This window comes from Mycobacterium sp. SMC-21 (genome assembly GCF_045310825.1).
Lineage (GTDB): Bacteria > Actinomycetota > Actinomycetes > Mycobacteriales > Mycobacteriaceae > Mycobacterium.
This window is the reverse complement of sequence record NZ_JBJIAO010000004.1, coordinates 114,005-225,205: the sequence shown is the minus strand read 5'-3', so window position 1 is coordinate 225,205 and position 111,201 is coordinate 114,005. Positions and strand designations below refer to the sequence as shown.

At 67.0% G+C, this 111,201-nt stretch carries 116 protein-coding genes and 1 pseudogene (2 of these 117 only partly in view); 54 read left to right on the top strand and 63 right to left on the bottom strand.

Annotated features, from left to right (window positions below; all coding sequences use genetic code 11):
- Both car and ACJH6H_RS06695 read right to left on the bottom strand, forming a co-directional pair.
- A pseudogene (gene car / locus ACJH6H_RS06700) lies at window positions 1-60 on the bottom strand (carboxylic acid reductase); it reaches 3,461 nt to the left of the window's first position.
- A gap of 99 nt (window positions 61-159) precedes the next feature.
- Window positions 160-1,083: a DMT family transporter gene (locus ACJH6H_RS06695; RefSeq protein ID WP_406774491.1), complete on the bottom strand. Its 924-nt coding sequence runs from the start codon at window positions 1,081-1,083 to the stop codon at window positions 160-162.
- Between the two features lie 287 nt (window positions 1,084-1,370).
- Between ACJH6H_RS06695 and ACJH6H_RS06690 the strand changes: the two genes are divergently transcribed.
- Window positions 1,371-2,105 (top strand): SDR family oxidoreductase, encoded by a 735-nt coding sequence (locus ACJH6H_RS06690; protein WP_406774490.1) that lies wholly within the window; start codon window positions 1,371-1,373, stop codon window positions 2,103-2,105.
- Here the strand turns inward: ACJH6H_RS06690 and ACJH6H_RS06685 are convergent, their stop codons facing one another.
- From ACJH6H_RS06685 to mrf, 3 genes are all read right to left on the bottom strand, one after another.
- The gene (locus ACJH6H_RS06685; RefSeq protein ID WP_406774489.1) at window positions 2,106-3,155 is read right to left on the bottom strand and encodes a zinc-dependent alcohol dehydrogenase family protein; all 1,050 of its coding nucleotides are present in this window, start codon (window positions 3,153-3,155) and stop codon (window positions 2,106-2,108) included.
- Between the two features lie 49 nt (window positions 3,156-3,204).
- Window positions 3,205-4,302 carry an esterase family protein gene (locus tag ACJH6H_RS06680; RefSeq protein WP_406774524.1) on the bottom strand — a complete coding sequence of 366 codons (1,098 nt, stop codon included), beginning with the start codon at window positions 4,300-4,302 and terminating at the stop codon, window positions 3,205-3,207.
- A gap of 181 nt (window positions 4,303-4,483) precedes the next feature.
- Window positions 4,484-5,671: a ribosome hibernation factor-recruiting GTPase MRF gene (mrf, locus tag ACJH6H_RS06675; RefSeq protein ID WP_406774523.1), complete on the bottom strand. Its 1,188-nt coding sequence runs from the start codon at window positions 5,669-5,671 to the stop codon at window positions 4,484-4,486.
- Window positions 5,672-5,775: 104 nt separating this feature from the next.
- On the opposite strand from mrf, the gene rpmB reads away from it, so the two are divergent.
- From rpmB to rpsR, 4 genes are read left to right on the top strand one after another with little or no spacing between them, the layout of a single operon-like run.
- Window positions 5,776-6,012 (top strand): 50S ribosomal protein L28, encoded by a 237-nt coding sequence (gene rpmB / locus ACJH6H_RS06670; RefSeq protein WP_061010101.1) that lies wholly within the window; start codon window positions 5,776-5,778, stop codon window positions 6,010-6,012.
- Window positions 6,013-6,177: a 50S ribosomal protein L33 gene (gene rpmG, locus ACJH6H_RS06665; protein WP_020099644.1), complete on the top strand. Its 165-nt coding sequence runs from the start codon at window positions 6,013-6,015 to the stop codon at window positions 6,175-6,177.
- A 2-nt stretch (window positions 6,178-6,179) separates the two neighbouring features.
- Window positions 6,180-6,485 (top strand): 30S ribosomal protein S14, encoded by a 306-nt coding sequence (rpsN, locus tag ACJH6H_RS06660; protein ID WP_318984035.1) that lies wholly within the window; start codon window positions 6,180-6,182, stop codon window positions 6,483-6,485.
- A complete protein-coding gene (rpsR, locus tag ACJH6H_RS06655) occupies window positions 6,485-6,739 on the top strand; it encodes a 30S ribosomal protein S18 (protein WP_318984036.1) in 255 nt (84 codons plus the stop codon). Before rpsN ends, rpsR begins: the two co-directional genes overlap by 1 nt.
- Here the strand turns inward: rpsR and ACJH6H_RS06650 are convergent.
- Both ACJH6H_RS06650 and ACJH6H_RS06645 read right to left on the bottom strand, forming a co-directional pair.
- The gene (locus ACJH6H_RS06650) at window positions 6,732-7,568 is read right to left on the bottom strand and encodes a rhomboid family intramembrane serine protease (RefSeq protein ID WP_318984037.1); all 837 of its coding nucleotides are present in this window, start codon (window positions 7,566-7,568) and stop codon (window positions 6,732-6,734) included. The two genes, rpsR and ACJH6H_RS06650, sit on opposite strands and share 8 nt — an antisense overlap.
- Window positions 7,569-7,590: 22 nt before the next feature.
- Window positions 7,591-8,379 (bottom strand): acyl-CoA thioesterase, encoded by a 789-nt coding sequence (locus tag ACJH6H_RS06645; RefSeq protein WP_406774488.1) that lies wholly within the window; start codon window positions 8,377-8,379, stop codon window positions 7,591-7,593.
- A gap of 34 nt (window positions 8,380-8,413) precedes the next feature.
- On the opposite strand from ACJH6H_RS06645, the gene ACJH6H_RS06640 reads away from it, so the two are divergent.
- Genes ACJH6H_RS06640 through lipE form a run of 4 tightly spaced genes read left to right on the top strand, consistent with a single transcriptional unit; the run spans window position 8,414 to window position 11,982 of the window.
- A complete protein-coding gene (locus tag ACJH6H_RS06640; RefSeq protein ID WP_406774487.1) occupies window positions 8,414-9,589 on the top strand; it encodes a hypothetical protein in 1,176 nt (391 codons plus the stop codon).
- 37 nt (window positions 9,590-9,626) lie between these two features.
- Window positions 9,627-10,253 (top strand): methyltransferase domain-containing protein, encoded by a 627-nt coding sequence (locus ACJH6H_RS06635; protein ID WP_318984038.1) that lies wholly within the window; start codon window positions 9,627-9,629, stop codon window positions 10,251-10,253.
- Window positions 10,254-10,258: 5 nt separating this feature from the next.
- A complete protein-coding gene (locus ACJH6H_RS06630; protein ID WP_318984039.1) occupies window positions 10,259-10,741 on the top strand; it encodes a peroxynitrite isomerase in 483 nt (160 codons plus the stop codon).
- A complete protein-coding gene (gene lipE / locus ACJH6H_RS06625; RefSeq protein ID WP_318984040.1) occupies window positions 10,738-11,982 on the top strand; it encodes a lipase LipE in 1,245 nt (414 codons plus the stop codon). The genes ACJH6H_RS06630 and lipE overlap by 4 nt, the downstream gene beginning before the upstream one ends.
- Before the next feature lie 184 nt (window positions 11,983-12,166).
- Here lipE and ACJH6H_RS06620 read toward each other — a convergent pair whose 3' ends face one another.
- The gene (locus ACJH6H_RS06620; protein ID WP_318984041.1) at window positions 12,167-12,586 is read right to left on the bottom strand and encodes an SRPBCC family protein; all 420 of its coding nucleotides are present in this window, start codon (window positions 12,584-12,586) and stop codon (window positions 12,167-12,169) included.
- A gap of 61 nt (window positions 12,587-12,647) precedes the next feature.
- On the opposite strand from ACJH6H_RS06620, the gene ACJH6H_RS06615 reads away from it, so the two are divergent.
- On the top strand, window positions 12,648-14,192 hold the full coding sequence (locus ACJH6H_RS06615; RefSeq protein ID WP_318984289.1) for a carboxyl transferase domain-containing protein: 1,545 nt from the start codon (window positions 12,648-12,650) through the stop codon (window positions 14,190-14,192).
- Window positions 14,193-14,198: 6 nt separating this feature from the next.
- On the opposite strand, the gene ACJH6H_RS06610 is transcribed toward ACJH6H_RS06615, so the two are convergent.
- Window positions 14,199-15,299: an FAD-dependent oxidoreductase gene (locus ACJH6H_RS06610; RefSeq protein WP_318984042.1), complete on the bottom strand. Its 1,101-nt coding sequence runs from the start codon at window positions 15,297-15,299 to the stop codon at window positions 14,199-14,201.
- 1 nt (window position 15,300) lies between these two features.
- Entirely contained in the window at window positions 15,301-16,092 is a 792-nt protein-coding gene (locus ACJH6H_RS06605; RefSeq protein WP_318984043.1) for an SDR family oxidoreductase, read from the bottom strand.
- Between the two features lie 63 nt (window positions 16,093-16,155).
- Between ACJH6H_RS06605 and ACJH6H_RS06600 the strand changes: the two genes are divergently transcribed.
- On the top strand, window positions 16,156-17,043 hold the full coding sequence (locus tag ACJH6H_RS06600) for a hypothetical protein (RefSeq protein ID WP_318984044.1): 888 nt from the start codon (window positions 16,156-16,158) through the stop codon (window positions 17,041-17,043).
- Here ACJH6H_RS06600 and ACJH6H_RS06595 read toward each other — a convergent pair.
- Complete coding sequence (locus ACJH6H_RS06595) at window positions 17,040-17,774, bottom strand: Rv3717 family N-acetylmuramoyl-L-alanine amidase (RefSeq protein ID WP_406774522.1); 735 nt, start codon at window positions 17,772-17,774, stop codon at window positions 17,040-17,042. The genes ACJH6H_RS06600 and ACJH6H_RS06595 overlap by 4 nt on opposite strands.
- Window positions 17,775-18,107: 333 nt before the next feature.
- On the opposite strand from ACJH6H_RS06595, the gene ACJH6H_RS06590 reads away from it, so the two are divergent.
- Complete coding sequence (locus ACJH6H_RS06590) at window positions 18,108-19,877, top strand: CocE/NonD family hydrolase (RefSeq protein WP_318984291.1); 1,770 nt, start codon at window positions 18,108-18,110, stop codon at window positions 19,875-19,877.
- 10 nt (window positions 19,878-19,887) lie between these two features.
- Here the strand turns inward: ACJH6H_RS06590 and ACJH6H_RS06585 are convergent, their stop codons facing one another.
- Window positions 19,888-21,051, bottom strand: coding sequence for a sulfotransferase (locus ACJH6H_RS06585; protein WP_318984292.1), 1,164 nt, complete (start codon window positions 21,049-21,051; stop codon window positions 19,888-19,890).
- A 108-nt stretch (window positions 21,052-21,159) separates the two neighbouring features.
- Between ACJH6H_RS06585 and ACJH6H_RS06580 the strand changes: the two genes are divergently transcribed.
- The 4 genes from ACJH6H_RS06580 to ACJH6H_RS06565 all read left to right on the top strand — a co-directional run bounded on the left by ACJH6H_RS06580 (window position 21,160) and on the right by ACJH6H_RS06565 (window position 24,148).
- Complete coding sequence (locus ACJH6H_RS06580; protein ID WP_064858350.1) at window positions 21,160-21,735, top strand: TetR/AcrR family transcriptional regulator; 576 nt, start codon at window positions 21,160-21,162, stop codon at window positions 21,733-21,735.
- Window positions 21,732-22,832 (top strand): DUF1214 domain-containing protein, encoded by a 1,101-nt coding sequence (locus ACJH6H_RS06575; RefSeq protein WP_346415305.1) that lies wholly within the window; start codon window positions 21,732-21,734, stop codon window positions 22,830-22,832. The genes ACJH6H_RS06580 and ACJH6H_RS06575 overlap by 4 nt, the downstream gene beginning before the upstream one ends.
- A 139-nt stretch (window positions 22,833-22,971) precedes the next feature.
- Window positions 22,972-23,250 (top strand): IS66 family insertion sequence element accessory protein TnpA, encoded by a 279-nt coding sequence (gene tnpA / locus ACJH6H_RS06570; protein WP_406774486.1) that lies wholly within the window; start codon window positions 22,972-22,974, stop codon window positions 23,248-23,250.
- Between the two features lie 13 nt (window positions 23,251-23,263).
- Window positions 23,264-24,148, top strand: a complete 885-nt coding sequence (locus tag ACJH6H_RS06565) for an integrase core domain-containing protein (RefSeq protein WP_406774485.1) — start codon at window positions 23,264-23,266, stop codon at window positions 24,146-24,148.
- A gap of 82 nt (window positions 24,149-24,230) precedes the next feature.
- On the opposite strand, the gene hrpA is transcribed toward ACJH6H_RS06565, so the two are convergent.
- Window positions 24,231-28,127 carry an ATP-dependent RNA helicase HrpA gene (gene hrpA / locus ACJH6H_RS06560; RefSeq protein WP_406774484.1) on the bottom strand — a complete coding sequence of 1,299 codons (3,897 nt, stop codon included), beginning with the start codon at window positions 28,125-28,127 and terminating at the stop codon, window positions 24,231-24,233.
- 61 nt (window positions 28,128-28,188) lie between these two features.
- Window positions 28,189-28,707, bottom strand: coding sequence for a MarR family winged helix-turn-helix transcriptional regulator (locus ACJH6H_RS06555; protein ID WP_406774521.1), 519 nt, complete (start codon window positions 28,705-28,707; stop codon window positions 28,189-28,191).
- Between the two features lie 122 nt (window positions 28,708-28,829).
- Between ACJH6H_RS06555 and ACJH6H_RS06550 the strand changes: the two genes are divergently transcribed.
- Window positions 28,830-29,291 carry a hypothetical protein gene (locus ACJH6H_RS06550; RefSeq protein ID WP_061003777.1) on the top strand — a complete coding sequence of 154 codons (462 nt, stop codon included), beginning with the start codon at window positions 28,830-28,832 and terminating at the stop codon, window positions 29,289-29,291.
- 32 nt (window positions 29,292-29,323) lie between these two features.
- Here ACJH6H_RS06550 and ACJH6H_RS06545 read toward each other — a convergent pair whose 3' ends face one another.
- Window positions 29,324-30,217: a mycobacterial-type methylenetetrahydrofolate reductase gene (locus ACJH6H_RS06545; protein WP_061003775.1), complete on the bottom strand. Its 894-nt coding sequence runs from the start codon at window positions 30,215-30,217 to the stop codon at window positions 29,324-29,326.
- A 155-nt stretch (window positions 30,218-30,372) separates the two neighbouring features.
- Between ACJH6H_RS06545 and ACJH6H_RS06540 the strand changes: the two genes are divergently transcribed.
- Window positions 30,373-31,149, top strand: coding sequence for a S9 family peptidase (locus ACJH6H_RS06540; protein ID WP_061003773.1), 777 nt, complete (start codon window positions 30,373-30,375; stop codon window positions 31,147-31,149).
- A gap of 16 nt (window positions 31,150-31,165) precedes the next feature.
- Here ACJH6H_RS06540 and ACJH6H_RS06535 read toward each other — a convergent pair whose 3' ends face one another.
- Entirely contained in the window at window positions 31,166-32,836 is a 1,671-nt protein-coding gene (locus ACJH6H_RS06535) for an alpha-keto acid decarboxylase family protein (RefSeq protein WP_135357395.1), read from the bottom strand.
- 82 nt (window positions 32,837-32,918) lie between these two features.
- Here ACJH6H_RS06535 and ACJH6H_RS06530 point away from each other — a divergent pair, with 82 nt between their 5' ends.
- On the top strand, window positions 32,919-33,440 hold the full coding sequence (locus ACJH6H_RS06530; protein WP_244602357.1) for a septum formation family protein: 522 nt from the start codon (window positions 32,919-32,921) through the stop codon (window positions 33,438-33,440).
- Here the strand turns inward: ACJH6H_RS06530 and ACJH6H_RS06525 are convergent.
- Genes ACJH6H_RS06525 through ACJH6H_RS06510 form a run of 4 tightly spaced genes read right to left on the bottom strand, consistent with a single transcriptional unit; the run spans window position 33,430 to window position 36,634 of the window.
- Window positions 33,430-34,641 carry a hypothetical protein gene (locus tag ACJH6H_RS06525; RefSeq protein WP_135357396.1) on the bottom strand — a complete coding sequence of 404 codons (1,212 nt, stop codon included), beginning with the start codon at window positions 34,639-34,641 and terminating at the stop codon, window positions 33,430-33,432. The two genes, ACJH6H_RS06530 and ACJH6H_RS06525, sit on opposite strands and share 11 nt — an antisense overlap.
- Window positions 34,642-34,681: 40 nt before the next feature.
- Window positions 34,682-35,257: a class I SAM-dependent methyltransferase gene (locus ACJH6H_RS06520; protein WP_135357397.1), complete on the bottom strand. Its 576-nt coding sequence runs from the start codon at window positions 35,255-35,257 to the stop codon at window positions 34,682-34,684.
- Window positions 35,258-35,306: 49 nt separating this feature from the next.
- On the bottom strand, window positions 35,307-36,065 hold the full coding sequence (locus ACJH6H_RS06515; protein ID WP_135357398.1) for an AraC family transcriptional regulator: 759 nt from the start codon (window positions 36,063-36,065) through the stop codon (window positions 35,307-35,309).
- 8 nt (window positions 36,066-36,073) lie between these two features.
- Entirely contained in the window at window positions 36,074-36,634 is a 561-nt protein-coding gene (locus ACJH6H_RS06510; protein ID WP_135357399.1) for a PadR family transcriptional regulator, read from the bottom strand.
- Window positions 36,635-36,744: 110 nt separating this feature from the next.
- On the opposite strand from ACJH6H_RS06510, the gene ACJH6H_RS06505 reads away from it, so the two are divergent.
- Window positions 36,745-37,164 (top strand): nuclear transport factor 2 family protein, encoded by a 420-nt coding sequence (locus tag ACJH6H_RS06505; RefSeq protein WP_406774483.1) that lies wholly within the window; start codon window positions 36,745-36,747, stop codon window positions 37,162-37,164.
- A gap of 2 nt (window positions 37,165-37,166) precedes the next feature.
- On the top strand, window positions 37,167-38,204 hold the full coding sequence (locus ACJH6H_RS06500; protein WP_064858336.1) for an LLM class F420-dependent oxidoreductase: 1,038 nt from the start codon (window positions 37,167-37,169) through the stop codon (window positions 38,202-38,204).
- Window positions 38,205-38,218: 14 nt separating this feature from the next.
- Here ACJH6H_RS06500 and ACJH6H_RS06495 read toward each other — a convergent pair whose 3' ends face one another.
- The 16 genes from ACJH6H_RS06495 to ACJH6H_RS06420 all read right to left on the bottom strand — a co-directional run bounded on the left by ACJH6H_RS06495 (window position 38,219) and on the right by ACJH6H_RS06420 (window position 52,648).
- Window positions 38,219-38,698, bottom strand: coding sequence for a CAP domain-containing protein (locus ACJH6H_RS06495; protein WP_318984050.1), 480 nt, complete (start codon window positions 38,696-38,698; stop codon window positions 38,219-38,221).
- Window positions 38,695-39,066, bottom strand: a complete 372-nt coding sequence (locus tag ACJH6H_RS06490) for a DUF732 domain-containing protein (RefSeq protein ID WP_406774482.1) — start codon at window positions 39,064-39,066, stop codon at window positions 38,695-38,697. Before ACJH6H_RS06490 ends, ACJH6H_RS06495 begins: the two co-directional genes overlap by 4 nt.
- Complete coding sequence (locus tag ACJH6H_RS06485; RefSeq protein WP_406774481.1) at window positions 39,036-39,626, bottom strand: hypothetical protein; 591 nt, start codon at window positions 39,624-39,626, stop codon at window positions 39,036-39,038. Before ACJH6H_RS06485 ends, ACJH6H_RS06490 begins: the two co-directional genes overlap by 31 nt.
- A gap of 37 nt (window positions 39,627-39,663) precedes the next feature.
- Window positions 39,664-40,254 carry a mammalian cell entry protein gene (locus ACJH6H_RS06480; protein WP_406774480.1) on the bottom strand — a complete coding sequence of 197 codons (591 nt, stop codon included), beginning with the start codon at window positions 40,252-40,254 and terminating at the stop codon, window positions 39,664-39,666.
- Window positions 40,224-41,711, bottom strand: coding sequence for an MCE family protein (locus tag ACJH6H_RS06475; protein WP_406774479.1), 1,488 nt, complete (start codon window positions 41,709-41,711; stop codon window positions 40,224-40,226). Before ACJH6H_RS06475 ends, ACJH6H_RS06480 begins: the two co-directional genes overlap by 31 nt.
- Window position 41,712: 1 nt before the next feature.
- Complete coding sequence (locus ACJH6H_RS06470) at window positions 41,713-42,834, bottom strand: virulence factor Mce family protein (protein WP_406774478.1); 1,122 nt, start codon at window positions 42,832-42,834, stop codon at window positions 41,713-41,715.
- The gene (locus ACJH6H_RS06465) at window positions 42,831-44,153 is read right to left on the bottom strand and encodes an MCE family protein (protein WP_406774477.1); all 1,323 of its coding nucleotides are present in this window, start codon (window positions 44,151-44,153) and stop codon (window positions 42,831-42,833) included. Before ACJH6H_RS06465 ends, ACJH6H_RS06470 begins: the two co-directional genes overlap by 4 nt.
- 2 nt (window positions 44,154-44,155) lie before the next feature.
- Window positions 44,156-45,517 (bottom strand): MCE family protein, encoded by a 1,362-nt coding sequence (locus ACJH6H_RS06460; protein WP_406774476.1) that lies wholly within the window; start codon window positions 45,515-45,517, stop codon window positions 44,156-44,158.
- The gene (locus ACJH6H_RS06455) at window positions 45,514-46,542 is read right to left on the bottom strand and encodes an MCE family protein (RefSeq protein ID WP_406774475.1); all 1,029 of its coding nucleotides are present in this window, start codon (window positions 46,540-46,542) and stop codon (window positions 45,514-45,516) included. The genes ACJH6H_RS06460 and ACJH6H_RS06455 overlap by 4 nt, the downstream gene beginning before the upstream one ends.
- Window positions 46,539-47,849, bottom strand: coding sequence for an MCE family protein (locus ACJH6H_RS06450; RefSeq protein ID WP_406774474.1), 1,311 nt, complete (start codon window positions 47,847-47,849; stop codon window positions 46,539-46,541). Before ACJH6H_RS06450 ends, ACJH6H_RS06455 begins: the two co-directional genes overlap by 4 nt.
- Before the next feature lie 4 nt (window positions 47,850-47,853).
- Window positions 47,854-48,708 carry an ABC transporter permease gene (locus tag ACJH6H_RS06445; protein ID WP_244872727.1) on the bottom strand — a complete coding sequence of 285 codons (855 nt, stop codon included), beginning with the start codon at window positions 48,706-48,708 and terminating at the stop codon, window positions 47,854-47,856.
- Window positions 48,705-49,415 carry an ABC transporter permease gene (locus tag ACJH6H_RS06440; RefSeq protein WP_051128409.1) on the bottom strand — a complete coding sequence of 237 codons (711 nt, stop codon included), beginning with the start codon at window positions 49,413-49,415 and terminating at the stop codon, window positions 48,705-48,707. Before ACJH6H_RS06440 ends, ACJH6H_RS06445 begins: the two co-directional genes overlap by 4 nt.
- Before the next feature lie 271 nt (window positions 49,416-49,686).
- Entirely contained in the window at window positions 49,687-50,067 is a 381-nt protein-coding gene (locus ACJH6H_RS06435) for an alkyl sulfatase C-terminal domain-containing protein (RefSeq protein WP_406774520.1), read from the bottom strand.
- 300 nt (window positions 50,068-50,367) lie between these two features.
- Window positions 50,368-50,592 carry a hypothetical protein gene (locus ACJH6H_RS06430; protein ID WP_082934678.1) on the bottom strand — a complete coding sequence of 75 codons (225 nt, stop codon included), beginning with the start codon at window positions 50,590-50,592 and terminating at the stop codon, window positions 50,368-50,370.
- A 93-nt stretch (window positions 50,593-50,685) separates the two neighbouring features.
- Window positions 50,686-51,873 carry a hypothetical protein gene (locus tag ACJH6H_RS06425; RefSeq protein WP_406774473.1) on the bottom strand — a complete coding sequence of 396 codons (1,188 nt, stop codon included), beginning with the start codon at window positions 51,871-51,873 and terminating at the stop codon, window positions 50,686-50,688.
- Window positions 51,857-52,648 (bottom strand): cellulase family glycosylhydrolase, encoded by a 792-nt coding sequence (locus ACJH6H_RS06420; RefSeq protein WP_406774472.1) that lies wholly within the window; start codon window positions 52,646-52,648, stop codon window positions 51,857-51,859. Before ACJH6H_RS06420 ends, ACJH6H_RS06425 begins: the two co-directional genes overlap by 17 nt.
- 406 nt (window positions 52,649-53,054) lie before the next feature.
- Here ACJH6H_RS06420 and ACJH6H_RS06415 point away from each other — a divergent pair, with 406 nt between their 5' ends.
- Both ACJH6H_RS06415 and ACJH6H_RS06410 read left to right on the top strand, forming a co-directional pair.
- On the top strand, window positions 53,055-55,148 hold the full coding sequence (locus ACJH6H_RS06415) for a PecA family PE domain-processing aspartic protease (protein WP_406774471.1): 2,094 nt from the start codon (window positions 53,055-53,057) through the stop codon (window positions 55,146-55,148).
- Window positions 55,149-55,389: 241 nt separating this feature from the next.
- Window positions 55,390-56,613 (top strand): DUF445 domain-containing protein, encoded by a 1,224-nt coding sequence (locus ACJH6H_RS06410; protein WP_082934677.1) that lies wholly within the window; start codon window positions 55,390-55,392, stop codon window positions 56,611-56,613.
- 1 nt (window position 56,614) lies between these two features.
- On the opposite strand, the gene ACJH6H_RS06405 is transcribed toward ACJH6H_RS06410, so the two are convergent.
- A complete protein-coding gene (locus ACJH6H_RS06405) occupies window positions 56,615-57,760 on the bottom strand; it encodes a cellulase family glycosylhydrolase (protein ID WP_406774470.1) in 1,146 nt (381 codons plus the stop codon).
- A 92-nt stretch (window positions 57,761-57,852) separates the two neighbouring features.
- Complete coding sequence (locus ACJH6H_RS06400; RefSeq protein ID WP_406774469.1) at window positions 57,853-58,437, bottom strand: TetR/AcrR family transcriptional regulator; 585 nt, start codon at window positions 58,435-58,437, stop codon at window positions 57,853-57,855.
- Window positions 58,438-58,531: 94 nt separating this feature from the next.
- Between ACJH6H_RS06400 and ACJH6H_RS06395 the strand changes: the two genes are divergently transcribed.
- On the top strand, window positions 58,532-59,671 hold the full coding sequence (locus ACJH6H_RS06395) for an acyl-CoA dehydrogenase family protein (RefSeq protein ID WP_406774468.1): 1,140 nt from the start codon (window positions 58,532-58,534) through the stop codon (window positions 59,669-59,671).
- A gap of 18 nt (window positions 59,672-59,689) precedes the next feature.
- Here the strand turns inward: ACJH6H_RS06395 and ACJH6H_RS06390 are convergent, their stop codons facing one another.
- Entirely contained in the window at window positions 59,690-60,676 is a 987-nt protein-coding gene (locus ACJH6H_RS06390) for an alpha/beta fold hydrolase (RefSeq protein WP_406774519.1), read from the bottom strand.
- 191 nt (window positions 60,677-60,867) lie between these two features.
- Window positions 60,868-61,632, bottom strand: coding sequence for an SDR family NAD(P)-dependent oxidoreductase (locus ACJH6H_RS06385; protein ID WP_406774467.1), 765 nt, complete (start codon window positions 61,630-61,632; stop codon window positions 60,868-60,870).
- A 25-nt stretch (window positions 61,633-61,657) separates the two neighbouring features.
- On the opposite strand from ACJH6H_RS06385, the gene ACJH6H_RS06380 reads away from it, so the two are divergent.
- The 3 genes from ACJH6H_RS06380 to ACJH6H_RS06370 all read left to right on the top strand — a co-directional run bounded on the left by ACJH6H_RS06380 (window position 61,658) and on the right by ACJH6H_RS06370 (window position 63,335).
- Window positions 61,658-62,260 carry a TetR/AcrR family transcriptional regulator gene (locus ACJH6H_RS06380; protein ID WP_064858905.1) on the top strand — a complete coding sequence of 201 codons (603 nt, stop codon included), beginning with the start codon at window positions 61,658-61,660 and terminating at the stop codon, window positions 62,258-62,260.
- 120 nt (window positions 62,261-62,380) lie between these two features.
- Window positions 62,381-62,596: a three-helix bundle dimerization domain-containing protein gene (locus ACJH6H_RS06375; RefSeq protein ID WP_406774466.1), complete on the top strand. Its 216-nt coding sequence runs from the start codon at window positions 62,381-62,383 to the stop codon at window positions 62,594-62,596.
- A 322-nt stretch (window positions 62,597-62,918) separates the two neighbouring features.
- Window positions 62,919-63,335 (top strand): hypothetical protein, encoded by a 417-nt coding sequence (locus ACJH6H_RS06370; protein WP_406774465.1) that lies wholly within the window; start codon window positions 62,919-62,921, stop codon window positions 63,333-63,335.
- A 264-nt stretch (window positions 63,336-63,599) separates the two neighbouring features.
- Here the strand turns inward: ACJH6H_RS06370 and ACJH6H_RS06365 are convergent, their stop codons facing one another.
- Complete coding sequence (locus tag ACJH6H_RS06365; RefSeq protein ID WP_064858903.1) at window positions 63,600-64,397, bottom strand: L,D-transpeptidase; 798 nt, start codon at window positions 64,395-64,397, stop codon at window positions 63,600-63,602.
- Between the two features lie 551 nt (window positions 64,398-64,948).
- On the opposite strand from ACJH6H_RS06365, the gene ACJH6H_RS06360 reads away from it, so the two are divergent.
- From ACJH6H_RS06360 to ACJH6H_RS06345, 4 genes are all read left to right on the top strand, one after another.
- Window positions 64,949-66,427, top strand: a complete 1,479-nt coding sequence (locus ACJH6H_RS06360; protein ID WP_406774464.1) for a WS/DGAT/MGAT family O-acyltransferase — start codon at window positions 64,949-64,951, stop codon at window positions 66,425-66,427.
- 74 nt (window positions 66,428-66,501) lie between these two features.
- Complete coding sequence (locus tag ACJH6H_RS06355; RefSeq protein ID WP_406774463.1) at window positions 66,502-67,275, top strand: glucose 1-dehydrogenase; 774 nt, start codon at window positions 66,502-66,504, stop codon at window positions 67,273-67,275.
- 119 nt (window positions 67,276-67,394) lie between these two features.
- Complete coding sequence (locus tag ACJH6H_RS06350) at window positions 67,395-68,510, top strand: alpha/beta hydrolase (RefSeq protein ID WP_406774462.1); 1,116 nt, start codon at window positions 67,395-67,397, stop codon at window positions 68,508-68,510.
- A 15-nt stretch (window positions 68,511-68,525) separates the two neighbouring features.
- Window positions 68,526-69,359: a hypothetical protein gene (locus ACJH6H_RS06345; protein ID WP_406774461.1), complete on the top strand. Its 834-nt coding sequence runs from the start codon at window positions 68,526-68,528 to the stop codon at window positions 69,357-69,359.
- Here the strand turns inward: ACJH6H_RS06345 and ACJH6H_RS06340 are convergent.
- From ACJH6H_RS06340 to ACJH6H_RS06330, 3 genes are read right to left on the bottom strand one after another with little or no spacing between them, the layout of a single operon-like run.
- Window positions 69,356-70,336 (bottom strand): amidohydrolase family protein, encoded by a 981-nt coding sequence (locus ACJH6H_RS06340; RefSeq protein WP_406774460.1) that lies wholly within the window; start codon window positions 70,334-70,336, stop codon window positions 69,356-69,358. The genes ACJH6H_RS06345 and ACJH6H_RS06340 overlap by 4 nt on opposite strands.
- Before the next feature lie 14 nt (window positions 70,337-70,350).
- A complete protein-coding gene (locus ACJH6H_RS06335) occupies window positions 70,351-71,454 on the bottom strand; it encodes an MBL fold metallo-hydrolase (protein WP_406774459.1) in 1,104 nt (367 codons plus the stop codon).
- A gap of 51 nt (window positions 71,455-71,505) precedes the next feature.
- Entirely contained in the window at window positions 71,506-72,525 is a 1,020-nt protein-coding gene (locus ACJH6H_RS06330; RefSeq protein ID WP_346415316.1) for a glycoside hydrolase family 6 protein, read from the bottom strand.
- 214 nt (window positions 72,526-72,739) lie between these two features.
- Here ACJH6H_RS06330 and ACJH6H_RS06325 point away from each other — a divergent pair, with 214 nt between their 5' ends.
- Window positions 72,740-73,261, top strand: coding sequence for a DUF302 domain-containing protein (locus ACJH6H_RS06325; RefSeq protein WP_346415318.1), 522 nt, complete (start codon window positions 72,740-72,742; stop codon window positions 73,259-73,261).
- 53 nt (window positions 73,262-73,314) lie between these two features.
- Here the strand turns inward: ACJH6H_RS06325 and ACJH6H_RS06320 are convergent, their stop codons facing one another.
- Genes ACJH6H_RS06320 through ACJH6H_RS06300 form a run of 5 tightly spaced genes read right to left on the bottom strand, consistent with a single transcriptional unit; the run spans window position 73,315 to window position 79,394 of the window.
- Window positions 73,315-73,593, bottom strand: a complete 279-nt coding sequence (locus tag ACJH6H_RS06320; RefSeq protein ID WP_346415319.1) for a hypothetical protein — start codon at window positions 73,591-73,593, stop codon at window positions 73,315-73,317.
- Window positions 73,590-75,512, bottom strand: a complete 1,923-nt coding sequence (locus tag ACJH6H_RS06315; RefSeq protein WP_346415320.1) for an acyl-CoA dehydrogenase — start codon at window positions 75,510-75,512, stop codon at window positions 73,590-73,592. Before ACJH6H_RS06315 ends, ACJH6H_RS06320 begins: the two co-directional genes overlap by 4 nt.
- Before the next feature lie 48 nt (window positions 75,513-75,560).
- Window positions 75,561-76,871 carry a cytochrome P450 gene (locus tag ACJH6H_RS06310; RefSeq protein ID WP_346415321.1) on the bottom strand — a complete coding sequence of 437 codons (1,311 nt, stop codon included), beginning with the start codon at window positions 76,869-76,871 and terminating at the stop codon, window positions 75,561-75,563.
- 6 nt (window positions 76,872-76,877) lie between these two features.
- On the bottom strand, window positions 76,878-78,686 hold the full coding sequence (locus ACJH6H_RS06305) for a peroxidase family protein (protein ID WP_318984076.1): 1,809 nt from the start codon (window positions 78,684-78,686) through the stop codon (window positions 76,878-76,880).
- A 57-nt stretch (window positions 78,687-78,743) separates the two neighbouring features.
- A complete protein-coding gene (locus tag ACJH6H_RS06300; RefSeq protein ID WP_346415322.1) occupies window positions 78,744-79,394 on the bottom strand; it encodes a hypothetical protein in 651 nt (216 codons plus the stop codon).
- A gap of 181 nt (window positions 79,395-79,575) precedes the next feature.
- Here ACJH6H_RS06300 and ACJH6H_RS06295 point away from each other — a divergent pair, with 181 nt between their 5' ends.
- Both ACJH6H_RS06295 and ACJH6H_RS06290 read left to right on the top strand, forming a co-directional pair.
- Complete coding sequence (locus tag ACJH6H_RS06295; protein ID WP_346415323.1) at window positions 79,576-80,214, top strand: TetR/AcrR family transcriptional regulator; 639 nt, start codon at window positions 79,576-79,578, stop codon at window positions 80,212-80,214.
- Between the two features lie 101 nt (window positions 80,215-80,315).
- On the top strand, window positions 80,316-80,525 hold the full coding sequence (locus tag ACJH6H_RS06290; protein ID WP_131810201.1) for a hypothetical protein: 210 nt from the start codon (window positions 80,316-80,318) through the stop codon (window positions 80,523-80,525).
- Window positions 80,526-80,538: 13 nt separating this feature from the next.
- Here ACJH6H_RS06290 and ACJH6H_RS06285 read toward each other — a convergent pair whose 3' ends face one another.
- Together ACJH6H_RS06285 and ACJH6H_RS06280 are read right to left on the bottom strand one after the other, a co-directional pair.
- Window positions 80,539-81,450, bottom strand: coding sequence for an AraC family transcriptional regulator (locus ACJH6H_RS06285; protein WP_346415324.1), 912 nt, complete (start codon window positions 81,448-81,450; stop codon window positions 80,539-80,541).
- 35 nt (window positions 81,451-81,485) lie between these two features.
- Window positions 81,486-82,235, bottom strand: coding sequence for an SDR family oxidoreductase (locus ACJH6H_RS06280; RefSeq protein ID WP_346415325.1), 750 nt, complete (start codon window positions 82,233-82,235; stop codon window positions 81,486-81,488).
- A 229-nt stretch (window positions 82,236-82,464) separates the two neighbouring features.
- On the opposite strand from ACJH6H_RS06280, the gene ACJH6H_RS06275 reads away from it, so the two are divergent.
- Genes ACJH6H_RS06275 through ACJH6H_RS06260 form a run of 4 tightly spaced genes read left to right on the top strand, consistent with a single transcriptional unit; the run spans window position 82,465 to window position 86,210 of the window.
- Window positions 82,465-83,301, top strand: a complete 837-nt coding sequence (locus tag ACJH6H_RS06275) for an ABC transporter permease (protein ID WP_318984085.1) — start codon at window positions 82,465-82,467, stop codon at window positions 83,299-83,301.
- Window positions 83,302-83,311: 10 nt separating this feature from the next.
- Window positions 83,312-84,064 carry an ABC transporter ATP-binding protein gene (locus ACJH6H_RS06270; RefSeq protein ID WP_318984086.1) on the top strand — a complete coding sequence of 251 codons (753 nt, stop codon included), beginning with the start codon at window positions 83,312-83,314 and terminating at the stop codon, window positions 84,062-84,064.
- A 12-nt stretch (window positions 84,065-84,076) separates the two neighbouring features.
- Window positions 84,077-85,102, top strand: coding sequence for an ABC transporter substrate-binding protein (locus tag ACJH6H_RS06265; protein ID WP_318984087.1), 1,026 nt, complete (start codon window positions 84,077-84,079; stop codon window positions 85,100-85,102).
- Window positions 85,103-85,112: 10 nt separating this feature from the next.
- Window positions 85,113-86,210 (top strand): LLM class flavin-dependent oxidoreductase, encoded by a 1,098-nt coding sequence (locus ACJH6H_RS06260; protein ID WP_318984088.1) that lies wholly within the window; start codon window positions 85,113-85,115, stop codon window positions 86,208-86,210.
- Here ACJH6H_RS06260 and ACJH6H_RS06255 read toward each other — a convergent pair.
- Window positions 86,207-87,094, bottom strand: coding sequence for an SCO6745 family protein (locus ACJH6H_RS06255; protein ID WP_318984089.1), 888 nt, complete (start codon window positions 87,092-87,094; stop codon window positions 86,207-86,209). The two genes, ACJH6H_RS06260 and ACJH6H_RS06255, sit on opposite strands and share 4 nt — an antisense overlap.
- A 194-nt stretch (window positions 87,095-87,288) precedes the next feature.
- Between ACJH6H_RS06255 and ACJH6H_RS06250 the strand changes: the two genes are divergently transcribed.
- A complete protein-coding gene (locus ACJH6H_RS06250; protein ID WP_318984090.1) occupies window positions 87,289-88,311 on the top strand; it encodes a fused (3R)-hydroxyacyl-ACP dehydratase subunits HadA/HadB in 1,023 nt (340 codons plus the stop codon).
- 5 nt (window positions 88,312-88,316) lie between these two features.
- On the opposite strand, the gene ACJH6H_RS06245 is transcribed toward ACJH6H_RS06250, so the two are convergent.
- Window positions 88,317-88,778 carry a nuclear transport factor 2 family protein gene (locus tag ACJH6H_RS06245; RefSeq protein WP_318984091.1) on the bottom strand — a complete coding sequence of 154 codons (462 nt, stop codon included), beginning with the start codon at window positions 88,776-88,778 and terminating at the stop codon, window positions 88,317-88,319.
- A gap of 124 nt (window positions 88,779-88,902) precedes the next feature.
- Here ACJH6H_RS06245 and ACJH6H_RS06240 point away from each other — a divergent pair, with 124 nt between their 5' ends.
- Together ACJH6H_RS06240 and ACJH6H_RS06235 are read left to right on the top strand one after the other, a co-directional pair.
- Entirely contained in the window at window positions 88,903-90,003 is a 1,101-nt protein-coding gene (locus ACJH6H_RS06240) for an oxygenase MpaB family protein (protein ID WP_406774458.1), read from the top strand.
- On the top strand, window positions 90,000-90,563 hold the full coding sequence (locus ACJH6H_RS06235; RefSeq protein ID WP_318984093.1) for a peroxiredoxin-like family protein: 564 nt from the start codon (window positions 90,000-90,002) through the stop codon (window positions 90,561-90,563). The genes ACJH6H_RS06240 and ACJH6H_RS06235 overlap by 4 nt, the downstream gene beginning before the upstream one ends.
- Window positions 90,564-90,570: 7 nt before the next feature.
- Here the strand turns inward: ACJH6H_RS06235 and ACJH6H_RS06230 are convergent, their stop codons facing one another.
- Complete coding sequence (locus tag ACJH6H_RS06230) at window positions 90,571-91,194, bottom strand: TetR family transcriptional regulator (protein ID WP_318984094.1); 624 nt, start codon at window positions 91,192-91,194, stop codon at window positions 90,571-90,573.
- A 135-nt stretch (window positions 91,195-91,329) separates the two neighbouring features.
- Here ACJH6H_RS06230 and ACJH6H_RS06225 point away from each other — a divergent pair, with 135 nt between their 5' ends.
- From ACJH6H_RS06225 to ACJH6H_RS06215, 3 genes are read left to right on the top strand one after another with little or no spacing between them, the layout of a single operon-like run.
- Complete coding sequence (locus ACJH6H_RS06225) at window positions 91,330-91,560, top strand: hypothetical protein (protein ID WP_318984095.1); 231 nt, start codon at window positions 91,330-91,332, stop codon at window positions 91,558-91,560.
- 4 nt (window positions 91,561-91,564) lie between these two features.
- Entirely contained in the window at window positions 91,565-92,461 is an 897-nt protein-coding gene (locus ACJH6H_RS06220; protein WP_318984096.1) for a hypothetical protein, read from the top strand.
- Window positions 92,462-92,511: 50 nt separating this feature from the next.
- On the top strand, window positions 92,512-93,876 hold the full coding sequence (locus ACJH6H_RS06215) for an AarF/ABC1/UbiB kinase family protein (RefSeq protein WP_318984097.1): 1,365 nt from the start codon (window positions 92,512-92,514) through the stop codon (window positions 93,874-93,876).
- Here the strand turns inward: ACJH6H_RS06215 and ACJH6H_RS06210 are convergent.
- Window positions 93,873-95,243: a flavin monoamine oxidase family protein gene (locus ACJH6H_RS06210; RefSeq protein ID WP_406774457.1), complete on the bottom strand. Its 1,371-nt coding sequence runs from the start codon at window positions 95,241-95,243 to the stop codon at window positions 93,873-93,875. The two genes, ACJH6H_RS06215 and ACJH6H_RS06210, sit on opposite strands and share 4 nt — an antisense overlap.
- A 247-nt stretch (window positions 95,244-95,490) precedes the next feature.
- Between ACJH6H_RS06210 and ACJH6H_RS06205 the strand changes: the two genes are divergently transcribed.
- The gene (locus ACJH6H_RS06205; protein WP_406774456.1) at window positions 95,491-97,317 is read left to right on the top strand and encodes a DUF222 domain-containing protein; all 1,827 of its coding nucleotides are present in this window, start codon (window positions 95,491-95,493) and stop codon (window positions 97,315-97,317) included.
- Between the two features lie 18 nt (window positions 97,318-97,335).
- Here the strand turns inward: ACJH6H_RS06205 and ACJH6H_RS06200 are convergent, their stop codons facing one another.
- On the bottom strand, window positions 97,336-97,611 hold the full coding sequence (locus ACJH6H_RS06200) for a hypothetical protein (protein WP_212807709.1): 276 nt from the start codon (window positions 97,609-97,611) through the stop codon (window positions 97,336-97,338).
- Between the two features lie 83 nt (window positions 97,612-97,694).
- Window positions 97,695-98,297, bottom strand: a complete 603-nt coding sequence (locus ACJH6H_RS06195) for a TetR/AcrR family transcriptional regulator (protein WP_406774455.1) — start codon at window positions 98,295-98,297, stop codon at window positions 97,695-97,697.
- 102 nt (window positions 98,298-98,399) lie between these two features.
- Between ACJH6H_RS06195 and ACJH6H_RS06190 the strand changes: the two genes are divergently transcribed.
- Entirely contained in the window at window positions 98,400-98,867 is a 468-nt protein-coding gene (locus tag ACJH6H_RS06190) for an SRPBCC family protein (RefSeq protein WP_406774454.1), read from the top strand.
- A 59-nt stretch (window positions 98,868-98,926) separates the two neighbouring features.
- Here the strand turns inward: ACJH6H_RS06190 and ACJH6H_RS06185 are convergent, their stop codons facing one another.
- A complete protein-coding gene (locus ACJH6H_RS06185) occupies window positions 98,927-99,553 on the bottom strand; it encodes a TetR/AcrR family transcriptional regulator (RefSeq protein ID WP_406774453.1) in 627 nt (208 codons plus the stop codon).
- Window positions 99,554-99,605: 52 nt separating this feature from the next.
- Window positions 99,606-100,142, bottom strand: a complete 537-nt coding sequence (locus tag ACJH6H_RS06180) for a DinB family protein (RefSeq protein ID WP_406774452.1) — start codon at window positions 100,140-100,142, stop codon at window positions 99,606-99,608.
- Window positions 100,143-100,283: 141 nt separating this feature from the next.
- Between ACJH6H_RS06180 and ACJH6H_RS06175 the strand changes: the two genes are divergently transcribed.
- The 7 genes from ACJH6H_RS06175 to ACJH6H_RS06145 all read left to right on the top strand — a co-directional run bounded on the left by ACJH6H_RS06175 (window position 100,284) and on the right by ACJH6H_RS06145 (window position 107,506).
- Window positions 100,284-101,078 carry an SMP-30/gluconolactonase/LRE family protein gene (locus ACJH6H_RS06175; protein ID WP_406774451.1) on the top strand — a complete coding sequence of 265 codons (795 nt, stop codon included), beginning with the start codon at window positions 100,284-100,286 and terminating at the stop codon, window positions 101,076-101,078.
- A gap of 47 nt (window positions 101,079-101,125) precedes the next feature.
- Window positions 101,126-102,508: an amino acid permease gene (locus ACJH6H_RS06170; RefSeq protein ID WP_406774450.1), complete on the top strand. Its 1,383-nt coding sequence runs from the start codon at window positions 101,126-101,128 to the stop codon at window positions 102,506-102,508.
- 52 nt (window positions 102,509-102,560) lie between these two features.
- Complete coding sequence (locus ACJH6H_RS06165) at window positions 102,561-104,021, top strand: serine hydrolase domain-containing protein (protein WP_406774518.1); 1,461 nt, start codon at window positions 102,561-102,563, stop codon at window positions 104,019-104,021.
- A gap of 15 nt (window positions 104,022-104,036) precedes the next feature.
- Window positions 104,037-104,666, top strand: a complete 630-nt coding sequence (locus ACJH6H_RS06160; RefSeq protein ID WP_406774449.1) for a DUF1345 domain-containing protein — start codon at window positions 104,037-104,039, stop codon at window positions 104,664-104,666.
- Window positions 104,667-104,723: 57 nt separating this feature from the next.
- On the top strand, window positions 104,724-105,815 hold the full coding sequence (locus ACJH6H_RS06155; RefSeq protein WP_406774448.1) for a type III PLP-dependent enzyme: 1,092 nt from the start codon (window positions 104,724-104,726) through the stop codon (window positions 105,813-105,815).
- On the top strand, window positions 105,796-106,998 hold the full coding sequence (gene speD / locus ACJH6H_RS06150; protein ID WP_318985786.1) for an adenosylmethionine decarboxylase: 1,203 nt from the start codon (window positions 105,796-105,798) through the stop codon (window positions 106,996-106,998). Before ACJH6H_RS06155 ends, speD begins: the two co-directional genes overlap by 20 nt.
- Window positions 106,999-107,068: 70 nt before the next feature.
- A complete protein-coding gene (locus tag ACJH6H_RS06145) occupies window positions 107,069-107,506 on the top strand; it encodes a M15 family metallopeptidase (RefSeq protein ID WP_318985787.1) in 438 nt (145 codons plus the stop codon).
- On the opposite strand, the gene ACJH6H_RS06140 is transcribed toward ACJH6H_RS06145, so the two are convergent.
- The gene (locus ACJH6H_RS06140) at window positions 107,507-108,253 is read right to left on the bottom strand and encodes an isocitrate lyase/phosphoenolpyruvate mutase family protein (protein ID WP_406774447.1); all 747 of its coding nucleotides are present in this window, start codon (window positions 108,251-108,253) and stop codon (window positions 107,507-107,509) included.
- A gap of 64 nt (window positions 108,254-108,317) precedes the next feature.
- Between ACJH6H_RS06140 and ACJH6H_RS06135 the strand changes: the two genes are divergently transcribed.
- Window positions 108,318-109,016, top strand: a complete 699-nt coding sequence (locus tag ACJH6H_RS06135) for a winged helix-turn-helix domain-containing protein (RefSeq protein ID WP_318985789.1) — start codon at window positions 108,318-108,320, stop codon at window positions 109,014-109,016.
- Here the strand turns inward: ACJH6H_RS06135 and ACJH6H_RS06130 are convergent.
- The 3 genes in view from ACJH6H_RS06130 to ACJH6H_RS06120 are tightly spaced (at most 26 nt apart) and all read right to left on the bottom strand, a layout consistent with a single transcriptional unit that may run on beyond the window.
- Window positions 109,002-109,718: a gamma-glutamyl-gamma-aminobutyrate hydrolase family protein gene (locus tag ACJH6H_RS06130; RefSeq protein WP_318985790.1), complete on the bottom strand. Its 717-nt coding sequence runs from the start codon at window positions 109,716-109,718 to the stop codon at window positions 109,002-109,004. The genes ACJH6H_RS06135 and ACJH6H_RS06130 overlap by 15 nt on opposite strands.
- A gap of 26 nt (window positions 109,719-109,744) precedes the next feature.
- Entirely contained in the window at window positions 109,745-110,944 is a 1,200-nt protein-coding gene (locus ACJH6H_RS06125) for an acyl-CoA dehydrogenase family protein (RefSeq protein ID WP_318985791.1), read from the bottom strand.
- Between the two features lie 17 nt (window positions 110,945-110,961).
- Window positions 110,962-111,201, bottom strand: the 3' end of a protein-coding gene (locus ACJH6H_RS06120) for an LLM class flavin-dependent oxidoreductase (RefSeq protein ID WP_318985792.1). Its footprint extends 798 nt past the window's final position; 240 of the gene's 1,038 nt are visible here — the last part of the coding sequence; the start codon falls outside the window, past its right edge; it ends in the stop codon at window positions 110,962-110,964.

Here is a 111,201-nt window from a genome sequence, read left to right as displayed (position 1 = left end):
GCAGAGGTCAGCGATGCGCTGCGTCAGCTCGTCGGTAACTACCGTTTCTTCTTTCGACATAACAACCTCATCAATTGGTTCACCAGCGTCGCCAATTACAACGTTAGCAAAACTAACAATATGCCCCCAGGGGCTGTGTGAAAAACCACACCGGTCAGGTCAGCGCTCGGGGGTCGGTTGCACCTGCGGCGGTGCGATGGGCGGAGCCACCTTCGCGCCCGCCTGCGTTTCGTACGCGCCCTCGTCGCGGCCGAGGGCGATGGTCGCCGCGGCCATGGCACCGATGGACACCACGAGCGCGACGGCCTCGGCGCCGGTCGTGTCGAAGCCCTCGCCAAGCACCAGGGCGCCGAGTACCACGGCCACCACCGGCTCCAGCACCAACATGGTCGGCACCGACGTCTGCAACGCGCCGGCGTGGAACGCCGACTGCTGCAGCACGGTCGCGACCGCGCCCAAGATGATGAGCAGGTACGGCGCCGGCGTCGTCAGCAGCCCGAGCCAGCCCCGGTGCTGCAGGATCGCCATGAAGATCTTGGTGACCACCGCGACAACACCGAACAGCACACCCACACCGACGGCCAGCAGGACCGCGCGGGCCCAGCCGGTGCACCGCAGCGCCAACAGCACGCACCCGATGATCACCGCGGCACACACCGCGGCGACCAGCACGATAACCCCTGGTGAGGCCAGGTGTTCGTCACGTTCAGGCCGCGCCAGCACGACGAATCCAGCCAGCCCGATGGTCAGCAGGCCGGCCCATAACCACTCACCGCGCGTCACCCGGCGGTGCGCCTGGCGCGCGCTCAGCGGCAGCGCGAACAGCAATGCCGAAACCAGCAGTGGCTGCACCACCAACAGAGATCCGTGTGCCAACGCCAGCGCCTGGAAGACATAGCCCGCGACGGCCGCGCCGGTCCCGGCCCACCACAACCGGCGGCTCAGCAGCGTCGACAGCATGACGACGCTGACGCCGTGCTCGGGCGGCACATCGATGGTCGCGCGCTGGCGCACCACGATGCCGACAGCGGCGCAGACGGCCGCGCACAGGGCGAAAAGCACCACGAGTCCGTGTTGAATCAACGGAGACGTCCGATCAGCGTGGCCGCATACCGCGCCACGGGACTCACCGGAAACATCACGCCCAAAGGGTAGTCGAGCGGGACTATCTGTCCCACTCGCGAACCGAGCGTTCACCTCCGCCGAGCGACGATCCGCGCCGTCGCGCGTGCGCCTCGGCGCGGCCGACCGCGGCAAGTCGCCTCGTCAGCCCCCACGCTCGGCACCAGCGCACCCGCGATGCTCCGGCCCGATTTATTGAAACCTTAAATATCTCTTATTTTTCTTAGATTTGAGGTACGGTCGGTGCCATGCACACCAGGATCGCGCTCGTCACCGGCGCTTCCCGCGGCATCGGCGCCGCCGTGGCCCAGCAGCTCGCCGCGCCGGACACCCACGTCTTGGTGAACTATCGCGAGAAGGCCAAACGCGCCAACACCGTCGTCGACGGCATCCGGGCCGCCGGCGGCCAGGCCTCCGCGATCGGCGCCGACGTGTCCGACGCCGCCGCGGCCAAAGCCATGATCGACCGGATCGACAGCCGGTTCGGGCGCCTGGACATGCTGGTCCTCAACGCGTCCGGCGGTCTGGAGTTCGGCGCCGCACCCGACTACGCGATGCGGCTGAACCGCGACGCCCAGCTGCGGCTCGTCGACCTGGCGCTGCCCCTGATGCCCGCCGGCGCCCAGATCGTGTTCGTCACGAGCCACGAGGCGCACTGCTACCCGCACCTGCCGGTGCCCGACGCCTACGCCCCCATCGCCGCCAGCAAGCGCGCCGGCGAAGACGCGCTGCGGGCACTTCGGCCCGAATTCGACCGGTGCCGAATCGGATTCACCATCGTCTCGGGCGACATGATCGAGGGCACCATCATCGCCAGGCTGTACGAGCGCCGCGATCCGCAAGCGGTCGGGGCCCGCCGCAGCCGGGGACCACTGCCGACCATCGAGCAGTTCGCATCGGCCATCACCATCGCCGCGACCGGGCGAGACCTGCGCGACACCGTGTACGTCGGCGGCGAGGACCATCTGGTCCGGCCGGCGTGATCAGGGCTCGAGAATCACTTTGATGGCTGTGCGCTGATCCATCGCCGTGTATGCGTCGGCGACCTGAGCCAGCGGTAGGGACAGGTCGAAGACCCGGCCGGGCTCGATGGCGCCGGACAGCACGTCCGGCAGCAGCTCGTCCAGGTAGGGACGGACGGTGGCCATGCCGCCCGCGACGTGGATGTTGGTGTTGAACAGCTGCCGCACCGGCAATTCCGGGGCACCGGCCGGTACCCCGACGAACCCCAGATGCCCGCCGGGACGGACCGCCCCGAGTGCCTGACGCATCGAATCCTTCGTGCCGACGCACTCCAGCACAGAGTCGGCGCCGACGCCGCCGAGCAGTTCCTCGATGGCCGCGATCCCCTCGTCACCGCGTTCGGCGACGATGTCCGTGGCACCGAAGGCCCGGGCCTGATTCTGCCGGTCCTCATGTCGCGACATCGCGATGATCCGTTCCGCGCCAAGGCGTTTCGAGGCCAGCACGGCACAGAGCCCGACGGCGCCGTCGCCCACGACGACCACGGTGGCGCCGGGGTGCACGTTCGCTGATCGGGCGGCGTGATGTCCGGTGGACATGACGTCGGCGAGGGTCAGCAGGTGCGGGAAGAGGTCGGCGTCAGGCGATTCCGGCACCTTGAACAGCGTGCCGTCGGCGAAGGGCACGCGGACGTACTGGCCTTGCGCGCCGTCGAGCGGCTCGCCGGTCTTGGTGACGCCGCCCCACACCCCGAAGTTCACACACGAGGTCGTGATGCCGTTGCGGCAGTGCACGCACGTGCCGTCACTGTCGGTGAACGGCGAGATGACGAAATCCCCGACTCGCAGGTCTCTGACGTCGGCGCCGACGGCTTCCACGATCCCGATGAACTCATGCCCGATCGGGTGCGGTGCATGCGTCGGCGCAACTCCGCGATACGGCCAGAGGTCCGAACCACACACGCAGGTCCGCACCACTCGGACCACCGCGTCGCCCGGTGCCTGAATCTGCGGATCGGGTCGCTCCTCGAATCGAATGTCGCCCGGCCCATGGATGATCGTGGTCTGCACGCTGTCCCGCCCTTTCAGGTGTCGAATCCGACCCCTGAGTCTTGCCGAATCAGCCCGTCGGCGCGAGCACCAATCCGCCGGTGGCTGCCGGAGCAGGTGCGGCCGGCGCCGGGACCGCGGCGGGCACGGCAGCCGGAACCGCGGCGGGCACGGCAGCCGGAACGGCGGCGACGGGGGCGGGCGCCGGCAGGGCGACGGGAGCGACGACAGGGGCGGGCACCGGCGCAGGCGCCGGGGCGGGCGGCGGCACCGGAGCGCCCACGCCCAGCACGCGCAGCAGATCAGGCTTCATGGCCTGCAGCTGCTGGCCCCAGTAACCCCAGGCGTGGGTGCCGTCCTTCGGGAAGTTGAAGACCGCGTTACGGCCACCGGCCTGCTGGTACACCTTCTGGAAGTCGCGGTTGGAGCTGATGGTCAGGTTCTCCAGGAACTGGGCGCTGTAGAGAATGCCCAGGTCACCGGGGGTGTCCAGGTCGGACGGCGTGCCGTTGCCGCAGTACACCCAGACGGCGGTGTTGTTGGCCACCAGCTGCCGGACGTTGACGGTCGGGTCGTTGCGCTTCCAGGCCGGGTCGCTGGCGATGCCCCACATCTGGGTCGGGTTGAAGCCGCCGGCGTCCTTCATGGCGAAGCCGATCAGCGTGGGCCACAGGCCCTGCGACGGGTTGAGGAAGCCCGACAGCGAGCCCGCGAAGATGAACTGCGCTGGGTGCCAGATCGCGAGCGTCAGCGCCGAGCCGCCCGACATCGACAGACCGACGACGGCGTTGCCGGTCGGCTGCACACCGCGGTTGGCGGCCAGCCAGGCCGGCAGCTCCTGCGTCAGGAACGTCTCCCACTTGTAGGTGATGACGCCGTTGTTGTTGGTGGCCGGCTGGTACCAGTCGCTGTAGAAGCTGGACTGCCCGCCGACGGGCATCACCATGGAGACGCCCGACTGGTAGTACCACTCGAACGCGGCGGTGTTGATGTCCCAGCCGCTGGCGTCGTCCTGCGCGCGCAGCCCGTCGAGCAGGTACACCGCGTGGGGTCCGCCACCCTGGAACTGGATCTTGATGTCGCGTCCCATCGCGGGTGACGGAATGTTCAGCACCTCAACCGCTTTCGCGGCGGCATGTGCCTGCGGGGCCACCGCGGGCGTCGCCATTGCCGGAACCGTCAGGGCAGCGACAGCCGCCACCGCGAGCCGCCGCAGTTTCGCGCCGTAATTCTTGCCAAGAGTCGCCAACACGAGTGAAAACTAACGCCGCGCCGCGCCGGGACGTTCGACCAACGCGCGGCGTGATCGCCTCGTTACCAAGGCGTTTGGCTATCGAGTCCGGAACCTTTCACGCCGCGCCGTGATCGGTGCCGTCGCTGACGACGGTGACGTCGTCGCGGGTGCACGGTTCCTGGTGCCAGTCCCCGAACGGATCCGGGTAGCCGGCCCACGTGTCGCGCGCCGCGAATTCCTCGTCGGTGAGCAACGCTTCTTTCAGGGCGGCGGTGACGTCGTCGGGGCGGGCGCCGCAGACGAGGATCGTCATCGCGGTGTGCCGGTCACCGAATTCGTTGTCCCACATCAGGTCTGCGAGCGCACGCCGCTCGCGGTCCAGGTAGGCCGCTTCGCTGACGGTCATGGCGGCGATCCACCGGCCGGCGTTGCTGACGCGCAGGCCACCGCCGGCCGACTCCAGCCACATGACGTGGCCGGGCCGGTTCGCCAGCCACATCCGGCCTCGCGTCCGGATCACGCCGTCCAGGAGGTGATCGATGGCGTCGTGCAGACGCTCGGGGTGGAACGGCCGCCGTGCGTTGAACTCGACAATCTGAACGGGCCCTTCAGGTTTCAGGCTCGGTTGTCCCGCGAGCAGCGGCCCGTGCGGCTCGTCGGCGCGCCCCAGCCGGGCATCGGGCCACAGCGTGCGCAGCGCGTCCTCGACCAGGTCGGGCCCGGTGACGAGCTGTGCCCGCGGCGCCAGCCGGCGGCATACCGCGAGCAGCACGGGTTCGGCGTGGGTCACGACGAGGACGTCGGCGAACTCGGCCTGCCCCACCGCCACCTGCGCGACGGTCCGGCCGTCGGGCAGTTCGTCGTCACCCAGCGCGTCGGTGAGCCAGTCGCCGGCTTCGATGCACGTCACCACGCCCGCGATCACGACGTCGCGGGCAGCCGGTCCGTCGATGTATCCCGGACCCACCCGAACGCGAACATGGTTGATGGCCCAGCAGATCGGCTCGGGCTCCATCCACGGCTCCAGGTGGACGACGATGCGGTTGACGTCATCGCGCCGGTGCAGCAGGCGTAGGTAGATCAGCAGATCATTGCGGACGGTGCAGGACACGCAGCCGTGGGCCAGTTCCAGCGCCGCCACGGTTTCGTTGACGATGCCGTGCGGCGCGGTGACGGTACGACGGCGCACGACGTGACCGTCGAATTGGTGCTCGACCAGCACCGTGCCCGGCGCCTTCAGTAGTTCTTCGGTCACGTAACCGGTCGGTCCCTGACCAGCCACGATGATCACCGGCGTCCGCATCGCCAACCCCTTATCGACAATCATTTTCAGTTCTGTTGGCCATCACGCTACAGTGGCAACCGACACTTGTCGAAAACGATTTTCATTAACGATAGGGCGGACACATGTCAGCGCACTGCCAGGTCACCGGGCGCGAGCCCGGTTTCGGCAACACGGTTTCGCACTCGAACCGGCGCACCTCGCGCCGGTGGAACCCCAACATCCAGAGCAAGACCTACTACCTGCCCTCGGAAGGCCGGCGCATCCGGCTCCAGGTCAGCGCCAAGGGCATCAAGGTGATCGACCGCGACGGCATCGAAGCCGTGGTGGCGCGGCTGCGCCGGGACGGGGTGCGAATCTAGATGTCCCGCACCGATATCCGCCCCGTGGTGAAGCTCAAGTCCACCGCGGGCACCGGCTACACCTACGTCACCCGCAAGAACCGGCGCAACGATCCCGACCGCATGGTGCTGCGCAAGTACGACCCCATCATCCGCAAACACGTCGACTTCCGAGAGGAGCGCTGAGCATGGCCAAGAAATCCAAGATCGCCAAGAACGAGCAGCGGCGGCTGACCGTCGCCCGGTACGCCGAACGCCGGGCCGAGCTCAAGGCCATCATCAAGTCCCCGGCGAGCACTGCCGACGAACAGTCGGCCGCCATGGCCGAACTCGCCCGCCAGCCGCGCGATGCCAGCGCGGTGCGGGTGCGCAACCGCGACGCCGTCGACGGCCGGCCGCGCGGCCACCTGCGCAAGTTCGGCCTGTCGCGGGTCCGGGTGCGCGAACTGGCCCACGAAGGACAGCTGCCCGGCATCCGGAAAGCGAGCTGGTGATGGCGACCAAGCGCAAACCCACCCGACGCCCCGCCGCCGAGGCCAAGCGACCGGTGAAGAACATGCTGGCCAAGCTCGGCGTGGACCACCTCGACTACAAGGACACCAACAACCTGCGGTTGTTCATCTCCGAGCGCGGCAAGATCCGGTCCCGCCGCGTGACGGGCCTGACGGTGCAGCAGCAGCGACAGGTCGCCACCGCGATCAAGAACGCCCGTGAGATGGCGCTGCTCCCCTACCCCGGGATCAGCTGAACATCGTCAGCAGCGCCTGGGTCCGCCACATCGTCAGCCCGGCGAACAGGACCAACAGCACCGCCGTCACCGCGATCAGCGCCAGGAGTCGTTGCCGCGCAGGCACATACGCGAAGACCGCCGCCACCACGGTGCCGGTGACCAACCCGCCGACGTGCCCCTGCCAACTGATCGCCTGCGCGCTGACGGCGGGCAGCACGAAGGTGATCACGAGGTTGATGACGATCAGGCCGACGATGCCGCGGACGTCGAGCTGCAGCCGGCGGAACAACACGAACGTCGCGCCGAAGAGACCGAAGATCGCACCCGAGGCACCTGCTGTCGCCGAGTTCAGTGGCGACAGCAGGTACACCAGCACCGAGCCGCCCAGGCCGCTCAGGCCGTACAGCACGCCGAATCGCAACCGGCCCAGCCACTGCTCCAGCTGCGGGCCGACGGCCCACAACGCCCACATGTTGAACACGATGTGGGCCAGCCCGTAGTGCAGGAAGGCCGACGACGCCAGCCGGTAGTACTGGCCGTCGGCGACGGCGGGCGGCCACAGCACCAGATCCTGCTGCATCTGCACCGAGGTGTGCTGCAGCACGAACATCACCACGTTGACCGCGATCAGTGTGTAGGTGACCAGCGAGCCCTTGGAAATGCGGCCGCCGAAGTGGGTCCGGGCCTGCCGCACCGTTCGCTTGCCTTCGTTGACGCACTCCGGGCACTGCTGACCCACGGCGGCTGCCGTCATGCAGTCCGGGCAGATCGGGCGGCCGCACCGGCTGCAGCTCACGTACGTCGGGCGGCTGGGATGCCGATAGCAGGTCGGCGTCGGGACGGTCATCAGTGAGAGTGATCTTCCGGGACTACAGCCGCCACAGGGCTTCCTGGCTGGTGCTGGCGATCAGCACCCCACCAGTGTCATACAGGGCTCCGGCGACCAGCCCGCGGGAGTCGGTGTTGTTCAGCCGGGTGACCTCGTACCGGTGCCAGTCGCGCGGCACGAACGGCCGGTGGAACCACACCGCGTGGTCCAGGCTGGCCGCGAAACCGTCACGCAGGCTCGCACCGTCGGGCCGCGCGACGGGCACCGGCCCGAAGTCCGACATGAAGGTCAGCGTGCACGCTCGGATCAGTGCATCGTCCTCGATCTCGTCTTTGGTGCGGATCCAGAACGGGGGCACGGCGAACGCACCCACGTCTTCCGGCCGCACCCGGATATCGAAGAAGTCGGCGGCGGTGAGGCTCGTCGCCTTGGGCACCGCGGCGTCGAGCTCGAGGCCGCGCAGCTCGGAGCGCTGCCAGTCGGCGCCGGGTTCGGGCACATGGAACGACGCGATCATCTCGAGGATCGTCTTGCCGTTCTGCTTCGCGGTGACGCGCCGCGTGTCGAAGGACCGGCCGTCCCGGGTCCGTTCCACGTGAAACTCCACGTCGACGCCGTACTGTCCGCCGCGGACGAAGTAGAGGTGCAGCGACTGCGGCAGTTTGTCGGGCTCGACGGTGCGGCCCGCCGCACCGAGCGCCTGGGCGGCGATCAGTCCGCCGAACAGGGACCGGCCGGGCCCCTCGGTGGGCTGCGGTGCGGTGAAGGTGTCACCGTCGCGCGCGAAGTCCAGGAGCTGGGCAATCCAGCTGAGCGCAGTAGAACTCATAAAGCGGCAGCGTATCCGCCAGTAGGGTCTGGCCGTGCGCCCCAGCCGCTCTGCCCTCTATCTGGCCACCGGCACTGGCATCGCCGTGTGGGCCGCAGGCGTCCTCTGGCTGGCAATCGCACTGCACCCCGTCGACCACTACCTCGTTTCGTATTACCTCGCGGACTACCGGTTCGGTTTCATCCGGCGTGGACTCGCCGGGGAGCTCTTCGGCCCGGGCGACGACGCGGCATTCTTCGGGCGGGCCGGCGCCGCGCGTTGGGCCATCACCGCGCTGTACCTGTCTGCCCTGGCCGCCATTGCCGGCGCCATCGTCCGCACGGGCCGCTCGGAACGCCGGGTCATGCTGGCGTTGCTGGTGCCCGTGTTGCCGTTCGGTGTGCCGTTCGCGGTGTTCTCGGCGCGGCCGGACCTCCTCGGCGCGGCGGCGGTGGTCGCCCTCGCACTCGGTGTGGGCGCCCGCCCGGCGGTGTCGTGCGCGGCGTACGGATTGTTCACCGCGGTCCTGGCGTTGATGCACGACGCGATTCCCCTCGAATTCGCGTTGGGTGCCGTCCTTGCGATCTATGCGCCGGCGCACGGACTCACCGCCGCGCGACGCCGGCGCTACGCAGCGTTGGCGGTACTCCCGGGACTCGCGGTGGCCGGCCTCATCACGGCACTCAGCCGGCGCGGGGTGGCCGACCGGCTGTGCGCGACGACACCCCACCGGCCCATGCGCATGATGGCGAGTTTTCACGATTTCCAGAACTTCGCCCGGACCGGCCGATTGCCGACACGCGACTTCCACGACTGGGCCTGCCGGTCGTACCTCAACACGTACCAACACAGCGTCCTCGACGAAATTCACACGGTCGCTGCGCGGGGCGCCGGCCAGATGGCGACCTCGCTGACGGTCGGCCTGATCGGTCTGGTGGCCTGTCTCGCGGCGGTCCAATTCGTCGCCGGTGTGCCGATCCGCGACTTCCTGGGCGAATTCCGGGATCGCCGGGCCGCCGCGGTCCTTGCGCTGGCGCTGTATCTGCCGATATTCGTGACCGCATTCGACTGGATTCGGTGGATGCTGCTGATCGCCTTCAACGTCACCGTCGTGTTCCTGCTTTATCTGCGCGGCCGTCCGGAACTCGACCGACCACCGCCGTCGCGCGCGGCGTTCGTGGCGATCGTGTGCGCATTCGCCGCGCTGCCGCTGGGCCTGGCACCCGGCTGACGATCCGCGCCGGAATTCGCCGCCTAGGCTGAAGCGCATGGTTCAACGCCGGGGATTCAATGACGCCGTCACCCGTTTCTGGGGCTTCGCCGCTCCCGCCTACGACACCCAGGTACTGCAGCGCTGGGTCTACCAACCTGCCCAGGACGAGGTCCTGGCACAGCTGCGGGCACACGACTCCCTGACCATCGCCGATATCGGCTGTGGCACCGGTATTTTCGCCGACCGGATCCAACGTGAGCTCAATGCCGTCGTCACCGGTGTCGACATGTCCGAGGGCATGCTGGCGCAGGCCAAGGCACGGTCGTCCAACGTCACCTGGCTCACCGCACCGGCCGAGGACCTGCCGTTCAACGACGGCGCACTGGACGCGGTGGTGACGACGTCGGCGTTCCACTGGTTCGATCAGCCCGCCGCGTTGCGTGAGTTCCATCGGGTGCTCAAGCCGGGCGGTATCGCGGCCGTCACCACCATCAGCCCGCGGCAGGTGCTGCCGCTGCACGCGCTGTCGTCGCACATCCTGAACCCCGCCCACAATCCGTCCCCCGCGGAGATGAAGAAGCTCTTCGAGGGCGCCGGGTTCACGGTGTCCGAGCAGCACCGGGTGAAGCGGCCGGCGTGGACGCTCATCGTGTCCGACCTGCTGACCGTCGGGACGAAGTAGCCGCCATGCCCGATCTGCACCCCGATGTCGCGGTCCTGGCGCCGCTGCTGGGCACCTGGGCCGGCAAAGGTTCCGGTGAGTACCCGACCATCGCCTCGTTCGACTACCTCGAAGAGGTCACGTTCGGCCATGTCGGCAAGCCGTTCCTGGCTTACAGCCAGCGCACCCGCGCCGCCGATGACGGACGTCCCCTGCACGCCGAGACCGGCTATCTCCGGGTGCCCGCGCCCGGTCGCATCGAATGGGTGCTCGCGCATCCCACCGGCATCACCGAGGTCCTGCAGGGCACGATCAGCACCGACGGTGAGTTCGTGCTCGACCTCGCCACCACCGACATCGGGCGTACCGACTCCGCGAAAGAGGTTGACGCCCTGCGGCGTTGGTTCCGGCTCGACGGAGACACCTTGAGCTACAACGTCCGCATGGCCGCCGTGGGCATCCCACTGCGGCACCACCTCGCGGCTGTGCTGCATCGGAAGGACGCATGACGGAACCACAGACCGGCCGGATTCGGGTCCCCGCCGACCTCGACTCGGTCACGGCCACCGGCACAGAAGACCACACCGACGTCGATCCGCTGGCGGTGGAACGCATTTGGCAGGCGGCACGGCACTGGTACGCGGCCGGGATGCACCCGGCCATCCAGGTCTGCCTGCGCCAGAACGGTCGGGTGGTGCTCAACCGCGCCATCGGCCACGGCTGGGGCAACGGGCCCGACGACCCGGCAGACGCCGACAAGATCCCCGTCGCCGTCGACACCCCGTTCTGCGTGTACTCGGCCGCCAAGGCGATCAGCACGACCGTGGTGCACATGCTCGTCGAACGCGGCGAACTCGACCTGGACGCCCGCGTCTGTGATTACCTGCCGACGTACACCAGCCACGGCAAGGACCGCACGACCGTGCGGCACGTCGTCACCCACAGCGCCGGGGTTCCGCTGGCCACCGGGCCGCGGCCGGACCTCAAGCGGATGAACGACAGCGAGTACGCCCGCGAGATGCTGGGCAAGCTGCGGCCGATCTACCGGCCGGGCCTGGTCCACATGTATCACGGCCTGACCTGGGGCCCGCTGATCCGCGAGATCGTCTCGGCCGCAACGGGTCGCAACATCCGGGACATCCTGGCCACCGAGATCCTCGAGCCGCTGGGCTTCCGCTGGACCAATTACGGCGTTGCGCCCGAGAACGTTCCGCTGGTCGCTCCGAGTCACGTGACCGGCAAGCCGCTGCCGGCGCCCATGGCGGCGGCGTTCAAGAAGGCCGTCGGCGGCACCCCGAACCAGATCATCCCGTTCAGCAACACCCCGGATTTTTTGACCAGCGTGGTGCCGTCGTCGAGCACGGTCTCCAACGCGGTCGAGCTGTCCCGGTTCGCCGAGTTGCTGTGCCGCGGTGGGGAACTCGACGGGGTGCGGGTGCTGCGGCCGGAAACGCTGCGCGCCGCGACCGCCCCGTGCCGCCGCCTGCGGCCCGACATCGCGGTGGGACTTCAGCCGATGCGCTGGGGCACCGGATACATGTTGGGCTCCAAGCGATTCGGCCCGTTCGGCCGGGACGCACCGGCCGCCTTCGGGCACACCGGGCTCACCAACATCGCGGTATGGGCCGACCCGGCCCGGAACCTTGCCGCTGCCGTCGTCAGCAGCGGCAAGCCCGGCGGGCATCCCGAGGCCAACCGGTACCCGGCGCTGCTCGACACGATCGCCCGGGAGATTCGCCGGTCCGCGTAGCGGCGAACAGTACGTGAGCTCAGTCGCGGGGCGGTCTGCCAGCGATTGTTGAACTCAGGGACCGCTGACGGCCGCAGAAGGTACCTGCGTTCAAACACATTGGCACGAGCACGTTCTCACTGAAGCCACGTACTTTCGCCGCCGCGGCAGCTCTCCAGACGACCTGTGCGATCCGGAGTACCGACTACGCCTTCGACGCGGCCTTCGCGAACAGGCGCAGCAGCACCTGGTTGATGGCGATCAGCGCCAGTTTCACCGGCGGGAACGACGCGGTCGAAGTCAGCGAGTAGTCGATGCGCGTGCCCGTGCCCTCGGGGGTCAGCCGCACCTCGCCCGCGTAGCCCGGGAACGGCACGCCGGAGCGGGCCTTGTAGCCGAACACGTTGGGGGCGTCGAACGTCACGACCTCTTCGACGATCGCCGGCGCCGGCCCGGGGGCCGAGATGCGGCGGACCGCGCCCAGGCCGTTCGGCGCGGGGGTGCCGGGCTGGTCGATGGTCACGCTGATGCCGGGACCCCAGTTGGCCATGCCTTCGTGGTCGATCAGGGTCGCCCAAACAACGTCGATCGGGCGGGCAACAGTGGTGGTTGCAGTCGATTGCATGGACCGATCATGCCGCACCCCCACGCAGGGCGCCTGGCAGGCTGTCCCCATGCCCGGCCCAATGCCCGAAGTACCGTTCCGCGACGACCACATCGAGCTCCTGCGCCGCCGCGCGCTCACCGAGGATGCCGCGCGACCGGACGCCGTCCAGCGCCGACATGACGCCGGCGGACGAACGGCCCGCGAGAACATCCGCGACCTGGTCGACGACGGCAGCTTCGTCGAGTACGGCCGGTTCGCCATCGCCGCCCAACGGGCACGCCGGGAGCTCGACGACCTGATCGCGCGCACTCCCGCCGACGGCCTCGTCGCCGGCACGGCCCACGTCGACGGCCACCCGTGTGCGGTGTTGTCGTACGACTACACCGTGCTGGCCGGTACCCAGGGCGCCCTCGGTCACCTCAAGAAGGACCGGCTGTTCGAACTGATCGAGCGGATGAAGCTGCCCACGGTGTTCTTCGCCGAGGGTGGCGGTGGACGCCCCGGTGACACCGATCATCCGACCGTGTCGTCACTGGACGTCCGCGCCTTTGCGCTGTGGGCCGGCCTGTCGGGCGTCGTGCCGCGGATCGCGGTGGTCAAGGGCCGCTGTTTCGCGGGCAACGCCGTGATCGCGGGCTGTTCGGATCTGATCGTCGCGACCGAGGACACGTCGATCGGCATGGGTGGCCCGGCGATGATCGCCGGCGGCGGACTCGGCGACATCGCGCCGGATGCCGTCGGCCCGATCTCGGTGCAGGCACCCAACGGCGTCGTCGACGTGGTGGTGCCCGACGAGGCCGCCGCGGTCTCGGTCGCCCGCCGACTGCTCGGCTACTTCCGCGGACCCACCACACCCGGCACCGCGCCGGACCAAACCGCTTTGCGCACAATCGTTCCCGAGCGCGCCCGCCGCGCATATCAGGTCGCGCCGATCATCGAGACGCTCGCCGACGAAGGCTCGGTCACCTTCCTGCGGCAGAAGTTCGCCCCGGAATTGGTGACCGCGCTGGCCCGGATCGAGGGCCGGCCGGTCGGGGTGCTGGCCAACAACACCATGGTCATGGCCGGTGCCATCACCGCGGCGGCGTCCGACAAGGCGGCCCGCTTCCTGCAACTCTGCGATGCCTTCGGGATTCCCGTGGTGTCCCTCGTGGACTGCCCCGGATTCATGGTGGGACCGGCGGCCGAGGCCGAAGCACTGGTTCGGCGCGGATCGCGGCTGCTGGTCGCCGGCGCGGCCCTGCGCGTCCCGCTGATCGCGGTGATCCTGCGCCGAGGTTACGGCCTTGGCGCACAAGCGATGTGCGGCGGCAGCCTGCATGAGCCACTGCTGACCGTGGCCTGGCCGGGCGCACACCTCGGACCGATGGGACTCGAGGGCGCGGTGCGGCTCGGGCTGCGCAAGGAGCTCGAGGCCATCACCGATGACGAGGCCCGCGAACAGGCGGTGCGCGATGCCACCGCCGCCGCTCAGGCCAACGCCGCCGCGCTCAACTCGGCTTCGATGTTCGAGATCGACGACGTCATCGACCCCGCCGAGACCCGGTCGCTGATCGCCGCGACACTGGCGACCGCGGAACCCGCGGGGCTGCCGCCGCGCCGGGACTTCGTCGACACCTGGTGAACGGTCTCAATCCCGCACACCGCGGTACAGCTGACGACGCACGACGAACCGCTGCAACACCCGGTCGACGGTCCACGCCGGGAACCGGACGGCCTGTCCCCACGGCGTGAACACCTCCAGCCCATCTGGCTGCGGACCGAGCACCGAACCCCACCGCACGGCCGGCGGCCGGTAGCGGCGCAGCTTGCGGGACCTCAACTGGGCGAGGACGTTTCGTGCTACCAGCGCACCGCCACCGTTACGCGCCGACGTGCGCAACGGATCGGTGGCCGCGACATCACCGACCGCGAAAACACCCGAATACCCGGGCACCGTCAGCTCCGGCGTGACGCGGACGAAGCCGTCGCCATCGAGGATCTCAGTAGGCAACCACGCCGTGTTGGGCCGCACCCGACCGACGGCCCACAACACCGCATCGGCGTCCCCGTCCGGTTGGCCGGTGCTGAATTCGATTGGTCCAGCGGTGATTTCGTCGCGGTTCGGCGGCAGTACAGCGCGGTGCCCGAGATGCAGCCGGACGCCGAGTTCCGCCAACCGTTGCGCGACGCGCACCTGGGTCCCGACATGGTAACCCGGAAGTATCTGTGCGCCAGGGAAATACAGGTCGACGACCTTGTCGGGCCAGCTGCGTGCCAGGTTCCCCGCACTGCTCACTGCCGTGGCGCCGCCACCCACGACGGCGATGCGCTGCGCCCGTGCCAGGCGTTCGTGGGTGTCATGCAGATCCGCGGCGACGTCGTCGGCCGTCTGCAGCGTCGGGCGGCGCCAGAACCCGTTGGTCGTTCCGGTCGAGATCACCAGCACGTCGAACGGCTCGACCGTCTCGGTGCCGTCAACCATCTCCACCGTGACCGTGCGGGCAGCCAGGTCGGCGCCCGTCAGGGCCCCGTGCACGATCCGCACCGAATCCAGGCCACGGAATCTCCGGAAACCGATGAAGTAGTCCCGCGCCCAGGCGTCGGGCCGCGCGACGCGCATGCCGAGTTCCTGACCGCTGACCAGGCCGTCCTTGACCGAGATACCGACCACGTCGGCGTGCGGGGCCAGGCGGACAGCGGCGAGGATGCCGCTGTCCCCCAGCCCGGCGATGACGACGCGCCCCCGCACGTCAGGGCAGGATCGAGTCGACGTAGCCGCCGTCGGCGCGCACCGCGGCGCCGGTGGTGGCCGACGACTGCTCCGAGCTGAGGTACACGACCATGTTGGCGATCTCCTCGGGCTCAATCAGCCTGCGCAGCAACGATTGTGGACGGAATTTGATCATGAACTCGCGCTGCGCCTCGTCCCACGGCAGGTTCTTGTCGACCAGCTGATAGACGAAGTCCTCGACGCCACCGGTATGCGTCGGGCCCGCGATCACCGAGTTCACCGTCACGCCGGTGCCCGCCGCATCCTTGGCGAAACCGCGGGTCACCGCGAGCAGCGCGGTCTTGGACGTGCCGTAGTGGATCATCTCTTCCGGGATGACGATCGCCGAGTCGCTGGCGATCTGGATCGCGCGGCCCCACCCGCGCTCCGTCATCCCCGGCAGGTAGGTGCGGATGAGCCGGACGGCGGACAGCACGTTCACCTCGAAGTACCGCCGCCACTCGTCGTCGGTGATCTCCTGCGCCGGCGTCGACCCGAAGATGCCGAGGTTGTTCACCAGGATGTCGACATCCGGAAGTTGTTGGACGAGTTGGGCCACGCCCTCCTCGGTCGTGACGTCGGCCGCGACGCCGATGACGTCGGCGAATCCCTTACCGGTGAGTTCGGCGACGGCCGCCTGGACGCGTTCTTCGCTGCGTCCGTTCACCGCGACGCGGGCCCCGCTGGCGGCCAGCCCTTCGGCGATGGCCAGCCCGATGCCCTGCGTGGAACCGGTTACCAGGGCGGTTTTGCCGGTCAGATCAATGTGCACAATCAGCCTCCAATGAATGTTCCGGTCACACAACGCTAGCGACCCCGCTGAATAATCCGTGGCATGACCGAACTATTGGTTCTGCACATCGCCAAGCGGGCGATCCTGGCCGTGTCCCTCGACGGTTCACGGGTCCGGACGCTGGTCGCCGATGTCGACGAGACGCCCGACGGCATCGTCGTCGATCAGGCCCGGGGCCACATCTACTGGACGAACATGGGCACGCCCGACCCCGAAACCGGCCGGACGTTCTTCACCCGTAACGGGTCGCTCGAGCGTGTGAACCTGGACGGTTCTGACCGGCGGACCATCGTGCCGCGGGGCGCGTTCACCACGGGTAAGCAGCTGACGGCCGACTTCGACGCGGGGTTGCTCTACTGGTGCGACCGCGAAGGCATGCAGGTGCTGCGCTGCCGGCTGGACGGCTCGAGCCTGGAGACGCTGGTGGTGGCGGGTAGCGGTCCGGATGCGCAAGACCCGCGGCACCACTGCGTGGGCATCGCCGTCGACCCGGTGCAGCAGTTGGTCTACTGGACGCAGAAGGGCGCATCCGACGCCGGCCAGGGCCGAATCTTCCGCTGCCGCACCGACATCCCGGTGGGGCACACCGCCGCGGGCCGTGCGGACATCGAGTTGCTGTGGCAGGACCTGCCCGAGCCCATCGACCTCGATCTCGACGCATCCGGAAACCTGGTCTGGACCGACCGCGGCGCCGAACCGAACGGCAACACGCTCAACCGCGGCCGGGTCCAGCCCACGGTCGGGACCTACGACATCGTGTCCCGCGGCTATCAGGAGGCGATCGGTCTGACCACCGCCGATGACACGACCTACTACGTGAGCGAGCTGCGCACCGGCGGCATCCGTGTGGTGAATCTCGCCGACGGGACCGACCGCGAGCTGACGCAGCTGGGTCCTGGCGTCACCGGCGTGGCACTGGCCGAGCTCTAGCTGGCCTGGATGAACGCGGCGATGCCCTGGCAGATGGCGTTGGCGTAGGTCTGCCACCCCTGCATGGTGGCCATCGCCGCGCCCTCCTGCGGGTTCTTCATGTTGCCGCACTCGACCAGGATCGACGGGTACTGAGCGAGATTCAGGCCCGTCAGGTCGGCCCGGCCGTACAGACCGTTGCTGCCGATGTAGGTCGCCGGCGTCAGCCCCGCGGCCACCATCTTGTCGCGCATGATCTGGGCGAAACGCACCGACGGCCCGGCCTGCACCTGGTTCAGCGGCGGCGCCGAGTAGTTGACGTGGAACCCGTGGCCGCCCGCGGGACCGCCGTCGGCGTGGACCGACACGACCGCGTTCGGCCGTAGGGCGTTCGCCATCTCGGCGCGCTGGTCGACACACGGACCGAGAGCGTTGTCGTTGTTGCGCGACAGGTGGACCTGTACGCCGGCGTTCGCCAGCTGCTGCTGCATCAGCAGCACGACGTTCCAGGTGAACGAGTGTTCGGGGAAGCCCGCCGTCGTGGACGTGCCACTGGTCTGGCAGTCCTTGGTGCCGCCGCGGCCGGTGGGCACCTGCTTGCTGATCGACGAGTCATTGGCCCCGTTGTGCCCCGGGTCGAGGAACACGACTGCGCCGGCCAGACCAGCGGCTTTGGCCACGGGCGCGGTGAGTGACGACACAACGGCGGGCATACCGACCAGAACCGGCGCCGCGGCAGCCATTCTCAGCATGCGTCGGCGCGAGATGCAGCCGACGCCCTTACCTGCGTCGTCTCTTTCACACGGACTACTGGTCACTGATCGGATGCTACGGACCGAGACTGGGAACACCCCCGAGCGCCCTGACACGGTTCCGTCACGAAGCAATAACTTCTTTCGGGTTCGGCGTACGGTCGAGGCGTGGAGACGAATGTCGAGACAGCGGGTGTGGGGGCCCGAATCAAGGCCATGGCCGGTTGGGCCGCCACGCGCACCCGCAAGACCAGCCCATCACCACTGTTGCCGGCCTGGGAAGCCCCGCCGGCGCAGTACAGCGTCGGAGTGCACCACAACGTGGCGGTGCCGATGAGCGACAGCATCTCGCTGCGGGTGGACATCCACTATCCGACCGACCCGACGACGGGCGAGCCCGCTTCCGGCCCCTTCCCGGTGCTGCTGTCGATGACGCCGTACGGCAAGAAGGCACCCCCGCCGGCCGCCCAGATCGGTGGTGGCGCAACGCCGTACCTGATCCGGCGTGGCTACATCGAGGTGATGGCCGACGTGCGGGGTACCGGCGTGTCGGGCGGCTCCTTCGAGATGCTCGGACCGGAACAGGTGCAGGACGGCGTCGACCTGGTCAATTGGGCTGCCGCCCTGCCCAATTCGAACGGCCGTGTCGGCATGTTCGGCATCTCGTACCTGGCCATCAACCAGCTCATGACCGCCGCCGCGGTGGGTCCCGGCTCGCCGCTGAAGGCGATCTTCCCGGCGATGGCCGCCAACGATTTCTACCGCGACGTCGTCACCATGGGCGGCGTCCCGCACATGCGCACGGTCCGGGCCTACGGCGCCACCTACTCACTGCTGAACGTCATCAACCCGGCGCTGGAGTTCGCGCATCGCGGTGGGCATGAAAGGCCAAGGGCCGGTGGTATTTCCGCAGTGCGCCAGCGCGGTCGCGACCAGCGCAGCTATTTCAAGAGCCTGATCAAAGACGCGATCGCCGGCGGTGACACCGCATTCGACGGCGCGTTCTGGGACACCATGCGTCCCGCGGATGTGGTGCCGAAGATCGTCGAGAACGGTGTCGCGGTGTTTCTGGTGGCCGGCTGGCATGACGCGTTCCAGCGCGGCGCGCCCTTGAACTACGCGGCGCTGCAGAACACTTTCGCCGGGCGTCCCGCCGGCGCCGCCATGACCGCCGACCAGCCCGTCTCCGACAAGTTCCAGTTGATGGCCGGCCCTTGGTATCACGTCTCGGATCTCGATGGTCAGCATCTGCAGGCCTTGCAGCTGCGCTGGTTCAACCACTGGCTCAAGGACGACGACACCGCGGCCGTCACCGGTGCGCCGGTGCGCTTCCAGGCCATCGGGAGCCCGAAATGGTTCCGCACCAACGCCTATCCGTTCCCGGAGGCCACCCCGACGCGGCTCTACCTGGGTCTGGGCGGCGGCCTGCATGCCAGCCCGTCGGCCGACGAGTCGACCGCCACGCTCCAATACCTGTCTCGCGGACCGGTTTCCGGGCGCAGCCTGGAGCAGTGGAGCCTCGGCATGGGCAGCTTCATGGTGTCGCAGACGGGCCGCAGTGTCCGGTACGACCAGGACAACTCCCGGCTGCAGCGCGACGCGCTGACCTACACCAGCGAAGCGTTCGATACCGAACAACTGCTCGCCGGTCCGGTCGGCCTCACGATCTTCGCCACCGCCGACCGCACCGAGACCCTGTGGGTGGCGCATCTGGACGACGTCTCCCCTGACGGCGTCAGCCGGCCGCTCACGCAGGGGGCGCTCCTCGGTTCGCATCGTGCCCTCGACCCCGAGGCGAGCTGGCTCCTGCCCGACGGCACCGTGCTACGGCCGCAACACATCAGCACCAAGGCGGCCGCCGAGCCCGCCGTGCCCGGTGAACTGACCCGGTACGACATCGAGGTGTTTCCCACCGCGGCGCTCCTCGCCCCGGGCCACCGACTGCGGCTGACGCTGACGACGTACGACTTCCCGCATCTGGTGCCGACCCGCCCGCAGCGGACGGCCCTGGCGGGCGGGACGTATCGAATTTCCCAAGGCGGCGTCCACGCTTCGCACCTGGTCGTGCCATTGGCCGACCCGGCGGCGATGGAGCAGTCCTAGCGGCGGAAAGCTAGCCCAGGAAGCGCTGCGTGTAGGGCGCGAAGCGGGCCTTCAGGTCGTCGGGGTCGAGACCGAACATCTCGCACGACGTCTCGACCCGGCCCAGACGGCCGCGTTGATGACCGGCCAGGTAGTCCGCCATCGCGTTGCGCTCGGTATCCGAAAGTTGTTCCTCGGCAAGAGCGAAGACGCTCTCGGCGGTGCCGAGATCGTCGGCCATGAAATCGTCGAAACGGATGTCGATGGAGCGGTCCCGGCCGATGATCTCCCGATCCCGGATCAGCGCGGCAAGCATGTGCTCCAGCCGCTGCACCCAGTACGAAGCGATGTGCTCGACGGGAACCGGGCTGCGGTGCATGCGCGCCGAGTAGGTGAGCATCGCGATCATCGACAGCACCACCGGTACGGGATCGCGGTGTGTGAAAACACCTACCACACCGGGTAATTCGGCGTTCAGCACCGGCAGTTGCTCGAGATGCTGCGGCGACTTGAGCAGCCAGCGACGGCCACCGCGCAGGTACTGCAGGGCTTTGAGCTGCGTCACCATGTGCCGGTAGTGCGGCGTCTGATCATGGGATTCGTAGTAGTCACGCCACGCGGGCACGTCGGCCAGCGTCTCGAAGTACATCGTGGAAAAGTCGTTGGCCAGCAACTGGATTTCCTCGTGCACGTGGTCGGTGGTCATCTCGTGCATCAGCGGGAAATGCGGCATGACGATGTTCATCACGTTGACCGCCACGTCCATCCGGGTGCGCCGCGGGTCCGGCTCGATACCGGCTTCGGACGCCAGCGGGAAGGGCTCCATCGACTCCCAGTAGGGCAGGGTCCGGAAGTTTCCGGCGGCAGCCAGCAGGTTGTGCAGGTGTGTGGTCCCGGTACGCGGCAGGCCGACGATGACCACCGGGGGCAGCAGTTCGATGTCGTGAATCTCGGGGTGCCGCTTCAACAGATCGGTCAGCAGCAGCCGGTTCTTCAACAGCTGCAGCAGCTGACCGTAGAAGTTGACCACGCCCGGGCCGTTGAAACCGTCGATCTGCCGGAGCGCGCCCAGCAGCACCTCGAGGCGTTCGCGGTAGTCGGTGGGGCCGAAGTCGTCGAGCCCGGTGTCGGCGCTCGCCTTGGCGTGCAGTGCGTCCGCATCGAGCGGACAGTCCGCCGCCATCATCGTCATCATGTCGCGGAACTGTTGAGCCTCGGCCGTGAAGGTGGGATGGGCCAGGTCATCGAGCCGGACAACGTCTGTGGTGTCAGTCACACCAATTATGTTACTATGAGTTCCGTAATGGCGAAAGAACTTGGTAGACCTCGTGATCGGCGCATCGACGACGCCGTGCTGGACGCGACCGTGAAACTCCTCGGCGAAGTCGGCTATGCCGCGCTGTCCGTGGACGCCATCGCCAAGCAGGCCGGCACCAGCAAGCCCGCGATCTACCGGCGCTGGCCCAGCAAGGCCCACCTCGTCCATGAGGCGGCATTCCCCGCGGGCATCGCCGCTGACCTTCCGGACACCGGCTCCCTCGCGGGCGATGTACGGGCGATGGTCCGAGACACCGTGGCGGTCCTCAGCACTCCCGCGGCCCGCGCCGCGCTCCCGGGACTGCTCGGTGAGATGACCGCCGACGCCACCCTGCACAGCGCCCTGCTGGATCGGTTCGCCGACGTACTCGGGCCCGGACTGCATGCCCGCCTCGATGCCGCCGCCACCCGCGGTGAACTCCGCGCCGACGTGACCGCCACCGATCTGACCGAGGTCATCACGGGTATCGCCCTGCTCGCCGCCCTCACCCGCAGCGCCGCCCCCGATGACGACTGGATAGACCGCAACACCACACTGATCCTGAAAGGTATTGGCGCATGACCGAATCCGCTGCCGCATGGCGGGAACTCCTCGACACCCTTCGCGAGCTCGACACCTCTTTTCTCGAGGGTCCGCGCGCCGTGACCGACGACCGCCAGATCGCCGACGGTTACCGCATGCTCGCGACCGGACTCGGCGTCGCCCTCGACTGCTACCTGTTCCCCGAGCCGGGGCGGCCGCAGTTCGTCGCCGTCAACACCCCCACCCGGCATGACCGCCGCTGGGGCGGCGACAACACCGACGCCTACTACCACATGTGCCCGGTGGACCCGGAGCGCAAATACCGGATCTTCGGCAACAAGGGCGACAGCGTCTATCTCTCGCTGACTGCGTACAACGAGCCCTCGCCCGGTGCCTGGTCCAACCGCGTCGTCGCGATAATCCGTGACACCGACATCGAATTCGACGCCGACGGCAACTTCTCGTTCGAGCTCGGCCCCCTGCCCGACGCAGCCGTCTTCCTCACCCGCGACTACCAGGCCGACCCGGCAACGGGACGTCCGGTCACCTGGAACATCGAGGCACTCGATCCTCCGGAGCCGTTCCGCCACAGCGACGCCGCGACAGCCGCCGCGCTGCGGTCCAGCGCCACCTGGATCCGCACGCTGTTCGCCATCATGCCGATGCCGGTGGGCACGCGGGCCGTCGACGAAGCCAGCCTCGGACACGAAACCGCCCATCGCGCCAATGAATTCGCCGCGCCCTACCAGGTACCGGACGCCAACTTCGGCTGGTCGGCGCGCGACGCCTGCTACTCGTACGGCAGCTTCGTGCTCGCGGAGGACGAAGCGCTCGTCATCACCCACCGTCCGCCGGCCTGCCGGTTCTGGAACCTGGTGGTGTGGAACCAGTTCATGGCCACCCCCGGCGCCAGTGACGCCCGCAGCTCCCTGAACGGCTACAGCGCGGTGCCCAACTCCGACGGCACGGTGACGGTCGTCCTGTCGCGCGGCACCACTGCACACCCGAATTCGCTGACGACGCTGGACTATCCGCAGGGCAACCTGGCGTTCCGCTGGTTCCTGACCGATCAGGTGCCGGACCGCCCCGAAGTCCAGCTGGTCAAGATCGCCGACGCCCCCACGTCACCTTCCTGAGGGATTTGTGCACGATTTTCCGCGCCGGCCGCGGTGTTCTGTTTCAGGACATCGCTGACACATGGATGTCTCGGGACATCGCTGACACCTGAGTGAGGTTGTGGACCCATCGTGGTTCATGGCCCAGAAGGTGACGGCGATGGATATTCGTGCCGCGACGGCGTTGGCCGGGCAGGTCGAGAATGTGGCGGCGTTCTGCCGGGATCAGCAGATCAGTCGGCAGACGTTCTACAAGTGGCGAAAACGGTTCGGGCAGCTGGGGCTGGCCGGACTCGAACAGCGGTCACGTCGGCCGGTGTCGTGTCCCGGACAGACCGCGGCCGCGGTCGAGGAGCTGGTGCTGCGCCGCCGCAAAGAACTGTTGGAGGCCGGCCGGGGATCACGGCGCGCACTCCATCCACTGGACCCTGCAGCGTGAGGGCCATGCTGATGTGCCTGCACCGGCTACGATCTGGCGGATCCTGACGCGCCATGGTGCGATCACCCCGCAGCCGCGTAAACGCCCCAAGTCAGCGACCAAACGGTTTGTCTTTGATCGCCCGAACGACTGCTGGCAATCAGACTGGACCGAATGGGCACTGACCGACGGCACCGCAGTGGCCATCGCGGGCAGCCTTGATGATCATTCCCGCTACCTGGTCGGGTTGGCCGCCGCGGCCGGGCCCGGCACCGGTGAGTTGGTGTGGTCGGTGGTGCTGGCCGGTATCGGTGAGTGTGGGATTCCGTCAATGTCGTTGTCGGACAACGGACTGATGTACACCGGGCGGCGGCTCGGGTTTGAAACGACGTTCGAGGCCAACCTACGGGCCCTGGGAGTCAAAACGATCAACTCCACTCCCTATCACCCGCAGACCTGCGGCAAGATCGAGCGGTTCTGGCAGACCCTCAAAAAGTGGCTCCACGCGCACCCCACCCCGGACACGGTCGCTGATCTCAACGATCTGCTCGAGGCGTTCCGACACTTCTACAACCACCAACGACCACACCGAGCACTCGGCGGAGCCACTCCCGCAGAGGCTTTCGCCGCCACCGAACGCGCCCGCCCCGCCGACCGGCCCTTGCCGGCCCCGGTGTTTGTCACCACCGGCACCGTCAACGACACCACAGGTCGGGTGTTCGTGCCGCCCTACGTCATCAACGTCGGCCGGTACTGGGCTGGGCACCACTGCGACTGCATCCGCGACGGCGACCACATCGCCATCTTCAGCGGCACCACCTTGATCCGCGAACTCACCGCCGACCCAACCCGCCGCTACCAGCCCGGCGACAAAACCACGCGAACCTACCGCACCCGCGCACCCAAACCCGCACACTGACTGTCAGCGATGTCCCGAGACATAAGTGTCAGCGATGTCCCGAGACACCACACCGCGCCGGCCGCGGAAAATCGTGCACAAATCACGGGACGACGGCGTCGATGGCCCGGTAGATCCGCTGCTCGCTGACCGGTCGCGGGGTGCCCAGCTGCTGGGCCCACAGGCTGACGCGGAGCTCCTCGATCTGCCGGGCGATGTCGCGGACGTCTTCGCCTTGGCAGCGCAGGGGCGAAAGCGCCTGCCGCAGTTCGTCGTACGCGTCTTCGACGGCGTGTACGCGGTCCATGCGTTCCCGGTCTGCCGCCGGCGCTTGCGGTAGGCGCTCCAAGCGCCGCCCCACCGCCGTCAGGTACCGGGTGAGATCGGCCAGGTGGGTGACTCCCGTCGCCGCGACGAATCCGACCGGCAGCAGCCGGGCCAATTGGGCGCGGATGTCGGCGACGGCATCGGCCTGGAGCGCGGACGGCTTGTCGGGCAACGCAACCTGCGCCGCGTGCGCGGCGGTCAACACGCGCTCGACGCGGCCGACGACGTCGAGCGTCGTCGGGACCAGCTTGGCTGCGACGGCATCGCGCAGCGCCGTGAAGTCCGCCGCGGTCCACACCGGCTTGGGCGCCAACACCCGCACCGCGGCGTCGGCGCAGTCTTCGAGCAGCGCAGCCAGGCTGCCGTCGGGATTGCTCGACAGTGACAGACGCGCGCGGGGATTGAGGCCGCGCTCGGCAGCCTTGACCGGTGACGGTGCGGCGAGCCGCAGCAGCCGTCGCAGTCCCGGCCCCATGGCCGCGGCCTGCTCGGCCGCCGTCGGAAAGACCCGGATGTCCACTGCCGCACCGGTATCCACGAATGCCGGGAAACCACGCACGGTGTGGCCACCGGCCGAGCTCTCCACGGTGCGGGGCAGCTCAGCGAGGTCGTCCGGCCACGCCTTGAGGCCGGTCCGTTGCAGATCGCCCGCGACGGCGCCGGCGACCGCCTGGCGCACCGACCCGGCGAGCTTGTCGTGCAGCGCACCCAGGTCCTTGCCACGCGCCACCTCGGTGCCGTCTTTCTCGACCGCGAAGGTGACCCGCAGGTGGTCGGGAATCTTGCTCAGGTCGAAGGCGTCGATCGGCACCAAAATGCCACTGCGCCGGCGCAATTCGCGCTGTAGCTCCTCCAGCAGCGAGCCGTCTCCCGGATTGAGGTCCGGCAACACCGCCCGCGCCGTATCGGGCGCGGGCACGAAGTTGCGCCGCAGGTCCTTGGGCAGCGATTTGATCAGCGCCGTGACCAACTCTTCCCGCAGCGCGGGAACCTGCCACGCGAAACCGTCGCCGCCGAGCCGGGCCAGCACCTCGACCGGAACATGAACCGTCACACCGTCATCGGCGGCGCCGGGCTCGAACCGGTAGCTCAGCGGCAGCGACAGGTCGCCGGTCTGCCAGGTGTCGGGCTGGTCGGCATCCGTGTCGGTGCGCAGCAGGTCGTCGCGCGTCATGGTCAGCAGGTCCGGCGTCACATGCCGCTGTTTCTTCCACCAGGCATCGAAATGCCGCGCCGACACCGCACTTTCGGGCACCCGCTGGTCGTAGAAGGCGTAGACCTCGTCATCACCGGCCAGCAGATCCCGGCGTCGGGCGCGCTCCTCCAACTCCTCCAGCTCGGTCCGCAGGCGCGTGTTGTCGCGGAAGAAGTGGTGCCGGGTCTGCCAGTCGCCTTCGACCAGCGCATGCCGGATGAACAGCTCGCGCGCGACCACCGGATCCACCTGCGCGTACCCGACCCGACGACGCGGCACCAGCGGCAGGCCGTAGAGGGTCACCCGTTCGAACGCCATGACGGCGCCGCGGCGGGCATCCCAATGCGGCTCACTGAAGGTGCGCTGCAACAGATCCCCGGCGACCCGTTCGACGGTCTCCGGTTCGATACGCGCCGCGATACGACCGAACAGCCGGCTCGTCTCCACCAGATCCGCGACGACGATCCACCGCGGCGGCTTCTTCGTCAGCACCGAGCCCGGGGCCAACACGAACCGCGAGTTGCGGGCGCCCTGGTACTCGCGAGTCTCACCTTCCCGCAGGCCGACGTGCGACAGCAGCCCGGCGGTCAACGCGGTGTGGATACGCAGCGGGTCGGCATCGTCCCCCGACTCCCGGATGCCGAGATCACCGGCGATGCTGCGCAACTGGCCGACCAGGTCCTGCCATTCGCGAATCCGCAGGTAGTGCAGGAACTCGTCGCGGCACATTCGGCGGAACGCACTGCCGGACAACTGATTCCGCTGCTCGCGCAGGTAGTTCCACAGGTTCAGATAGGAGATGAAGTCCGAATGTTCGTCGGCGAACCGGGCATGCTTCTGCCGCGCGGCTTCTTCCCGGTCGGACGGTCGTTCCCGTGGATCAGGGATCGACAGCGCGGCGGCGAGGATCAGCACCTCGCGCACACAGCCTTCGGTGTCGGCCTGGAGGATCATGCGGCCGACGCGTGGGTCCAGCGGCAGCCGGGCCAGCCGGCGACCGACGTCGGTGATGGCGCCCTTCGTGTCGAAAGCGCCAAGCTCCTGGAGCAATTGGATGCCGTCGCGGATGCTGCGCGCATCCGGCGGGTCCAGGAACGGGAATGCCTCGATATCGCCGAGCCCCAGCGCCGCCATCTGCAGGATGACCGCGCCCAGGTTGGTGCGCAGAATCTCCGGGTCGGTGTAGCGCGGCCGGCTCGCGAAGTCCTCTTCCGAGTACAACCGGATGCAGACACCGGGCGCGGTACGTCCCGACCGGCCGGACCGCTGCGCCGCCGACGCCTGCGAGATCGGCTCGATCGGCAGCCGCTGCACCTTCGTGCGCCGGCTGTACCGCGAGATGCGCGCCGTACCCGGGTCGACGACGTACCGGATACCCGGCACGGTCAGCGACGTCTCGGCGACGTTGGTGGCCAACACGATCCGGCGCGGGCCGCCCGGCTTCGCGTTGAAGACCTTCTGCTGGTCCGCGGTCGGCAGCCGGGCGTACAGCGGCAGGATCTCGGTCGGGAAGGTGTCGCCGGACAGCGCGTCGCGCAACGCCTCTGCGGTGTCGCGGATTTCGCGTTCACCGGACAGGAAGACGAGCACATCGCCCGCCGGTTCGGATTCCAGTTCGCGCACCGCGTCGACAATGGCCTCGGTCTGGTCGCGCGGCTCGGTGCGGACGATCTCGTGGTCCGGGTCGTCCGGGTCGTCGCTGTCGTCCACCGCGACGGGGACTTCCAGTGGCCGGTACCGGATTTCGACCGGGTACGTGCGGCCCGACACCTCGACGATCGGGGCGTCATAGAAGTGCTTTGCGAACCGCTCCGGCTCGATGGTTGCCGACGTCACGATGACCTTCAGGTCCGGGCGACGCGGCAGCAACTCGCGCAGATACCCGAGCAGGAAGTCGATGTTGAGGCTGCGTTCGTGGGCCTCGTCGAGGATCAGCGTGTCGTACCGCAGCAGCCGCCGGTCCCTCTGAATCTCGGCGAGCAGAATGCCGTCGGTCATCAGTTTGACGAGGGTCGAGTCGCTCGCCTGGTCGGTGAACCGGACCGTGTAACCGATCGCCCCACCCAGTGCGGTGCCGGTTTCGTCGGCGATGCGCTGCGCCACGGTGCGCGCGGCCAGCCGGCGCGGCTGGGTGTGGCCGATGGTGCCGCGGATACCGCGGCCGAGCTCCAGGCAGATCTTGGGCAGCTGCGTCGTCTTGCCCGAGCCGGTCTCGCCGGCCACGATCACCACCTGGTTCTCGGTGATGGCCTTGGCGATCTCATCTCGACGATCGGTGACCGGCAGATCGGGATACGTGATGGTCGGTACCGCGGCCAGCCGACTCACGATCACGCCCTCCGCGGCCGCGATCTGTTCGGCGATCTTGTCCGGGTTGTCGCCCCGCAGATTCTTCAGCCGACGCTCCAGGCGCGCGGCGTCACGGATGGTCAGACCATCCAGACGATCACGCAGTTCGCGCTGCTGTTGGCCGGACACCAGTCCCAGGATAGGGGGTCCGCGGTCGGTCCTATGTGGCCGCCAGGAAGCTACCGCGACATCACGGGGTGAGCGGACCGCTGCCGGCCGAGCCCATCACCGCGCCGGCCAGCCGATGCTCCAGACCCTGGACGACGCGCAGCACGGTTGCCCGTTCCGCTTCGCTCAGATCGCCGACGGTCAACTCTTCGATCTCGCGCCACACACCCTCGATCTGGTCCCGCAGTCCGCGGCTGGCCGGCGTGGCCTCGATCAGATGGGCACGCTTGTCCTCGGGGCTCGGGAAGCGTCGGACGAACCCGGCATGCTCCAGCCGCTGGATCATGCGGGTCATCGTCGGCGCATCGGAGCTCGTGAGTCGCACCAGATCCGTCTGCCGAAGCGGGCCGCGGTCCCACAGGTACATCATCACCAGCTCCTGGCCCGGGTACAGGCCGAGGGGACGCAGCAGCGTCGCGATGATCGTTCGCGTCAGCCGGGTGAGTTGAAAGACCGCATGACTGACGGGACCGCTGCGGGCCGCCGTCGGCAATGCCATCGCCTCGCACGTCTCCCGGTCTTCATCGCCGTCCGTCGCCATCGACACCCCCAGAAACTCATTGGTTGTCTAACCATCTTACTTCGGCTAGATGACAAGGAAACCCCAGTTGGAATAGCCGTCGGAAGATACTTGTTCGAGCAAGTATCTAGAAAGGCGGCGCCATGAACACCACCCACCACACCGGCACCGAGCTCCGTCGTTCCATCTTGCGCCTCATGACAGGGACCGCCGTCGGACTGTCGGCGCTGTCCATCGCGCTGGCCGCGCCCGCGGCGGCGAAAGGCCCGCATCCCGGCCCGGTGATCGACCGCCCCGAGCCGACCAGTTCAGTCAGCGCGCAGACCAATGCCGGCCGCACGTCGACCACTCCGATGACACCCGCCGGACGCACGGCGCCCGGCGCTATCCCCCGGTCTCAACCGGCGGTTTCCATCAGCGCGCAGCAGTACACCGGAGGGGCCGACAACGCCGCCGCGAATCAGATTCGTAAAACGTCGGACTCCACCGACGGTCCGGGCGACACCGCCCGCCGCGCCGACGTCCGCATGCCGACCCTGCCCGGCGGACTGACACCCGCCGACGCTGGGCGGTTGTTCGGGGGAATGTCCGGAGCCTCGAAATAGGCTCCGTCACAACGCCGTATCGGCGCGAGAGGCTAGCCCTTATCGGGCGCCCAGTACTCCAGCATCTCGGCGAACGTCTCGAACGCCGGCTTGGAGACGCCGTATGCGGCTTCCAAGTGGATGCTGATCGGGAAGCCGAGCTCGCCGACGCCATCGATGACGCGCTTGTACAGGTCGAGCATCCGCGCGCGTTTGGCCGCGGGCTCCTCGCCGGCCAGCCGGGAAACGAAGTCCTGCTCGGCGGCGACCAGAGGGTTGCCCGGATCCTGGATCAGCCAGTTGATCAGTCCGACCTTCGACTCCATCTTCGGGACGAACCCGAACGACAGCAGAATTTCGGGGCGGTGCTCGGTGGTGGCAGCGAACTCCTTGAGGAAGCCCACGATCGTGTCCGAGTACAGCAACTGGGTCATGCCGTAGGTGGCGCCCTGGTTGATCTTGAAGTTGAAGCGGCCCTGCTCGCCGTCGCGCGTCGGGATCAGGATGACGCCGCGATTCGGCACCTGGTCGCGGTAGATCGTCAACGCGTCGGTCGGCGCCACGCCGGCGCCCTCGCCGTCGCTCATGGTGCGCGGGACGCCGACGAAAGCGATGCCGTCGAAGTCCGCGTCCTGCAGCACCGCCAGCCGCTTCGAGAGCGCGTCCTCGTCGAGGAACGACGTCACCTGCGTGCACAGCCCGCGGATCCCGGGCAGCTCGGGCTTCATCAGCTGCCAGAAGTCGAGGACGTCCATCTTCGGCTTCATCTCGACGGGCCGGTCGCCGTCTTCCTCGATCATCCCGGGGATCATCACGTGCCGGATGCGGCCCTCGAGGCCGACGGCCGCGGCGTTGAGCAGCACCTTGTGCGCCTCGTCGACCGCAAACTGGGGGCCGCGCTCAATATTGGGCGGGACCAGTTCGAAGGCGATGGTGTTCAGGGTCACGACTCTGCTCCGGATCTCAGGACTACATACGGGGCGCAGGCGTCACTGACCGCTACGACCCGCAGGTCGTGTTTCCCGTGAAACCTCCACCCTACCGATGGCCTCCAGCAAAGAAGCGGCCACGTCCGGCTTGCCAGCCGTGGTAAACCCGTCCCGTGGCTGAACGCGTCAAGTTCCAGAGTTCCACCGGCCCCATGCTCGCCGGGATCATCGACCTCCCCGAGGGCACCCCGCGCGGCTGGGGCGTCTTCTCACATGGCTTCACACTCGGCAAGGACTCCCCTGCCGCGGCGCGCATCTGCAAGCAACTGGCCTCCGATGGCATCGGGATGCTCCGCTTCGACGCCATCGGGCTGGGCGATTCGGACGGCCACTGGGGCGACGGGTCCTTCACCCACAAGACCAACGACGTCATCGAAGCGTGCAAGTTCATGTCCGACCGCGGCACGCCGTCGGCTCTGTTGGTGGGCCACTCGTTCGGCGGGGCGTCGGTACTCGCCGCGGCGCGGCAGGCGCCCGGGGTGCGCGCGGTGGCGACGGTCGCTGCGCCCATCGACCCGTCGCACGTCGAGAAGCAGTACGACGACATCCTCGACTGCGTGCTCGCCAACGGCAGTGCGCAGTGGATGGTCGGCGGCCGCGAACTGACCCTCAAGCGCGACTTCGTGGAGGACGTCCGCGCGGCCAAGCTGCACGCCAAGATCAAGGACCTGCACCTGCCGCTGTTGATCCTGCACTCCCCCACCGACAACACCGTGGGCATCGAGAACGCGAGTGAGATTTTCCGGACGGCCCGCCACCCGCGCAGCTTCGTCTCGCTGGAGGGCACCGAACACCTGCTCACCGGGCCGGGACAGGCCAAGCGTGCGGGACGGATCATCGGCGCCTGGGCCGACGCCTATCTGGGTCCGGACAAGGCGCGTCCGCGGTAACGCGACAACCCGCGCTTCAGTTACCGGCCGCCTTGTTGGCCTTCGCGATGGCCGCGGCGAGCTCCTCCAGTAGCGGCGGCACGTCCAATTCGGTCACCACGGCTTCGATGAAGACCAGATCATCTGGGTGGGCAGCCGCGTCGGCCAGTGCCGCGTCCAATTCGCCGCAGGTTGTCGCCCTGTGCGACAACGGGTTCCGGATACCCAGGGCAGCCGGGATGTCGCGCCACTGCCAGCCCACGATGTCGTTGTACGGCGCGGTGGGGCCGTGGATCGCGCGTTCGACGGTGTAGCCGTCGTTGTTCACCAGGATCACCACGGCGGGAACGCCCTCGCGGCCGAACTGGCCGAGTTCCTGGATCGTCAGCTGCGCGGCGCCGTCGCCGATGAGCAACACCGGACGACGGTCCGGCTCCGCCAGACCCGCACCGAGTGCGGCCGGCAGCGTATAGCCGATGGACGCCCACAACGGCTGGCCGATGAACGCCACACCGCTGGGCAGCCGGTGCCGGGCCATGCCGTAGTACGACGTGCCCTGCTCGGCCAGCACCACATTGCCCGGCGTAAGAGCACCACTGACCTTGTCCCACAGGGCCTTCTGGGTGAGCGGCTGATCCGGTTCGAGCACCGCGTCGGGCGCGTCGGGCACCGGCTGCGGTACGGCGGGCGACCTGGTGGGCCGGGACTTCAGGATGCCGGTGATCGCCTCGAGCGCGGCCGACATGTCCAGTGGCGCAAAAACTTCCCCGGCCACGGTGCTCTGGTTGGGCCCGATGTCGATGGTCCGCACGGGATCGATCTGCTGCGTGAACGATGCGCTCACCATGTCGGTGAACTGCACGCCGGCGGTGAGGAGCACCGGGGCGTCTTCGATGGCCCGCCGAACCGACTCCTGACTGGAGGTGCCGGCGTAGATGCCGAGGAACTCCGGCGCGGATTCGTCGACCAGGCTCTTGCCCCACATCAGCGTGGCGTGCGGCACGACGTCGGCCGCCAGCAGTGCCTCGAGCTGCGGGACGGCTTCCAGTCGGTGCACCAGCAGGTCGGCCAGCACCGTCAGCTGATGCTCGCCGATGAGACGGGCGGCGGCCACGGTGAACAGCGAGAGCGCCCGCGGGCTCGTGCCGCTGGTGTACCGCGGCAAGGGCCCGGTCGGTGGTTCGACGGGGAACCGGGCGACGTCGGTGGCCAGCATCAGGTAACCGGGCAGCTTGCGCTCGTGCACCTCGGACAGCACCCGGTCGATCTCGCGCGTGGCCGTGGCCGGCATGAGTTTGGCTTGTGCGCAGGTGATTTCGCGGGCAATGCGCAGAAAGTGATCGAAGTCGCCGTCGCCGAGCGAGTGGTGGATCACCCGGCGGGAGCCTTGCACGTCAATCGACGGCGTGCCGACGATGTGCACCACCGGGACATGCTCGGCGTAACTGCCCGCGATCGCATTGGCCGCCGATAGCTCACCGACACCGAATGTGGTGATGAGCGCCGCCATGCCGCGCAGCCTGCCGTAGCCGTCGGCGGCGTACCCGGCGTTGAGTTCGTTGGCACTGCCGACCCACCGGATATCCCGGTGGGCGATCACATGGTCGAGCAGTTCCAGATTGAAATCGCCTGGCACACCGAAAATCTCGGTGACGCCCAGTTCGGCGAGCCGGTCCAGTAGGTAGTCACCGACGGTGTATTCGGGCATCCCGGCCTCCCTGGGGTCGCTGGTATGGCGATGGTAACCGTCCAGGCCCGAACACCGCCCGACAAGCACTACCATGACGGCCATGACCGTTCGTCCACATCGGCTCGTGTGGCAGGTCGCGGCAATGTCGCTGCTCGCGGCCTGCGGTTCGAACACGTCAGCGGCGCCGTCGTCGAGCACTTCGAGCGCATCGCCGCCCACGACCACGACAGCCCAGCTCCCTTCGCCGGTCCCGATCGTGCCGATGAAACCGAATGCGCGCCAGGCCAAGTGGGTCGACCTGCAGGTCGGCGACTGCCTGAGCACACCGCCGCCCACCGACCCCAGCGTCGTCGAAGTGACGCTGGTGGACTGTGCCGCCCCGCACATCGCCGAGGTGTTCCTGCGCGCCAATGTCGCGGTCAACGACGCCATCGCCGGTGTCGCCGATCAGCGGTGCACAGCGGGCCTGACGGCGTACGCCGGTCAAGACAGCCGGTACACCTCGACCTACCTGATCGACTCGAACATGGACCGCACCGGACACACGCCGCTGCCCAGCACTGTCATCTGCCTGCTGCAGTCGGCCACGGGCCTCTCGTTGAACGGCTCCGCTAAGGCTTAGCCGTCAACAGGATGTATTGCGCGGCAACCTGTTCGTGCACGTCCTTCAACTCGGGGCCACGTGCCTCGATGGCATAGTCACCCGCCGGCGCGACACAGTAGAACTGCTTCGGGTTGGCCAACAGGATGCAGCGGCTCAGCGTCAGGGCCGGCACCGGATCGGCGGTCTCGGTGCCGTCAACCGACACCTCCTTGCCGAAGGTGTTCGCCACGTTGACCGCAGACGCCGGGTCCTTGGCGCGATACACGCTGGTCTTTCCACGGGCGAACGCCGTCACGCCGTTGTCCTGGAACACCCTGCTCGAGGTGACCGGGTTGCTCTGGAAGTGCAGGGCCCCGGTGCCGGAGTAGACCGCGTTCTGTGAATTGCGCGGCGCGTCGGTCTGCAGCGTCAAGGCCAGCAGACCCGTCGGATCGATCGGCACGGCCGGCAGTTCCGCCGCGGGTTTGAACGGCTCGATCGCGGCGGCCTGCGCGCCGATCGCCTTGGTCACCAACGCGATGGCCGGATCAAGACCGGCCGTTGACTGTGCCAATTGCGTCAGGACATAGGGACCGTGCGCGATGAAGGACCGCACGGTGGTCAACTTCGTGCCGCGGGCATCGACGTCGTACGTCGAAGCCAGCGCATCCGGATGATCTGGAATGGCAACGGTTTTCGGCACCGCGCCGCGGATGTTGAGCTGAAGCGCAGCCGCGTTCATCTCGCCGGCCGCGGCGCCGGCGTCCTCGGGCGAGGCAAAGCGCAGCACGCCGTTGATCAGCACGGTCTTGGTCGCAGACTCACGCGCCGAGACGAACCCATCGATGAACTTGTGCCTGCCGGCCGCGGTCGCGATGCTCTCTGGGCCGAACTGAGCCAGCAAGCCCGGCTCGTCGATGACGAAATATGTTGACAGATAAGGCTCGGTGAGTGTGCTGTCGACCTGCCAGGGCCCCACCACGTAGCCGGCCAGCTGTTGCGCCTCCAACCTCGCGCCGGCCTCGGGCGCACCCGCGGTGCCGTAGGGCTCATGGGCCTTGGTCGGGTACTTTCCGGGCTTCAACTGCGCAGGGGCGACGATCGCCGGCGGAGGTGGTGCCGTCGAGGTCGCCGGCTTGGTGGCTGACGTGGCGGGGCTGGACTGCGTCGACCCGCCACCACAGCCCGCGGCCAGCACCGCCACCGCGACCACCGCTCCACAGCTCACCAGACCCCGCATGCGTCCCTCCCCTGCCGACTGCAGACCAACCTACTCAGTGTCAGGTCTTCGCGGCACTGAACTGCATCACATGCCCAAACACCTTGGTACTCGTATCGATACGCAGCCCGTGGCGCCGTCCTTCGGCCGCCAGTTCATCGGGGTTCACCAGCCGGAACGGCGACCGGTCCACCCGGTGCACCGCCGTGGCCACCGGTGTCCGCGTCAGGTCGTAACCGACGAACACGCCTCCGGGCTTGAGCACCCGGGCGATCTCCGCGACCGCGGCCTCCCATTCGATGACGTGGTGCAGCACCAGGCAGCTGACCACCGAATCGAACGCGCCGTCGTCGAACGGCAGGCGGGTCGCATCGGCGCTCTGCACGGTGACGTCCGGGTTGTCCTCCAGCCTCCGCGCCGCGGCGTCGACCATCACCGGGTCCAGGTCGGTCGCGGTGATCGACAACCCGGGACGCGCCGACGACAGCCCTTCCGCGATTGCCCCACTCCCGGAACCGATCTCGAGCAACCGTTCTCCCAGCTGGTCGGTGGGCAGGATGTCGAGGACGGCACGGGTGGTGGTTCTCCACATGGCGCCGCAGCAGAAGGCCCGCTCGACCCTGGACATCACCGGCATTGCGGTCTCCTCCTCGTAGTGTCCTTCGAGTATGGAACCGCCTGCCTCCTCAGTACTTGGACGGATCCGTCGAATCCCGCAGCGCCCGGGCGATCTCGGACGGCGCCGCGCCGGTCATCTCACGGCATACCCGGTTGGCATGGGAGCCGTCGGCGAATCCGGCCAGATGCGCGGCGTCGGTGACCTGCTCACCGCCGGCGAGATGTTTCAACCCGGAGAGCAGTCGGGCCCAGCGGGTGGCCGCCGAGAAGGAGACACCGGTCTGCTGCCGGCACAGGCGGCCGAGGTAGTCCGGTGACACCGCGACCTCGTGCGCGATCGATGCCAGGTCCACGGATTCGGTTGTGCCGCTGTAGATCAGGTCCATCGCCTGCTTCAGCTGCGGATGCAGTCCGGGTTGTTGTCCCGGATCGCCGCAGAGACGCTGGATCAGCGTGGCGGCGGCCAACTCGGGGTCGGTGTCGAACGCGGCGGCCACGGCCTGTGCGAGCGCCTGGTCGTCGGCCGGCAGCCAGATGCCGTCACCGGATTCGCTCTGACTGAGGGCGTGCAGCGCTGCCCCGGGCCAGGTGTGCGGCGCCAGATACAGGGCCAACGTCAGATCGGTGGGCGCCGACCACACCGCGTGGCCGGCGCCGCTGGCGATGACGACGACGTGCCCGCTCCGGGGCGCCGCGCCGTCTGTTCGGACCGTCAGCGGACCCGTCAGGCCGACACCGATCTGCACCGCCGGATGGTGGTGAATCTCCAGGTCGCCGAACGTGCCGACGACCATGACCTGCGCCGGACCCAGCTCCCAGACGGGCATATCCGATGTTAACGCCGCGGCTGCCGCCGCTCGATGACCTCCAATGCCTGTTGCGCCCACCGCAGATTCTCCTGCTCGAACGCGATGCCGCGCATCAGCGTCAGGTAGGGCCCCACGCGCTCCGCCTCGGACAGGAACATCGCCTCGCTGCGGCCGCCCAGTATGCGGCTGCGAATCCGTTCGTAGAGCTCGAGTTGATTGGTGGTCCACTGGATTCGGTCCCTCAGGCCCGCGCACACGGCCTCCGCATTGCCGCTGTCGACGGTGGACACCTGCACCAGTAGGTCGTCGCGCATGGCCAAGGGCTTCGGCGTGGCCTCGGTGAATGCATGCACCGCCTTCCGGCCGGCATCGGTCAGCGTGAACATCCGCTTGTTGGGCCGCCGCTCCTGCTCGACGACACGGGCCTCGATCAGCCCGTCGGCCGCGAGTCGGTCGAGTTCGCGGTACAGCTGCTGCGGGGTGGCCATCCAGAAGTTGGCGACGGACGCGTCGAAGCCCTTGGCCAGGTCATATCCCGAGGCCTCACTGTCGAGCAGGGCCGCCAACACGGCGTCACGCAGAGCCATGTCCAGGAGTCTAATAGTCAACAAAGTGATTAGTCACATATAGACATGCCGAGCTTGTCCCGCTAGCGTCACCCGTACCTAATCACCAAATTGACTATGCGAGGTATGCGATGCAGGCATTCCGCAAGGCGGTCGAGGCCGCTGACGGCGAAGCCATGGCCGCCTGTTTGGCCGACGACGTGGTGTTCACCAGTCCCGTCGCCTTCAAGCCCTACCCGGGCAAGCCCATCACCGCCGCCATCCTGCGCGGCGTGCTGCGGGTCTTCGAGGACTTCCGCTACATCCGGGAGATCAACGACCCCGAAACGGGCAGCCACGCACTGGTTTTCGAGACCACGGTCGGCGGCAAGAGAATCACCGGCTGCGACTTCATCCACGTCAACGACGAGGGCCTGATCGACGACTTCATGGTCATGGTCCGGCCGCTGTCCGGTGCACAGGCGCTGTCGGAGGCCATGGCCGCGCAGTTCCCGCAGATCCAGGCCGAGGCCGCCGAAGCCATCGCCGCCCTGGCCGCGAAGGAGCAGTGAGCATGAAGATCGGTCTCGGCATCAACTACGCCGGTGGTTTCAAGGAGGTCGTGGCCGAGGTCGCCGACCTCGAAAAGGCCGGCCTGGACGTCGTTTTCGTCCCCGAGGCGTACTCCTTCGACGCCATCAGCGCGCTCGGCTACCTGGCTGCCGCCACCGAGCGGGTGGAACTGGCCTCCGGCGTCCTGCAGCTCTACACCCGCACCCCGACCCTGACCGCGATGACGGCCGCCGGCCTCGACTACGTGTCCGACGGCCGGTACATCCTGGGTCTCGGCGCGTCCGGCCCGCAGGTGATCGAAGGCTTTCACGGCGTCCCGTATGACAGCCCCATCGGCCGCACCCGCGAGGTCGTCGAGATCTGCCGCCAGGTGTGGCGCCGCGAGCGCCTCGCCTACCAGGGCAAGCACTACACCATCCCGTTGCCGGAAGGTCAGGGCACCGGCCTCGGGAAGTCACTCAAGCTCATCAACCACCCTGTGCGCGAACGCATCCCGGTGTTGCTGGCGGCACTCGGGCCGAAGAACGTCGAGCTGGCCGCGGAGATCGCCGAAGGCTGGCAGCCGATCTTCTACATGCCGGAGAAGGCCAAGGACGTCTGGGGAGATGCATTGGAGGCCGGTTACGCAAAGCGTGACGCGTCGCTGCCGCCCATGGACATCTACGCTGGACCGGCACTGGCCATCGGCGACAACGTCGAGGGAATGCGCGAATTCATTAAGCCGCACATCGCGCTGTACATCGGCGGCATGGGCGCCAAGGGCAAGAACTTCTACCACAACGTGGCCACCAAGTACGGCTACGGCGCCGAGGCCGACCGCATCCAGGAGCTGTACCTAGCCGGTGACAAGGACGGTGCGGCAAAGGTGGTTCCCGACGAACTGGTCCGCGACATCTCGCTGATCGGCAGCCGCGAGTTCGTCAAGGAACGCGTCGCCGCATTCCGGGAGGCCGGCGTGACGGTGCTCAACGTGGTGCCGATGGGTGCGACGACCGCCGACCGCGTCAAGCTCATCGAGGAGCTGCGCGAGCTGGTGTAGGGCTGACGCTACCGCTACGCGCCCGGCTGGCCGTACACCGCGACGACGACCGAACGGTCGGGGCTGTTCTCGGACCACACGCCCATGACGGTGTTGGCGCAGTTGGCCATGATCGCGTAGGTCGGCGGGTCGTAGTACCACTGGTTCAGCACATCCAGGTTGTTGATGGCGATTGACTGATTGATCGCCACCGTCTGAAACACCTTGCCCCGGAAGCCCGCTGCTTCCGCGCGCCGCTGTGCCGTCGACCCGTCCGAGCCGAGGTCGCCGTCGAGGGCGCGGTTGTTCAGCACGTCGTTCGCGTGCCACTCGGCGGCGAGCCGCAGCTGCGGGCTGACCGCCACGTCATTGGTGCAGCCGGCCTGGTGCTGAATGGTGTAGACGTTGGCGACCACGCTGTTGTTGAGGCGCGTGTTGTCGGCGTGCGCCACCGCAGGCAGCGCGGCGCCGCACGCGAAGACCGCCAGGATCACCCCGGCCAACCGAGTACTCACTGTGCCCCCGGTCGGTAGTTGCCCGCGGAACTGCGCAGCGGCCCGATCAGCTCGGGGCACAGTTCGTTGATCACCTGTCCGACAAGATAATTGGCCTGGCCTTCGTCGCCACCCGTGACGTCGACCTTGATGTCACCGATGATCTGCCCGTAACTCCGACCCGCAGCGATCTTGTCGCACACGCCGCGCCCGTAGGCGATGGCGGCATCGCCGCTCGGGAAGTTGAAGCCGCCCCGCACGTTGACGCTGTTCACGTACGTCACCGGGTCGGCCTGGGCCTGCGGCACCATCCATCCGGCCGCGGCCCCCGCGGCGAACACCATCACCAGCGCCCGCGTCACACGGGATCGAACTGTGAGATCAGCCATCGATCGTGCACCTTGTCGAGAGTCACCCGCACCGTCGAGGTCGACGCGGTGGGCGCGTCGGCACCGATGGTGGTCGTCTGGTTGACGAAAACCAGTACCACAGCGTGGTTTTCGGTCGCCGACACCGAGGCGGCGTCCGGAACGGTCGCGACCGCGGAGATGTGTTTCTGTTTGGCCCCTGGCGCCACGACGGTGTCGACCAGCTTGGTGTACTCGTCGCGGAACCCGCCGGTCAGCCGGCCGGCGGCCGATTTCAGCTCGGTGTCAACCGTTTCCGGCCGGTACGACAGCATGGCGACGGTGCCGTCGCTCGCCGCCCGCACCGACTCGGTGGCTGCGGCTTGTGCGAGCCGCACCGACCCGTCCTGCCAGTTGAAGTACCCCGCGGCGAGGGCAAGCAGCATCGCGGCGAACGCCAGTGCCAGACCCGTCCACCGCGCCCATGGCTTCCGCGAATCACCCTGCGCAGCTGCAGGTTCGGCTTCGACAACCGCCTCCTCGGCGGCCTCGGTCTCGTCGGGTTCGACGGGACGTTCTTCGACATCCACTGTCACTGTCATGACCTGTCCTTCATGTTGCCCTGACCGTCCGATGTGCTCATGACACGAACTGGACGTTGGAGATTCGGGCGCCCGCGCCGTCCTTGGCGACACTGATCCGCATGCGCCAGTTTCGTGGTGGACCCGCCGGCGCCTCGGCCAGCGACGTCCGCACCGACACCGCGAGAAGCACCTGTGCGCCATCACCGGTCACCGACTCGAGTCCGGCTTCGGTGACGGTACCCTCGGATTTCGAGCGGGCCTGCTTCACCACCGCGACGAACGGCTGGGACCGGCGCTGGAAGTCTTCCCGGAATTCGCCGGTCGACGAGTCGAGTATCCGGCGAATGTCGGTGTCCGCCTCGGTGTAGCTGATCGTGGTCAGGTTCAGCGCGGCCTGGCGGGCAGTCTGCACGTACAGGTTCCGCAGCATCTGTCCCTGTTCGGCCTGGTGTGCTCGAATGCCCAGCCAGCCCGCCAGGGCACCCCCCGCGACGACCAGCGCCAGTCCGGTTGCGACCAGCGGCGAGACACGCGGCAACCGTTGCTGCAGCGACGGTTTCGGCGCCGCGACCGCATCTTCGTCGGCTGCATCCGCATCGGCTGCATCGGCGGTGTCTAGCTGCTCGGGATCAGCATGCTCTGCCATGTCTTGCCTTTCGGATCGGCGGCTAGGTCGGAGTCGGTATACGGCTTGCCATCAGGTCCCACGTAACCGCCGGTCGCGGGGTCGTAGGGCACCACGGCCACCGGGGGTGCCGGGGGTGCCGGGGGTGCCGGCCCTGGTGCGGCACTGGGGCGCTGCCGGGGATCGGTGCCCGGCGCGTACTGCGGGACGCCCTGCCCCGTCAGCGTGGCGTTGGGATCGCCCTTCCAGATGTAACCGTCGTTGAGGGGCACGTACTGCTCGTTGCTTTCGCAGAGCTCCACGGTCGGTGCGCGCTTGGCGGGGTTGTTCTCGCACGGAATATTCCGCACGCCACGGACATTCAGGTCGGAGTCCTGTGGAACCCGGCAGTACAGCTCCCCGGCGGGACGCTCGGGATAGTCCACCTCGGTGGGGACCCGCTGCTGCTTGACCGGAAGGAAGCCGGTGTTGCACGGCGGCGGCAGATTCATGTTCAGTTTGAAGTCGAGGTAGATACCCCGATAGGGCGTCTTGAGGTCCGCGTCGGCGACCGCGATCGCTGACATCAACGCGGTGCCCTGAGGGAAGAGCACCAGCAATTGTTCGATGTCGTGCCGATAGACAACCGCGATTTCGCCGAGGCTCACCATGTTGGCCAGCAGGACCGGCAGTGCCGGGGCGAACCTGTTGAACAGGGCGCGGCCCTCATTCAGGGTCGGCTGCCCGAGCTTGAGCAGCTCGGCGAACGCCGCATTCTGGGCCTTGAACTGGCCGGTGATGGACGCGGCTCGCTGCGCCCACGTCGCGATCGAGTCCGCGGTCTGCACTTGCGAATTCAGCACGGCCGGGCTCTGGTCGATCAGTTGCGTGATCGGGCCGACGTTCTTGCCGGCCTCGATGGCCAGTGACGTGGAGCCGTTGACGATGCGGGACAACTCAGGGCCGAGACCGCTGACGGCCTTGTCGGCTTCGTCGACGACGGTACGCAGATTGTCCTGCGGGATGGCTTCCAGCGCCCGGTTGGTGGCATCGAGCAGGTTGCCGATATCCGGCGGAATCCGCACCTTGGCCACCGGGATGGTCGCGCCGCCGCGCAGGGTCGGGCCGGTATCGGATTGCCCTGCCGCAGGGATCAATTCGACGAACTGTTCACCGACGGCCGAGCGGCTGTGGACCGCAGCCGATACGTCCGCAGGCACCTTGATGGCGGAGTCGAGATTCAGCTCGGCCCGCACCCCACCCGCGGTGACGTCGACCGCGCTGACCCGGCCGATCTCGGTGCCGCGGTAGGTGACCACCGACGTCGGGTACAGACCGCCCGACTCCGGCAACTCGACCGTCACGGTGTACCGGCCGTACCCGAGCAGAGCCGGTACGTGCACGAAGCCGAATGCCATGACGCTGCAGGCAATCACGGTGACGGCACCGAGGATCGCCAGCTGGATCCAGACTGTCCGGGACAAGCGTAGACGCAGCATGTCAGTACCCCCCGAAGTGATAGGGAGCGATCAGCGGGTTGCCCGCGGTGTACGGGCTGGGCATCTGACCGATCGTGCGGCCCCACTGCATTTCGAGTTCGGTGAGATTGCCCTCCCACCGGGTTCCGGTGAACAGGCTGCTGTCGAGCCGGCTCAGCGTCAGGTCGATGATCATCGTGATGTTGGCGAAGTCGCCCCGGAACCAGTTGCCGAGATTGCTTTTCACCCACGGGTAGGTCGACAGGAAGTCCAGGCCCTTGGTCAGTGCCGGTCCCGAATCGGCCAGCGACCGCAGCACCGGCACCATGCTCCGCAGGTTGGCGACCAGGCTCTCCTTGGTCTGCTTGACCGTCGACGTCGCGACCGCGCTGAACCGTCCGACGGCATCGATCGCGTCGGCCAGCTTCGCGCGCTGCTCTGCCAGTACCGCCAAGGCCTGCGGGATGGTGGTGAGCGCCTTGTCGACCGTGCGCTGGTTCGCCGCGAACTGGCCCACCAGAGAATTCAAATTCTCTGTGGCGGAGATGATGTCGTCGGTCTGATCATTGAGTCGTGAGATGAACGTGTCGAGCTGGGTCAGCAGGCTGCGCATGTCGTTCTCGCGGCCGGCCAACGCCTTCGCGAAGGTCTGGTTGATCTCCTGCAGTTGAGCCAACCCGCCGCCATTGAGCAGGATCGACGCCGAGGCGAGAGCCTGCTCGGTGGTGGGATACGTTGCGGCCCTGGACAGCGGGATCACCGCGCCGTTGGTCAGCCGGCCCTGCGGGGCTTCGCCGGCCGGTGGGCTGAGCTCGATGTGCATCGAGCCCAGCAGGCTGGTCTGCCCGACCTTGGCGGTGCTGTTGGCGGGCAGGTGGACGTCGCCATCGATCCGCATGGTCACCAGCGCATGCCAGTCCTGCACCTCGATCTTGGTGACGTTGCCGACGTTGACGTCACCGACGCGCACGCGGGTGTTCTGCTGGATCACCACGACGTCGGGCAATTGCGCTTGAATCACATACGAACCCGGTCCGTCGCCGGCGGTGCCAGGCAGGCTCAGCGAATTCAGGCCGCGCCATTGGCATCCCGACAGCGTCAGCACGCCGAGCAGGACGAGGGTCGCGGTCACGAGACGCTTCATGGCTGCGTCCCCTGCTGCGGAACCATGAGGCCGGCCAGCCCCTGGCCGGGGTCGGTCGGGGTCGATACGGGGGCCTCTGCCGGCAGCGGAGCCGGCGCCGGGTTCTCCTGCGGCGGAGCCCCGCCGGGCCGCAGTCGCGGCTCGCTGTAGGTGACCTCGTTGGGCCGGGCCGTCGCGCCGACGAACGGATTCCCGCCGATCGGCACGAAGTTGTACTGCCGGTTCTTGATGATCGGCGCCAGGTACTGCACGCACAGCTTGGCGGACTGCTCGAAGCCTTCCCGTGCCGCGGACTGGATTGCGCCGCACAGGAACTGCACGGTGTCAGCGAAGTTGACGGGTGCCAGGATGCCCGTGATGGCGCTCTGCGCGGGGTCGTAGATGTTGGTGAAGTTCTGGAACACCGTCGGCGCGATGTGCAGGACCTGCTTGAGGTCCGTGCGGCTGTCGTTGAGCGCCGTGGTGATCGCGTTGAGGTGGTCGAAGGTGGTCCCCAACCCCTCCCTGTTCTCCGCGATGAAGCCACGCAAATCCTTGACCGCGGTGTCCAGATTCCGTGTCGCATCGGCGATGTTGTTCGGCGTGCTCGACAGTGCGGTGGTGATGGACGCCATGTTGGTGTTGAAGGCGGCGAGCAGATCGCTGCTGGACGACAGTGCCGAGACCAGCAACTGCAGATTGCGCACCGTGCTGAAGATGTCGGTGCTGTGATCACCGAGAGCCGACATCGCGCGGGACAGTTTGATGACGGTGTCGCGCGCGGTGTCGCCCTGACCGCGCAGGTTGTCCGCGGCGCTGTTGATGAATTCGCCGACGGCACTGGGCCCGCCGGGACTCGTCGGCTGCAGCGAGTCGGTGAGCTTCTCCAGTTGCTGACGGAAGTCGTCCCATTCCACCGGCACCACGGTGCGGTCCAGGGCAATGGTGGAGCCCGCCGCGAGTTTGGGTCCACTGGTGTAGGCGGGCACCAACTGAATCGCGCGGGCGCTCACCAATGACGGCGACAAGATGGCGGCACGGACGTCGGCGGGCAGCGCGTATTGCGAGTCCACCGAGAACGTCACTTTGGCGGCATGCGGTTGCGGTTCGATCTTCTCGACCGTGCCGACGGTGACGCCCAAAATCCTGATGTCGTCGCCGGTGTACAGGCCGTTGGTGTTCGCGAAGTACGCGACGTAGGTACTCCGGACAGCGGTGACCCACCAGGATCGAGCCAGTCCGGTGGCGGCCACCGCCAGGATGACCACGAGACCGAGCGCGAGGGCGATGCGCCACGTCCGGCGGCTGCCCACGCGTGGTGTGGATTCGGAGCTGGTCATGGTCACCTCCCTCCGACGGGCGAAACGGGATCTGACACCACACCGGGCGAACCGGTGTGCGAATTGTTCGACGGCGGGAGCGGCGTCGGGGGCGGGACCGTCGGCGGCGGCACCTCGCCAGGGGCCGGAGCCAGGGCCGGCGGTCCGGGTGCCGGGCCTCCCGGTGGCGGCGCGGGCAGCGGTTCCCGATAGGGGTAGCGCGGATCTCCGGGATTGCCGGTGATCGCCTCGGGCAGAGTGAGATTCGGCGGTCCACCCTGGCCGGTGCGCGGATACGGCGACGGTAGCGGCGGGGTACCCGGCTGACCGGCGCCGGGCTCGGTCAGCTGCGACGGCAGCAGCACGTTGGGGTCCAATCCCAGGTCGGAGAACGCCGCGTCGATGAACGGCTGATCGAACTGACCCGGGAACAGGTTCACCAGCGACGCTTTGAAGAACGGCCCGGCACCGAGCACTTCGCCGAACGACATGGCATACCTGCGCAGCAGGTACAGCGTGCGCTGCAGCTCCTTCTTCCGGTTGTCGAGGATGCTGAGAACGCCGTTGAGCTTGTCGACGGCCGGCTTCAGTTGCGTCCGGTTGTCCTGCACCAGACCGGAGAGCTGCACGGTGGCGGCGCTGATGTTGGCCATCAGCGTCTCGACCGAATTGCGTTGCGACAGAATCTCACCCAGCAGCGCGTCGGTGTTGACCACCAACTGCGCAATCTGGTCACTGCGCTTGGCCAGCACCGAAGTCACCTTGTTGGCATCGGCGAGCAGCTGGCGCAGCTTGGCATCGCGGGTACCGAGGGTGTCGGAGAAGCGCGCCACGCTCTCCAGCGCCAACTTCAGATCGGGTGGCGTGTTCTGGAACGTCTGCGCCAGCGTCTTGAGTGCCGAAGACAGCTGGGTGGTGTCCAGACCGCTGATGGTGGTCGTCAGATCACCGAGCGCCGCCGGCAGATCGTACGGCGAGGTGGTGCGTTCAATCGGGATGGGGCCGTTCAGGTTTCCGTCACCGCGCGGCGTCAGCTCCAGCACCTTGGTACCCAGCACCGTCTCGGTCTTGATGGCGGCCTCGGTGCGGTCGCCCAGTTCGACGCCATCACGCACCGTGAAATCCACCCGAACCTTGGCTCCCTCCAAGTGAATTCCCGAGACCCGTCCGACGCCCAGCCCAGACACCCGCACGTCACTGCCCGTCTTGATCCCGCCGGCATCGGCGAAGTACGCCTGGTGGTCGGAGGTCCCCTTGATGAACGGGATCTTGTCGTAGCTGAAAGCGGCGACGACGATCGCGATGATCAGCGCGATGCCGGTCGCGCCAACCGCCAACCGGTTACGTTCGGCCAGGGGCTTGATGTTCAGCTTGATGCGCGTCATTTCGGCGTGCACCGCCCCGACTCCTGGCCGGCCACTTTGACGTACACCGGTTGGCCGCCCTTTCCATTCAACTTCAGCAGTGCGTCGCAGAGATAGAAGCTGAAGTAGTCGCCGTACAGGCCGTTGCGAGAAAGAATCTGGTACGCGTCCGGCAGCGTCCGCACCAGCTCGTCGACGTAGGCGTGGTCCGCCTCGATCTGGCCGGACACCCGATCCGTCTGCTGCACAGTCTGTTTGATCGGCTCGCGCGCCACGGTCAGCAGGTCGGCGACCGACCGCGCCGCGCTGTTGATGTTCGCCACCCCGGTCGCGATGTCGGATTTGCGGGTGGCCAAACCCTGGACGAGTTGCGACAGTTTGTCCAGGCCGTCGGCGAACTGTGTGTCACGCGCCGCGAACGTCCCCAGCACGGTGTTCAGGTTGGTGACGACCTCACCGATGAGCTGATCCCGGCCCGCCAAAGTTGTCGTCAGGGCCGACGTCTGGGCCAGCACCGACGAGATGGTGCCGCCCTGGCCCTGGAACACCCGGAGCAGCTCACCGCTCAACGCGTTGACCTGATCGGGATCGAGCGCACGGAACAGTGGTCGGAAGCCGCCGATGAGCGCGTCGACATCCAATGCCGGCGACGTCCGGGACAACGGGATCGTCTGGCCCGGAAGGAGTTCGCGCACCGACCCGGGGCCTTCCTCGAGCGCCAGGTAGCGGTCGCCGATCAGATTCTCGTAGCGGACGGTCGCGGTGGTGCCTTCGGTGAGCGTCAGTTGCCTGTCGATCGCGAAGTCGATGGTGACGGTGCCGTCCTTGTGCAAGTCGAGGCTCTTGACCTTCCCGACCTCCACGCCGGCGATACGGACGAAGTTGCCGCCCTTCAACCCCGACACGTTGCTGAACACCGCCTGGTAGGAAGCCCGCGAATCGAAACGGAACTGCCCGAACACCGTCAGCAGCCCGAACATGAAGAGCAGGCTGACCACGGTGAAGATCACGACGCGGGTCACGGTCCCGCGAATCCGGCTTCTCATGGTGACCCCGGCTCAGGTTGGGGTACGCCCATCTCGACACCGGGCAACCCGGGAGCCGGACCACCCGGGTACCGGATTCGCGGCGGTTCGGGCTGCGGCTTGGTCACCGGGAAGTAGTTGGCGAAACCGGGGAAACCGATGCCGGGGTTGGGCCGCATATCCAGGCCGTCACCGTAACCGGTGTCGGTCACCAGGTACTTGACCGGGAAGTTCTTGCTGACGTCGGGCAGCGAACCGCAACTCGGCTTGCCGCCGGGTCCGCCGCTGGCATTGACGACGGGCAGGTTGTCGGGGAACCGGTAGGGATCGGCACCGGCCAGCAATCCGACATCCATGATCACCGATTTCCCGTTGCCGCCCATGGCATATCGGCCGCCGTGTTCGAGGAACCATTGCGCGCCCTGGAACAGGCAGGTGTACGTCGGCGAATACTTCTCGAGGAGTGCGGTGGTCGGTCGCAGCAGTTCCATCGCCCGCGCCAGGGCAGTCTGGTTGGCGCCGATGGTGTCGATGCCCGACTGCGAGAAGCCGACCGCCGACAACAACAGGCCGTCGAGTTCCTTCGACTGGCCGGTGATCGTGGTGGCGGTGGTCGAGAACGAATCCAGGATGGACACGATGTCCTGTGCCGCGGCCGAATACGCCTGTGCGGTCTGCCCGAACAACTGCCAATCCTTGCGCACGGTGTCCATGCGCGGATTCACCTCCAGCAGAACGTGGTTCGCATCGGTGATCGCCTGGCCGATGACGTCGCCCTTGCCGCGCAACGATTCGGCCACCGCCGAGAGCACCGAGTTCAGCTTCGTCGGGTCGATCACCTGCACCACCGACTGGAGGTTCTCGAACACGGTGTTGACCTCGACCGTCACGTTCTGTGACTGCAGCACCGCACCCGATCGGAGGTGGCCGCCGCTCGGACCGGTCGACGGCACATTCAGTTCGACGTACTTGGCGCCGAACGCGGTGCTCGATCGGATCTGCGCTTCGACATTGCCCGGCAGTTGCGCGAACGGCCCGGGGTACATCCGGAGTTTCAGCGTCGAAAGTACGTGTCCCGCAGTATCTGTCCGGCTGCCGATGGATTCCACCTCGCCGATCTGCACGCCCCGGAGCTTCACCTTCGCGCCGTCCTCCATGACCAGACCGGCGCGGTCGGAGATCAGGGTCAAGGGCACGAATCCGCGCAGCGATCCGGAGAACAACAGCCACGTCATCGCGGTCATGGCGACGACCACGATCACCAGGACAGGCGCCCACCAGATCGGGTCGATCTGCTCACGCCGAGTTTTGTTCGCACGCTTTGCCATTCGCTCAGCCAGCCAGGTGGAAGTTGCCGGACTGGCCGTAGACGGACAGCGTGATGGTGAGCAGGATGAACACGCCGGCGGTGATCGAGGTCCGGACCGCGCGGCCGACGGCCTCGCCGACGCCGGCCGGCCCGCCGGTGGCGGTGAAGCCGTAGTAGGTGTGCACCGCCATCACCGCGGCCGCCATGGCCAGCGCCTCGAAGAACGACCAGGCGAGGTCATTGGGGTGCAGGAACGTCGTGAAGTAGTGGTCGTAGACGCCCCGCGACTGGCCGTAGATCATCGTGGTCCCGAACCGGGTGGCCAGGAAGGACATCAACACCGCGACGGTGTAGATCGGGACGACGGCCACCACGCCGGCGACGATCCGGGTCGCCGCCAGGTACGTGATCACCCGGATGCCCATCACTTCCAGGGCGTCGATCTCCTCGTTGATGCGCATGGCACCGAGCTGTGCCGTCGCCCCGGCTCCGATCGTGGCCGCGAGTGCCACCCCGGCCGTCGCGGGAGCGATGAAGCGCACGTTCAGAAAGGCCCCCAGGAAGCCCGTCAGCGCTTCGATACCGACATTGGACAGGGTGTTGTAGCCCTGGACGGCGATCAGCGCACCGGTGGACAGCGTGAGGAACCCGACGATGACCACAGTGCCGCCGATGACGGCGAGTGCGCCGGTCCCCATGCCCATGACCGCGATGAGCCGCAGCACCTCGCCCGGATAGCGCCGGACGGCGTCCGCGGTGGCGGCAAGCGCACTGCCGTAGAAGGCCGTCTGCTCGCCCAGCCGGCGGGTCGCCGCGATCGCCTGGCCCGCGAGTTCGCTGAGCGGTGACGGGCGGTCGACATCCACATCGACTGTCATGGCGCCACTTTCACGCCGAACGCGGTTGCCAGGATGTTGATCAGGAACAGCGCCATGAACGCGAAGACGACGGTCTCGTTGACCGCGTTACCGACGGCCGTCGGGCCGCCACCGACCGAAAGTCCCTTGTAGCACGCGATCAGTCCGGCCGACAGCCCGAACAGCAATGCCTTGACGAGGGAGACGATCACCTGCGGCAGGCCCGTCAGCAGCGTCATGCCCGCGATGAACGCGCCGGGCGTCACGTGCTGGATGTATACGACGAAGAAGTAGCTGCCGGCCAGGCCGACGACGGCCACCATCGAATAGAGCATCGCCGCGACGAATGTCGCGGCGAGGACGCGGGGCACGACGAGTGCCGGAATCGGGTTGACGCCAATGACTTTCATCGCGTCGATTTCTTCTCTGATGGTTCGCGCGCCGAGGTCGGCACACATCGCGGTCGAACCGGCACCGGCCACGACGATCGCGGTGACCACCGGTCCGACCTGTGTCACAGAAGCCAGCGCAGCGCCGGCGCCCGACAGGTCACCGGCGCCGACCTCGATCAGCACGATGTTGAGCGTGAAGACGATCAACACCGTGTAGGGAATCGACAGCACGACAGTCGGTACGACGGAGACGCGCGCGACGAACCAGATCTGCTCGATCAGCTCGCGCCAGGCGTACGGCGGCCGCAGCATCGCGGCGAACGTCTCGCCTGCCATGACGATGAAATCGCCGACCGCCACAGCGGGGCGCGTCCAGGCCGCGGAGGCGCGCGGAGACGACTGGAGCGGTTGCGCCACAAGCTGCCTCCCAGTGTCGTTCCGTCGTCGAGCTTGGCCCGGACGTTAGGAAGGCACCAGTTTGCTGTCAACGCAACAAACAGGGGTACGACATCGTCAATTACCGAAGATGCAGGTGGACTCAACGCAATTGCTTCGGTTCACCCGGATTGAATCGCGCTGAGCCAAAACCTACCAGCATGCGCCCTGGTTACGGCGTCACGATGTTGAACCAGAGCTGGAAGGTGTCGAGCAGTCCGACGAACTCGTCCACCGACTGCCGATTGCCCTCCACGGTGACGTTGTTCGCTGTTATCGCGTCGGCGAGTTTGACTTTGCCGAGCTGAATCTCGTTCATTGTCGCCTTGGTCAGTTTCAGCCCGGCGTCGGCATTCGGGATGGTGCCGTCCGCATAGTTGAGGACGCCGTTCTCGACGGTGAGGCCGTACTGCTTCTTGAGGTCCGTGAAGTCCACGTTGAGGGTGATCTTCTTGCCGGCGGCCTTCGGGCCGTTCAGCCGCACCGCCAGATAGTCGAACATCATCTCCGGCGGCAGGTTTCGGGTGAGATCAGGGTGTCGTAGACGATCCAGCCGGTGTTGCCTTTGATGACGGTGATGTTCGACAGGTCATAGCGCGGACCTGGTAGATCTTGTCGGGCGCGATACCTCCCCCGAATTCTCGCCGTTGTCGCCGTTCGTCTGTACTTTCGAAGTTCGCCCCACGGCACCCGATTATGCCGATTCCGGCCGCCGATACCGGGTTAAATTTACGAATAGGACCAATTCTTCCCGGGCGGCCAAGACGATTTCCGCGGCCATTTCGAAAATTTACGAGTCAATGAATAAAAAGACCGCTTCGCCGAAAGCGAAGCGGTCATTGTCAGACGCGGTCTAGTGCAGCCATTTGCCCGGCTTGTCCCAATGTCCCGGAGGCGGAACAAACGGCAACTGACCGACTTGACCTGGGGGAACACCGAAGAACTGGCCGATATGGCCCGGCGACGGGGCCGGTATCCACCACCAGGTATTGTCGGCGTTCGCCTGACCCGCGCCCAGCCCGATAGCAGCAAAGCTCAGGGCGCCTGCGGCAACAATTGCGAATTTATTGATAGACATGTCCAACTCCTCGTCAGCCCATCAGATGTCATGTATTCCATGATGCCACTGTGTGCTGCGGACCGCTATCAAGAATTGTTGGCTAACGTTTGCTCACTCGTTGTGTGCGGCACCCGGCGCCGACGCCTCAGCGGCAGCCGCCTTCACCGGCTTCGGCTTCGACTTCGGCGCCTCACCGCGCGGCGACTGGCCCTTCGGGCTGTCATCGGCAGCCGGGCCGGCCGCCGGCTTGCCACTGCCGGCCGGGTGCTGCCCGGCCTTCTTGCCTTTGCCGCGCTTCGGCGCATCGGCCTGTTTCGGCGTATCGGAATCCGAGTCCTTCTTGGTTCCCGCCGGGTCCTTCTGGCTCACCGGCTTCTTGTCGTCGGACTCAGCCTTGGGCGTGTCCTTGACCTCGGGCGTCTTCACTTCGGGCTCGACGTTCGCGGGCTTCGGGTTTGTCGCCTTCTCATCCACCGGCTTCACCTCGGGCTCGGCCGCAGTTTCCTTGGCAGGTTCCTTGGCTGGTTCCTTCACCGCGTCCGGTCCGTCGGCGTCCTTGACGTCAGTGCCCTTGGCCGGGGCGACCTTCACGCCGGTCGTCGGCTCCGGTTTCGTCGCAGCCGTCGCCTTAGGTGAGCCCAGTTCCGCCGCAGCATCTTTCATGGTGGCCACTGCCTTCAGCGCCGCCGTCGGGTTCACCGCGGCGACCGATGCCGGCGGCCGGATGATGTCGCCGATCTTCTGGATGACGTTCGAGATGCCCGCAACCACGGCCTTCGTTACGTCGACCGCGGTGTTGGCCACCCACTTCACGCCCTGCACCACAGCGTTCGCCACCCATTTGACCGTGTTGACCACGGCTTGCGTCACCGCCTTGGTGACGTCGACGAACGCATTCCAGGCAGCGTCAGCGACTTTCACCACGGCTTGCCCGATCTTGACGACGGTGTCCACGACCGCGCCTATCGCCAGCCGCACCGCGGCCAGGATCCGCGCCGCGATGCCTTCGACGCCCCCGACACCGTTGAGCCGCAGGATTTCCTGCGCGATGACGAACGCGGCTTCCTTCGGAATCCAGTCCGCGTAGAAGACGCCGAACTTGCCGCTGCCGGGCTGATCGTCGCGCGTGGTGTAGATGAAGATCGGCCCACCGTAGAACTGGCCATTCGTGGACATCGTCTGCCAGGTTTCGATGAGGTTCTTGATGAACTCGGCTTGCGTGTGCTCGCTGACGTTGTTGGTCGGCACCCCGTACTCGGTGATCCAGATCTTCTTGAGACCGTCACCGTTGGCCGCCATCAGGTCGTAGATCTTCTGGATCTGGGTAAAAGGGCGACAGGACCACGTTCTCGCCGTCCGAGAACTTCAGCGTCTCCTGGTACGGGTGGAACGCCAGCGCGTCGAAGTAATCCTTGGCCCCGGCGGCGTACATCGCGTTCACGTAGTCCACCGGGTTCATCGTGACGCCGCCGAACGTGAAGACGCTGCCGAGCCCTGCCGCGATGACAGTCGCGGTCGGGTCGGCCGCCTTGATCGCCGGATAGGCAGCCTTCAATAAGTCGGTATAGCTCGACGGCGAGATCGGATCGTAGAAGCAGACACAGTTGACTTCGTTCCACACCTCGTACGCCGAGATGGTCTTGCCGTACCGGGTCGCGACCTGTGTCATGAAATTCGCGTAGGCGACGGGGTCCGGCGTCTTCGCCCCGGGGAAGTTCCCGGCGGTTCCCGCCCACACCGGCGTGCTGTTGACCATCGCGAGGACGCCCATGTTGCGGGCTTTTGCCGCATTCATGATGTCGTCGATGGGTGCCCAGTTGTACTGGTTCGGCAGCGGCTGCGTATACACCCACGGGATGTAAACCCGGACGTCCTGGACGCCCATGGATTGCAGCATGTCCAGCGTCGTGTCGATGTCCTGCTTCGACATGCCGTACAGGCTGGAGTCGGCCATACCGATGGTCGACGGTGCCGACACGATCTCGGCGGTGGGCGTCACCGCGGTCCGGGTCACCGGCTCCACCAGTTGTGCCGCGTAGGCGCAGACCACGGCCAGGGGAATCAATACGGTCATCACCCGGTGCACTGCCCTGCAGCCGAGTCGGCCGATCCGTCCAGCCACCAACGCCCCCTTTGAAAGTGCCGCCCTCGCAACGCGCAATCGCCAAGCAAGGCAAATTTACGTCCGCGGATGGTAACCCGTGGGCGATTTGCCGGAGTCGGCTCACCCACCGCACGTCAGCGGCGTGAGGCGGTACCACCTACCGGCGGCGGATGCCCGTTGTTCGCCGGCCCGCAGTAATTGACGACACTGGCATAAATCTTTGCCAGAAGCGCTGCGGCAGTCGTTCACAACTGTTAATTTTCTGTCTGTACTGCGGCGCGACACCCGTCTGCCAGACTGCAGTGCGGTAATGCCGCAGTAGCGGTCGATCTGCCGGGGTCCGATGGCCGCGCGGCGTGACTATGGAGGACCCGAAATGGCTGGTGCACACCGTCGCCCGCAACGCCGGAACTTGGCGGTATCGACGTGGCTGGGCACCGGAGTCGCGGCGGTCGGCGTCAGCGCGGCACTCCTCGGTAGCGCGGCCGTCGCGAGCGCTGCCCCGTCGACCGACTCCGAGTCCGCCGCGTCGTCCGCGCCGGCACAGCCCAAGAAGCCGCCCGCCCAGAAGCCCGCCAAGAACAAGAAGAAGGACACGGCCGCTGTTGCGGACGCGTCGGACACCAAGGCCACGTCGGACACCAAGCCCGCTTCGGACACCCAGCCCGCCGACACCAAGGCCGCGGACGGCGACAACGACGCGAAGCCCGCCCGCAATCGCCGCACGAAGGCCGACAACACCGGCCGCTCGGCGACCGCCCCGAACGCCGGGACCGTCGCGAAGCTCCCCTCGGCCGCCGCCCAGGCGGTGACGAACAACCCGTCGACGAAGAACCCGCTCAAGTCGGCCGCCGCGGTCAAACCGGCCACCGACACCGCAGCCAAGGACACGGCCTCGCCGGCTGCCGCGGTCAAGCCGGCCACCGACACCGCAGCCAAGGACACGGCCTCGCCGGCGGCCGCCACGCCGCCGGTCACCGTCGCGGCAGCCGAGACATCCACGGCCGCAATCACTTCGCTTCCGAACACCACCGCGAAGGCGCTCAGCAGCGTCACCTCGCCGACGGCCCCCGCCAACATCTCCGGACTGCTGTCGGTGCTCGCGGCCGTCGGCCAGGCGCTCGGGGCCGCCACCCTGGCCACCGAGGAGACCCTGGCCGCGTCGGTGGTCGGCACGACCAAAACCGTGAGCAAGCTGCTGGGCATCACGCCCGCCCTGGCCACCACCACCGAAAAGACCAGTGCCGCATCGACTCTCACCCCGGCACCCACCGAGACGTGGCAGCCGGGCCAGACCGTCACCGCGGACGAGTACATCAACACCGCGCTGACGGAGATCGCGCAGGCGCGCACGCTCCTCGGCACCAGTTGGGTCAACGGGTACTCCCGGTACGAGTTGCGGATGGCGGCCACCTACCTCACGACGTACCAGGCGAACCAGCAGACTTTGATGGACGCGTACGCGGCCAACCCGACCGCGACGAACCTGACTGCGCTGAAGTCGAACGAGGCGCTGATCGGCAAGGCCGTGACCGCGCTGAAGACCGCGCGTTATTGGTCGGCGAATCGCGACATCAAGGCCATCATCGTCGACGCCACCACCAACGCCCGCATCTACGCCTCCGTTCCGCTGTCCATGTACGCGGGCGTCGAGCCGATCGTCACCATCTCGGTGAACGGCGGGCCGAGCATCAAGGTGCTGGTGGACACCGGATCGTCCGGGCTGGTGGTCAACGCCAAGAACGTCGGCCAGACCGGGCTCGGCAATTCGGTAGGTACCGGTACCGGTGCGTACAGCGGCGGGCTGACCTACACCTACAACACCTACAACACCACGGTGAACTTCGGTAATGGCCTCGTTACGACGCCTGTCCCGGTCGACGTCATCACCGACCCGGCCCAGCAGACCGCATTCGCCAACTTCCTCAAGAACAACGGGGTCGTCGGTGTCCTGGGCGTCGGCACCAACGCGGTGGGCCCCGGCCCCGGACTGGTCACCACCGGCCTGCCCGGCGCGCTGAAGAACGGCATCTACATCGACGAGGCCAGCAAGACGCTGACCTTCGGCCCCAACCCGCTGCCGGCGCGCGTCACCACGTCGGGTTCACCGAACGTGATCGGCTCGATAACCATCAACGGTGTCAACACACCGATCAATCTGCTCATCGACTCGGGTGGCGTCTACGGCACCATCCCGTCGACGCTGGTGAACTCCTCCCAGATGACCGCCGTCAACGGTACCGACGGCACGGTGAGCTACTACCTGCTGAACGCGGGCACGCCGATCTCGGTGTACGACGCCGACGGCAACCTGCTCTACTCCTACACCACCACCTCGACGTTCCGGCCGACGGTGACCACCGACGACTACAACGCCGAACTGTCGAACACCGGCGCAATGCCGTTCCTGCACAACCGGATCTACATCGACTACTCCACCGCAAACGGATCGACGGTCTTCGACCTGTAGCCGCAGCTCGAAATCGTCCACTGTTCCGCCGCACTCCGCGGCGGAACGGGGGGCGGCTGTCACGTCGAATTTCGGTCCGCCATACCCAATCATCAGGCGGTTCGCGCGGGGTTGACAAAATACGCGATCCCGCGTTGCGGAACTGACGCGCCCATTAGTCTTCTCGCACGTGGTCGCCGGTTAACGTAGTCCAGCTATGCACTGGACGCGACTGATGGGAGACAGCCAGGTGGAGAGTCTCATGGCCAATGCGTTCGCCTATCCCTGGTGGGTATACGTCACCATCCCGTTGGGCGCGGCCTTCGTCGGCTGGATCACGAAGATCATGGCCCTGAAGATGATGTTCTACCCCGTCGAGTTCAAGGGCATCCCGCCGTACCTCGGGTGGCAGGGCCAGATTCCCAAGCGCGCGCCGAAAATGGCTGCCGTGGCGGTCGATTCGCTGACATCGGAGATCCTCAAACCCGAGGAGATGTTCGACAAGATCGACCCGAACGAGTTGGTCAAGGAACTCGCCGAACCCCTGCGGCAGACCTCCGCCGAGATGGTCGACACCATCATGATGTCGTTCCAGCCGCAGGTCTGGCGGGCGACGCCCGACCAGCTCAAGGACGTCGTCGTCAAGAACGTCGAGAAGCGCATCCCGACGGCCATGGCTGCGATGTTCGACAAGCTTCGCGGCCAGGTCGACCAGATTTTCGACATCAAGCACATGGTCGTCACCAACCTGGTGCGCGACAAGGTCACGCTCAACACCGTCTTCCAGGACATCGGCAAGCCGGCGTTCAAGTTCCTCATCATGTCCGGCCTGCTCTTCGGCTTCCTGATCGGTCTGGTGCAGGCCGTGGTGTTCGGCATCACCAACTGGCACTGGTCGCTGCCGCTGTTCGGTCTGCTGACCGGTGGTCTCACCGACTACGTTGCGCTGCAGATGATCTTCCGGCCGTTGGAGCGCAAGAACGTCTTCCTCGGCATCAAGTGGCAAGGCGTCTTCCAGCGCGAACGCAAGCAGGTCGTCGAGGGCTACGCGGCGCTGATGGCCCGGGAGATTTTCACGCCCCAGGCCATCATGGAGAGCATGCTCAACGGGCCGTCGTCGGACCGGTTCTTCGACATGATCTCCACCGAGATCAGCGCAACCATCGACACGCAGATGGGCTTCACCGGCAAGATCATCAAGTCCGTCGGCGGCCGTCAGTACGTGGACATGAAGAAGCAGATCACCGACTCCATCATCGACAAGTTGCCCGAAACGTCCACGTACATCGAGGGATACATGCGTGATCGCCTCGATCTGGAGAACGTCATGGTCAGCAAGATGATGGTGCTCGACTCACTGTCGTTCGAGAACCTGCTGCGCCCGGCGTTCAAGGATGACGAGTGGATCGTCGTCGTGCTCGGCGCCGCCCTCGGTTTCCTGTTCGGTGAGTTGCAGGCGCAGCTCATCCTGCTGCTGGCGCACTGACCTACGTCGGGCCGGGTGTTCCGGTCAGCTTCCGGACGGTGAGGACCTCGCTGTCGCGGAAGGCCCGTCCGTTGGGGTAGAGCAGATCGCTGAACCAGACCTTCGGCTCCGCGGGGTTCGGGTGATCCCACGAATCCCACGGGAAGTAGGTCTGGGTCTTGCCGGCCACGAGTCCCCAGCTGTACGCACCCACGTTGCGCTGCTTGGCAACTGGCAGAATGCCCTCGACGGTGCTGCCCTGGTTGCGGGCGAGGTACTCGGTACAGATGATGGGCCGGCCCAGCGGGGCCAGCTCGTCGATCCGGGCGGAGAAGTCGGCCGGCTTGGCATAGCTGTGGAACGAGATGATGTCCGAGTTGTCCAGCTGGATCGACGCGATGGCACTGCGCTGCGCGGGGTTGGCCCAACTTCCTTGCCACACGCCACTTGTCAGCGGCTGTACGGGGTCGACGGCGCGTGCCCACGCGAACACCTGCGGCAGCAGATCGGCAACGAGTTTCATCTTGTCGCTGCGCTCGACCTTGCGGTAGACCGCGGCAGGGTTGTCGGGCTCGTTCCACAAATCCCAGCCGAGCACGCGGTTGTCGTTCCGGAACAGGTTGATCACACCGGTGACGTAATTCTGCAGTACCCCACGGTAATTCGGATCGGCGATGCGGTCCGCGCCGGGGCTCTGCACCCAGCCCGAGTTGTGCACCCCGGGGGTCGGAGCCCGCTGCACGCCGAGCTTCGGATGCGGGTCCCAGCACGAGTCGAAGAACACGAACAGCGGCTTGATGCCGTTGCTCGCTGCGATGCTGACGAACTGCGACAGCCGCTGCGAGAAGCCCTGTGGGTCCTGTGCCCACAGCAGGTCGTGCAGGAAGACGCGGACGGTGTTGAAGCCGAACCAGCGGGCGGCACCGAGTTCGGCCTTGATGCGCCCGGGGTCGTAGGTGCCGGCCTGGAACATCTCGAGCTGGTTGACCGCGGTGGAGGTGATGTAGTTCCCGCCGACCAGCCAGCCCTGTCCCTGGTACCAGCTGTTGGCTCGCTCGGGCGTCCAGCGCGTTCCGGCTGCGGCCGCAAGAGCCGGTCCGGAGAATCCGGCCATGGCAGAGCCCGCCGCCAGCAGCAGCGGCACCTTGAGAGCGGTTCTGCGGTCCACCGCACGAGGCTACTGATCTTGATGGGGTGGGTGGGGCGTCCTTATCGAGTTGCAACAAACACGATGTCGGGCGGTGACGCCGGGCAGCCGGCTCAGGCGCTGATACCGGCGGTGAGAATCGCCGCCAGCTCGCGATATGCACTGGCGTCGTCGAGTCCGGTATTCTCGCGCACCCGCCGCTGCTGGATGCGCACCATCATGGTCGACACCAGATCGGCCGCGAAAGACGCGTGGACATCACGGAATTCGCCGCTCCCGACACCGTCGGCGATCATCTCCTGGACCCGGCGGGCCGCGATCTGGGTGTTCTTCTCGTAGACACTGCGCGCCGGAGCGAAGGCGTCCAGGTCCATCATGAACTGGTCCGATGCGGCGTCCAGCACCGTCCCCACCGCCGACAGATAGGCCGTGATCCGCGCCCGGGCGCCGTCGACTCCGGCCACCAGCTGTTCCACCTCGTCGGTCGCCTGCCGGAAGAACTGCACGGTCGCGGCGCGCACCAACTGCTCCTTGCTGCCGGCCAGCGTGTACAGCGTCGACTTCGAGCACCGCAGCCGCCCGGCGATGTCGTCGAGCGTGAGATGGGCGAATCCCTCGTCGAGGAACAGCGCGATGAGGGCGTCGAACAGCTCAGTACGTCGACGGGTGCCGAACGCCGGGGACGTGCGCGTGCTCACATCGGCATAGTACTGCGCACCCTTTACTCAGTACTACTCAAACAGTACTGTGTCAGGTAACTCAGTACTGTCCGACGTATTAGTGGAGTCTCCGGTGCCTGTCGATCGCCTCTTGCCCAACGATGAAGCCCACGCGCTCATCGAGCTCACCCGCAACATCGCGGACAAGGTGCTGGACCCCATCGTCGACCAGCACGAAAAGGACGAGACGTATCCCGACGGGGTGTTCCCCACGCTGGGCGAGGCGGGATTGCTGAGCCTGCCGTACCCCGAGGAATGGGGTGGCGGCGGCCAGCCCTATGAGGTGTACCTGCAGGTGCTCGAAGAACTCGGCGCCCGCTGGGCGTCGGTGGCCATCGCGGTCAGCGTGCACAGCCTGTCGTGCCATCCCCTGATGACGTTCGGCACCGACGAGCAGCGACAGCGCTGGCTGCCGGAGATGTTGAGCGGCAACCTGATCGGCGCCTACAGCTTGTCCGAGCCCCAGGCCGGTTCCGACGCCGCGGCACTGGCCTGCAAGGCCGTCGCCTCCGATGGCGGGTACCGGGTCTCCGGTTCGAAGGCCTGGATCACGCACGGTGGACTCGCCGATTTCTACACCTTGTTCGCGCGCACCGGCGAAGGGTCGCAAGGTATCTCGTGCTTCCTGGTGCCCGCCAGCACCGAGGGGCTGTCGTTCGGGCGGCCCGAGGAGAAGATGGGCCTGCACGCGGTGCCCACCACCTCCGCGCACTACGACAACGCGTTCCTGCCGACCGAGCGACTGATCGGCGCCGAGGGTCAAGGCCTACCGATCGCGTTCAGCGCGCTCGATGCCGGCCGGCTCGGTGTCGCCGCCGTCGCCGTCGGCCTGGCCCAGTCAGCGCTGGATCAGGCGGTGGCCTACGCCCAGGAGCGAACGACGTTCGGCCGCAAGATCATCGACCACCAGGGACTCGGCTTCCTGCTCGCCGACATGGCCGCCGCTGTCGACTCGGCGCGGGCCACCTACCTGGATGCCGCCCGCCGGCGCGACGCCGGGCTGCCGTACTCGCGCCACGCCTCGGTCGCCAAACTGGTCGCCACCGACGCCGCCATGAAGGTCACCACCGACGCGGTCCAGGTCTTCGGTGGCGCGGGGTACACCCGCGACTACCGCGTGGAGCGCTTCATGCGCGAGGCCAAGATCATGCAGATCTTCGAGGGCACCAACCAGATTCAGCGACTGGTGATCAGCCGGAGCTTGGCCAAGTAGCGACGGGCAGGAGCCGGGCTACATCCGGCTGACGTCGATGACGGCGTTCGCGAATTGCGCGGGTGCCTCCTGGGGCACGTTGTGCCCGATGCCGTCGAGAACACGGTGCTCGTACGCCCCGGTGTACATCGCGCGATATCCCGCACCGTCCTTCGCCGCGCCGTCGAAGTCACTGCCGATCGTGATGGTCGGGACATGGATGAGCGGCTTGGCCTGCAGTCGTTGTTCGTCTGCGTCGTAACGGCTTTCACCCTCGGCGAGACTGAGGCGCCAGCGGTAGTTGTGGATCACGATGGCGACGTGGTCGGGGTTGTCGAACGCGCCTGCGCTCAGCCCGTAGGCCGCGTCGCTGAAGTGCCACAGCGGCGACGCCTTGGACCAGATCAGGCGGTTGAATTCCTTGGTGTTCTTCCGGTACCCGAGTTCACCGCGAGGTGTGGCGAAGTAGTACTGATACCACCACCCCAGCTCGGCTTCCGGATCCAGCGGCTGCAGGTTGGCAGCACGATTGACCACGATGTATCCGCTGACCGCGACCAGGCCGGTGACGCGCTGTGGCCACAGCGCCGCAACAGCATTCGCCGACCGGCCACCCCAGTCGAAGCCGCCCAGGATCGCCCGCGGGATGTTCAGCGCATCCATCAGGGCCACGACGTCGGCGGCCAGGGCGGCTTGCTGTCCGTTGCGGACCGTGGTGTCGGACAGGAACCGGGTCGAACCGAAGCCGCGAAGGTACGGCACGATCACCCGGAAGCCCTGATCCGCCAGGAGTGCGGAAACATCGGCATAGCTGTGGATGTCGTACGGCCAACCGTGCAACAAGATGACCGGCGGCCCGTCGGCAGGGCCCGCTTCGACATAGCCGACATTCAGGTCGCCGGCCCGAATCTGCTTGACCGCATTCAGGTTGTGTTGCGGGGTGGGCGGCGGTGCCGGCTTCTCGACCGCCGCCGATTCCGACGACGATCCGCACGCGGCCAACGACGCCGCACCGATCGCCGCCATCGCCGTCAAACCGAACTGTCTTCTGCTGAAGCCGTCCACGGTCCGTCGTTCCTTCCAGAGTGTCGCCAGTTCGCTGCCCACGATGCATCACCGCGGCGCACGGCACCCATCTCACCCGTCCTTGCACATCGTGTCCAACGATAGATTTTGATAGGTCGCATCTGTTTCAGAGATGTGCGCCGTCGACCGTGTCAGACGGCTGCCCACCCACCGTCCACGCCAAGGACCACGCCGTGGATGTTGGCGGCCTCGTCGCCGGCCAGGAACGCCACCGCCGCGGCGACCTCCTCGGGCGTGCTCATCCGGCGCGACGGCAGCCGGTCCAGCATGGGCTGAACGTGGTCGACGAATTCCTGTTGCCGTTCGGTCGCAATCGGTCCCGGCGCCACCGCGTTGACGCGCACCCCGAACGGTCCGTATTCGTCGGCCCACGAGGCAGTCAGCGAGTGCACGGCCGCTTTGTTGGAGCTGTAGATCGCCGAACCGCCCGACCCGCGCAACCCACTGATCGATCCGATGTTGATCACCGCACCACCCCCGCCCCGCACCATATGCGGCGCGATCAGCCCGGTGAGCAGGAACGGGGCAAAGACGTTGACCTCGAAGGCTTCCCGCAGCAGCTCCGGCGCGACATCGGCGGTCGGCATCGGCATCAGCAGCGTGGCCGCGTTGTTCACCAGGATGTCCAGCCGCCCACCCACTGCGTCGGTGGCATGTTCGGCGAGGGTGCGGATCGCCACGTCACCACCCGCCAGGTCGGCAGCGACGAACGACGCCTCGGCGCCTGTCGCCCGGATCGCAGCCACCAGCGCGTCGCCCCGTTCGGCATTGCGCCCACTCACCACGACGTGTGCACCGTCGTCGGCCAGCCTGCGCGCAATGGCCATTCCCAGGCCACCGGTGGAACCCGTGACAAGTGCTGCACGGCCGGACAATCGCGTATCTTTTGGACTCATGAGTCCACATGCTTCACCGGGCAAAATGGACCTGCAAGTCCAAAAACTGACCGCGAAGGGGCAGGCGACCCGAGCCCGGATCATCGACGGCGCCGCGGCCGAGATCCGGGAGCGTGGCGTCGCGCTGACCACCATCGAAGACGTCATGGCGCGGACCCGAACCTCGAAAAGCCAGATATTTCACTATTTTCCGCGCGGGAAAGAACAGCTGTTACTCGCCGTTGCGACGCTGGAATCCCAGCGCGTACTCGACGACCAGCAGCCCCACCTCAGCGAGCTCACCTCATGGGCAGCCTGGCAGCGCTGGCGGGACGTCGTGGTCGAGCGCTACCGCCGGCAAGGCCAGAACTGCCCGATCGCCGTGCTGATGTCCGAGATCGGTCGCACGAGCACCGGCGCGCAGGCAGTCACGACCGAACTGATCGACTCCTGGCGCGGCGCCATCGCCGACGGAATCGTCGCGATGCAGCAGCAGGACAAGATTGCGCACAGCGTCGACCCCGCGCGGGCAGCAGCCGCGCTGCTGGCCGGTATCCAGGGCGGCGTCGGCATCATGCTCGCCACCGGCGACCTCACGTATCTCGAAGCGGCCCTGGACGAGGGAATCAGCGCACTGCGGCAGCGATAGCCACCCGAACCGCACCGGCGTGATCTCGCCGGCTCACACGGCACCCGTAATTGTTAGTTCGCCTACAGGTCACCCCATCTGCGTTGACAGCCGTCAAGGCCGCCGAGAAGGATCGACGGCATGGCCGCCAAGACCGAAGAGCAGGTATTCACCGAAATCGAGGCCCGCCTCACGGCCAAGTTTGCGGACCTGCCCCCGGCTCGGGTGACCACCGTCATCGACGGCGCGCGCCGGCAGTTCGCCGACAGCACGATTCGCGACTTCGTCCCGCTCCTCGTCGAACGTCGCGCCGAGGAAGAACTCGCACGACAGCTGGCCGACGACTCCGCCATCTAGCCCTATCCACTCGGCCGCGCCGAGTTTGCCAGCCTCACAACGGGTTCCGGCACCGATCCGTTACCCGCCGAGACCTCTCTGTGAGGACTTTGAGGCTATTGAAACGATGCGGTCACGGTCGCGGCTCAGTCCCATGTCGAGCGCGCATCCGATTGAAAACATGTCTTGAACCAGCCTCTCGCGGTGCCCTACGGTTCAGCTGCGCAAATTTTCGGCGCTGTAATTTAAGGGCACATTCAAGGAGACGCCGGTGATGATCAGCTTTGGTCGAATCGCTGTGAAAATAGTTGCCAGCGCCGGTGTGTGCGCGACGGCCGTGGCCGTGAGCCCGACCGCAGCGGCAGTCCCACTCAAGACGGGCGGGTACGCGTGCGACGCGGGCGCCGTGGCACCGGCCGCAGGGGCACCCGCCGCCGCGGCAGCAGCTGCACCCTGCGCCGCCCCCGCCGTCGAATCCTCGGGCATCATCGGCCCGCTGGCGGCCGCGCCGGTCGTTCCGGCAGCCGTCCCGCCGGTTCCCGCGGTCGTCCCGCCTGTCCCGGCAGCGGTGCCTCCCGTCGTGCCCCCGATCCCCGCCGGCTTGCCGATCGGGGCGCCCATCCCGATTGCCGCGGCCCCCGCCGCCATCCCGATGGACATGGGTGGCGTCGCCGACGGCAAGGAGGCCCGGACCCTGCGGCCCGTCGACGCCGGCGGCCCGACCCCCAACCTGCCGACCCAGCCCGGTCCGCAGAACTGAACCAGCTAGCTGCACAATCGCTTTCACCGAAGCACCCGAGCCCTCGTGGCTCGGGTGCTTCAGGCGTTCGGGGCGCAGAGTCAGCAGACCGCGGCAGCCACAATCCTGTTGACCCTGTACTGAGGACGCATTTGTCCGAGTAGGCAGGGCCCTGGGTTCAGGATCAACTGACTGTGACCCGCAACCCGGATCGACCCTGAAGTGAGGGCGCACTTGTCCGAGTAGGATCGCCTCGGCAGCGAAACAGATTGGGGCGCAGCCTAACTAAGGCTCGACGATGACCGGATCACCGACGTTGACGGTGTTGTAGTACCACTCGGCTCCAGCGGGCGCCAGGCCGATACAGCCGTGGCTGACGTTTTCGAAGCCCATCGACTCGACGGCCCAGGGTGCTGAATGCACGAACAGTCCGCGTCGACTGATCCGTACCGCGAACTCGACCTCCGTCATGTACCCGTCCGGATGATCGACGGGAATGCCGACGCTGCTCGAATCCATCAGTACATTGCGGTCTTTCGCCAACACGGTGTACTTGCCGACCGGTGTCGCATACTCCGGACGACCCATGGTCGCGAGCAGCGTGCCGGACTCACCCAGGTGCGGAAGGTGGTGCGGCGCGGGCATATCCGGCTGGGTCTGGCCGTCCACGGTCACGGTGAACGTGTGATCGGCGACGTGCGCGGTCCCGACGACCGCCGGACCGGTGGTGACTGCCATCGGCTGACCACCAACCGTCAACTTGATGGTGCTGTGCGCGGGCCAGAATCCGTCCGGATTCCATTGCACCACTTTGTTGTCCAGCCATTCGTACTTGCCCGTCATCGCCGGCGTCGACGTCACATCCAGGGCCATTTCGGCGGCCGCACGATTGGTGATCGGCCGCTTGAACGTCACGATGATCGGGTGCGCGACACCGACCGGCACGCCCTGCGTCGGCTGCGTCGACTCGATGATCGAGCTCAACGGCAGGCGAATACCCGCCGTCTCGATTCCGAGCGCACCGCCGGTGGTAGTGGTGGCGACCACGACCACGGCAAGGACACCATGTACAAACACCCGCATATATCCGACCCCTTTGTGCGCTGGCCGCATGGTTGAACACCGTCATGGTATGGGGCGGTAAACGCCGAAATCCGTACGGCGCGTCAATATTTCGGTCAAAGATTCGTCACGGATTGGCCACCCAACATCACGGCGCTGACCACCATGAACAATCCCAGAGCCGATCGTCGCATCGACGACCCCGCGATGCTGCCGGCGCTGATCTACGGCGCGATCGTCGTGCCCCACCTCAATGTGGATATGTCGCGAAGATGTTGATCTTGAATCACGAAGTGCTCGACACCGAACCGGGCATCGACGAATTCGCCGTCGCGCCAAAGTAGTTTCCGCAGAATATATTTGTGCGGGCATTCTTCACATCTTCTCGCCAGTCGTGGGAAAAATGAAACAGCTAACCGAGTGCACTTAGTGGAAGCATTCCGAATGGCGGGAGAACCGCTGATAGGCCGCGGATTTCGATCTCGCTGACTGGGAAGTAGCAATTGTAGAACCCGCATTCGTGGATACGTTATTGCCGCCACAAATCCGTGGTCCACGAGGGGAGTATTGCGGTGAAGCGTTTGTCCGGCATGGATGCCATGTTCTTGTCCATGGAGGGCACTGAATGGCCACAGCACACGCTGGGGTTGATGATTCTGGATCCCAGTGACGCACCAGGATTCGACTTCGAGCATCTGCGTGATCACCTCGACCGCCGGCTGCCCTACCTGCCGTCGTTCCGGCGCCGGATCCAAGAGGTGCCACTGGGCCTGGACCGGCCGGTGTGGGTCGACGATCCCGCGTTCAAGCTCGACTACCACATTCACCGCGCGGCGCTGCCCGCTCCCGGTGGCGAGAAGGAACTCGCCGACGTCGTCGGCGAAATCCTGGCCCGTCAGCTCAACCGCAACCAGCCCCTGTGGGAGAGCTGGTTCGTCGAGGGCCTCGAAGGCGGCCGCGTCGCCTTCATCGCCAAGACCCATCACTCGATCGTCGACGGCGTGTCCGGCGCCGGCCTCTCGTCGGTGCTGTGCAACGTCACTCCCGACGCCAAAGGCCCGATCGTCGAGCTGCCCGACGAGGCCGAGCAGCCCCGTCATTCGAGCCTCGAACTGTTCGCCAAGGGCACGCTGTCGGCCGCGACCACGCCGCCGAAAGTCGTTCAGTACCTTGGCCAAACCGTCCGCAACGCGGTGACCACCATCAGCCATCTGCGGCGTGATGACCCGCCGCCACGCCCCATGAGCGCCCCCAAGACCAGCTTCAACGGCGCGCTCAGCTCACACCGCAGCTTCGCGTACACGTCGCTGCCGATGGCGCACATCAAGCACGTCAAGAACGGTCTCGGCGTCAAGGTCAACGACGTGATCCTGAGCGTCGTCGCCGGCGCGCTGCGCACCTACCTGACCAAGCGCGACGCGCTGCCCGAGACTCCGGTGCTGGCGACCGTGCCGATGTCCACGCGCGACGCGGGCGACGAGACCCCCGGCAACCACGTCCACACCATGATCGCCTCCATGTGCACCGATGTGGAGGATCCGGTCGAGCGGCTGTCCGCCATCCACAACGGCATGAACAGCGCCAAGGCGCTGGCCGAGGATCTGCAGGCCGGTCAGTCCATCGGTCTGACCGACTTCGCGCCGCCGGTACTGCTGAACCTGGCGTTCAAGGGCTTTCGCGCCGCCAAACTTGAGGACAAACTGCCCCTGGCAAGCAACCTCATCGTCTCGAACGTGCCCGGCCCGCCGATCCAGCTCTACATGGCCGGCGCCAAGATCGAGCACATCGTTCCCGTCGGCCCGCTGACCGTCGGCATGGGCATCAACGTCACCGTCTTCAGCTACGGCGGCAACGTCGACGTCGGCATCCAGGCCGATCCGGACCTCGTCGAGGACCCGTGGGAGATCCTCGACGGCGCCAAAGCAGAGCTCGACCGCCTGCTCGCCGCGTCCGGCTGGGAAGAGCCTGTCGCGAAGAAGAACTCCCCCGCGGCCAAGAAAACCGGTGCCGCAATCCCACCGGGTGGGAGCTCCGCCGGCAGCGCCGAATAGATGTGTTTGCCTTCACACGAGGGCAGACGCAATGGCGCGATCCGTGCCCTGACGACGGAAAGGAAGTAACTGCAATGGCAGATTCGGACAGCTTGTCGGACGTGGTGGCCATTGTCACCGGTGGTTCACGCGGTCTCGGCGCGTCGATGGCACGGCACATCGTCGCCGGCGGCGGCAAGGTCGTCATTGCTGACGTCCTCGACGATGAGGGCAAGCAGTTGGCAGCCGAGCTCGGGGACGCTGCGCGCTACACGCATCTCGACGTGACGGATCGCGCTCAGTGGGATGCGGCCGTCGCACTGACGGTCGCGGAGTTCGGCAAGGTCACCGGCCTGGTGAACAACGCCGGCATCTCCACCGGCCAATTCATCGAGCACGAACCGCTGGAGCACTTCCGCACGGTGCTCGACGTCAACCTGGTCGGCGTCTTCAATGGCATCCAGTCCGTCATCGCGCCGATGCGCGCTGCCGGCGGTGGCTCGATCGTCAACATCTCCTCGGCCGCGGGCCTGATGGGGCTGGCACTGACCGCCGGCTACGGCGCCTCCAAGTGGGCCGTCCGCGGCCTCGCCAAGATCGCCGCCGTCGAGCTCGGCACCGACCGCATCCGGGTGAACTCCGTGCACCCAGGCATGACCTATACGCCGATGACGGCAAACATCGGCATCCAGCAGGGCGAGGGCAACTACCCCAACACCCCGATGGGTCGCGTCGGCGAGGCCGACGAGATCGCCGGCGCCGTCACCTACCTGCTGTCGCGCGCCGCCTCATACGTCACCGGCGCCGAGATCGCGGTCGACGGCGGCTGGTCCGCCGGCCCCACCGTCAAGTACGTGATGGGTCAATAACTGCATAGGCGACCAGCCAATCGTCCGCCAGTTCAACATGTTTGAGCTGAACGCGGGTGCGCGCCGAGGGCCATCGGCGCGCACCTGCGGGCGGGACGACTTCCAGCAAGGAGACAATGGTGTCTGCCCCACTGAGGAACGATGAGTTGCCCGAGTCGCCCATGGTGAGCCGTCCGGACTGCATGGACGTCGGCGAGCGCATGGCCGTGGCTCCGCACGTCGCGATCGATGAAGCCGTGCTCGCCGTCATGCGGCTGCGCCAACCGAAGCTGCCGGTGGAAGCCGCACCGGACCGGCTCGCCGCCGACCTGGACAAGGCCGCGACCATGTTCAAGAGGCGGGGCTGGATTTCCAAACCGTCGAAGTACCACCGCACTCCTCCGAAACTCAACGACGCCGACGTCCTGCGCTGGAGCACCCACGGCGGCCCACTCGGGCACGAGTCGATGTCCTTCGCATCGGAATTCGACGCCCGGTCGTTCGAGCCGGGTGCGGGCCGGTGGCCCGGCAATGGCCGCAACGACACCGTCACCGTCCGGCTGCTGCGCCGCCCCGACTCCCCCGCGCCGTGGGTCGTCGCCCTGCACGGTTTCGGCATGGGATCGTCGCGCTTCGACCTGAACGTATTGTGGGCCAACTACTTGCACCACAAGCTCGGATACAATGTGGCGCTGCCGATTTCGCCATTGCACGGGCCGCGCCGCGAGTCGGCTGACGGCCAGCTGCTGTCCCTCGATCTCGCCTCGATGCTGCATGGCATCACGCAGGCCGTGTGGGATGTCCGCCGGTTGGTGAGCTGGATTCGCAGCACCACCGATGCCCCGGTGGGCCTCTACGGCGTTTCGCTCGGTGGCTACCTGTCCACCGTCCTGGCCGGCCTGGAACGGTTCGACGCGGTGGCCGCAGCGCTGCCATTCGCCGATCCCCTGGCGCTGCTGACGCACCACGGCCCGCCCGAGGAATACCGCGACGTCATCGCCTCCGACGACGCGCGGACCGTCTTCCAGGTCGTGTCCCCATTGGCGCTGCCGACGGTCGTCGCACCACGGGACCGGACACTGTTCATCGCCAAGGCAGACCGGCTGATTCCGGTGGAACAGTCGCAGGCCCTTGCTGATTCGTGGCACGCCGAGCATGTGCGCTGGGTCAATGCGGGGCACGTCGGGTTCACCTGGACCCGCGCGGCACGCGGAATTCTCGGCCGTCGGTTCCGTGAGTCACTCGGCACCGCGTAGGCCGATATCCCGATCATGGCGAACTCTGGATCGTTCCCGCCCTGGGACTCGTTCCCGAACTGGGACGCGCTGTCGTCGTTCTGGGCGTCGACCGCAGGCGGCGCACTCACCAGCGGCCCGGCCGGCGCCTACAAGTCCCTGTTCGACACGGTGCGCAAGCAGGTCGTCGGTCGCCGCATGACCGTCAAGCTCAAATCGGGAGAGATGACGCTGACGGTGACGACCATCGATGCCGACCTCGACATGCGGAGCCTCTCGGTCGGCCAACTCAACACCGTCTCGATCTCGGCGTCCGACATCGTCTGGGATGGTTGGCAATTCGACAAGGCCACCGCTGTCCTGCACAACACCCACATCAAACCGACCAATACCCCGGTCCTCGTGGCGGCACCGCTCGATCTGACCATCGAGATGTCCACCACGGCGCTCGACAAGATGATCGACCGGGCGTTGTCGTTGCCGGGCCGGGCCGGGCCGAAGTTGCTCGGCCGGATCGACGCCGGTGGTGTCGCGCAAATCCGTTGGGCCAGAAGGCCTGACATCGGCCATCTCGAGGTGGACGCGACCATCGACGGGTCGACGCTGTTCGTGAAACCGCGAATGGTCGCGTTGCGCCGGGCCCGGTGGCACCTGCCGAGCCGGTTGCCCGCCTATCGGATCCAGCTGCCGAAGCTCCCCCGTGAACTCGCGCCGACGTCCGTCAGCTTCAGTCCCGAGACGCTCCGGTTGACCGGGCGGATGCCCGAATGGCAGGTAGCAGTGCCGCGCCGCCGCATCGAAGAGGCCGTCAATCAGCTCAACCAGGTGGGCAAGGCACTCAACCTCAGCTGGATGGTGCGCGGCCGCTAGCTGCCGATCCTGGGAATGCGATCGCCGAAGAGCCGCAACGCGTTCTCGTAGCCGACCTTGCGGCGGTCGGCCTCGGCCATCGGATACGACGCCAGAAAGTTCGCCCCGTCGATGTTGTCGTCCATCGGGTAGTCCACCGAGAACATGACGCGGTCGGCGCCCATGACCGCCAACGTGCACGCCATGGCCGGCGGGGAGAAATTGCCGCTCGTGGTGAAGTAGAAGTTCTCCCGCAGGTAGTCCGACGGCAGTTTCTGCAGCCGGCCACCCGACCCGCCTAGGCCGTAGTACCGATCGGTGCGAAAAGCTGTGAACGGCAACATCTCTCCGAGATGACCGAGAATCATCTGCAGGTTCGGGTGCCGGTCGAACAGGCCCGAGTAGATCAATCGCAGCGCGTGCGTGCCCGCTTCGACGGCGAACCCCCACGAAGCCAGGTGCAGACCCTGGTCGACGTACGGCGCGAACCAGGCATCCATCACCGCCGGGTGCGGGGTGGTGGGGTGCAGATAGAGCGGAACCCCCAGCGTCTCGGCCGTGGCGAACAACGGCTCGTAGGCGGGGTCGTCCAGATACCGGCCATGGGTGTGGCCGTTGATGAGCGCGCCCACCAGACCGAGATCGACGACGGCCCTGCGCAATTCGGCCACCGCGGCGTCCGGGTCCTGCGTGGCGAGGGTGGCGAAGCCGCCGAACCGGTCGGGATACTGCCGCACCGTCTCGGCGAGATCGTCGTTGGCGCGGCGCGCGTAGTCGACAGCCAGCGCGGCGTCGTCGTACTCCTGCACACCGGGATCGAAGAGGGACAGGATCTGGAAGTCGATGCCGGCGGCATCCATCTGCTCCAGCCGTAGCGGCCCGCGGTCGTAGAGCCGGTCGAAGCCGAGGCGGTTGTTGGACTCCAGCCACGACGCGACCACGTTGCCGTCACTCGCCGGGTTCCACGTGTAGTGCTCTTCCAGCGCGATCAGGTGCATAGGCCGAGGATAAGTCAGAGAGCGAAGACCTGGCCGTCGCGCGCGACGGTGATCTTGCCCTGGTAGCGGCGGCCGATCGCATCCCGCCACGTCGAGTCGGGCAGATCGGTGGGCGAATAGTGGCTCAACACAACATGCTTGGCACCCGCCGCTGCGGCGACTTCACCCACCTGCTCGGCGGACGTATGGGACCGGACCAGATAGCCGGGCGGGAACCTGCTGTTGTTGCCACCGTCGGCGAGGCTGAACTGTGCTTCGTGCACCAGGATGTCGGTGCCCTGCGCCAGGGCGATCAGGTTGTCGGACTTGGTGGTGTCACCCGAGAACGTGACGGAGAGACCGGATTTCAGCAGGTCGAACCGGAAGGCGAAGGCCGGGTACACGTCGTAGTGGCTCACCAGGGTCGCGGTGACGCGCACATTGTTGTCGGTCATGACCGGGAAGGGGTCGGTGCGCGGCGCCCGGTTCTGGTAGTCCGATCCAGGTGGGACGACGACCTCGTGCACATTGACCAGGCTCTGGATGTCGTCGGTGCCCATGTCCCGGATGAAGATGTTGCTGGTGTAGGCGAAAGCCCGGTGTAGCGCATCGGTCATGGCCGTGATGCCCGGTGTGGGGTTGGCCGGCTCGACGGTCGGTGGGTTGGGGTTGCCGACCTCGCTCGGCGGCAGCCCACCGGCGGGGCCGGGTCCGTACACCGACACCGCGCCTTTACCGGGTGACGCGGTGTAGCCGCCGGACAGGAAGAAGCTGTAGTAGTCGACGATGTGATCGGTGTGCAGGTGCGTGATGAACAGGCTGCGCAGTTGGTCGAACCTCAGCCCCGCGTTCGTGAAGGCGTTCAAAGAGCCCAGGCCACAGTCGATCTGGTAGACGTCGTCACCGATCTTGAGCGCCGACGAGATGCCCGTCCGATTCGGTACCGGCGGCGGGCCTGCCTGCACCCCGAGCGTGATCAGTGCGTTCTGCGGCAGCGCCCCGCCGCCCGGCGCGGCTGAACTGCCGGCCGCGGTCGCCAGCGCGGCGCCGCCGAGCAGCGCGGACACCGACGCGGCAATCGCGGTGCGCCGGGAAATCGCATCGACGCCGTCGGCGCAGTCAGGGCCACACCCGTGCATGACGGCAACGTATCGCCCTTTTCGCCGAAACCGTGGTCTCGGCGCGCGGAATCAGCGTGCTGCGTTGCGCGCCAGGTCGATGGCGAACGACTTCACGAACGTGCCCGCACCGGGTTCCCCGCGGCCGCACGACCCGTCGGACTCGCCGACGCGCTTGACCCACAGGTACGCATCGGCGTGCGCGCCGGCGGTGTCGGTGGTGGGTGCGACGCCCAGCGCGCGGCCGTCCGGGTTGCACCAGTACATCGGGTCGCCTTCGGCGGGCCCGGCACCGTTGCGCGAGGTGTCGATGACGTAGTGCGCGCCGTTGGTCAGGCCGGAGATCGCCTCGCCGTACCCGATCTCTTCATTGGTGGTGAAGTAGTTGGTGGTGTTGAGGCTGAAGCCGCGGGCCTTGGCGACACCTACATCGTTAAGCCGCGAGGCCATGGTCTCGGCGCTCACCCAGCGCGAGTGCCCGGCGTCGATGTAGACCGCCGCCGCCGGGTCGCGGGTCAGCGTGTCGACGGCGTAGCGGATCAGATCGAAGCGCTCCTGCCGCTGGCCTGCGGACAGGCAGTCGGCCATCGCGAGCGCGTCGGGCTCGACGATGATCGCCGCCGGCGAGCCACCGAGGCCCGCCGCGACGCTGTCGATCCAGGCGCGGTAGCTGTCGGCCGAGCCGAATCCGCCTGCTGCGTAGCTACCGCAGTCGCGGTGCGGGATGCCGTACAGCACCAGCACAGGGGTGGCGCCCGCGGCGTTCGCGGCTCCGGCCAGCCCGGCGACGGTGCCGCCGACGGTCGAGGCGGGGAACGCCTGGTCCAGCCAGTAGGCCTGCGGCGTGTTGGCGATGGCGGTGAGCTCGGGGCTGGGCGGGTCGGCCTGTGCGGCGGCGGCCCGGGCCTTCGAGATCGGGTCGGCGTAGAAGGGCCGGCCGGCCAGCGGGTTGCTGTCGTCGACCAGCCGGATCGACGGGGCGGCGGCATCGCGCGGCGCCGGGTCGACGGTCAGGCCGACGCTCGCGACAGCGGCGACGGCGAGGAGGGGAGCGGTCCAGCGGGCGACAGCGCCAACAGCCGAAGAGATCACCTCAGGAAAATAGTTCGACTTGGTCAATAAGCGCCAATCGGGGGCCAAAGTTGGTGTGCGAGTGATCAATGTGGCTAGTTGCTACTTCGGCCCTCGTCCGAACCGATGCCCATCCTGTTCCTGCGAACACCAGGATCATCTCGGCCTCCCCACCCGGCCACCGATTGGCCGAATGTGGTGTGTAGACCCGGTTCCTTGGCGAGGACAAACGACGATGACCACAGTGAAGGCTCACGCGATTCCGTTCAGCGGGGTCCGGATGCGGTTCGACAGCGACAAGACATTCGATGAACTGAGTGCCGACTTGCTCGCCGATATCGGTACCGAACCCGCGCAGATAACGGACCTGCAGGCGCTGGCAGATCGCGACTGGAGCGCGTTCGCGGCAGACGTCGAGCGCCAGGCCGGGCCGAGCGATTTCATGTTGATGCACCTGATCGACCACACCCGGTGGCTCAGCACCGCCGGCGTAGAGCGCAGGGCCCTGCGCGTCATCCTGGGCAATCCGCTCATCGCGATCACCATGATTCGGCACGACCTCGCGGCCGGGCTCTTTGCTCCCGTGGAGGTCCTTCTGACGGAAGCTGATGGCAACCGGAGCGCCTTGACCTACGTCAAACCGTCGTCGCTGATGGTTGTCGATGACAACCCGCCGCTACTGGCGGCGGCACTGATCTTGGACGACAAACTCGCCGCCCTGGCCGCGAAGATCTCGAGCACCGGCGACGCAGCGTGAACTCGACCGGCGCGTCGGCTCTCCGTCAACACAGTTGATCTGGAGCCGCTGCCCTAACGGTGCCCGCCGCCACCCCCGCGGTTGATGACGCCCGTGCCGGGGTAGAGGTACCACTCGTCATCGCCGAACGGGAACTCGTCATCGCTCGCGATGACCGGCGGCGACGCGGCCGGCACCGACGTCGGGCCGCTGATCTCACTGCCCTGACAGACGGTCACCGACGGGTCGCAGATGTCGGCCTGCGCAGCCGGAGCGACCAGGACGCCAACCGCCACGCCGGCCGCCACGAACAGTGCCGTCTTCTTCGAGAGGTCCATGGCGGGTCTTGTCATCGCACGTCCGGAATGCGCTCCGGATGCAGCATCTCGGCGTAGCGCAGCTGCTCGGGGATGCCGAATCCGTCGACCAGCACCTCGGCGTACGGCCGGAGCTTGCGGCAGCGATCGTTGATCCCGGCGGTGACGGCCTTGGCCCGATCCATGGACAGGAAGCGGTGCTCGATGTACCACGCCTTGTCCTCTTCGATCACCGACAACGCATACAGGTCGCACAGGAGGCCGAAGATCTCGCGGGCCTCGGGATCGGTGCACGCATCGATGCCGGCGGCGAAAGACTCGAACACGATGCGGTCGATGTGGGCCGAGGCCGCGTGCAGCACGTGGTCCTGCACCGAGTTGAACGCCTCGAAGGGACTCATCTCCTTGGAGTTGGCCTGCAGTCGGCGGGCCACGGTCGACAACAGGTAGTCGGCCCGGTCCTCGAACATCTTGGCCTGCGTGCCGCGGTTGAAGAGGCTGCCCTCTTCCTCGTTGTCCTGCCGGGTGTCGAGCAGGTTCTGCAGGATGGTCTCGGTGCCGGTGCTGCGGCGCACACGCTCCCGCGCCGTGCTGGTCGCGAACTTCACCCACTCGAACGGGCTCATGCCCTTGATGTCGTCGGCGTACTCGGTGAGCAGGTGTTTGGCCACCAGCTGCGTCAAGACGTGGTTGTCGCCTTCGAAGGTCGTGAAGACATCGGTGTCGGCCTTGAGCGCGATGAGGCGGTTCTCGGCCAGATAGCCCGCACCGCCGCAGGCCTCGCGACATTCCTGGATGGCCTTGGTGGCGTGCCACGTCGCGGTGGCCTTGAGGCCCGCGGCCCGCGCTTCCAGTTCCCGCTGCACCTCGCCGTCGGGTTCTTCGACGTCCTGCAGATCGTGCAGGTCCGACACCAATTCGTTCTGCGCGAACTGCAGCGCGTACGACTTCGCGATCAGCGGCAGCAGCCGACGCTGGTGCACCAGGTAGTCCATGATGAGGACTTCGTCGTCGGTCTTCGGCGCCTCGAACTGCCTGCGCTGCAACGCATACCGGGTCGCGATGTCCAATGCGACGCGCGCGGCGGCCGCGGCGCTGCCGCCGACCGTCACGCGGCCCCGGATCAGCGTGCCCAGCATCGTGAAGAACCGCCGGTTCGGGTTTTCGATCGGGGACGAGTACGTCCCGTCCTCGGCGACGTCGCCGTAGCGGTTGAGCAGGTTCTCCCGCGGGATGCGGACATGGTCGAACTGGATGCGCCCGTTGTCGACACCGGGCAGTCCGCCCTTGTAGTGACAGTCCGAGGTCCGGATCCCCGGTAGGTCGTTGCCGTACTCATCGCGTATCGGCACGATGAAACAGTGCACGCCGTGGTTCTCGCCCTTGGTGATCAGCTGCGCGAAAACCGCTGACACCTGGGCTGATTCGGCCGCACCGCCGATGTAGTCCTTGCGCGACGTGGGCGTCGGTGAATCGATGACGAACTCGCCGGTGGCCGGGTCGTACGTGGCGGTCGTCTCCAGGGACTGCACGTCACTGCCGTGCCCGGTCTCGGTCATGCCGAAGCAGCCCACGAGGTCCAGGTCGATGGCCTTGCGCACGTACGCCTCATGGTGGCGTTCCGTGCCCAGGTTGTCGATGGCGCCGCCGAACAGGCCCCACTGCACGCCGGCCTTGACCATCAGCGACAGGTCGCTCATGGCCAGCATCTCGATACGGGCGATGGTGGCGCCCGCATCACCGTTGCCGCCGTGGCCCTTCGCGAAGGCGTCCTCGGCGGCCCCGCGCGACGCCATGTACTTCATCTGCTCGGTGACCTTGGCCCGGGCCACCGCGGTGTCCGGGGTGTAGTGCGGCTTGAACAGCTCCGCGGAAAGCTCTTCGCGAATACGGTCTTTCACGTCGCGCCAACGCCCGTCCAGGGCGTAACGGAGATGTTCGGCGGTCGTCGTCACAAAGAGTCCCCTCCATCGCACGGTCGCGGTGACGACCGCATGGTCCATCTAGCGTTCAATGCTGATGCCGTACAGATCAATGCTATGCGGCAGCGACTTCTGTGGGTTCAGCGTAGCGCCGCGCAGCACCGGACCGGATTCGTTCAGTACGTGCGCCAGGAAGGCCTGCCCGAGGAACACCGACAGGCCGGCTCCCGGGCAGCCCTGCGGGCCGTGGCTGAAGAAGTTGTACGACCAGTCGCTGCCGGCGTCCCCGCTGACCCACTCACCCGGTGAGAACCGGTCGGCGTAAGGGATCCGGTCGCGGTTCCGGTGATTGAACACGTTGTAGATGAGGACCTGCTTGCCTTCGGGCAGCACTGCGCCACTGGGGAATTCGATGTCCCGGGTCGCGACTCGACCGAACAGCCCCGTCGTCGGCCACAACCGCATGGTGTCGAGCAGGCACCCGCCCAGATACTTCAGCGAGGCGATGCCCTGGCCCGAGTTGATGTCGGCCGACCCCATTTCCGCCCGGACCTCACGCAGGTTCTCCGAGTGGGTGGACAACACCGCAAGGGTCCGGAAAGCGTTGGCCGCCAGGGTGTCCCCCATCGCGAACAGCCAGTGGATCACCTGACTCGCGGGACTCGCCGTCTCCGGTGGCGTCGTCTCTGCGATCAGCGCGGCCAGACTGCCCGGCTCAGGATCCTTCAGGTAGGACTCGATGTGCCCCACGAACTCCGGGTAGCCGGGCGCCGGCTCGCCGGGCATCCCGTTGCCCGCCGACATCAGTTCGCTGAGCTGTGAGGTGAGCCTGGCGTCGTCCGCGGCCTTGTCACCGAAGACCACGCTGCGCGTCAACCGCTGGAAGGCGGCGTTCCACGCCGCCCACTTCAGCTCTCCGGAGCCCAGGCCTTCGACGGTCCGCGCGACCTTCTCGACGAATGCCTGCGCCAGCCGGTGCACCGGGTGGCCGGTGTCCAGCACCGCCTCGGCGAACCGCCTGCGGTCCTCCCACGGCTGCCCGCGCGAGATGGTCAGTGCGTCCGGCTGGAACGCCGCCATGCCCTCGCGTTTGGGCTTCGGGTCGGAGGCGAACGGGTCGGGCGATCCACTCAACACGAACTCCAGGTCGTCGGGGTGATGCACCAGCAATGCCTCGTCGGCGACGACCCGCACATAGAACGGACCGGGCCCGTAACTGCGGACCATGCCTTCGACAAGCTGGTACCCCAAGTAGTCCGAACCCAAACCGGATGCGATGCGCGTGGGCAACTCTCGCTTGTTGAACAGTCCCAGAAGGACATTCGGCACGCCGATCTGGGCGGTGAACCGAACCCCTTCGACGATGGATGCGTGCGGGAAATCCTCGGCCATCGTCCGTCAGCCCCAGGGCAGGTAGGCGCGGACCGAGTCGGCCAACTGCACCACCGGGTTCTTCTTCCCCGGCACCGGTGCACCCAGCTTCGGCCACGGTGCGAACACCCGCTCGACGTCGCCGATCACCGGCTCCAGCTCCGGGTAGTGCCGCAGCATCACGTCTTTCATGGTGTTGTTGTTCACCCAGTCGAACCCGACCTGCGTGTACACCTCGGGCTTGAAGTCGTTGGTGAAGAAGCGGTCGCTCTTGAGCCGGCGCGACGCCATCAGGATGAAGATCCGGAAGGCGGTGTCCGAGAAGCCGAATCCCTTCGGCGGCTGCTCGGCCTGCATGCCGATCTGCAGGTCGACGGCGTCGACGTCACCGTTGTAGACCTCGTTGATCTCCCGCGCCCACTGCTTGTTCGGCGTGATGTCGTCGATGGTCTTGCGCCGCGGCATCCGCAGTGCTTCGCGGAAGTCGTTGTAGCGCGGCACACCTCGCTCCCGGTCGCGCACGATGTCGAGGGTGGCGAGGTCGGTGACCTGGCCGTCGACGCGGGTCAGGTTGCGCAGCGCGTTCGGGTAGTTGTGCAGGCACACCGCGCCGGCGCTGGCGAGCCCGAAGGAGTACCACATGTCGCCCATCTGGAGCTTGTCCATGAAGCCGCGCGTGTAGCTGCCCTGCAGCTGGGTGAAGTCCGCCTTGACCAGGTGCTCGCCGGACTCCAGCGAGAAGAAGTTCCAGTCATCGGGGATCAGCGGGTGCATGCGGTAGACCGAGACGAATTCCTCGGTCAGAGAGAAGGGCGCGGCGTGGTGATCGGTCGACGATCCGACGACACCCGAGAGGGCCTCGCTGTCGCCGATGCGGCCGATCTTGTCGCGGAACGTTTCGCCAAGCGCGCCATACCAGTTCGCGTTCATGCCGATCTGCAGCGCGGGGTGCCGCAGTACGCACGGCGTCCACTCGACGGTGTGGATCTTGGCGATCAACGCCGACACGACGAGCACACCGAGTTCGAAGAGGCGCTGGTCGTCGAAGCTCGGGTAGGCCTTCTTCAGTGCGTCACAGACGGCGTTGTGCTCACGCGCGAACATCGTGTGCAGCAGGCCGGTGCCGACCCAGTAGTTCTCTTTCATGCCGGTGAGGTCGATGCCGGGGATGTCACTCTCGGGCAGGCGGCCGCTCGGGTCGACCTTGACCTTGCCGTCGACGAAGGTGCGAATCTCCGCCTGACGTTCCTTACCGCTGCCGTAGACCTGCGAGCCGTCCCACCAGTGGGTCTCCGCATTGGCGAAAACCGGTGCGGGACAACCGTCGGCGATCTCCCCGCGCAGCGGGATGGTGCACCGGATCTTCATGGGGTTCTCGGGGAAGTGGTCGTCGGCACTGAGCGGGATGTCGATGGTCTTGTCCGCGACACCGTCGCCGTGGAAGAACCAGTTGTGGTTCTCGAACTGCAACCATGCGGCGGCGAGTGCGTTGATGATGCCGGCGGGCTTGAAGTCGTCGCGGGCCATCAGCTTGCGGCTGATGACGCGGGGGTCGGGCTTGAGGAGTCGCTTGACGTCGGTGACGGTCATCGACAGCGGGACGTTGCGGCCGAAGCCGGTGCCCTTGGCGCCCATGTGCGGGTCTTGGAGATCGTTCCAGGTGCCATCAGGCTGACGAGCGCGACGCACCTCGTCGGTGGGCTGGCCCAGGTCGTCGGACGGCCGCATGCCGTACGCCTCGTAGAGGTTGTGCTCACGCAGCTCGTCACGGGTCTTGGACAGCGCGTTCAGCTGCAGCAGGAGAGAAGGATATTCGTGCCATTGTGACGGAATCATGTTGTCGCCGTTTCTTTTTCGAAGTTGGTCGGTGGTCGTCGGATGATCTGGGATCCGTCAGCGAGGCGTGCGCAGCGCGAAGTATCCAATCTTGCTGAACCGGTCTGCGCCGGTGTTGAACAGAATCTTGCCGAGGTAGACGCCGGGTACCAGCTCCACCAACTCGTCGCGGATGCTGCGGATCACCAGCCGCGGATTGGATTCCACGTTGGCGTAATCGATGACCATCACCTGGCGGTCGGGATCGTCCTTGCCGGCTTCGACATACGTGGCGAAATCGAAGGCGAGTTTGCCCGACTCGGCGTCACGCATCGAGTACAGCGGCCACAACAATTTGCCGACCAGGCCGGTACTGCGCGTCAGCCGGTTGTCCCCGGTACCGCTGTCCGAGTCGAAGCGTTTGCCCTGCCACGGCATCCAGAGAGCGGTGACGGCCCGGGTCACCGTGTCCAACGCGGGGTTGGTCGTCGTCATGACCAGGATGCCCTCGGTCGGACCGTCCAGATCGACGGGCGGCGTACCCAGCCGGAAAAGGTCGTTGAGCTGTGCTTCGGCGGCATCGGCATTGTTGTCGGCCAAGGTGGAGAGCTCGACGATCCAGCTCCACGCCGAGTCGACCGCGCCCGGTTGACCCTCCGCCGCCGATTTTCGCAACCATTCCAACCTGTCGTCCGCAGCAGAATCTGCGGTGGTTTCTTGTTCGCTCATCGGCACCATTTCCGTTGAATTTCGAGCACCCGCGGAGCATGATAGTGATCTGCGCCACTCTTCGCGGGCATTTCAAGACGATCGTCCAAACTTTGCCGGCGCGCGCAGAAGTGCCTGATCAGAGGAATAGACTTAGAATTTCCCGCCAGTTCACTGCCACCTCATCAGCCACTGGAGCCCTGTGGATACCGCCTCGAGCCGCGTTGCAGGCCGGTTGTCGGGTCCGCGCGGGCAAAAGTTCGCTACGCGCCGCCAGGCACTGGCCGCCCAGGCCACCAGCGGGCTTGCTGAACTGGGTTTCGCGCGGGCCAGCATGCGCGAACTCGCCCAGCACTGCGAGATATCGCTCGGCGTTCTGCACTACTACTTCGACGACAAGGACGACCTCGTCATGTGCTGCGTGCGGCAGTACAAGGACCACTTCATCGACCGGTACAACTCCATCGTCATCGACGGCAGCTCCGGGCCGGAGCTCAAGACCCGCATCAGCAGCGCGCTGAGCAATTCCCTGCGCGAGTCGGCCGTCATGCACCGGCTCTGGTACGACCTGCGCACCCAGGCGCTCTTCGACGACCGTTTCGCCGCGAGCATCAACGAGATCGACGACAGCCTTGCCGCGCTCACCTGGAAGGCCGTCATCGCCTACGCCGAGCTCACCGAGTCCGCCGTCATCGTCACGCCCGCCATCGTCTACGCGACGGCAGACGGCCTGTTCCACCGTGCCTTGCGCGACCTGATCACCGGAGACCCCGACGCGCCACAACGACTCGCACATGAAATCGAGTCGGCGCTGGACGATTTCGTCGGGCCGCCGGCCTGAGCATCCGCCCGGGGTCGCTCGCGACGCCCTACCGTGGTCGGACATCAAGATCAGCCCTCGGCGCGATGTCTGCGACCGTGCGGATTCGTAGCGTCGATGCCATGACACACGCACACGTTCCGACCCCCGCAGAAATGCTGCGGGATTGGCTGCGCCACAGCGCTCAGCAGTTCGCCGACGCGGTCACCGCGGCCGGCACGTGGATTCAGAGCCGCACACATTGGCCCGAACACCGGGCCGACTACTACCCGCCGCGGCGCGACGAGTCCTTCGAGGAAGCGGCCATGGCCCGCGAAATGTACCGGCTCTGAAGCGCTTTCACCGCTACTCCGGCCCACGATCGCTGCGTTTGGCGAACTCGGCCGGCGAGCATCCGACCACCCGCGCAAATGCCGCGCTGAAGGCGCTTGCCGAGCTGTAGCCGACCTTGCCGGCAATCGCCGACAGCCCGGGCCGGTCGCCCAGCAGCATTTCCTTGGCCCGTGCGACCCGCCATTCCGTGAGGTACTGCATCGGCGGGATGCCGACGGTGCGGGAGAACCGCTCGGCAAAGACAGCCCGGGACATGCCCGCCGTGCGCGCCAGCTTCTCCACCGTCCACGGCCCGGCCAGGTCTGCGTGCAATGCCCGGAGCACCCCGGACAACGCCGGATCAGCCAGTCCCCCAAGCAATCCCTGCTCGACCGACGCGTGGTCGGTCTCGAACCGCCACGCCTCGATGAGCAGCACCTCGACCAGGCGCTCGAGGATCAGGTCCCGGCACCTGTTGTGCTCGCCGGCCTCCTCGGCGATCAGCTCCACGATGCGGCCGAGGCGGGACGCGCCCGGTTCGCCGCGCCGAATGAGAATCGCCGGGGGCAACAGCCGGGCAACCAGTTCCGCGTTCGCCCGGTCGAACTGGAAGTACCCACCCAGCATCCGCATCGTCGGCGCGCCGTCGCCGTAGGCGGCGTCACCCTCGATGTCGATCGGCGCATCCGTGGGCGGCAGCGCCGGATCGCTCGCCAACACGAAACTCGGTGTCTCCGGCAACAGCAGAAAGTCACCCGCGCGGAGTTCGATCGCGTCGCCGTCCTCGGGACAGAACCAGCATGCGCCTTCGAGCATCACGCAGAAGGACGGATCGGTATAGCGCGGCTTGCGGACGCTCCATTGACCGCCACCGGCCACGATCTTCGACCGCACCGCCCGGCACCGCAACAGCGCGACGATGAAATCGAGCGGGTCCGTTGCCATTTCGACACGGTACCCGCGACCGGACGAGTACGTGTCTATTCGCTGTGCGCGGCGACGAGGGCCAGCGCGTCCGGGCCCGCCGCGAACCGCAGCCGGCCCGACGTATCGGTCGCGGCCTGGTAGACGACCTCGGCCACGTCGGACGCCGTTGTGAACACGTCGACGTCGCCGAACGCGGCCATGACCGGTCCCGCGAACTCCAGGTACTCGGGAGGCAGCAGGCCGTCCATCCGGTCGGCGCCGTTGGCGGCGAAATTGGTGCCCGGTCCATAGCCCGGCTCGACGAGTTTGGCAGCCACTCCGAAGAATTCGAGCTCCAATGCCAGCGAGCCGGTGAAACCTTCGATCGCCGCCTTGCTCGCGGTGTACACCGCTGCCAGCGGCATCGGCGCCAAGGTCGCACTGGAGGTCACGTTCACGATGACACCGGACCGCCGTTCACGGAATTGCGGGACAACGGCCTGCGTCATGGCTATGACGCCAAAGGTGTTGGTCTCGAATACCTCCCGTGTCGTCGCCATCGGGGTGGCCTCGAACGCGCCCACCACCCCGACGCCGGCATTGTTGACCAGCACGTCGATCGGACCGGCGGCTGCGATGGCGCCGGCGATGCTCTGCGGATCCGTGACGTCGAGCGCCAGCACCCTGATTCGGTCCGAGTCCGGAAGTAGTTCGGGCCGTGGCGTTCTCATGGTCGCGACGACATTCCAGCCTTGCGCATGGAAGTGCCGGGCGATCTCCAGCCCGTAGCCCGACGAACAACCCGTGATCAGCACTGTCTTCATAGCTCAAAACGTAGAGTCACCGAACGCGACGATCAATGCGCTTTCGTCTGAGATCCATGCGTGATCGTCTTGGCGACCTGGCATGCTGCAAACGGCACTGCCGGCGGTCGACCGCCCCCGTTCCCGTGGAATCAGGGCGACGGTAAATCTTCACAGCCCGTGGACAGCCTCCTACTTTCGGTGTGATGGCGTGCGCGCCTGACCGATAGCCGACGACGTGAGGAGCGTGATGACCACCCGCGAGGCCCCGGTGGCCGCCGCGGCACCGGGTACCGAACCTGCTGCAGTGCAGCCGGTTTCCTGGATCAGCCGCGTCCGCGCTCGGCGCTGGGAAATCCTCCGCTGGCTGTCACCGCTGGCGGTGCTCATCCTGTGGCAGGCCGGCAGCGCGTGGGGCCTCATCGATCCCGAGGTCCTGCCGGCACCGCAGACCATCGCGGAGGCCGGCATCGAGCTGATCGGCAACGGTCAACTCGCCGAAGCATTGCGCGTTTCGGGAATCCGCGCGGCCGAAGGACTCATCCTCGGCGGCGTCATCGGCGCCGCTCTCGGCGCCCTCGTGGGCTTCTCGAAGTGGGCGGACGCCACGGTCGACCCGACGATGCAGATGATCCGGGCACTGCCCCACCTCGGCCTGATCCCGCTGTTCATCGTCTGGTTCGGCATCGGCGAACTCCCCAAGGTGCTGATGGTCGCGTTGGGTGCCGCGTTCCCGCTCTACCTCAATACCTCGTCGGCAATCCGCCAGGTCGACCCCAAGCTCTTCGAAACGGCTGCCGTACTCGGCTTTTCGCCGCTTGAGCGGCTGCGGACGGTAGTCATCCCCAGCGCGGCACCGCAGGTCCTCGTGGGGCTGCGGCAGTCGCTGGCCATCGCGTGGCTCACGCTGATCGTCGCCGAACAGATCAACGCCGACTCCGGTGTCGGCTACCTCATCAACAACGCGCGCGACTTCCTCCGCATCGACGTGATCATCTTCGGTCTCGTCGTCTACGCGCTGCTCGGCATCATCACCGACGCGCTGGTGCGGATCCTGGAGCGCCGTGCCTTGCGCTATCGACTCTGAAAGGCACCCTGTGACAGCACTTTACGAAGTATCCGTGGAACCGCCCGCGGCGTCGGAACCACCCGCAGCGGAGTTGCGCTCGGTATCCAAGTGGTACGGCGCCAATCGGGTGCTCGACGACGTCAACCTCCGGGTGAAGCGTGGCGAGATCGTCGCGCTCGTCGGGCGCAGCGGTTCGGGCAAATCGACCATACTGCGCGTGCTTTCGGGCCTCGCCGGTGATTTCCAGGGCGAGCGCGAGGTCCAGGGCGCGCCCGCCGTCGCGTTCCAGGAGCCCCGGCTGTTCCCGTGGCGATCCGTGCGCGACAACGTGCGCTACGGCCTGACCCGCGCCAAACTGTCCCGCGCCGAAGCACTTTCCCGCGCCGATCAGGCCCTGGACGAGGTGGGCCTCGCCGGCAAGGCGCAGTCCTGGCCACTGACCCTGTCGGGCGGACAGGCACAGCGCGTGTCGCTGGCCCGCGCGCTGGTGGCGGAGCCTCAACTGCTGCTGCTCGACGAGCCATTCGGCGCGCTCGACGCCCTGACCCGGCTCTCGATGCACCGACTGCTCCTCAACCTCTGGCGCCAGCACAACTTCGGGGTGCTCCTGGTCACGCATGACGTGGACGAGGCCATCGCGCTGGCCGACACCATCGTGGTGCTCGAGCACGGGCGGGTGGCGCACACCCTGGCGATCGAGAGCCCGCGCCAGCCGCACGACCAGCGCGACCGGCGCACCGACGACTACCGCACCGAGCTGCTCGCGCAACTCGGTGTCTGACGGGAGAAGACTGTGAAACATTCACGGGCAGCACGCCTGGTATCCATCCTCGCCGCCGGCGCATTGCTCAGCGCCTGCGTCTCCAGCCGGGACAGCAAGAACGACGTGGCGGTGCCCCAGACAGTTCCGGCATCGGACCTGGCCGGCCTGACGCTGCAGGTGGGTGATCAGAAGGGCGGTACCGAGTCGCTGCTCCGGGCAGCCGGGGAGCTCGACAACGTGCCCTACAAGGTGCAGTTCTCGACCTTCACCTCCGGGCCGCCTCAGGTCGAGGCGGCCACCGCGGGCAAGATCGACTTCGCGGTCACCGGGAACACGCCGCCGATCTTCGGCGCCGCGGCGGGCGCGAAAATCCGTGTCATCGCGGCCTATTCGAACAGTGCCGCCGGCGACCAGATCCTCACCCCGGCAGGCTCAGCGGTTCATACCGTGGCCGACCTCCGCGGGAAGAAGGTCGTCGTCGGCAAGGGCAGCTCGGCACACGGCCATCTGCTTCTCCAGCTGCAGAAGGCCGGCCTGACGGTCAAGGACATCCAGCTGGTGTTCCTGCAACCGGCCGACGCCTTCACCGCCCTGAGCCAGGGACAGGCCGACGCCTGGGCGATCTGGGATCCGTACACGGCGCTGGCCCAGAACCAGCTCAAGGTGCGCACCGTGGTGACCGCCGAGGGCGTCACCAACGGCTATGGATTCGGCATCGCCTCGGTTGCGGCACTGCAGGACGCCAAACGCAACAGCGCGCTGGCCGATTTCGTCCAGCGGGTGGCCCGGGCCTCACGCTGGGCCAAGGACCACCCTGACGAGTGGTACCAAAAGTACGCGGCCGCAATCGGAATCGATCCGCAGGTGGCCCGCGTAGCGCAGTCCCGAAGCCTGCGACTGGCCATTCCAATCAATGATGCGGTGATCGCATCCGAGCAGCAGCTCGCCGACGCGTTCGCACAATCCGGACAGGTCGACCACAAACCCGACTTCTCACAATTCGTCGACAACCGGTTCGGCGATCAGTTGTCGCAGTTCTGGACCACCGCAAAATAGGAGGATCGTCTTGGCCGCCAAGTTCTTCTGGTTCCTGCCCACAAACGGTGACAGTCGCTCGATCGTCGGCGCGTCGCACGCGTCATCGCACCACACGGTTCCGGCGTCATACCGCAAGCCCAGCCTGCGCTACCTCGGTGAAATAGCCCGCGCTGCCGACCGCCTCGGATTCGAAGGCGTGCTGACGCCGACCGGAACCTGGTGTGAGGACGCCTGGTTGACCTCTGCTGCCCTGCTCGAACAAACCGAACGTCTCAAGTTCCTGGTTGCCTTCCGGCCCGGCCTCGTGCCACCCACCCTGGCCGCGCAACAGGCGGCGACTTTTCAGCGATTCTCCGAAGGACGCCTGCTGCTCAACATCGTCAGCGGCGGTGACGACATCGAACAACGCCGGTTCGGTGACTGGCTCAGCCACGACCAGCGCTACGAACGCACCGGCGAATTCCTCGAGATCGTCCGCGATATCTGGCGCGGCGGCCCCGTGGACTACCGCGGCAGGCACTACTCCGTCACCGACGCGCGCGTCTCCGAACCGCCGAACCCGTTGCCGCAGTTGTATTTCGGTGGATCTTCGCCGGCCGCGCTGCCCATCGCAGCCGAGCACGTCGACGTCTACCTGACGTGGGGCGAGCCGCCGGCTGCCGCCGCGGCCAAGATCGCACAGGTGCGCGAACTGGCCAAGGCCCGCGGGCGCACCCTGCGCTTCGGCATCCGGCTGCACACCATCAGCCGCGACACCTCCGAGGCCGCCTGGGCCGTCGCCAATTCCCTCCTGGCCGAGCTGACGCCCGAACAGATCGCCAAAGCCACTGCGCTGCATGCCAATTCGGAGTCCGAAGGACAGCGGCGCATGACGGCGCTGCACGGTGGCCGGCTCGACCACCTCGAGGTCTACCCGAACCTCTGGGCCGGTGTCGGCCTGGTCCGCGGCGGCGCCGGGACCGCGCTCGTCGGCAGCCATGAGGAAGTGGCGTCGCTGATCTCCGAGTACCACGACCTCGGATTCGACGAGTTCATCCTCTCCGGCTACCCGCACCTCGAAGAGGCCTACTGGTTCGCCGAAGGCGTGCTGCCGCTGCTGCGCAAGCGCGGCGCCCTGGCCGCCTAGCCGAGATTCGCGCCGGGATCGTCGAGATCGCTGTGCTGCAACGCCATCGGGGTGATCGCCGGTAGATCGCCGCCGGCGACCACCATCCGGGCAATCGGGGTGAGCGCCTGGAACAGGGTCTCGACCTCGGCGTCGCTCAGCACGTCGAGCGTCGGCAGCGCGGCGGCATCGGTGCGGTGCTCGATGTCGGCCTTGAGTTCGCGTCCCGCGTCGGTCAGTGAACCGTCGGCTCTCAACAGGCCCCGTGCGGCCAGGCGCGCGGTGACGGCGTCCCACTCGGCGTCGTCATAGTCCCGCGTGGACACGACCTTCTCCTTGGTCGTGCGGCCCGCCGCGACATGCAGCACGTTGCTTTCCCGGCCGGTGATGCCGGCGGCAACCAGGGCCGCCACGTGCGCGTCACCGCGCTGTTCGCGCAGCAGGGTCGCCGCGTGCCACAGCGCGGCCACGGGCTCGTCGGGCCACGGCACCGCGGACAGGGCGGCGAACAACGGCCGGCCGTCGACGGCGGCACCGCGCGCGACGCGGCCGAGCAGATCGGTGGCGGTACGCAGGTTGTCGTCCGCGGTGAGCCCGTAGCGGCGCAATGCGGCGACCGCTCCCGCTTCCCGGGCCGCCAGCGCCTGCTGGGGCGTGGCGATGTCCCACGCGCCGGCCAGCGACTTCGCGACGCGGTGGGCGGCGAAGTTGTAGAAGACCGCCTCGACGACCTGCGGCGGCACCGGGCCCAGTGGCGCCGACCTGGTGACGAAGTAGCCGCTCCAGAAGCTGCGATAGCCGAGGTCGACGGCGGCGGCACGCGCCTCGGGCGCGAAGTACGTGATTGCGTGCACGGGTTCGTAACGCTCGAACAACCGACGGGCCAAAGTGGGTGTGCGGGCCATGCTGCCAGTCAAGCACGGGCGCCCGGGGCACCCGCGAACAGCCACGACAGTCGGCGCGATCGCGTGGTTTTGGGCACATTTGCCTGCGCTCGGCGCAGGTAGACGGCGCATCGACGTGTGTTGGCACCACCTCGCCGCGTAGGGTGCTTTGGTCGGCCTCAGCGAACATGTCGATAGAAAAGTTGGGCACAGTCATGACGACAGCAGCAGAAGCGTCGCCGCTCGAAGCGCGGATCGGCCACCACTACCAGATGGACGGCACCTACCTGGTCGGCCGCGAGAAGCTGCGCGAGTACGCCCGCGCGGTGCAGGACTACCACCCCGCGCACTGGGACGTCGCTGCCGCCAATGAGCTCGGCTATGCCGATGTCATCGCGCCGATCACGTTCACCTCGACACCCGGCATGAAGTGCAACCGGCGGATGTTCGAGTCGATCGTCGTCGGCTACGACACCTACCTGCAGACCGAAGAGGTCTTCGAACAGCACCGGCCGATCGTGGCGGGCGATGAGCTGGTCATCGACGTCGAGCTGACGGCGGTCCGCCGGACCGCGGGCCGCGACTTCATCACCGTGACCAACACCTTCACCGACACCAAGGGCGAGCGGGTCCACACCCTGCACACCACCGTCGTCGGCGTGACGGCCGAGGACATCGACGGCGACGTCAAGACGGCCGTGCAGAAGGCCATGATGCACGACATGAACATCCTGGACATCGGCTCCGAGGAGTACCGCAAGACGGTGCGTCCCGAGGGCGAGATCCGGATCGCCACCGACGCTGCCCGAACGCCGGGGACGCCGTTGTTCGAGGACGTGTCCGTCGGTGACGAACTGCCCGCGAGTCACCTGCGGTTGTCACTCGGCGACCTCGTGAACTACGCCGGCGTGGCCGGCGACGCCAACCCGATTCACTGGGACAAGGAGCTGGCGCAGCTCGCCGGGCTGCCCGACGTCATCGCCCACGGCATGCTGACCATGGGCCTGGGCGCCGGATACGCCTCGTCCTGGTCCGGCGACCCCGGTGCCGTGAGCCGCTACACCGTCCGCCTGTCGGCGCCCGCGGTGGTGCCGGCCACCGAAGGCTGCGATATCGAGTTCAGCGGCAAGATCAAATCCCTGGACCCCGAGACCCGCACGGGTGTCGTGATCGTCGGCGCCAAGTCGGGCGGCAAGAAGATCTTCGGCCTCGCCACCATGGACGTCCGCTTCCGCTGATCCCGCTACTGCGGGAACAGAACCGCGGGATTACCCGACATCGCCGACCATCGGCTGATGCGGTTGACGATCCGCCAGCCTTCGGGCCGGCGGGCCCAGGTGTCGGTGTACTCACCGTTGGTGTCGAACGTTTCGGCCGCGAGCGGGCCGACGCCCTGGTGCCTGGCCTGAACGTAGGCGCGCGTGACAGCCGTGTCGTCGTCACCGACCTCGACCTGGATCGAACCGATGAGATGTTGTGTGCCGCCGCACTTTTCGAGGTATCGGCGGAACGTCGCCACCAGCGCGGGCAGGCCTGACTGCGGCCCTTGGTCGCCATAGTCGAACGTGACGTCATCGGCGAAGACCTGAGAGGCCTCCGCCCATCGCTTGCCGTCGACCACGCGCGCGAACGTGCCCAAGCCCATCCGCAACTCTTCGGCGTCCACCAACTTCTGCACGGCGCTGTGCGTTGCGGCGTCTGACATCCAGCTCTCCGTCCTGCTCGTCCTCCGCATCCTATGGCGGTCGCAAGTCTTGTCGGCCCGTCCCGGTTGGAGTAACGTCACCATTGGAATAACATTGCTATCTCAATTGGTACCGGAGGAGCCCATGAAGTCCGTCCGCCTACAGGACGTCGCGATGCCCAAAGCCGAACGCCAGAGAATCGACCGTCGCTACGACTTCCTGCTCAAGCTGCACGGCAAGAACGGCAAGAAGGCCCTGGCGATAGCGGAGGCCCCACGGATCGACAACGGCTACTTCGGGCCCGAGTCGATCAGCTGGAAGGTCTACGAGAACGTCATGGTTGCCGGAATGGGCGCTCTCTCCGGGCTTTTCATCTCGGTGCTGGACCCCGACGGGGCGTACGGCGTCGGCCACCACACGACGTACTACTACGACACGGTCGGCCGTATCCGCCGCAGCCTGCACTTCTTCGCCGGCGCCGTGGCGGGCGACACCGCCAGCGCCGAAAAAGTGGGAGTTGACCTGTTCCGCAAGCACTCTCACATCACCGGCGAGGTACCCGCGACCGGCGAGCTGTTCCAGGCCAACCACGTCGAGACCCTCAAATTCACCTACGTCGTGGGCTGGCCACACCTGTGGCGCGCGTACAAGGCCTTCGGCGACCCGAATGCGACCGACGAAGAGGAGCGCCAGTTCTACCGCGAGCAGGTCAAGGTGTGTCAGCTCATGGGAATGCCGGCGGGCGAGCTGCCGGACACCCCCGAGGATGTCGAAGCCTGGGTGCAGCGGGCCGAGCAGGAGCTCATGGCATTCACTCGCCCGGCGCAGGAACTCACCGACTTCATGACCCACCCCCCGGTGACACCACTGAACCCGAACCTCGTCATCGGAAGTCTCATGCGCGTGGCGATCTGGGCCGCCATCCCGCTCCTGACGCCGTACGTCCGGCAGATCTGCGGCCTCGATGACTACCGGCTGCGGCCACGGCTGGGCGCACTACTGGTCAAGGCAACCGTCAAGGCGCTGGGGAACCCGGTCTTCGACCGCGTCTTCATCCCGTACTTCGGCCCAGAAATGTGGGGCTATCTGCACAACGTGATCCGTCATGCCGACAGCACCGGCTTCGTCGAGATGATGCACGATCCCGGCCTGACACTGCAGCACGGCAAACGCGGCACGATGTGCCCGTTCGCGCCGACAGACTCGGCCGACCGCACGAATGACGCTGTGGGAGCGATCAGTTGAGCCGGGTCGATGTCATCAGCAATGAGCGTGTGCTGGATGATCGGCACCACCTACACGAGCTCCAGGACTTCTGGCGCGACGGGCCGGCGGCGCTGGTGTTCCTGCCGCAGTTCGGCAGTGTCTTCGGTCTGGCCCAGGCCAGAGAGTTGACCGCGCACTTCGATGAAGTGGAAGCGCTTGGCGCCCAGGTGATCCTGATCGGCATCGGCACCTCGATCCAGGGCTTCACCTTCCGGAAGCGGGCCGGTTCCCGCACTCCCGTCATGGCCACCCAGGACCACACCCTTTACCGCACAATGGGATTGGCCGCCCGGCGGCGATGGTTGAACCCGATCCGGAATGCGAGCGCATTCCTCGACTTCGTCCGGGCCGGGATCTACCCCTATCAGCGCACCGGCGATCCGCGCCGGCTCGGTGGCGTGTTCGTCGTCGAACGGGGCGGCCGAGGGGTCGCGTGGGAACACCGCGCGCGGTACGCCGCGGACCTGGCGGCCGGGACCGACGTCGTCGCAGCGCTCCGCGCTGTGGCGGCACCGCGGGTGACCGCGGGGACGGACTGACTCGGCGCTACTTGCCGACGACCAGCGCGTCGAACCACAACCGCATGTTGGCGACCATCAGCGCCGCGCCCCGCTCGGCGTCGATCGTGCCCAGCGCCTGGGCCATGGCGATGCCCGCGCCGGTCGCCACCGCCACTTCGATGGCGTCGTCCATGAGCGGGTGGTCGGCCGGAACCCCTTCCGGCACGGCGTCTTCGAGCAGCACCCGCGTCGATTCCTTGAACCGTTCCAACGCTTCACGAGCCTTGGCGAGCTGATCAGGATTGTGGAACGTACTGGTCACGTATTCAGCGGTCAGCACGACGAGGTTGGGCTCGGCGCCGATGCGGGCCCACCAGCTCGCCAGAGCCGCCAGCCTGTCGTCGGTGGAGACACCGGCTGCCACGAGCGGCCCGAGCAGTTGATTGAGTTCGGCCATGGAGCGGTTGCGGATCACCTCGAGGCACAGCGCTTCCTTGCCCTCGAAGTTGCTGTAGACCGCACCGATGGTGCGTCCCGCCTCTGCCGCGATGGCGGCCAGGGACGTGGCGTGATACCCGTTGGCGTAGAAAAGCTGCTCCGCGGCGTCCAGCAATTCCTGCCGCGTCTGCGCTTGGCTCTCCGCCCGCGTCAGCACCTTCCGAGCCGCCACCACGTCCTCCACATCCTCCGCACGACGAGCCTCGATACTATCGCTATCCAGATAACAGGCCAGCTTAAGGGCCCTTTTTCAGCCCTCGGTACGCCTTCAGATAGCTATGCCATCCGAATGTGGTAGTTATTTAGGATGGACAAAGCCGCTACCCCGGGTACCGAGAACCCGCTGCTCGACGAGCTCGGACAACCGCGGGAAGTACTCGAGAAGCTCACCCCCGAGGAATCAGCCCAGCTGCTCGGTCTGCTCAGGAAGGCGAAGGTGGCCCACCAGCGCAGCCTGAACGACTCGCTCGACGACGGGCTCAAAGTCCTGCCCCGGCTGATCCGGCCCGCCGCCCGCAAGATCCTGTTCGGACGGTGACGTGATGGCCGACATCCTGACGCGCGCACAACTGTCGCTGCTGGCCGCGCTGCTGCAGACCGATGCCGCAAACCTGGCCGGCCTCGAACGACTCGGTGCCGACGACCTCAAAGCCCTGCGCAGCGCATTGTCCGACGCGCTGTTCGACGAACAGGCCGAGGCCTTCGCACGCGTCGGCAAGCTCGCGCCGCTGATCCCAAATGCCTTGGTGGTCACCGTCGCTCACCGCGCGGTACCTCCGGAAGTCGCGGGGCGCGTCGGGGGCGCGGTGGGACTTGCGCACGGAGACCGCGCCATCGGCGTACTGTCCGGGCTCAAACCGAGCTACCTCGCCGACGCGGCGCCGTACGTCGACCCTCGGGTCATCCCGCACTTCGCCCCGCGGCTGCCCGCCAAGCTGCTGATCCCGGCGGCGAAGGAACTGCTGCGGCGCCGCGACTACCTGACCGCGTCGCGGTTCGTCGAATTCGCCACCGACGAACTCATCGTGGCGTTCGAGCGGGCCATCGACGACGACGAGGGCATCATCCTGACCGGCGTACTGGTGTCGGACACGCACGTCATGAACGACATCATGCGGGCTGCCGGAACAGACCGGTCGTTGCGCATGGCCCGGGCTGCCGCCACCGGCAAGCCGGAGGTGCTGGCAGCGCTGCTGTCGCTGCTGAACCGGATCGACCCCGAGCTCGCGCGCCCCGCGGTCACCGAACTGCTCGGCCATCCCGACGTCGACGTCGTCACGCACGTACTCGAGGTCGCCAGGACCGAAGGCGTTGTCACCGAGCTACTCGAAATCTCCGCCGTCCTGGACAGCGAGGCCCGCGCGCGCCTGGCGAGCCTCGAAGCCTGGCAACGGATCGCCCGCGAAACTGAGTCCTGGACACACGAGACACCTGCGTAATCGGGCCGGTACGTTGATGGCGTCGTTGCACCGATTCCGTGGGAGGCAGCGTGGCACGCCAACTGCCTGAGGGGCGTCTTGCGCGGGGCGGCAAGCTGGGCGCCCTCGCCGCGAAGCAAGCCGTGCGCGGCGGCCGCACCCGCCTGTCGATGGTCGGCCGGTCGGAACGCGCCAAGGAACTGCTGGCCGAGCGTGCCACGATCCAGATGGCCGAGAATCTCGTGACGGTGCTGGGCTCCATGAAGGGCGCCGCGATGAAGCTCGGCCAGATGCTGTCGGTGATCGAATTGGATCTGGTGCCCGAATCGCACCGCGAGCAGTTCCGGGAAAAGCTCGCCGCGCTGCGGGATCAGGCGCCGCAGGCGCCGTTCAGCGCCATGCGCGAGGTCATGGAAGCCGACCTCGGTTCCCTGTCGGGTGTCTTCGCCGATTTCGACGAATCCCCCACGGCCGCAGCATCAATCGGCCAGGTGTACCGAGCCCGGTTGCGTGACGGCCGCGACGTCGCCGTCAAGGTTCAGTATCCGGGCGTGGATCGGGCCATCCAGGCCGACATGCGCAATCTCGCACTGCTGATGAAGCTCTGGCGGCTGTGGCCGTCGGCGAACACCGCCATGCTCGACGAGATCACCCGGAACTTCGAGAGCGAGCTCGACTACCTGCGCGAGGCCGAGACGCAGCACTTGGTGGCCGAACAGTACCGGGGACATCCGTTCATCGTCGTCCCCGACAGCGTCGTCGAGTTCTGCACACCGCGGGTGCTGGTCACCGAATACCTCGATGCCGCAGGCTTCGAGCACATGCGCACGCTGCCGGCGACCGACCGCAATCGCATCGGAGAACTGGTCTACCGCTTCTATATCGGCTCGCTCTTCACCAACCACGAATTCTGCGGTGATCCCCACCCCGGCAACATCATGCTGGCCACCGACGGTCGCGTCGGCTTCGTCGACTTCGGGCTGTACAACCGGATGGACCCCGCGAACGTGGCATTCGAGCTCGATTGCTTCCACGCCGCGATCGAAGGCCGTGCCGACGACCTGTACCGCCTGATGCTGGGCCGCGGCATCGTGGACACGGAATCCGGTGTGACAGCCCAGGATTGCCTGGAGTACATCTGGGCCGCGAGCGAATGGCACATGATCGACGAGGACCTCACCATCACGCCTGAGCTGGCCACTGGCGCCGTCGTCTCGGCCATCGATCCGCGGCAGACCGAGTTCGCGGGGATGAAGCGGCAGATGCTGCCGCCCGAGCATGTCTTCTCCCGGCGCGCCGACTTCCTCACCTTCGGCACACTGGGACATCTGCAGAGCACCAACAACTGGTACCGCATCGGCCAAGAATGGTTCTTCGGCCGACCCGCGGAGACCGAGATCGGCCGCGAGATCGCGCGCTGGCGAGCGAGCCGTTAGCCCACGACGGCCACGCTGTCCGCGGCCAGCACCTCGGCAGCCGCCCGCTCCCCAGAGCGCACCGCACCGTCGATCCAGCCGCACATGATGGCCGAACTTTCCGTTCCGGCCCAATGGATCCGCCCGCACGGCGTCCGCAGCGCGTGGCCGAACTCGGTGAGCACGCCGGGCGGTGCGTGACTGATCATGCCGCCGCCGGAGTAGCGCTCGACCGTCCAGTTCTGCTCGTGGTAGCTCACCGGCGACGCGGCCTTCGCCCCGAACCGGTCGACCAGTTCGTTGACGACGACGGCCTTGCGTCCCGCCGGATCGAGCAGCCCGAGCCTGCGCGCGGCCGGGCCTTCGGTGATGACGCACATGATGCCCGGCGTGCCGGTGTCGGTGCAGGCGTCGATGGTCAGCGTGGCCGGACTGCCCGGTGCGGCCGATTGACCGCACAGGCCGTCCGCACGCCAGAACGCCGTCTCATAGACGACCGAGATCTTGTAGACGGCGCCGCTCGGCATGCGCCGGTGCAGGAACATCCGGTCGACGGGAAGCCCTGGCGCGTAATCGATTTGGGAAGCGACGGCCAACGGTACGGCGACGATCGCGTGCCGGGCCCGGACCGTCCGCCGCTCGGCGTGGACGGTCACCCCGTCGTCGTCCTGCGCGATGAGGTCCACCGGGCACGAAAGATGTAGCGCGGCACCGAGTTCGGCGGCCATCGGGCCGTAGATCGCTCCCATGCCGCCACGCACCCGGGCGTCCTGCGCGCCGCCGGCGTTGGAGATGACGAACACCGGTCCGCCACCGGACCCCATCTGATGCAACGCCCACAACAGTGATGTCTCCGATGCGGCAGAGGTGTACACCCCGGCCATGGCCATGTCGAGCATCTCGCGTGCCTGATGCGAGCGGATATTGCGATGCAGCCACTCTCCCAAGGTGATTCGGTCCCACTCGGCGGCCTTCTTGGCCTGCCACGGGGCGTCGAACGGGATGGTCTTGCACATCTGGCCGATCTCGAGGAGGCCGGCGCCGAGATTGGCGATGGCCCACGGGCTCATCGCCCACGGGATGGTGCCGGAGTACCGGTGCTTCTTGCCGTCGACGATCATCATGGCGTCGCCGTCGACGTACTCCTTGTATTCGGTCACGCCGTATTCGGCCATCAGGGCCTTGATGCGGTCCTGCCCCGGACCGACCCACGCGCCGCCGCGGTCGATCCACGTCCCGTCTGGGAGGACCTCGGTGAAGGTACGACCCCCGACCCGGTCCCGCGCCTCGAGCAGGGCCACCGAACGGCCCGCCTGTTTCAGCCGCAGGGCGGCGGTCAATCCTGCGAAACCCGCTCCCACAACACAAAAGTCGACATCGGCCGGCATGAGTCGCCCTTCGCTTCCGAAGTTCCGTTCTCGTTCCACACGCCTGCGATCAGGTGCGGTGGCCGGGCCAACTCATCGACGGCGAGGGTGGGCTGAGCTCAAGGTACGCCGGCCACCGTGGTGCCGAATCCGGATTCGCACAAAATATGCGCGCGCGTAAATGCGGATTCAGTCCGGCGCCGATAGCCTCGGCCCCCCAGCAGAAATGCGGTGGCACGCGTCGGACCCGTCTGGCATAATCGAACATATGTACGAACACGTAGGGATCGGGGCCGGCGGTGTGCTGGTTCACGATGCCTCTGTGGTCGATGCGGTGGTGCATTTCGCGCGGGTGTCGAATGTCGCTGAGTGCGGGAAGTTTCGGGCGATCGCTGATCTGGTGGCGTTGCGTGTCGATGACGAAGATGGTCGGCAGTGGTGGGCCTGTGATGGGTGGGATGCTGCGGTCGCCGAGGTGGGTGCGGCGCTGGGGATCGGGAAGCGTGAAGCGTCGGGGCAGTTGTCGATTGCGGTCGCGTTGCGGTTCCGGCTACCTCGGGTGGCGGCGGTGTTCGCCGACGGTGGGGTCTCAGCGCGGACGGTCGGGACGATCTGTTGGCGTACCCGTTTGGTGGAGGATCCCAATACGCTGGCGGTGATCGATGTTGCGTTGGCGGGGGCGCTGTCGGAGTGGGCGGGGTTGTCCCGCAAGAAGATTGAACGCAAGATCGACGGTTGGGTGCAGAAGTTCGACCCGGCCGCGGTGATCAAGGTGCGCTCGGCCGCGCGCCGGCGTGGGGTCGGGGTGGGCAAGCCCGATGATGAGACCGGGGTGGCGTCGATCTGGGGTGCGCTGCTGGCCACCGACGCCGAGCTGTTGGATCGGGTGCTGAACGAGATGGCCCGGCAGGTGTGTGAGGACGATCCGCGGACGTTTGGGCAGCGGCGGGCTGACGCGTTGGGGGTGTTGGCGGCTCGTGGGGATCGGCTGGTGTGCCAGTGCGGCAATCCGGATTGCCCGGCCGCTGGGCCTGATGCCCGGGCGGCGGCGGTGATGATTCATGTGCTCACCGATCGGCTGCCGGTGCCGGTGGCGGATCCGCTGCTCAGTGGGGATCCGGGCGCGCCCCCGACCCCGGCGCCAAACCAGCCTGCACCTGAGCCGGTGTTCACACCCGAGCCCGAGCCCGAGCATTTCTTCACAGCTGAACCTGAGCCCGAGCCCGCGCCTGCACCGGCGGCCGATTCGCGGCCCGCCGAAAACCCGACCCCTGCTGGGGACGAACCGGCCGGCGACACCCCGCCCACCCCTGAAGCCCATGCGGCGCACCCGCCGATCCCGACTTCCACCAAACCCCCTGCGCCGGTGCGCACACCCGTCGGTTATGTCCTCGGCGGCGGTGTGGTGCCCCCGGCGATGCTCGCGGACCTGGTGGCTCGCGGTGCGAAGGTCCGCACGGTCGCCTCGGCTGCGGATCTGGCTGAGGTGCCGCGCTACCGGCCGTCGGCGGCGATGGATGAATTCGTCCGGGTGCGGGCCATGACCTGCATGTTCCCGGGCTGCGATCAGCCCGCCACCGCCTCCGATATCGACCACACCATTCCGTGGCCGATCGGGCCGACACATCCGGGCAACCTCAGCCCGAAATGCCGCAAACACCACCTACTCAAAACCTTCTACGGCGGCCCTGACGGGTGGCAGGACCGTCAACAGCCTGACGGGACGATTGTGTGGACCGCACCCACCGGCCACACCTACATCAGCGTGCCCGAAAGTCGAATCCTGTTTCCCCGCACGGTCACCGACACCCCACTGCCGAACCCACCACCACAGGACACCGATCTGGACACCACCGCGGCTCCCGGCCGGGGCGTCATGATGCCCATCCGGCGCCGCACCCGCACCCAGAACCAGGCCCAGCAGATCGCCTACGAACGCGCCCGCAACCAAGCCGATATCGACGAGCGCGAAGCCGCACAAGAAGCCTTCGCCCGCCGACGCAAAGAACGCCAAGAACGCGAAGCCGCAGAAGCTGCAGAAGCCGCGGCGGCCGCAGAATCAGCAGAGCAACAAGACATCCCACCGCCACTGTGAGTGCAGCGTTAGTACGGGCTATACGTCGCCCGGCATGCCCGGCGGGCTGAGTGAACCGTCGACGTTCGGCACGACCGCGGGGGCCGGGATGCCACCTTCTGCGGCATTGTCGCCCGGGATCCCGTCGTCGGCCGGGGTCGAGAAGCCGCCGGGCCCACAGTTCCATTCCCACGGGAAACATGCCGGGAACGGCTGGATCGCCAGTGCGGCATCGGCCGGCGGGTTCGCGCCCAGTAGCGCGACAGCAACCGCACCCGCTCCCGCCGCCAGCACGCCATAGGTTCTCAACGCCATGGCAACCCCCAGTTCGCATCGTCAGATGCAACCGAAGCTACGCCGGCAAAGCCACACAAGGACCGGGAATCGGCTGATCGCCGCTAGGCGCCCGCGAGTTGGCCGACGACACCCATCGCGAGGTCTCTGGCGCGCATCAGCTCGGCGTCGTCGGCGAACAGTTCCCTTCGGTCGTTGCCGGCAGTGAGAAACGCGTCGATCTTGAACGCGTCGTCTGCCGGTGCCGACGAGCCCGCGACAGCCAGCTCGGTTTCCAGCAGCTTCAGCCAGCCACGCTTGAGCTTCCTGACCCCGTCCGCGACCGGACCGTCGCGACGGCCGTATTCGGCGGTGGTCGCCGCCATGAAACAACCACCGCGGAACACGCCGGCGGTCAGGTAGTCGACCCACGCGTCGATCAGCGCACGCAGCCGCGGCGCGCCGGGGGCCGCCTCGAGCGCCTTCGCGATGATCGTCTCGCGATAGATGTTTCGCGCCTCCGCCACCGCGGCGACCTGGATCGCCTCCCGATTCCCGAACACGGTGAGGATTCCGCTCTTGCTGACCCCGGTCGCCGTGGCCAGCGCGCCGACCGTGATCGAGTCGAGCCCGTGGGTCGTCGCGATCATCGCCGCCTCGTAGGCGACCTTCCGCCGGGTCGCGTCGCCGCGGACGCGTCGCCCATCCAACTGATCGTCGGTTGCCACCTCCGCATTTTATACGTGCGACTGGACGTAAATCTCTTTGATCATTACGCTCCGAAAGGCGTCCGATCGGACGTTCAATTTCGCGATGATGGGAGTGACGACATGCCTTCGAATCCGCAGCCGATACTCGAGGAGAGCATCGAGATCGCGGCCGCGCCCGAGACGGTGTGGACGTTGGTCAGCGACGTCCGCCGGATGGCCGAGTGGAGCCCACAGGTCGAATCGACCCGGTTGCGCGGCGGCGCCGAGCAGGTCGCGGACGGTGTCGAGTTCACCAACCTGAACAACAACGGCACCTTCCAATGGAAGACGCACGGCACCATCATCCGGTTGGACAACGGCCGCGAAATCGCTTTCCGGATCAAGGAGAACTGGGCCATCTGGTCCCTGCGCCTGGAGCCCACAGCGGGCGGGACCAAGCTCACCCAGCGGCGTGAGAGCCCCGACGGCAGCCCCGACGAGACGGTCCACGTCATTGACAATTACATGGGCGGGCAGGACGTCTTCACCGCATCCATGCGCGAGGGGATGCGCCAGACCCTGCAGGCGATCAAAGCCGCGGCAGAGTAGGCGACGCGGCCACGGCGGTTTCCCCTGCAGCGCAATCTGTTTGGTTATGGCTGTGTCGGTCAGGGCAGATTCATGCGCCAGTACAGCCCGGCCAGAAAGTCGGCCAGTTCAGCCGGCGTGGCCTCGAGATGTCCATCCGCCCAAGAGATCAGCAGTTCCGCAACGGCGCCCGACATGGCGAATGCCTTCATCCGAATATCGGCGGCACTGCTTTCGAACGATGAGGCTTCTGGCGTGGACCATCTCAAGAAACTGCCGGCGGTGCGGGCGAGTACTTCATTGCGGTGAACACCCGCACGACCGCCCGAGCCCAGACTTTCAACGAACAGAATGCGGATCATCCGCGGATCGTCCGACAACACGTCGACGGTTGCGCGCAGGGCGATCGACACGCGGGCAAAGCTGTCGACCGGCGCATCGACCATGGCGGCGTTCACCCGCGCATCGATCGCATCGGCAGCCGCATCGAACACCACACCGAACAATGCATTCAGATCGGTGAAGCTCTCGTAGAAATAGCGCTCTGTCAGGCCGGCCTCGGCCACCACGTCTTTGACGCGGACCGAACCTGAACCGGGAGAGCCAAACAAGCTCGTCCCGGCCTCGATCAGCTTCCGGCGCCGCTGGGCGATGCGCTCCTCGCCGGTGACGCCCCCGTATACGCGCCGCGTTCCGGAAACCGACACCCTTGGCCCCTTCGGTTCAGTTGATTCATGAGATGTCGCAAACGTACGTCTATCACCCGCGTGGGGCGACGTCATGCGCGTGGTGGACGATGTCGTGCAGGTGGTAGAGCGAAATGGTCGCGATGGTGAATTCGCTTCCATTACTGCGTAATCCGCGACGTTTCCAAGATTCCGCCGGCACATTGGCATAGGTGTCCGCGACGATGTTCGCGGCGTCGAACAGCTCGGTGGCGACCACGGCGGGGTCCTGCGAACCGTAGTCGTCGGCGATGGCCGTCTCGTCCTGGTCCCAGTTGGGGAACCGCGGATCCTCCTCGGTCAGCATCAGTCGGACGCGGTGGTCGAAGATTCGGTGCACGTCACGGATGTGGCATCCGTATTCGAGCGTTGACCAGACGTCGGGCCGCGGTCGCGACTTCACTCCGGAGCCGGCCAGGCGGTGCACCCAGTCAGCGGCATCGTCGCGGATCCGGCCGGCGACATCGGAGGGCTGGACGGACGACGCATCGAAGCCGCATTCAGGGCAGGCGCGCGTCAACACCCACGTCCAGTCCTTGGTGTCGGGCTCGATGGGCTCTGAAGTCGTCACGCGACCAGTGTCGCACCCGATCCGGTGCGGTGATTCGGATCGGTCCTCGACCAGCACGGGATAGCCTCTACGCACTCATCGAGCGAAGGGAATGGTCCGACGACGACGTCAACAGCTGTTGAGCCGTTCATCGACGGGTTCGTGTACGGCGAAGGACCGCGATGGCGCAACGGCCACCTGTGGTTCAGCGACGGACCGGCCGGCCGGGTGTACTCGGTGGGCGAAACGGGTGACCTCTCCGTCGAGGCCGAGGTGCCGCGCGCCTCCGGCCTCGGCTGGCTTCCCGACGGAACGCTCGTGGTGTCCACGCTCTTCGAGGCCACGATCCACCACGTCGACGCCCACGGAAACACCACTTCGACGTTCGATGTCAGCGATCTGGCCTGGTCGACCAACGACCTCGTCGTCGTCCCCGACGGCCGCGCATACGTCGACCTGTACAAACAGACCCGCGATGCACTCGTCGGCGAGATCGGCCTGGTGGACCAGGCCGGTGGCGTCCGCATCGTCGCGACCGGGCTCGCCGTCCCCAACGGCCTCGGCTTTCTGCCCGACGGGACCCTCGTCGTCAGCGAGACGAACGGCTCACGCCTGCTTGCCTTTACAACCGCACCCGACGGCAGTCTCGGCTCCCCCACGGTGTTCGCCGACCTCGGCACCGGCCGCCACCCCGACGGCCTGTGCGTCGACAGCGAGGGCGGCGTGTGGGTCGGCTGTTACGACACCGGCGAGTTCCTGCGCGTCATCGCCGGCGGCACCGTGACGCATCGGATCCCGATCGACCACGGCTGGGCCGTCGCACCCGCCCTCGGTGGCGCCGATGGGCGCACGCTGTACCTGGTTGTCGACGACACCACGCATGACGGTCTGATGCGCGGCGAGTCGGCCGGGCGGGTGTTGCAGACCCGCGTCGACGTACCCGCCGCACCGACGTAGTCCCAGCCCCTCACCCGCACGCGATACACCGAATGGAAGGCAACCCGATGGCTCCGAGCACCCGTCCCGCTGATGGGCCCCGTGCCGAGACCACCGCCCCGGCTGACGCGCCGATGCACCGCGACCTGAAGAACCGCCATCTGCAGATGATCTCCCTCGGCTCCGCGATCGGGACGGGTCTGTTCCTCATCTCGGGCACATCCGTGCAGACCGCCGGGCCGATCGTTCTGCTCGGCTATGCGATCGCCGGCATCGTCCTCTACGGCGTGATGCGGATGCTCGGCGAGATGGCCGTCGCGCATCCGGTCGCGGGGTCGTGGTCGGCCTACGCCCGCGAATATCTCGGCAAACCAGCGGGTTTCATCGCCGGCTGGAACTGGTGGTACGTCTGTGTCGTCGTCTGCATGGTGGAGTTGACGGCAGCTTCGGAGTTCATGGCCTTCTGGTTCCCGGACATGCCCCGCTGGATCACCACCGCGGTGTGCCTGGTGCTCATCACCGCCGCCAACACCTTCAACGTAAAAGCGTTCGGCGAATTCGAGTTCTACTTCACGCTGATCAAGGTGACCGCCGTCATCGCCATGATCGTCATCGGCATCGCGATCATCTTCGGCGCCGGCGACTACAACGTGCACGGCCTGCAGAACCTCTGGGCGCATGGCGGTTTCGCCCCCAAGGGGCTCGGCGCCTTCATGATCTCGCTGGTCGCGATCACCTTTTCTTTCGGCGGCATCGAGTCGCTCGGCACCGCCGCCGGTGAGGTCGAGGAGCCCGCCCGCAACATCCCCCGCGCCATCAATCAGGTGCTGCTGCGAATCCTGGTCTTCTACGTGGGCGCCATCGGCGTCATGCTGATCATCTGGCCGTGGGACAAGGTGGGCACGGAGGGCAGCCCGTTCGTGTTGATGCTCGTCGGCCTCGGGATCGGCGGCGCCGCAACGCTGCTCAACATCGTCGTTCTGACCGCCGCACTGTCGGTGGCGAACGTGATGACCTACAGCAACGCGCGCGTCCTGTACGACCTCGCCGCCAGCGGCCAGGCGCCACGGTTCCTCGCTCACACCAACGCCCGCGGCGTCCCCGTCCGTGCACTGCTGCTCAACTCCGGGTTCGTCGCCGTGGCGGTGCTGCTGAATGTCGTGCTGCCCGGGAAGGCGCTCGTACTCCTGATTCCCGTCGTGGTCGGCGCCGAGCTGATCACGTGGAGCATCATCGCGCTGAGCCATCTGCGATTTCGGGCGCGCGAAGGCGCCGGTGTCTTCAAGACACCGCTGTCACCGCTCACCAATTACCTGTGCCTCGGGTACTTCGCGCTGATCTACATCCTGATGACGCAGGATCCAGCCTCCCGTGCCGGCGCCATCGCTCTGCCACTGTGGTTCTGCGGTCTGCTCATCGTCGGATCCCTGCTGAACAGAGTGAGGCGCTAACGTCGAAGCGGTGAGGGTGTCGGGGTCGCGCGTAGCACGGGTATGCGCGGTGATGCTCGCCCTCGCGGCGTGCGGACACCCGACGCCGCCGCCGGCCGTCACCTCGCCGCCGACTGCTCGGCCTCCGGCCACGACAACTGCGGCCGCCACGCCGGTCCCGAGCGTCGTCCCGGCCGGCCCGTTCGCCGCGGTATCTCGCCTGGTGAACGACGCGCTCGCGGCGCATCGGTTGCCCGGCGCGGTGATCGAGATCGGGCATGCCGGCAAGGTCGTGTTCCGGCAGGCCTACGGCGCCCGCAGACTCGGTGACGAACCCGCGCTGGACGGATCTGCGGCCCCGGCGGAACCGATGACCGACGACACCATATTCGACCTCGCGTCGCTGTCGAAGAGCATCGCAACGACTGTCGCCTTCCTGCAGCTGTACGAAAAGGGCCTGGTCGAGGTCGACGAACCCATCCAGACGTACTTTCCGGAATTCAATCCGACCAACGACCCACGCCGCGCCCAGGTGACGGTGCGGATGATGCTGACGCACACGTCCGGTACGGGCGGCGACCTCAGCCATCAAGGCCCGTGGGGGCTGACAAACGCCGACAAGGCCGAAGGCATTCGTCGTGCGCTCACCGCGCCTCTGGAGTTCGGCCCCGGCGAGGGATTCCACTACTCCGACCTCAACTTCATCATCCTCGGCGCCCTGATCGAGAAGATCACCGGCGAGTCTCTGGACAACTATGTACAGGACAACGTCTTTGCGCCGATGGACCTTGCCGATACTCGGTATCTGCCCGCCACCAAGGCCTGCGGCCCGCACCAGATTCGAGGCACGGCAATCGTTTTCGAAGGCGTACCGGCTGGACCGTGCCCGCCCGGAACCTGGAGTACCGCCCTGCTGGGGCGCGTCGCACCGACCTCCCACGATGACGACACTCCCGGCATCAACCCCGACTTCGACCACTTGATCCGCGGCACGGTGCACGACCCGACGGCAAGGCGCATGGGCGGCACCGGAGGGAGTGCAGGAGTGTTCTCGACGGTTTCGGACATCGGCCGCTACGCGCAGGCGCTGATCGACCGGCTCGCCGGACGTCCGAGCCCGTTCCCGCTGGGGCGGAGCACCGCGGAATTGATGGCGACGCCGCAACAACCGGGGCACAACGCCGGGCAGGTGCCCGCGGCGAATGCCGCCAGCCGAGCGGCCGTCGAAAACCGGCCCAACACAACAGATCCGCTGCTGGCGCCGGACTATCCGGCGATCCCGGGACAAGAACTCCGGAGCTTCGGCTGGGACATCGACACCGAACATTCCCGACCCCGCGGCATGGTCTTTCCCGTCGGCAGCTTCGGGCACACCGGCTTCACCGGCGTCAGCCTCTGGATCGACGCGGAGTCGGACACCTACGTCGCGGTGCTGGCCAACGTGATCCATCAACGCGGCGGCCCACCTATTGCGAGGCTCAGCGGTGAGATCGCCACGGAAGCCGCACGGGCGCTACGCCTCTACGGGAGCTGACGGAGAATGCATGGGGTGACCTCACTCTCCGGCGCGAACAGATTCTGGATCAGCTTGACGGCGGGCCTCGGCGTCGGCCTGGCCACCGGGCTGCTGTTGCAGCGTTGGCCCGTCGGACTGCTGGCGGTCGTCATCGTCACCGCGGCGAGCTACGTCTCATGGGCGCTCGTGGCGCTGTGGCGGATGGGCCCCGAGCAGACGAAGGAGCACGCGGGTGAAGCCGACGTCGACGACGAGATCGGCGATCTGGTCCTGTTCCTCATCCTCACGGCCAGCCTGACCTCCATCGGAATCCTGCTGCTGTCCGCGAACGACGCGGACAAGGCGTCGTACGCAGGCATGTCGCTGGCCGCGATCCTCGCGACGTGGGCGCTGCTCCACACCATGTACACGGCGCGCTATGCGCGCATCTACTACGACGACGAACCCGGCGGAATCGACTTCAACAGTCCCGATGTCGATCCGCAGTACAGCGACTTCTTCTACTTCTCGTTCAACCTCGGGATGACCTACCAGGTCTCCGACACCGACGTCACCAGCTCTCAGATCCGGGCCGAGGTACTCCGGCACTGCCTCTTCAGCTACATCTACGGCACGGTGATCATCGCGTGCACGATCAACCTCGTCATCAACCTCGTCGGCTGATTGCTTCGCTCGCCGATCAGCGCGCGACGGACGGATTGGTTCAGTACTCTGCCGCGTGTGCCCGGTAGGCCCTACCTGACGATCGACCTCGCAACGGTGCGCAGGAACGTTGCGGCGTTGCGCAGCGCCCTGCCCGCGGCCGAGGTTCGGTACGCGGTGAAAGCCAACCCGGCCGAGCCCATCCTGCGGCTCCTGGCAGGCCTCGACTGCGCCTTTGACGTCGCGTCCGTCGGTGAGGTCGACCTGTGCGCGGCGGCCGGCATCGACGGTGCCCTGATGACGTTCGGCAACCCGCTCAAGAAGCCGGCCGAGATTGCGTATGCGTTTGCGCGGGGCGTCCGGCGGTTCACCTTCGACACCGCGGCCGGCCTGGCGGCGATCGCCGAGAACGCGCCGGGCTCGAGCGTCGAATGTCGCATTGCGCCGACGTTTCCGTCGTCGGTGACGCCGTTCGGGCACAAGTTCGGCTGCGCGCCCGCCGATGCGGCCGGGTTGTTGAGACAGGCTGCCCGGTCGGGACTCCGAGCGGACGGGGTGGCTTTCCACGTCGGCTCGCAGCAGCTCGATGCGGACGCGTGGGAGATCGGCATCCGGTGCGCGCGTGACATTTTCGAGGCCGTACCCGGCCTGACGACACTCAACCTGGGCGGCGGCATCCCGATCTCGTACGACGCACCCGTACCCGGCGTCGCGATCGTGGGTGGCGCCATCGCCGACGCCCTCGGACGGCACTTCCCGGCGCTACCCCACGTCGTCATCGAACCCGGGCGCGCGGTGGTCGGTTCGGCCGGCACGCTCTCGTCCGAAGTGGTGTCGGTGCGGACCGGCACCGACGGCCGCCGCTGGGTGTACCTCGACATCGGGCGCTACGGCGGCCTGGCCGAGACCGAGAACGAATACATCCGGTACCGGCTGCGCACGAACCGCGACAGTGATCCCGTCGACAACGCCGTGGTCGCCGGCCCGACGTGCGACGGCGACGACGTGCTGTACCGGCGGTATCCGCTGCCGGTGACGCTACGCCCGGGTGATCTCGTCGAGATCGATGCGGCGGGCGCGTATACGACGAGCTACGCCTCGTCGTTCAATGGATTTGTCCCGCTTGCAACGCAATTCGTGGAGGTCACTGATGCAGTCACAACCGGGTAGCAGCTTTGCGGGCTGTCACGTGCTGGCCGAATTCACCGGCGTCGACCGCGACCTGGCCAACGATCGCGTGCGGCTGCGCCACCTGCTGCGCACCTCCGTCGAGCGGGCCGGAGCCACGGTGTGCGACATGGTGGACAAGCGCTTCGAGCCACACGGCGTGACGGTGTTGGCGTTGCTCGCCGAATCACACGCCTCGATCCACAGCTATCCCGAACGCGGCGCGATGTTCGTCGACGTCTTCACCTGCGGTGAGTCGGCCGACGCCGAGGAGGCCGTCCGATTGCTGCGACAGGCCGTGGGCGCAGCAGATGCCCACATCCACACGGTGTTTCGCGGAGCGGGACGGCAGATCGTCGAGCCGATGGCTCCCGGCATCACCCGCACCTGGCAGCTCACCGATGTGCTGTGCGATGTCCACACTGAGTTTCAACACCTGGTGATCGGCCGGACGGAGCAAGGCATCTCGCTGTTCAGCGACTCGGACCGGCAGAGCACCGAATTCAGCCAGCTCGTCTATCACGAGGCACTGATGGTGCCGGCGCTGCTGCTGGCCGAGACCGTCGACCGGGTGCTGATCATCGGTTCCGGCGAAGGTGTGGCCAGCCAGATGGCTGTCGCCGCCGGGGCCACGCACGTCGACCACGTCGACATCGACCGCGAGGCCGTCCGGCTCTGCGCCGAACACCTGCCCTACGGCTACACGCCCGATGAATTGGCAAGGGCCGAAGCCGGACTCGGCCCCGTCACCGTGCACTACACCGATGGATACGAGTTTGTGGCAGATTACTCCGGACCCAGGTATGACGTCGTCGTCATAGATCTCCCCGACGAACGCGCTGAGGCCGCCCAGCACAACCGCCTCTACGGCGCCGAGTACATGAAGCTGTGTGGTGACATCGGCACCGTCGTCACCGGCCAGGCCGGCTGCCCCACGCTATGGCGCAACGAGACGCTGCTCCGGTCATGGGAGCGTTTCGGCGAAACCTTCGGCACCGTGGTCTATTTCGGCAGTGACGAACACGAGTGGGCGTTCCTGTCCGGTACCACCGGCGTCGTGGAGGATCCGCTCGCCACGATGACGGCTCGGCTGGAGGCGCTGCCATATCGATGTCAGACGATCGACGCCGCGGCGTTGGCGGCAGCGACGACGCCGCCGATGTCCCTGCGGGAGAAGAGTCGGTAGCCGACGCCGAGTAGGGTCGGTGCCCATGCGACTCGTCGGTACCGCCTTGGCCTTGGCAGGTGCGCTCACAATGCTCGGACCGATGGCTACCGCGTCCGCCGATGCGGCGAGCCCGTTCGACGTCTCCAACCCCACCGTCGGGCACCTTGACCCGGCGTTGTTGGCCGCCATCCAGCAGGCGGCGACCGCAGCCGCGGCCGAGGGCATCCCCATGACGGTCACCTCCGGCTGGCGCACTCCCGAGTTCCAGCAACAACTGCTCGACGACGCGATCCAGACCTACGGCAGTTACAACGCGGCGCGGCAATACGTTCAGACGTCACAGCAGTCCAAGCATGTCAGCGGTCAGGCGGTCGACATCGGCGGCCAGAGCGCCGACAGGTGGCTGATCGCCAACGGTGCACGCTTCGGTCTGTGCCAGATCTACGCCAACGAACTCTGGCACTTCGAGCTCGCCACCGATGCCCAGGGGGCATGCCCGCCGTTGCTGCCCAACGCCGCCAGTTGATCAGCTGAGCGAGAGCGCCTGCGCGTCGTCATAGGACATCGCGGCGGGAGTCGGCGCGCCCGTGGCGTATGCCGTCGCCGCCGCGGCAGCTTGCGTGATGGCGACGCGGAACGGCAGTGACCCGGTGCTCACGCGACGGACGCCGAGTTCGCCGAGCCGGCGGAACGGCAACTGGGCGAGCAGGTTGAGTGGAATATCTCCGAGCTCGGCGACGAGCTGCTCGATCACGCGCTCGTCGCGCAGGCCGGGTACGAAGACGCCGTCCGCGCCGGCGTCGACGTACGCCGATGCGCGTCGGGTGGTGTCAGCCGTGGGCAGATGCAGCCAATAGGTGTCGACGCGGGCGTTGACGAACACGTCCGGCGCGGCAGCCTTGAACGCCGCGATCAGCGCGCACTGCTCGTCGAGCGCCGCGAGGTGATCGCCGCGGCCGTCCTCGATGTTGACCCCGGCGATACCGATGGCGTGCAGCTCCGCGGCCAGAGCTGCCGGGTCCATCCCGAAACCCGCCTCGATGTCCACCGTCACCGGAACCGGGAGCCGAGCCAATGTCCGTGCCAGAGCGAGAGTTTCCGCCCCGGTGGCGCCGGCGGCATCAGGCAGTCCGTATGAGGCGGCGACGCCGAGACTGGTCGTCCCGACCGCGCGGAATCCGGCGCGGACAAACGCCGCAGCGGAGGCGAAGTCCCAGGCGTTGGGTAGGAGGAGCGGTTCGTCGCCGTGGTGCAGACGGGTGAACGTGTCCATGCGTACATCGTGGTCGCCGGATGGTTCGGTGGCCACCGAATTGTCACCGTCGCACACTGGGTCTATGACAGCCGAATGCCTCGCCGCCGTTGCGTCCGCGATGGCCGACAGTACGCGCGCCCGCATGCTTATCGCGCTCATGGACGGGCGGGCCTGGACGGCAAAGGAATTGGCTGCACACGCCGGTGTCGCAGCCTCGACCGCCACCGAGCACCTCAACCGATTGGTGACGGTGGGGCTGGTCAGCGAACGCCGGCAAGGGCGCCATCGCTACGTCGAGCTGGTGGACGCCGGCGTCGCCGAGGTGCTCGAGTCACTCGCGGTGCTGGGAGAGCAGCCGTCCACACCGCCACGCGGCATGCGCGAAGCGGTGATCAACAGTGCCCTCGCACGCGGGCGCACCTGCTACGACCATTTCGCCGGGAGGCTGGGGGTGACCATCACCGAGGCGTTGCTCCGACCGGGATTGCTCGACGAGTCGTTGACCCTCACCACCGATGGACGCCAGTGGCTGACGGATGCGCTGGGCTCGCCGTTCGAACCGGGGCGCCGGGCCGCGACGCGCGCGTGCCTCGACTGGACCGAGCGACGCAGACACCTGGCGGGCGCGGCGGGCGCGCACATCGCGACCGCGATGTTCACCCAGGGCTGGGTACGGCGCATCGGCAGCAGCCGGGCAGTCGTCGTGACACCGTCGGGTAGCGCGGGCCTTGAGCGACTGCTCGGAATTGCGGCGGCGACGCAGTTTTCAGCGGCGGGCTAGGCGTTCGTCGATTTCGATGGCCTGGGCGAGCGCGGCAAACGGTGCGCGCTGAACCGACTCCGACGTGCCCGGCGCCTCCGGATGCCATTGCACCGCAAGCACCCAACCGTCGACGGCCTCGAACGCCTCGATCAGGCCGTCGGCCGCGTGGCCGGTGGCCACCAACCCGTCCCCCAGTGACGCGATGCCCTGGTGGTGGGCCGAACCGACGATGATCTGGTCGGACTCGTGGGCAGCACGAACTCGGCTACCTGCTGCCAGGGCAACCGGATGCCAGCCGAACAACTCGCCGGCCGTCGTACTCCGATGCGGGACTTCGCCTGGTACCAGGTCGATGTGGAGGTCCCCGCCGCGAAGCACATTCAGCACCTGCGCGCCCCGGCAGATGCCGAGCACCGGCAACCCAGCTTCCGCTGCTCGTGCCGCCAGCGTGAAGTCGAGTTCGTCCTGTTCGTCATTGACGTCGTACACCGCCGCGGTTGCGACCTGCCCGAAGCGCTGCGGGTTGATGTCTCCGCCGCCGGGCAGCACGAGACCACCGACGTCGGACAGCGCCACGAACGGATCGTCGACGACCAGCGGTGTCAGGCCGGCCGCTTCGACCAGTTGGACGATCCGGTCGAAGAGTTCATTCGCCGCGATGACGCGCGGGTCGTCACCGACCGAGAACCGGCGCGGTACGACGACAACGGGTGCGGCCACTATCGGGTCTGTCCTCTCATCGCGGGTCAGAAGTATCCGGAGTTGGGCGGCAGCGCGCCGTTGACAACGAAATCCCCCGTCGCCCAGGCTTTGTACGCCAGCGGGTTGTGGCTGGCGATGGTTCGCGCGTTACGCCAGTGTCGGTCGAGATTCAGTGTACGAGCTGTGGCCGATGCGCCACCGGTGTCGAACAGTCGCTGCGCGGCATCGAGGGTTAGACGTTCCGCGACGAGTTGGGCCTTCGCCACCTCGATTGCGGCAGCACCGATGGCCTGTTGGTCGTCGATCTGGCCGGAGTCCACCACCCGATCCAGTGCCGCCGCGGCGCCGAGCGTGACCGCGGTGGCGGTCGACGTCCAGGCGGCGATCTCCCCGACCGCCTGCAGGATGAACGGGTCCTGGGTGGCCGAAGGGGTCAGCCCGTGGGCGGCGGGACGTGCCTTGTTCTGGACGAACCAAACGGCGTCGCGCAAGGCGCCCTTGGCAATTCCCACTGCCACCGCCGTGAGGTACAGCTGCAGGAACGTCTGGCTGTGCGCGAGCCGGTGATCCGCAGGCACCAGCGACACCTCATCCTCGTGGACCAACACCGACTCGAAAGTCGTTGCACCGCTGGCGGTCAGCCGCTGCCCGAAGCCGTCCCAGTCGTCGAACAACGTCACGCCTTGGCGATCGGCCGGAATGATCACGTGCACTTCGCGGCCGTCCTCGCGTTCGGCCGACACCGCGATCAGGTCGGCGTAGAGGGTGCCGGTCGAGTAGAACTTCTTGCCGTCCAACCGGTATCGGCCGTCACCCGTGGCACGCAACGTGGTGCCGATGGCCGCGGGAGATGCGCCCACGGCTTCGGTGATCGCGTTGCCGACGATCTTTCCGCTGAGCACATCGGGGAACCAGCGGGCCCGCAGGGCGTCGTCGCCGCGGTTACCCAGGAGCCGCTCGACGAGTCCGAAATGGGCGCGCAGCGCCTGGGCCACGTTGGAGCTGGCCTGCGCGATATCGATGACGGTCTCGATGACATCGACGATGGAACCGCCTGGGCCACCGTACTCCTGGGGGATCCGGAGTGCGAGGACGCCGGTGTCGGCGATCGCGCGGATCGCCTCATGGTGCAAGGTTCGGGTCAGCTCATGCTGGGCGTCGTCCGCGCCCAGCCTCTCGACGACCGGCGCCAGCGACGCCCGCCGGTCCGCGACCGACCCTGCGGCCAATGCCGTGATGGTCATGGGATTTCCTTCTCAACTCAGCGGAACAGGGGCAGGATGTGGGCCGCGAAGCGCTCCATCTCGGCTTCCAGCGGCTGGAACTGCAGCATGAACAGGTCGATCCCGAGGCTCGCGAATGTCGTGATCCGTTCGGCCACTTGCTCGTAACTACCGATGAGCCCGGCCAGCGTGCCGCCGTTGGTGCCCACGCGCGCGACACCCTCGTGCACCTTGAACATGGCGGTGGCCGGGTCGGCTCCCACCGTGCGGTCCCGCTG

Excerpts from the sequence above, each read along its gene's own strand:
- ACJH6H_RS06220 (WP_318984096.1), top strand. The coding sequence starts at position 91,565 with ATGGCCGACATCCTGACGCGCGCACAACTGTCGCTGCTGGCCGCGCTG.
- ACJH6H_RS06310 (WP_346415321.1), bottom strand. The coding sequence starts at position 76,871 with ATGGCCGAGGATTTCCCGCACGCATCCATCGTCGAAGGGGTTCGGTTC.
- ACJH6H_RS06490 (WP_406774482.1), bottom strand. The coding sequence starts at position 39,066 with ATGGCTGATCTCACAGTTCGATCCCGTGTGACGCGGGCGCTGGTGATG.
- ACJH6H_RS06550 (WP_061003777.1), top strand. The coding sequence starts at position 28,830 with ATGAACACCACCCACCACACCGGCACCGAGCTCCGTCGTTCCATCTTG.
- ACJH6H_RS06460 (WP_406774476.1), bottom strand. The coding sequence starts at position 45,517 with ATGACGCGCATCAAGCTGAACATCAAGCCCCTGGCCGAACGTAACCGG.
- ACJH6H_RS06485 (WP_406774481.1), bottom strand. The coding sequence starts at position 39,626 with ATGACAGTGACAGTGGATGTCGAAGAACGTCCCGTCGAACCCGACGAG.
- ACJH6H_RS06475 (WP_406774479.1), bottom strand. The coding sequence starts at position 41,711 with ATGCTGCGTCTACGCTTGTCCCGGACAGTCTGGATCCAGCTGGCGATC.
- ACJH6H_RS06425 (WP_406774473.1), bottom strand. The coding sequence starts at position 51,873 with ATGGCGGCCAACGGTGACGGTCTCAAGAAGATCTGGATCACCGAGTAC.
- ACJH6H_RS06355 (WP_406774463.1), top strand. The coding sequence starts at position 66,502 with ATGGCAGATTCGGACAGCTTGTCGGACGTGGTGGCCATTGTCACCGGT.
- ACJH6H_RS06525 (WP_135357396.1), bottom strand. The coding sequence starts at position 34,641 with ATGCGGGGTCTGGTGAGCTGTGGAGCGGTGGTCGCGGTGGCGGTGCTG.
- ACJH6H_RS06410 (WP_082934677.1), top strand. The coding sequence starts at position 55,390 with ATGGCCAATGCGTTCGCCTATCCCTGGTGGGTATACGTCACCATCCCG.
- mrf (WP_406774523.1), bottom strand. The coding sequence starts at position 5,671 with ATGCGGACGCCGGTGATCATCGTGGCTGGTCAGGGACCGACCGGTTAC.
- ACJH6H_RS06455 (WP_406774475.1), bottom strand. The coding sequence starts at position 46,542 with ATGAGAAGCCGGATTCGCGGGACCGTGACCCGCGTCGTGATCTTCACC.
- rpmG (WP_020099644.1), top strand. The coding sequence starts at position 6,013 with ATGTCCCGCACCGATATCCGCCCCGTGGTGAAGCTCAAGTCCACCGCG.
- ACJH6H_RS06255 (WP_318984089.1), bottom strand. The coding sequence starts at position 87,094 with ATGGCCCGCACACCCACTTTGGCCCGTCGGTTGTTCGAGCGTTACGAA.
- ACJH6H_RS06190 (WP_406774454.1), top strand. The coding sequence starts at position 98,400 with ATGCCTTCGAATCCGCAGCCGATACTCGAGGAGAGCATCGAGATCGCG.
- ACJH6H_RS06345 (WP_406774461.1), top strand. The coding sequence starts at position 68,526 with ATGGCGAACTCTGGATCGTTCCCGCCCTGGGACTCGTTCCCGAACTGG.
- ACJH6H_RS06280 (WP_346415325.1), bottom strand. The coding sequence starts at position 82,235 with ATGAAGACAGTGCTGATCACGGGTTGTTCGTCGGGCTACGGGCTGGAG.
- ACJH6H_RS06145 (WP_318985787.1), top strand. The coding sequence starts at position 107,069 with ATGCTCGGACCGATGGCTACCGCGTCCGCCGATGCGGCGAGCCCGTTC.
- ACJH6H_RS06650 (WP_318984037.1), bottom strand. The coding sequence starts at position 7,568 with ATGACCGTCCCGACGCCGACCTGCTATCGGCATCCCAGCCGCCCGACG.
- ACJH6H_RS06325 (WP_346415318.1), top strand. The coding sequence starts at position 72,740 with ATGACCACAGTGAAGGCTCACGCGATTCCGTTCAGCGGGGTCCGGATG.
- ACJH6H_RS06415 (WP_406774471.1), top strand. The coding sequence starts at position 53,055 with ATGGCTGGTGCACACCGTCGCCCGCAACGCCGGAACTTGGCGGTATCG.
- ACJH6H_RS06225 (WP_318984095.1), top strand. The coding sequence starts at position 91,330 with ATGGACAAAGCCGCTACCCCGGGTACCGAGAACCCGCTGCTCGACGAG.
- tnpA (WP_406774486.1), top strand. The coding sequence starts at position 22,972 with ATGGATATTCGTGCCGCGACGGCGTTGGCCGGGCAGGTCGAGAATGTG.
- ACJH6H_RS06480 (WP_406774480.1), bottom strand. The coding sequence starts at position 40,254 with ATGGCAGAGCATGCTGATCCCGAGCAGCTAGACACCGCCGATGCAGCC.
- ACJH6H_RS06555 (WP_406774521.1), bottom strand. The coding sequence starts at position 28,707 with ATGGCGACGGACGGCGATGAAGACCGGGAGACGTGCGAGGCGATGGCA.
- ACJH6H_RS06205 (WP_406774456.1), top strand. The coding sequence starts at position 95,491 with ATGTACGAACACGTAGGGATCGGGGCCGGCGGTGTGCTGGTTCACGAT.
- ACJH6H_RS06390 (WP_406774519.1), bottom strand. The coding sequence starts at position 60,676 with ATGGCGGCGATCGGTGCGGCGTCGTTGGCCGCGTGCGGATCGTCGTCG.
- ACJH6H_RS06510 (WP_135357399.1), bottom strand. The coding sequence starts at position 36,634 with ATGGCTCTGCGTGACGCCGTGTTGGCGGCCCTGCTCGACAGTGAGGCC.
- ACJH6H_RS06125 (WP_318985791.1), bottom strand. The coding sequence starts at position 110,944 with ATGACCATCACGGCATTGGCCGCAGGGTCGGTCGCGGACCGGCGGGCG.
- rpsR (WP_318984036.1), top strand. The coding sequence starts at position 6,485 with ATGGCGACCAAGCGCAAACCCACCCGACGCCCCGCCGCCGAGGCCAAG.
- ACJH6H_RS06380 (WP_064858905.1), top strand. The coding sequence starts at position 61,658 with ATGGACCTGCAAGTCCAAAAACTGACCGCGAAGGGGCAGGCGACCCGA.
- ACJH6H_RS06590 (WP_318984291.1), top strand. The coding sequence starts at position 18,108 with ATGAGCGACAGCATCTCGCTGCGGGTGGACATCCACTATCCGACCGAC.
- ACJH6H_RS06450 (WP_406774474.1), bottom strand. The coding sequence starts at position 47,849 with ATGGCAAAGCGTGCGAACAAAACTCGGCGTGAGCAGATCGACCCGATC.
- ACJH6H_RS06600 (WP_318984044.1), top strand. The coding sequence starts at position 16,156 with ATGACCGAACTATTGGTTCTGCACATCGCCAAGCGGGCGATCCTGGCC.
- ACJH6H_RS06135 (WP_318985789.1), top strand. The coding sequence starts at position 108,318 with ATGACAGCCGAATGCCTCGCCGCCGTTGCGTCCGCGATGGCCGACAGT.
- ACJH6H_RS06200 (WP_212807709.1), bottom strand. The coding sequence starts at position 97,611 with ATGGCGTTGAGAACCTATGGCGTGCTGGCGGCGGGAGCGGGTGCGGTT.
- ACJH6H_RS06515 (WP_135357398.1), bottom strand. The coding sequence starts at position 36,065 with ATGCCCGTCTGGGAGCTGGGTCCGGCGCAGGTCATGGTCGTCGGCACG.
- ACJH6H_RS06680 (WP_406774524.1), bottom strand. The coding sequence starts at position 4,302 with ATGGCGACGCCCGCGGTGGCCCCGCAGGCACATGCCGCCGCGAAAGCG.
- ACJH6H_RS06430 (WP_082934678.1), bottom strand. The coding sequence starts at position 50,592 with ATGTCTATCAATAAATTCGCAATTGTTGCCGCAGGCGCCCTGAGCTTT.
- ACJH6H_RS06285 (WP_346415324.1), bottom strand. The coding sequence starts at position 81,450 with ATGGCAACGGACCCGCTCGATTTCATCGTCGCGCTGTTGCGGTGCCGG.
- ACJH6H_RS06445 (WP_244872727.1), bottom strand. The coding sequence starts at position 48,708 with ATGACAGTCGATGTGGATGTCGACCGCCCGTCACCGCTCAGCGAACTC.
- ACJH6H_RS06240 (WP_406774458.1), top strand. The coding sequence starts at position 88,903 with ATGAAGTCCGTCCGCCTACAGGACGTCGCGATGCCCAAAGCCGAACGC.
- ACJH6H_RS06690 (WP_406774490.1), top strand. The coding sequence starts at position 1,371 with ATGCACACCAGGATCGCGCTCGTCACCGGCGCTTCCCGCGGCATCGGC.
- rpmB (WP_061010101.1), top strand. The coding sequence starts at position 5,776 with ATGTCAGCGCACTGCCAGGTCACCGGGCGCGAGCCCGGTTTCGGCAAC.
- ACJH6H_RS06245 (WP_318984091.1), bottom strand. The coding sequence starts at position 88,778 with ATGTCAGACGCCGCAACGCACAGCGCCGTGCAGAAGTTGGTGGACGCC.
- ACJH6H_RS06505 (WP_406774483.1), top strand. The coding sequence starts at position 36,745 with ATGCAGGCATTCCGCAAGGCGGTCGAGGCCGCTGACGGCGAAGCCATG.
- ACJH6H_RS06250 (WP_318984090.1), top strand. The coding sequence starts at position 87,289 with ATGACGACAGCAGCAGAAGCGTCGCCGCTCGAAGCGCGGATCGGCCAC.
- ACJH6H_RS06290 (WP_131810201.1), top strand. The coding sequence starts at position 80,316 with ATGACACACGCACACGTTCCGACCCCCGCAGAAATGCTGCGGGATTGG.
- ACJH6H_RS06580 (WP_064858350.1), top strand. The coding sequence starts at position 21,160 with ATGGCGAAAGAACTTGGTAGACCTCGTGATCGGCGCATCGACGACGCC.
- ACJH6H_RS06440 (WP_051128409.1), bottom strand. The coding sequence starts at position 49,415 with ATGGCAGGCGAGACGTTCGCCGCGATGCTGCGGCCGCCGTACGCCTGG.
- ACJH6H_RS06595 (WP_406774522.1), bottom strand. The coding sequence starts at position 17,774 with ATGCTGAGAATGGCTGCCGCGGCGCCGGTTCTGGTCGGTATGCCCGCC.
- ACJH6H_RS06335 (WP_406774459.1), bottom strand. The coding sequence starts at position 71,454 with ATGCACGGGTGTGGCCCTGACTGCGCCGACGGCGTCGATGCGATTTCC.
- ACJH6H_RS06340 (WP_406774460.1), bottom strand. The coding sequence starts at position 70,336 with ATGCACCTGATCGCGCTGGAAGAGCACTACACGTGGAACCCGGCGAGT.
- ACJH6H_RS06620 (WP_318984041.1), bottom strand. The coding sequence starts at position 12,586 with ATGCAATCGACTGCAACCACCACTGTTGCCCGCCCGATCGACGTTGTT.
- speD (WP_318985786.1), top strand. The coding sequence starts at position 105,796 with ATGCAGTCACAACCGGGTAGCAGCTTTGCGGGCTGTCACGTGCTGGCC.
- ACJH6H_RS06375 (WP_406774466.1), top strand. The coding sequence starts at position 62,381 with ATGGCCGCCAAGACCGAAGAGCAGGTATTCACCGAAATCGAGGCCCGC.
- ACJH6H_RS06140 (WP_406774447.1), bottom strand. The coding sequence starts at position 108,253 with ATGGACACGTTCACCCGTCTGCACCACGGCGACGAACCGCTCCTCCTA.
- rpsN (WP_318984035.1), top strand. The coding sequence starts at position 6,180 with ATGGCCAAGAAATCCAAGATCGCCAAGAACGAGCAGCGGCGGCTGACC.
- ACJH6H_RS06385 (WP_406774467.1), bottom strand. The coding sequence starts at position 61,632 with ATGAGTCCAAAAGATACGCGATTGTCCGGCCGTGCAGCACTTGTCACG.
- ACJH6H_RS06630 (WP_318984039.1), top strand. The coding sequence starts at position 10,259 with ATGCCCGATCTGCACCCCGATGTCGCGGTCCTGGCGCCGCTGCTGGGC.
- ACJH6H_RS06465 (WP_406774477.1), bottom strand. The coding sequence starts at position 44,153 with ATGACCAGCTCCGAATCCACACCACGCGTGGGCAGCCGCCGGACGTGG.
- ACJH6H_RS06645 (WP_406774488.1), bottom strand. The coding sequence starts at position 8,379 with ATGAGTTCTACTGCGCTCAGCTGGATTGCCCAGCTCCTGGACTTCGCG.
- ACJH6H_RS06585 (WP_318984292.1), bottom strand. The coding sequence starts at position 21,051 with ATGATGACGATGATGGCGGCGGACTGTCCGCTCGATGCGGACGCACTG.
- lipE (WP_318984040.1), top strand. The coding sequence starts at position 10,738 with ATGACGGAACCACAGACCGGCCGGATTCGGGTCCCCGCCGACCTCGAC.
- ACJH6H_RS06530 (WP_244602357.1), top strand. The coding sequence starts at position 32,919 with ATGACCGTTCGTCCACATCGGCTCGTGTGGCAGGTCGCGGCAATGTCG.
- ACJH6H_RS06300 (WP_346415322.1), bottom strand. The coding sequence starts at position 79,394 with ATGAGCGAACAAGAAACCACCGCAGATTCTGCTGCGGACGACAGGTTG.
- ACJH6H_RS06520 (WP_135357397.1), bottom strand. The coding sequence starts at position 35,257 with ATGCCGGTGATGTCCAGGGTCGAGCGGGCCTTCTGCTGCGGCGCCATG.
- ACJH6H_RS06320 (WP_346415319.1), bottom strand. The coding sequence starts at position 73,593 with ATGACAAGACCCGCCATGGACCTCTCGAAGAAGACGGCACTGTTCGTG.
- ACJH6H_RS06575 (WP_346415305.1), top strand. The coding sequence starts at position 21,732 with ATGACCGAATCCGCTGCCGCATGGCGGGAACTCCTCGACACCCTTCGC.
- ACJH6H_RS06420 (WP_406774472.1), bottom strand. The coding sequence starts at position 52,648 with ATGACCGTATTGATTCCCCTGGCCGTGGTCTGCGCCTACGCGGCACAA.
- ACJH6H_RS06305 (WP_318984076.1), bottom strand. The coding sequence starts at position 78,686 with ATGATTCCGTCACAATGGCACGAATATCCTTCTCTCCTGCTGCAGCTG.
- ACJH6H_RS06165 (WP_406774518.1), top strand. The coding sequence starts at position 102,561 with ATGCTCGCCCTCGCGGCGTGCGGACACCCGACGCCGCCGCCGGCCGTC.
- ACJH6H_RS06210 (WP_406774457.1), bottom strand. The coding sequence starts at position 95,243 with ATGCCGGCCGATGTCGACTTTTGTGTTGTGGGAGCGGGTTTCGCAGGA.
- ACJH6H_RS06275 (WP_318984085.1), top strand. The coding sequence starts at position 82,465 with ATGACCACCCGCGAGGCCCCGGTGGCCGCCGCGGCACCGGGTACCGAA.
- ACJH6H_RS06615 (WP_318984289.1), top strand. The coding sequence starts at position 12,648 with ATGCCCGAAGTACCGTTCCGCGACGACCACATCGAGCTCCTGCGCCGC.
- ACJH6H_RS06500 (WP_064858336.1), top strand. The coding sequence starts at position 37,167 with ATGAAGATCGGTCTCGGCATCAACTACGCCGGTGGTTTCAAGGAGGTC.
- ACJH6H_RS06170 (WP_406774450.1), top strand. The coding sequence starts at position 101,126 with ATGGCTCCGAGCACCCGTCCCGCTGATGGGCCCCGTGCCGAGACCACC.
- ACJH6H_RS06365 (WP_064858903.1), bottom strand. The coding sequence starts at position 64,397 with ATGCGGGTGTTTGTACATGGTGTCCTTGCCGTGGTCGTGGTCGCCACC.
- ACJH6H_RS06635 (WP_318984038.1), top strand. The coding sequence starts at position 9,627 with ATGGTTCAACGCCGGGGATTCAATGACGCCGTCACCCGTTTCTGGGGC.
- ACJH6H_RS06470 (WP_406774478.1), bottom strand. The coding sequence starts at position 42,834 with ATGAAGCGTCTCGTGACCGCGACCCTCGTCCTGCTCGGCGTGCTGACG.
- ACJH6H_RS06535 (WP_135357395.1), bottom strand. The coding sequence starts at position 32,836 with ATGCCCGAATACACCGTCGGTGACTACCTACTGGACCGGCTCGCCGAA.